The organism is Streptomyces sp. NPDC002092 (genome assembly GCF_053593775.1).
Window position 1 is genome coordinate 169,449 of sequence record NZ_JBSFDG010000002.1, and the last position, 113,351, is coordinate 282,799.

Genomic DNA, 113,351 nt, shown 5'->3' on the forward strand with positions numbered 1-113,351 from the left:
GGGCCCGCTTGGCTTCTGTGACGCGGTCGGGGTGGTTGAGGACATTGGACACCGTGCCCGTGGAGACTTCAGCGCGGCGCGCGACGTCGACGAGCTTCGCGCCCTGGTGCCCTCCGGTGCGAGCAGCGCCCTGGCCCTTGAAGACGTAGGTCTTGCCGTGGCATCGGCAAGGTGTCGGCTTTGTCCGGGCTACGTGGTTGGCCACCAGGGCGGACAGCCAGTCCGCCGAGTCGATGGTGCGGTAGCTGTCGTCCTTCGGCGGGCAGCGCACGAACTCCCCGGTGTCGAGTTCGTACAGCTGCCACTCGACGCGGACAGAGCCGGGGCGTGCGAACTCCGTCTCCAACCCGACGATTTCACCCCAGCGCATGCCGGTGTAGCCCTTGAGGACGACGGCGACGAACTCGTCGTCTCGGCCAGAGAGCAAGGCGGCACGCTCGGCGGTAAGCAGGATGCCGAGGGCGTCGGTGATGGCCTTCTCCGGGCCACGGTCGCGGGAGCGGCCGGCGCGCTTGCCGCGCCCGCGCCGCCTGGCCGCCGGGTTGGACGTGATGAGGCCCTCGTCGATCGCGTCCTCGAAGATCAGGTGGAGCGTGGAGCGCCAGGTCTTGACGCTGGAGGCCGCGTACTCGGCACGCTCCTTCTTCTCCCACAGCTCGACGTCCGTACGCAGGATGCCCGCGAGCGCCTTGTCCTCGAACTCGGGGAGCAGATGCTCCTCGATGTGGCGCTTGTAGTTCTGCATCGTCGAGGCAGCCAGGTCCTGGGCGGCGTACCAGCGGTTCGCGTACTCGCCGAAGGTCTCCTGGCCGCGCGCCGGGTCGCGCCAGTCGCCGCGCCGGTACTTGTTCTCGGCCTCGCTCGCGGCACGCTGGGCCTCGCCCTTGGTCGCGAACTTGATCGGCTTGCCGTCCTCGGCGACGACGGTGAGGTGCTTGCCGGGCGCGATCTTGTAACGGCCGCGCCAGTAGTTTCCGCGCTTCTCGCCGAATCCCATGTGCCCCTCCCTTCCTTCTCTTCGTCGTCGTGCTAGGCGGCGGTCCCGAACTGGCCCTGACGGGCTCGGCGCGGCGGCCGGGCGCGCAGCTGAGCCGTGGCAACGGCAGGCGACGGAGAAGGCTGAGGAGCGGGTGACTTGCGGGCGGGCACACTTGCCGATGGCTGTTGCGCGAGGGCAGGGCGGGCCTCGTGCATGCGGATGATCTCCGCGAGGTGTTCGCCGGTGAAGCGGTAGGCGCGGCCGACACGCGCGAAGGGGATGAGCCGGCGACGGGCGCGGTCCTTGACCCACCAGGCGGAGCAGCCGAGGACGGCGGCGACTTCCTCGGGGACGTACAGGCGCGGCAGGGCGGCCCCGGTGTGCGGCGTCGGTTCGGAGGCAGGGGGTATTGCGGGTTGGCGCAAGGAGCGAGTCCTCTTCGGGTTGTGGCAGGCGTGGGCGCGGCAACACCGGCCTGCCGGTCGATCGCTAGGGATGAGGGTGAGATGCCCGTGCTGGGGGTTTGCGTGCCCAGAGCGGGGGGTGGGAGCCGGAGGCTATGCCTCGGTGGCGGAGTTGGTGTCGCCGTGCTCGCCGGGCGGGGGCCCGTATGCCTTCATGAGGTGCTTGTTGGCTTCCTCCGCGATGGCGTTGGAGACCATGACGTCGGCCTCGTCACGGATGTCGGGGTGCTCGGCGAGGTAGGCGTCGAGAGCGTCGCGCGCCTCGGTGAAGGCCGTGTTGGCGCGCTGGGTGGCACGGAACGCGTCCACGACCTCGTCGATGAGTTCCATGGCGCGGGCCTTGGCCGCCAGCTGAGGTGGCCCGACGAGGTTGCGCAGGTCGATGCCGAAGACCTCGGCGAAGCCGATGGCGTCGTCGAGGTTGATGCGGCGCTTCCCGTTTTCGATCCGCCAGACCGCGGACGGGTTCATCTCGAAGCCGGCCTCGTTGAGCCGGTCGGATAGCGCGTTGGTGCTCCAGCCGCGAGCCTCGCGCTCCACCCTGATGCGGGTCGCGACGTTCGCCTCGCCGCTGAGCAGGACGCCCTCGGGCGGTTCTTCCTCCGCCACCGCTCCCCTTCCGTTCGTAGCGATGCACTGCGGTTTGCAGCACAGCGTAAACAGTAGCATTCTTACTGCGAGATGCAAAACACTTCTGCGATCTGCAATTCATGTGGCATGATGGTGGTACCCACCCCACCGCCCACAGGAGCCTGCACGACCGGACGTCACATGAAAGAAGCCCCCGGCGATGCCGGGGGCTCAAGCGCAAACCTCTCAACCGCCATCCCTAGCGATCGACCCGCGGAGTCCGGGATTGCCGTCCCATATGGCCCGCGAGCAGAGGAGCTGATGCTCAGTATGGCCGATGCCCACCTGATAACGCCATCCCCGCACGTCACCGTCCATCCATCCCCCACCGCGCTGTCGGCGGCGAAGGCGGGGCGATAGACATGGCACGGATACGCACCATCAAGCCGGAAGCTTTCATCTCCGAGTCGCTGGCCGAGGTCTCGATCTCCGCGGAACGGACATTCTTCGGGCTCCTCACCCAGGCCGACGACCACGGCCGCTGCCGCGACCAGGCCGCCGTCATCGCCGGTGCCCTGTGGGCGCTGCGCCCCGAGCACGGCCCGCTGGCGGTCGAGGACGACCTCACCCAGCTCGACACGGCTGGTCTGATCTGCCGCTACGAAGGCGATGACGGCAAGAACTACCTGCACATCGTCACCTGGGCCAAGCACCAGAAGATCAACCGGCCCAGCGGCAGCCGCTTCCCAGCGTGCCCGCATCACGAGGGCGGGCGACTCGCGCAGCCCCCCGGGGGCCATCACGGAGGACTCACGGAAGCTTCGGTGAGCCCTCCCGGAGTCCTCGCCGAGGACTCGCGCACTCTGCGGGAACCTTCGATGAAGAGCGAAGAACCCGCAGATCAGGAGCGTTTCAGTGAGGCATCACGGAGGATTCCGGGAGGGCTCACGGAGGACTCGGTGAACCCTCACCGTCCGGATCTAGGACCTAGGATCCTGGATCTAGGATCACCTCCGGTGGGGGGCGCGAGCGCCCGCGCGCCCGAGACCCTCTCGGCCAAGACGCTCATCGCCGAATACGCCGCCGCATGCGCCAACCGGCCTCCCGCCGGCTTCCTCGGCCATCTCGGCAAGGAGACCGCCAAGCTGCTCGCCGAGGGCATCGACGCGGCGTACGTGCGCACCGGGCTCGAGCGGCTGCACGCCAAGGGCCTGCACCCCAGCGTGCTGCCGACCCTGGTCAACGAGGCCATGAACCCGCCCACGCCGAGTGGCACGCCCACAGGGCACCGGGCATGGACCAACCCGGTCGACGTGCAGGCCGCGTACGGGGGTGAGCTGTGACCACGGCAACCGCTGCCCGCGAGCCACGCCAGCTCGGCGGCGCCGTGGCCAAGCTGGAGGCGATCCTCGCCGCCCGCGACATCGACCCGACCACCGTGGTCGACGCCGCGCCGTCGCCGGAACCGGTGACCGCACTGGAGCTGGCCGCCGCCCGCATCCCACGCCGCTACCGCGGCGCCCTGGCCACCCACGCCGACGTATCGGCCTGGGTCGAGGAGATCGCGGCTGCCGGACGACCGGGGCCGGGCGGCGCACCGGGCATCGCCTATGGTCCCTCGCTGCTGATCGCGGGCCCGACCGGCACCGGCAAGACCTACCAGGCGTACGGCGCCATTCGCTCGCTGCTCGGCGCCGGGGTCCGGCTGCGCTGGGAGGCCATCACCACTGCCGAACTGCATGCCACCCTGCGCCCCCGCCAGGGCCACGACGGCGAACGCCGCTTCCAGGAACTGGCCCGCAGCCCGCTGCTGCTCCTCGACGACCTCGGCGCCGCCAAGACGTCGGAGTGGACCGAGGAACTGACCTACCGGCTCATCGACCACCGGTACGTCCACGAGCTGCCCACGCTCATCACCACTAACCTCCCCATCGCCGACCTGCGCACCGCCGTCGGCGACCGCGTCGCCTCCCGCCTCGCCGAGATGACCCGCCGCGTCATCCTCGACGGCCCCGACCGCAGGCGCAGCACGGCCACTGGCCCGGACGGGTATTAACAGGCCCTCGCGCCCCGGCGCCACCTGCCCCGCCTCGTCGACAGCACCTGGCCGCCCAGGGCCGGAGACGCCGCCGGAGGAGCAGGGGGCCGGCCGGCAACAGGCCCGCGGCTACGCGTCCACCCTCCATCTCACCGCCGTCGGCCAAACCCTCGCCGTCCCGCGCGAAGCGTTCACGCGACCGTACGCGCGCACCCTGCACCCGAACGCTGCAGGGAACCGCTCACAGCGCCCTCACCCCCACAAGCCCCACTTCCCTGCCCTGGAGCCCGCCCCTTGCACTCCCCTGCCCCGATAGCCCAAACCGCCCAGAGCGTCAGCATCCCGCTCCTCCCGGGCTGGGCCACCTCACCCGCACTGACAGCGGTGCTGGTCGCGCTGCTGGTACTGCTCGCCCTGTTCGCCGCGTGGATGGCTCACCGGCAGCGCCGCCAGCCGCCCGCCCGCAGCCGGTGGCGCTCAACCGTCGCCGTGCGGGTTGCTGCCGTGGCCGCGATCGGCTGCACCGCGTACAGCGCGGACACCAGTTGGCGGTTCGCCGCCGACTACCTGGACATAGTCAGCACCGTCGAGCGCACCTTCATGTTCGCCACCGCTGAACTGGCCTTGTTCGCAATGGCCTTGATGGCACGCCAGAACCTGAAGGGCCCCAGGCAGGCGCCGGGACCGCCTGGCGTCCTGGTATGGGTGATCACCGGAGGCCAGATCATCCCCGCCTACGCCGAGTCCGGTCCCGTCGGCGGCACGGTCCGCGCCCTGATCGGCCCGGTCATGGCCGCAGTCCTCTGGCACCTGGCCATGGGAATCGAGCTACGCAACCACACCCCCGAGGCCGCCTCACGCAGCCTGCTCGCGATCCTCGGCCGGCAGGCACGCGAGCGGCTCCTGGCGCGCCTGGGCATCCACGACCAGGACGCCGATGCCGCACGACTCATCCGCGAGCGGGCCCTGAGCCGGGCCGTCACGTTGATCCTCCGCATCGAAGCGATGCCCGAGAAGAAGCGCAACAAGGGGTGTGGCCGGCGTGCGACTCGGCGCCTGCACGAAGCGCTGGAGAGGGCCGACGTCGACGTTGATCTCCGCCAGGACGAGCTGCTGCTGCGGAAGCTCGGGACCCGGCAGCAGGCCACACGGTTGGCCTCGCTCCCGCTGCCCGCGCGGTGGGAGACGCCCGGATACCGAGTCAGCCAGCCCCGCGCTGGCGCGGCGAAGCGGGCAAGGCCCGAGCGCCCCGAGGCCGTACCGAATCCGGGCGACGAAGGTGTAGACCGGTCGGACCGCCCGGAATCCATCGTCCGCCCTCAACCCGCTACAGATGCAGCCGCGGAGGTGAGTACGGGCACAGACGCGGGTTCCGATCCGGGCGAGAAGCCGGAGCCGAAGCGCCCCGGTCGCAAGCCCGACCTGTCGCGGGATGCCCTCATCGCGTACGCGGAGGGCATCTACCGCGAGACGGGTCGCCTCTCGCGTGACTCCCTCAAGGCAGCCGTCCGCGCCGACGGCCACCAGGTCGGCACCGACCTCGCCCAGAGCATCGTCAACGCGGTCAAGGCCGAGCACCAGCCCCCCGCCCGTACCGGCCACCCCCACTGAACTCTCTCCCCCCGCACCTCTAACCACCCACCGCTGAAAGGCCCGCCTGCCATGCCCCGCTCGACCACGCCCGCCTGGGACTGCCACGACTGGTCCTGGTCCTGCCCCATCTGCACCGCGCCTGGGCGCGACGAGATGACCCTGCTGCGCTGCGCCATCCTCACTCTGCTGGAACACGGACGATGGATGGCCCAGGACGAGATCTCCCTTCCCGACATCCTCTCTGCCGGGGGCGACTACCTGAGCCGACTCAGGATCGGCCCCCTGGGTCAGATCAATGACGACACCCCGGTGCCCGCCACCGAGCAGTGGGCTTGGCTCGAGGCCGAGCTGCGCCTGGTTGTCGCCCGCGCCGCCGGACTGGACGCCGTCAGCACCCTCGACCCGCGCATCGACGGCGTCCTGGCCTCCGCGGCTCGCCTCCCGGAGCGGCGCCTGGTGGATCTGCTCGACCTCGCAGCCGAGCAGTTCGCCGAGCTCAACACGCAACCGCGCACCGCCTGAACCCACCACCCCCGCAACCCCGACACAAGGACATCTCGTCGTGCGCGACCACTACCCCGAACTCCCCATCTCCCAAGAGCAGATGATCACCACTCCCGTCACACGCGCAGCAAGCAATGGCGATGGACCGTCCACAGGCCGGTCCATCGCGGACTCCTCCGCCCCGGGGGTGGCGGAGGAGCTGCTCCGGCGCGAGGGCGCGCCGGAGCAGGAGCAGGCAGGTGCCGGTGAGCAGCCGGCCACTCCTGCTGTGGGGGTCAAGAAGCGCTCGCCGCACCGTCGCGCAAACCTCGACTCACAGCGAAAAAAGGGTGTCACTGTGCGCTTCTCCCCGGATGAGAAGCACCGTGTCCAGTCAGCAGCGAATGACGAGCACGTGACCATGGCACACTTCATCGCCGATGCCACCATGGCCCGCGTCCGCGGTGACATCACCGTCGCCGCCCTGCGCACGCCCTACGACGATGCGATCGACGAGCTGGCCGCCCTGCGCACCCAGATCGCCCGGATGGGCAACAACGTCAACCAGATCGCCCACCGCCTCAACACCGACGGCGATCCCCACCGTGTGGACGCTGCGATCCTCCAGCGGGCGGAGCGCCTGCTCGCCACCGCCCACGACACGGTCCGGGCGATCGACGACGCCGCCTTCCGGGCAGCCGAGCAGAAGGCGGCGGCCTGACGTGATCGCGAACATCGTCAAGCCGGGCAGCAACACGTACGGCGTGCTGGCCTACCTCTTCGACAAGGGCCGCGCCAACGAGCACACCAACCAGCACATCGTCGCCTCCTGGGACGACTTCATCCCCGACCCCGGCCCCTACGACAGCCCCGGCCACGAGCAACGCCTCGGCCAGCTCACCAAGGCCCTGGATCTGCGGGTCAAGCAGGCCGGCGACAAGGCTCCGGACGGGCATGTGTGGCACTGCTCGGTGCGTGCCGCACCCCAGGACCGCGCCCTGACCGACGCCGAGTGGGCGACGATCGCCCGCCGCATGCTCCACGCGACCGGCATCGCGCCCGAGGGTGATCCGGACGGTTGCCGCTGGGTCGCCGTGCGCCATGCGGACGATCACATCCACATCGTCGCCACCAAGGTCCGCGGTGACCTGCGTCCGCCGCGAAACTGGAACGACTACCACCGCGCCATGATCGAACTCACTGCGATCGAGAAGGACTTCGGACTCACCCAGGTACCTCGTGGACCCGAAGCCGCCGTCGGCACCCCGGCCGCGAAGCGCCCCACCCGCGCCGAGCAGGAGAAGGCCAAGCGGCAAGGCAGTGGCATGACGACGCGCGAGCGGCTGCGGCACACCGTGCGTGCCGCGCTCTCCCACGCTCAGGACCTGGACGACTTCTTCAACCTGCTCGCCGACGCCGGCCTCCAGGTCGAAACCCGCGCCCTGCCCTCCGGTGACCTCCAGGGCTACAAGGTTGCCCTGCCCGGCGACACCAACAGTGAGGGCGAGCCCGTCTGGTACTCCGGCTCCAAACTCGCGACCGACCTCTCCCTCCCCCAGATCCGACAGCGCCTGGCCGCCACCGAAGCGCCCACCGCCACCGCAGACTCACCGGCCAGGAATCGCCGCCCCAACGCATGGCACCAGGCCACCGCCGCCGCGGAGCGCATCCCGCACCACCTCGACCACGCCGACGAGGACATCGCCCAGGCCCACCTGACGGTCTTCGGCGAAGTCCTCTACGCCCTGCCCGCCCACGCCCCCGCCCACCTGAAGGCCGAACTCCAACGGGCCGCACTCGCCTTCGAACACGCCGCTCACACCCGTGCCCAGGTCGACCACCAGCACGCTCGCGCCCTGCGTAGCGCTCTGAAGGGCATGCGCGACCAGCCCGCCGACCACACCGCCCTGGCCATGCTCCTGGACGCCGCCATCCTCGTCGTCCTCGCCACCCAGCGCCGCAGCACCCTGCGCCACCACGACCGGCAGGTGGCCGCCGCCCGCCAGTCGCTCATCCATCTCCAGGCCGCCTACGACCAGATCGCGCCCATCAGCCTCGCCGCACTCGCCCGGCACCGCCCCACCGACGGAACCGTCCACCAGCACGTCCGCACCCTGCACGAGGTCCTGCCCGCCCACGCCGAGCAGATCCTCACCGAGAACGCCTGGCCCGCCCTCACCACCGCCCTCGCCGCCGCCGAAGCCGTCGGCCACGACCCCGCCACCGTCCTCCAACAAGCCGCCCAGCAACGCCCTTTGGACGACGCCAAGTCGATCTCCGAAGTCCTCGTCTGGCGCATCCAACGCCTCAGTGAGCGGCACACCCCCGGTCCGGGTGCACGAGCCGCGCAGGCCCACAGCGCTCGTGCTCAGGCCGCCTCACAGACCGGCGCCGGGATCCCGAAGGCGTACACGCCGCCGTCATCCCACACAGGCCGGTCCCGGTAGGAGGGCGACGGATCGTAGCCGTACACCCCCGGTTACCGAAACCGGGGATTCTCCGGACCCTTTGTATGGCCCACCCCCACCAACCGCTGACAAGGAGCACCCCGCATTCCCACCAAAGAACCCCTCCCCCAAGTCGTCATCCTGCTGTGCGACCTGTACCAGGACTACGGCTCTGGTGACTGGTTCCACCACGACGGAAGGCCCATCACCGAGGAGGAATACAACATCGCTCACGAGGCCACACTCGAAGAGATCCGTGAGGCTGACGCGCAGACATTTCGCTACTACAAGTACCGGCTCAGGTGGCTCGAAGCACCCGAGGTTCTAGACCGGTTCCTCGAACCGTTCCTGGACCAGCTCGACGAGAAGTCCTTCGGTCACGCCATCGACATCATGAACGCGGACGAGCGAGCAAAGTTCCAGCAACTGGTCGACGCCGTGCTTGAACCGCTGCGCGCATTCACCCCGTACACCTTCTGACAGACAGCGGCACAGTCCGCACACCGATATGACGAAGGGGCGGTGGCAAGGATGCATCCCTGCCACCGCCCCTTCGCACTGCCGAGGTCAGCGCCCGCGTTGCCCCTTGTCCATGGCCTTCGCCAGGTGCGCGTCGACCAAGCCAGGGCTTCCCGAGACGACCACCAGGACGTTGCCTGTGCGGACAGCCGTCTGCTTGACGACGCTGCGCTGCCCGCCAACGGAGTAGGCGAGCAGCTGGCTCCACTGCTCGTCGCCCAACCGGGCGACGAGCACCTTCTGAGTTGTGACCGTGACGGGTGTACCGCCGGCGAGGACCTGGTAGGTGGGGCAGGAGGTCATCGCCTCGAAGATCCGGCCCACGCCCCGCGAGAGCTTGCCCTCGGCGTCGCTGTACAGCTCCTCTTCCACCTCGGAGCCGCTGCCGCCCGCATAGGTGAAGGACGCCTTCGCCTCATGCGGGAAGTCGAAGCTGCCACCGACTGCGGCCTCGCTGCCGAGCTTCTCCAGCGCAGGGCAGCCGAGCACGGTCACGTCGTTGTGCTGCGCGGGGCGCTGCGGCGCGCGGGTGTAGCCCTCGCCCAGGTCACTCTCGTCCAGGAGCCGCTTGGCCAGCGCCGCCGAGGACAGCGGAGCGGACGCCGGGGCCGTCTCACCGTCCGGGCGTGCCGAGACGGTCGTCGAGGAGGTCGGGTCGATGGAGTCAGGGATGCCGGTCGAACAGCCCGCCAGGGCCAGGACGGTGAGGGCACTCAGGCTGAGGGCGGTCGTGGTGCGAAGGCGCATGCGAAACCCCTATGTGGCTGCGGAGCTGACGGTCTGACCAGGCCGGCCCCCGGCGCCGGCGGTCTGTAGGGGTAGGGGCGAGGGGTTTCGAGATCAGTGGCCGAGGTGGCGCATCCCGTCCTCAAGGGTGGGGTGCCAGCGGTCGACCGGACCGGAGTTGCGGTTGTACCAGGCAGCGTCCAGACGAGGCTCTTGAACCTGGTGGCCGGCCCGGCAGCGCAGCCACACCGAGTCGTCGCGCAGGCAGAAGACGATCCAGTCCCGGTACACGCCGCACTCGGGGCAGGTACGGACCTCACCGTCGATCACAAGCGGCTGCTCCCAGCGCATCATCAGCCCTTCCACCTCCTGGCGCGGGGGAACCCGCAGGTCCGGCGGAAGGAAGTCAGGCACCGGCGCCTCTGATGCGGCCGTTGCCACCGCACCAGAGGTGTGGTCCGGCAGGGGCCACTCCGCATGCATCTGCTGCAGGAGCGCGTAACCCGCGCGCTGGGCTTCACGGAACGCACGGTCCGCGCGAGCGCGTCGAAACAACAAGATCCTCTTCCTCTCTGTCGACTGGCGGGCGCAGGGCACGCCCCTCATACGTTTCAGCTTCAAGTCACGGAAATCAGCGACCAGCAGCACCACAGACGGCGTCTGGAGACAGGTCGTCAGCGGCGTCGGACGGTGAGCCGTCCCTCGGCGCTCTTGGGCAGCGTGCGGCGGGCCACCGGGAACGGCGAGGCAAGCGAGGAGGCGAACGCGGCGACCAGGTCATGCGGGACGCTGGCGCTGAAGCTGGCGCACCACAGATACGGAGCGCCGACGACGGGCTCCGCCCATACCTGCCAGCCCACCAGACCGGGGCGCGGGTCGGAGTCCTCGATGAGCGGCGGCACCATCTCCAGGGAGACGCAGGTGGAAAGCCCGGGATCCATGGCGGTGGTACCGGGACGGTCCACGTCGCGGATCCAGCCCCGGCCGCTGAGCGCGTCGAGGACCGTCGTCGGCCCCGCGAAACCAACGTCGGGCGCCTCGCATGCGTCGATCGCAATGAGGAGATCGGCAAGCGCCTCGTACGGGACGTCGGCGGTGAAGTACGCGTTCCACTCCGTCATCGCGGCAGTGGCATACGGGCGGGCGCTCAGCTGCCAGGCAACCGGTAGACCACCCAACTCGAACGGATAGGCCGCGAGAATCCACTCGGCGCCGCACAACCCGTCCGGGCTCACATACAGAAGCGTGTGGCGGGAGGTGGGCCACATACGCCAGCCGAGGCTGGCCAAGGTGCTACCAATCTGCTCGGCAAGCACACCGTCACCACCCGCCAGATGGAGCGGGGTGACCCAATACACGGGGTCCGGCGAGTCGGGTTGGAAGGGTTCGCTGGGATGGTGCGAGTGCAGGGGCGCCTCCTTCGGCTCAGGGGCAAGGTCTTCCGCCAGAGCGTTGTACGTTGACATGCTCCTGCAGCAATGCGCCAGTCATTGCGGGATCTTCGCTGTCTGCCCGCGGCGAACTGAAGTGTCTGCCTCTCACCGCCGGCTTCATATCGGCTGCACTCTTCGTGTTCCTCGACGGACTCGCCCACCGCTCACGGCACATCGAACTGGCCGGCGAGCCCCGCCGCAGCATCTCCCACCTTGTCTGGGGTTGCGCCTCTCTCACTCCCGGCGCGCGCGGATGAGGGGTGAGCTAACCTGCGCGCATGCGTGGACAGTTCACCGGCTGGCCGGAGCAGGCCATGGACGTGTTGTGGCAGCTCCAGGGCGAACCGACCCACGCGACCCGCGAGCGCTGCCGCGGGGAGCGCGAACGGCTGGTCCGGCAGCCGATGATCGCCCTGCTCAACGGGGTCGCGGACGCCGACCCCCGGTACGAGGACTTCTCCGTCTGGCACTACCGCACCAACTCCTGGTGGTGGCAGCACCAGGGCGCGGTGATCCGGCTCGGCCGCAAGATCGAGATCGGTCTTCGGTTCTCCCTGGACGGCCTGCGGATCCAGGGCGCCTGGTGGTACCCCGATCCCGGCCAGGTGGACATGTTCCGCAAAGCCGTGGCCTCCGAGGGGAGCGGCCACGAACTGTCCGTCATCGTCGAGGACGTGCGGAAGAAGGGCTACGACATCTCCGGGGACATGATGAAACGCCCCCCGCGCGGCTATCCGACGGACCACGCCCATGCCGACCTGCTGCGTCACCGCTCACTGATCGCCGCCCGTCCCCTCGGCTGCGAGGAGTGGCTGCACACCCCGGAGGCCGTCGACCGGGTCCTCTCGGCCGCCGCCGACCTGGACCCCCTGCTCATGTGGCTGGTCCGCCACGTGAAGCGCACCGCCTGACATCACGAGGGCGCCACGGGGCCCGGGAGGAACCACACCCGTGCCGCCAGCCCCTGCGCTCAGAAGATGCCTTCAGCGCCGGCCGGTCGGCCAACAAGGTGCAGCAGAATGGACAGGTGAGCCGCTCGGCCGCCCCGCAAGCGGTGTGGCCGGAGCCGAGATTGCCCTGATCATCTCCCCACGCCTCTTTGCCTTCGGTCTACATCTCACCCATCCGAGGAAGTGGCGATGGCGTCGTCAACGTTGCCCGGGCTATCCGTGCCGCTGCGCACATGGAGAACGCGATGCGCAGGTAGTCGACTTTGCCAGGCAGGCGGACATGAATCGCGGCCAGGAACGTGAAGCTCACGCCTGAATCGGTCACGCACTGGGGAACGGCGTCTCCCTCGCGCGGATACACGACAATGCGGATCGCAGGCGAGCTCGATCGCAGACACCTCACCCGCATTGATTCGGCAGAGACTTGAGCGGCTCTCCCGCGCCCGACACCCATCGGCGTCGTCACCGGTGGAGCCTGCTCACGTCCGACACGACAACGGCCAGTGAGCGAACTCACGGCCGACGAATGGATCTTTGCTCCGGCTTTGCGTGACTCACAGTGGTGAACCACCAACCGGCGGCTAGGGTCGAATGTCCGTGCGGTCAACGGAGGGGGAGAACGCGAAGTTATGGGCGGCAAGGACGAGATACTCGACATCAAGGTCGACGACATCAAGACGGCGGCGCCCGCCTTCCACCGCGAAAGCGTTGCCCTCGCACACGCACTGACCAAGCTGAAGCAGGGCCTGGCCGCGGCGGGTAGCCCGTGGGGCGATGACGAGCAGGGCGAGAAGTTCCACAACGCGTATGGCCCGCACGTCACGCAGATCGAGCACTCCACCCAGATCCTCATCGAGGGCCTCGCCAGCATCCACACGGGTCTGGTCGACATGGCCGACAAGCACATCGACAACGAAGAACTCATCCGGGGCATGTTCGGCCGGATCAAGGTCGGCCACCACAGCACGGGTGACGGCGAGTGAGCGTCGCGGACAAGGCCCGCAAGGCCGTTCAGGACCTGACGGGCATGTGGTGGCCCGCCGCTGACGAAGACGGGCTCCGGGATGCCGCCAAGGCGTGGCGGGCCTTCGCCGACGACATCGACGACATCGCCGCCGCCGCGAACAAGGCCGCTCTTGCGCTGATCGAAGACAACAAGGGCGAGTCGATCACAGCGTTCGACAAGTTCTGGCGCCGGTACTACGACCAAGGCCACGGCTGGCTGAAGGACCTCGCGGATGCGGCCCGCGATATGGCCAAGGCGCTGGATGCGTATGCGGATGCCGTGCACGGCGCGAAGAAGCACCTCGAACACGAACTGGAGATCGTCGGTGCGACCCTGGTCGCCGGCACCGCCCTGGCTATCTTCACCGCCGGCATCTCCGAGGGCGCCGCGGCGGCCGCCGCGGTGGGCGTCACCGAACTCGCCGCATCCCTGGGTGTCACCGTCTCCACCGAGGTCGCAACCATCGCGGGCACCACCCTGGCCACGGCCGCCTTCGGAGGTATCGAATCGGTCACCGTGGACCTGGCGGTCGCCCAACCCATCGCCATCGCGACCGGTGAGAGCACGGGCGTCAACCTTGACGAGGTCGGCCAGGCGGCCACGGACGGGATGCTCTTCGGCGGTCTCCTCGGCGCAGGAGCCGGCGGTGCGAGGGCCGCATCCGAAGCAGGCGGTTGGCGCGGCCTCCTCAGCAGCGACACGCCCGCTCTCACAGACCCGCGACTGCTCCTGGCCGGCATGCCGGACGAAGCCGCCCCCGCCCTGACGGCGACACGGAGCGGCGATGAGTGGCTCACCGGCGCCCGTCGGCGCCCGCGTGACATCCTCGACGATCCCGCGCAGACGAAGTGGGCGGAAGCCGCGTACGACGACTTCCGTCGGGACTCCCGCGACATCGCAGCCATCAGCCGCAACACCGAAGGCGTACCTCGGGGGAACGGAACGACAGGGTTCACGGAGGAGGAGATCTCCGCCATCAAGAAGCACGTCTTCGACACCGAGCACCCGATCGAGGACTACGAAACCGGCGAGGTCGTCACCCGCAAGTTCGACGCGGACGCCGAGATCGCCGATGCCTGGATCCGCCTCCGCTCCGGCAACGCTCTGCCGGAAGACCACGTGCTACTCGAACACGAAGTCACCGAGCTTGAGTACCTGCGCACCCACCCGGGCGCGACTTACCAGGAAGCACATCGAGTGGCCAACCAAAACTACAATTGGCAGAGCAAGGTCCCGCTCAACAAGCGGGAAGACTTCGAGAGCGAGTGGTAATGGCGTCCCTGGTCTACTTCAAGAAGTTGTCCGAACAACCGGACTCCATTCGCTACTCCTTCGGTGAAGACCCGGCGGAAATGGACCGTACGCTCACCGTAGACACGGCCAGCCGCACCTCGACTTCCGACGACGGCAACACCGACTACACGTTCCTCAAGGCATCACGGAAGATCAACTCCGTGTTCGAGGAGCGTAGGCAGTGGCCGGAACGGGGTATGAGCGTCAGCTGACAGTTCGGTGATGGCAGGCGTGAACCCCGGAGTTACGCGCACTGACATGGTCGACAAGCGCGGCACCGCCCCACAGCGCATCGAATCCGCCCGCGCTCTCATCGCCATCGCCGACCTGTTCCAGGTCGGCCGGCATCGCGGAAACTGATGCAGCACGACGAGGGGGAGGCCGGTCAGGGTCGGCGTGCACATCAAGGGCGTCATGAAGTCGCTGACGCCGTTCCCGTGCACGGCGACTGCGCACGAACCCCGCTCACCGTCATCTGGAACCGGTTCGGCGCCGCCACCAGCGGAGCCTGAAAGGCTGTTTGACGCTGGATCCCGCCATTGGCACCCCAAACCCACCGTTCCCATAGAGGCCGGAAAGAGACGTGGGCGCTCTGCGCTGTCTGATGCAGCCGATAACATTGCTGGCGCTATCAGTCGTACGGGGACAGGGGGCACTCGCGGTGGCGAGCGGCGAGCTGAAGGTTGATCTGAGCGCACTGGACGGTGTGGTCACACAACTCAACCGAATCATCTCAAATCTGGGCGATACCACCTCCGACTCGCGCTATCAGACGTACCTGCCGGCCGGCGCACTGGGCAGTACGGATTTCACTGAGGCGAACGATCTGCACATTGCGCACACGGAGATGAAGCAGCACCTCGAGGACATCGTCACCCATATCCACGGCCTGGTGGACGACTTCGGGACGAAGACGAAGAAGAATCACGGCGCATACCAGGACCAGGAAGCGGAGATCGCGGCGGCACTCTCCGACGGGGGTAAGTCATGAGCTCGGGCGGGAAGAAGAGCGACGGCTACGCGTACGAGTACGTCCCGGCGGCGATGTGCTATGACGAGAAGGCCACGACCCCGTTCGCCGACCTGAACATGGACCAGATGAAGGCCATGGTCATCAACGCGAAGCCGGGCGTGGTTCACGACGTGGCCCGGGGCTGGCGCAAGGTCAACGATGATCTGGTGGGCGAGGACAGCGGCGGTGGATCGCGGCAGGATTTCCTGGCAGCGGTGCACGGGGTGCTGGAGCACTGGGAGGGCGAGGCCGCCGATCGGTTCAAGGCGCGAGCCGAGGTCATCGCGAAGAAGATGCAGGACGGCGCCCAGTACGCCAAGTACACATCCGTCGCGCTGGGCAGCGCGGCCACGGTGCTGGAGACCATCAAGCCCGAGGTCGAGGCGATGGAGAAGCCGGGGACGATCTCCAGCGGCCTTGACTTCGTCGGGGACGGGTTCTCGCACGACGACAGCGGCTACCAGGCGGACAAGGCTGCTGGGATGTCCACCCAGGAGGCCCTGGACAGGAACAAGGACGACCTCTCGGCGGGCAAGGAGGCCCAGCTGAAGATGGCCGTGAAAATGGAGCAGTTGGGGGCGGCTTACGCGTCGCAGACCAGGGCCATGGGGTCGTGGAAGCGCGCTCCGGTTGAAGATAATGAGGACTACCCCGGTGATCCCGGAGGCACGGCGCCGGTCCCGATCGTCGCGATCCCAACCGAGAGCGGCCCCAGGCTGGTAGGCCGGACTTCCACCAGCAGCCGCGCGTCGAGCGGCTCGGGCCGGTCGACCATCACGGCGTCCCCCGGCACCCCCCACCGCGTTGCCGGTGCAGGTACCGGTTCCTCTTCCAAGGCGTCCGCGCCCTCCGGGGTCGGCACGGATGTGGACGGCGTTTCGACCACCAGCCCCGGTGGCACCGGCGGCGGCCACGGAGGCGGAGTCACCGCCCGAGTCGGCGCGGGCGGCGGATCTGGAACAGGTGGCGGTTTGCCCGGTGTGCCCGGCAGCCCGGCGGGCGGCTTTGCCCGTGGTGGCAGCGGCGCAGGCTCCGAGGCGGCCAGCGGCCGCGCGGGAGTGGGCGGTGTGGCAGCCGGGACAGGGGCAGGTGCCGGATACGGCAAACAGCCCGGTGGCCGGGGCCCGCTGGCCCGTACGAAGGGCGGGGTGATCGGCGAACCCGGAGAGGCCCCCTCCACTGGGTCTGGGGCCGGTTCCGGTCTGCACGGCAGCCGCGGTGGCACGACCGAGGGCCGCAGGGCGGCGGGCCTGTCAGGCTCCGGACAGGCTGGCGTGACCGGCCAGGGCCGCGACAAGAAGAAGAAAAACGGTAAGCCGGTTCCGGGCTATCTCGTCGAGGACGAGGAGACCTGGGTGCCCAAGCGGGACGACACCACCCCGCCGCTCATCGAGTAGACACGATCGCGGCAGGACAGAAACGGGGCTCGCGTCATCCACTACGCGGGCCCCGCCCGGCGGGACGAAAGAGGAAACACGGCATGGGTCTCACGCGGATGCTGCGCATCGCGGGCTGTACCGCAGCGGCGGGAGCAATGCTCTTCTCCACCGCGCCCACCGCATCAGCGGACCAGGTGAGGAACGACCAGTGGCCGCTCCAAGCCCTTGACGCCGACGCTGTCTGGAAGCTCGCGACGGGCAAGGGCATCACCGTCGCCGTCATCGATGTCGGTGTTGACGCCTCGCATCCCGACCTGAAGGGCAACGTCCTGCCGGGCAAGGACTTCGTCGACGGTGACTCCGATACCTCGCCCGCCGCAGGCGACAAGCATGGAACAGCCATAGCTGGCATCATCGCCGGGCACGGCCATGGCGCCAACGGTGCTGACGGCGTGAAGGGACTCGCTCCTGACGCGAAGATCCTGCCTCTTCGTGATGATGGCGGGCAGTTGGACGGCTTTGCCCCGTCGATCAGATACGCGGTGGACCATGGGGCATCGGTCATCAACATCTCACAGGCCGGAAGCTTGCCAACCTCCGGAGGCGAGGAGCAAAAGGCGATTGGGTACGCGCTAGAGCACAACGTAATCGTCGTGGCGGGGTCGGGCAACGACGGTATGAGCGGCCCCGAAGGCATCAAATACCCGGCCAGTTATCCAGGTGTGGTGGACGTCGGCGCCGTCAAGAAGAGCAACGAGATCTGGGAGAAGTCCAACTCGGGTCCGAACCTCCTGTTGACAGCCCCCGGCGAGCACGTCGTCTCCGCCAGCACAGACTCCGACGGCTACGGCATGGCCAGCGGTACCTCCGACGCCACCGCCTACGTCTCCGCCGCCTGCGCCCTGCTGCGCGAAAAGTTCCCCGACCTCACCGCGGGCCAGATCGTCAACCGCCTCACCAAGACAGCTGGCCTCCCCGCCTCGGCCAAGGGTCTGAAGCTCCCTGACGAGAAGTACGGCTACGGCTACATCCGGCCACTCGCCGCCCTTCAGCAGAACATCCCGGCCGGCTCCAAGAACGGCCCGCTCACCATGCCCGCTTCCAATTCCACAGCAACGCGCGAGGGCAGCACGGCGGCGTCCTCCGCGTCCGATGATTCGAGCAGTGGACTGACCACCAACTCGGTCATCGCGCTCAGCACGCTGGCAGCCCTCGGCGTGCTCATCGTGATCGGTGTGCCTTTGTTTCTGGTTCGGCGCGCGAAGCGCCGTCGGGCGTCGCAGCAGAGCCAGTTCAATCAGCAGTCCGGATACGGAAGTTATCCCCAGAATTCTTACCCCGGTTCCACTCCGTACCAGCAACAGCCGCCGTCCGACCGCTATCCGCACCAGTAGTAGACGGCTGGACGAACAGCGGGACCGCCCATCTCACTCGCGCATGTGGAGAAAGCGTGTGAGTGAAACCTTGCTGGGTGTGTTGAATGTGACTGCGGTAGCTTGGAGATGCGGTCGGTGAGTGGCTGTACAGCAATGCCTCGCTGGATGTCCTCCTTAGAGTCTGCGACAGCAGTTTTCGGCCACCGTCTCCCGCAGATGCCACTTCAGAGACCGATGACGGGGAGATGAATCGACCGCGTGAATGACGACATAATTCAGGAACTGCAGCGTTTTCAGCAGTACACCAGTCAGCTCCACGGCCTGATCACACGGATTCAGGAGGACATGCCGCAGAGCGCCGAGGGCGAAGACGCACAGGGAGCTGTGCGGGTGCGGGTGGGTCAGGACGGCCTTCCTGAGTCGGTGGCCGCGGTGCGGGACTGGCAGCGACGGCGAGGTCCCGAGCAGATCGGTGCCGCCGTTGTCGAAGCGTACGGATCGACCGTCGCCGAGCTCATGTCCGCGCAGTCCCAGGCGCTCTCCTCAAGTGACTGGCGCGAGAGGGCCGACGGGCTGCAGCAGGACATGAGCTCTCCGCGCTCCTCGGCAGACACCACCCCGCCGCCCGAGGCGCCCCAGCGGGACCTGCGCCACGTCGTGCCGCGCAGCATCGACGAAGTTGCCGAGGCCGTGATCTCGTCCTTCGACGATCTCGCCCGTCAGGATCCCGGGGCGGTGGAGCGCATTCAGGCGGAGGGCTCGGACTCCACGGGGCGGGTCACCATGACGCTGTCCCCGGGCTCCCTGGCGGGGTGCACAGTGGATCCGGGATGGGCGGCCAAGCAGTCGGCGGTGGGCCTGAACCGCGCCTTCGACGAAGCCCTGCGCGATGCCCGTTCCGCACTCACGCGGGCAGTCGAGGCCAACACTACGGGCGGAGAGAGCCAGCAGCTGGACACGCTCCTGAACGAGGCACTGGCCATTCTCAGCGATCCGCGACGCATCACCGACTTCTGAGGGAAGTGGTTTTCCGTGTCTGACCCCACATTGAAGGTCACTACCGATGCCCTTCGTACGGACGCGAAGATGTGGGACCGGGAGAGCGAACGGATGGGGAACATCCACCGGACCGTGGAAGGTCTGCGCGCGTCCCGTCTCCAGGCGGGCCTGTTCCAGGTCCTCTTCTCGGCCTACGAAGACGCGATCGACCAGATCTCGGCACGATGCGCCGAGGGGCAGCACCGTATGGATGAAATCGCCACGGCACTGATCAAGAACGCGAACGCCTACGACAGCCGCGAAGCGGACGTGAAGCAGTCCATCGACGGCGCGTACTGACCGAGAGAACGGAACACCATGCCCTTCAGTTCAGCTCAGTACGAAGCCATCACGGCGAAGCTCAGCTCCGGCATGCAGGACCTGTCAGCGAAGCTCAACCAAGTCGGCCCCACGGCCGAGTCGACCGCTAACCAGTGGTACGTCCCGAACCCGGTGGCTGATGCGCTGATCTGGGTGAGCCACAAGCTCGTCGAGCTGGGCTCCTGGGTACTCAACAAGATCAAGGAACTCCTCGAAGGGGTAGGCGCCCCGGCTGCCATGTTCTTCTATGCCATGGACTGGCAGAGCCACGTCCGGGGCCCGGCCTCTTCCGTGGCCGGCGAGACCGCACCGGAAGCACTCGTCGCCCCCAAGCACTGGTCGGGAGACGCGGCCACCAAGTACACCGCTTCGGTCAAGGGACAGCCCACCGCGGCCACCCAGATCGAGACGAGCGCCGACAAGATCGCCACAGGGCTCAACATCTGTGCCGCCGCGGGGCTCGCCTTCTATGTGGCGCTGGCCGTGATCCTCGCGAAGTACATCGCTACCACCGTTTCAGCCATCGCAGCCCTGGGATCCGTGGTGTTTTCGTGGGCTGGTGCTGCCGCCATCGTCGGAGACACCAGCGTGAACGCGGGGTTGATCTGGGCCGCTGTCGCCGCGCTGGTCGCACTCCTCGGAGTTCAGGCACAGCAGATGACGACCATCAAGGGGGAATCGGTGGACAACAGCACGTTCCCTGGTGGTCATTGGCCGGACGCCCTGGCTTGATGCCCGGCAGCGCCTCTTCTCCGATCCGTCCAGCCACAGGAAGGCGGCAAACGCATGTACGGACCCCGTGCAGCCATGTGGGGCCTGGCGGGATGCTCCTTCTTCCTGGCCTTCATGTCCATCGCCAACTGGACGGTGATCCTCGGCGAGGCGTTCTTCGTCGTCGGACTCGTGCTTATAGGGAGCGCGGAGGTGTACGGCGACCGCAGAAGGAAGCGCGAGAAGTTCAACCAGCAGTTCGCCAGCGTCGACGACTTCTTCCAGGCGGTCGACAAAGAAGCGCTGCTCCGGATCCGCGAGGAGCGAGGGGTCGCGGTCGCGGTGCGTGAGCTGATGCGCCAGTACCCGTCCGTTTCGTTCGCTACGGCGGCCCAGCTGGTCAAGGGGCTGTGAGCCTCTTGTACCCCCTCGGTCCGATCGGCGCGTGCCGAGGCTGAACCACACGCTCGGAGGGCGTTCCAGCCTCGGCACGGTTCAGGCGGACGTGCGCCGCATCACCGTAATCATCAGCTGTGGCGGATTCCCTGAATGAAGGCCACGTAGGGGGCCGGGTCGACAAGCAGCGCGGGCCCGTGAGGGTCCTTGCTGTCGCGGATCGCGACGCCGGCGTACGCCGTGCCGGTGAGGTCGGCGACCTCTATGCAGTTGTTGCCGGCGCCGTCGGAGTACGACGACTTGAACCAGCGCGCTCCGGCGCTGGTGAACTCGGGGGCCATGTGGGTGCGGGTGTGGGTCATTTGGTGATCTCTCGCGTGAGTTGTTGCAGGAACGCGGATGTGTCCTCCGGCGGCAGCGCCGACGCCGTGAGGGCATTGAACTTCCGGGTGAACCGGCCGACCTCTCGTGGCTTGTCGGAGACCGACGTGGCGCTCCACGCGTTGTCCACCTGCACCGAGGTCGGCATTCCGTCGTCCAGGTGAAGGACCGTGAAGTCGTGCACGGACAGGTATCCCCGCAGGGTCTGAGGGAGGACCTGAACGCTCACGTTGGGCAGGGACGCCAGCTCGGCGATCTCCTCGTACTGCTCCCGCATCACGTCCGGATCGCCGACGACGTAGCGTAGGGCCGGCTCATACAGCACTGCTCGCAGCCGTAGCGGTTCCTCGCCCCTTGTGAGGGCGTCCTTGCGCCGGAGCCGGACCTGGACGTTCTTGTCGATGAACTCGCTGGTGGTCTCCTCGATGGGCTTCGCGAGCTCGTACAGCGCGCGTGCGTACGCCTCTGTCTGGAGCAGACCGAGGACAAGTGCCGGGTGGAAGGCCCACGTCTCTCGTGCCGCGGTCTCGATGCCGACGAAGCGCGGCATGCCGGACGGCATCGTGGAACGGAACGGGGTCCACCAGTCCTGGCTCGCGCCGTCACGCTGGATGCCCAGGAGCTGCTCGACGTCACGGTCGTCCGTCACGCCGTACAGCTCCAGCAGCGCGCGCAGATCACCAGCGCTGCGGAGATCCTGGAGCCCCTTCTCGACGCGATGCAGCTTGGTGACGTACAGCCCCTTGATGGCGCCGCTTCCTGCGACGTCCTCAAGCGTCATCCCGGCTCGTTCGCGCAACTGCCGGAGCTCATAACCGAGTTCGATACGCCGCACGGTCGGCCTGGGTTTGGCTGCCATGTGCTCGCCTTTCCATCGCATGCGTTGGCCGGAACCGCGATGCGCGCAGTCTGACACGCGATACGCGCGCCGCAACAGACCATGTGCTTGCGGTGTCATGTGCCATTTTCGTTCGCGGAGAAATTTCTAGAGCATTTTCGTTGCGAAGCAACTTTCCCACGCGGCACGGTGGTTGGGCCATGGAGGGCGTTCTGCACTCCTGATCCCCCTTGACCTGCGGAAGGACTGGGCGATGACGCCTGCGGTTCGGACGACGGCCTCACCCGCTCCCGCGCGTACGTCGAGCCCCCGTGCCACGGCCAGGACTCCCGCTCTCGCGAAGCATGCGTCCCCTGTCGAGATCGCCTTCGTGCGCGAGGTGTCGAAGGTCGAGCACGCGCGGCGTATCGGGGCCGCGTGGCTGCGGAACATGTGCCGCATGCCCGCAGCAGACGTCGGCTCCGCGGAGGTGGTGATCTCGGAGCTGGCCACCAACGCGGTCGTGCACGGACACGGCTCCACGGTTGGCCTCCGCTTGAGACACATCGATGGCCACGTGCGGTTGGAGATCAACGACCACTGCCCCTCCGCGGTCCCCCGCCCAAGACAGGCCGGCGCGGACGAGGAGAGCGGACGCGGCCTGTGGCTCGTAGACACCCTCATCGACGAGCTCGGCGGGGAGTGGGGGTTCACCGCTGACGGGACGGTGGCCTGGTGTGTCTTCCCGTGTCGTCTGCCGGTTCCGTCCGAGAACCGCGGCCACGAGCCGGGGCTACGAGCGAGGTGATCGAGGCCCGTCGCAGCGGGCCTCAATCACCTCGCCCCCCCTTCCTCTCTGTGCACCACCGTTCATCACACACCTCCGATCCGAGGAGTGCCATGCCGACACCGCCGCTGCCGGAATACCGCCTCAGCCTGGCGCCGGAGTTCGTTGCCGAGCTCGTCAAGAGCACGACGATCCTCCCCGAGTGGGAGCTCAAGGGCGGTCTCCTGGCCCCGGAGATTGCCCAGCGCTACCGGCGGACACTGTCCGGCCTGCCAAGCATCTCGGTGATCGCCGCGACCTGTGAGTGGCTGCTGAATGCCCCCAACGGTGAGGGCTTCGTCGTCCTGGAACTGGGCGGACTCCTCGACGCCGTCGACACGCAGGCCGACTACCTGCGCGCCATCACCGCGATGTTCTCCCTGATCGCCAGGCCGCTGCGCGCCTTCGACCGCTGGCCACTGTGGAAGCCGCTCGATACCAACCTCAGCCTCGACCCGATGCCGGCCACCGGCTCCGGCTACGGCTACGGCCCGATGCACATCGACGTCGTCAACTCAACCTGGCCGCCCGACTACAGTGCCCTGCTCTGCGTACACCCGGCCCCGGAGGGCCAGGGCCACAGCCTCGTCTCGCAGGTCCGCCGGGCTGTGGATCGGCTCAGCTACGGGGACGCCGAGTTGCTCAGCCATCCGAAATACGAGGGCGGCGCCTTCCACGAACTGAGCGGGGTCGGTAGGGAATGGACGCCCTTCCCCGTCATCGACGGCCGCTCACCGCTCGGCGGCTTCGTACGCTTCACGGCGAAGATGCTCGCCAACGCCGCCCCCGAGGACCCGTACGCCAAGGCGGCCCGCGCGCTGGAACGCGAACTCATCAGCGGACAGCGGAGGTTCCCGCTCAGGCGAGGCGACCTGCTGATCGTGAACCAGCACCTGTGCTGCCACGGCCGCGAGGATCTCGGCAACGACCAGGAGGGCGCACCCGAGGACGAACGTCGGCTGCTTCTGCAGATTTTCCTGCGTCGCGAGGAGGACCTGTCGTGATCAGGCCCGTGCCGCTGCCCATTCCAGCCGTCGTCGCGTCGGCCCACCCCAACGGCGGCATCTTCGCCGCACTTCTCGCGCTCCTGCGCGCGCACGGCATATCGCCCATGCGGTGGCTGGAGTTGGCGCGAACGATGGACCACGGTCCGACCCTGTCGGCCGTCCTGGAGGAGTTCGAAGCAGAAACCGGCGAACATCTGCGGGACGACGGCGCGGCGCTGTTGGCGTACGCGATCGACGAGATCGATCAATACGTCGAATGCCGCCTGGGCAACAACCCGCTCCACACGTACCGGATCCGGATTCTCTCCGAGGCCCTGGAGGACACCGCGGATGTAGCCGCCCGCGCATGCCTGGCGGTCCTGCGGGAGGCCGGAGTCAGTGTGGGCGGCGGCAGCCTGATCGAAGGGCTGGTGCGTGAGGGCGCCGAGTACCACCGCCTGATGCTCTCCGAGATCTTCCGCGTCGACCCGCCCGAGGTCCTGCGCCAGACCGCGCGCTTCAATCTGAACCGCTTCCTGGCGGCCGCCCGCAAACGGGAGGACGTACGGGATCCCCGCCGCTTCCTGCGCGTCGAGGAGGGCGTACGGCAATTCGTCCTCACCCCCACCCAGCAGCACACCCTGACCACGTACTTCCGCCAGTTCGGAACCACCACAGGGGGCATCGAGCGGCTCCTCACCAAGGTCCGGCTGCCTGATGTCGTCCGAAAGGCCCGGCTGTCCCCTGGCCCGGGTGCCGATGGGGCACCCGCTGGAACGGAAACCCCTACGACGTGATCAGTGCTGCCCTCGACCTCCGCCTCGGCCTCCTGGAAGTCCTGCTGAGCGTTTCCATCTGACGGCCTCAGGTCACGACGAAGCCACTTCGCAGTCCGGGCACCGCTTGATCGCGCGTCGCGAGGTGTTGCCCTGTGTTGCGGCTGCCGGGTGGCTGATGCCGAGACGGTCCCAGAGCCCGGGTGCCGGATCAGGAATCCAGCCCCAGCGCGGGGGCAGCACCAGCGCCTCGGTGAGGTGAGGGCACCCCGACCGGTGCGCGTACTGCGTGGGTGAGATGAGGATGGTGTCGGTGGGGAAGCGCCGCCACTCCTCGCGCAGCGGGGACGCGGGTCGATGCGTTGGCACGCGGCCGTCCGGCGGGCAGTCGCACCCCAGCCCGATGACGATCCGGCTGCCGCACTCGTCACACCGTTCGTCCTGTACGGCGTTGCTCATTCCGTGGCCGCTCCCGCGTTCACGCGGTAGACGATCTTCCCGTCGTCCTGCTCGAAGCCCAGCAGCCGATAGAACGCCTGGGCGTTCGAGTTGTCGCGGTCCGTCATCCACTCCATACGGCTGCACCCGGGGCGGGCGGTGGCGATGTTGCGGAGTTCGGCCATCAACTGGGCGCCGATTCCCTGTCGGCGGAGGGAGTCGCGGACGTAGAGCTCCTTGAGGAAGAGGGAGTGCGTGGAACCTGCCGCCGGCCAGAGGAACGAGTACGCAGCGAGTCCCACGAGGTCGCCCGCCTCGTCCTCGACGACCAGCGCGAAGGCGAGCGGCGGGGAGCCGAAGAGGGCTTCCTCGACCTGGGCTTGGCGTTCCTCGAAGGGCTGGAATTCGGTCGATCCGTAGAACCGCTCGATCTCCTCGATCAGTGCGGCCAGGGCGACGGCGTCCCCCTTGTCGGCGGGGCGGATCGTCGTGCTCATCGGCATGCATCTCCTGTTGTTCTTCATGTTCGCTCGGCTCTGTGACTCCAACGTCCGCGCCCGTCCTCGCGGTGCGGTACGGCTACGGAGAGGATGCAGCGGACGCGGCCGACTGATCCCAGCCGTGCTGGCGCAGAGAGTCCTGGACGTACCGGATGAGGTGTTCCAGGTCCGCGCAGTACACGGAGGGGTTGCGGTAGCCGCGGGCCGTGCTGAAACGGTGCGGGAGGTAGCCTCCGCCGCACACTTCCACCAGCGGGCAGCGCTGGCACTTCTCCGCGAGCGCCTCCCTGCCGTACAGCCGGTGTTGGAGCTTGGGGTGGCCGAGGGCCTCGTCGAAGGAATGCCCGAAGACGTCGAGCCCGAGCCAGGAGGCGCCCTCCTCGACGGACCGCAGGGTGTCCACGCCCTCGATGGTGCCGTCCGACTCGACGACGACGCTTGTCGGCGGGGCGAGGCCAAGCGTCTCCACCGAGCCGCGCACACCGGAGCCGAGGGCGACGATGTCCTCCAGCATCCGGACGCTGTGCCGGTGCTCGGGGCGAGCGAGCCAGGCGTCGTAGACCCGGCTCATCCACAGCCCGTACTCGGGCAGGTGCGGGTTGTCGCGGTGCGGCGGGTCGTCGTGGGTGGCGTGTGGCAGTCCGAAGTCGATGGCGGGCGGTTCGAAGGAGGCGAGGTAGTCGTGGACCTCGACCGGGTCGTTGGCCAGGTCCACCACGGCGAGCAGCCCGGCGAACAGGTGCGGTCGGGTGCGCAGCAGCTGGATGCCGCGTACGGCGGAGGCGGCACTCGACCGGGAGGAGTGGGTGAGCCGGTGCCGATCGTTCGCCGTCGGCGGTCCGTCGAGGCTCACGCCCACGGTGACCCCGAACCGTTCGAAGAGGTCGAGCCACGCCTCCGACAACAGCGTCCCGTTGGTCTGCAGCTCGAAGCGGACCTCCGTGCCCGACGGGATCTCCTCCCGCACGACGCCGAGCAAGTCCGCCATGTGCCGCGGCCCGGCGAGCAGCGGCTCGCCGCCGTGCAGGATGACGTGCACGGTGCCCAGCCCGTGCACCGCGGCGTGCTCAGCGATCCGCCGGGCAGCCGCCCGGGCCACGTCCAGGCCCATCCGGGCAGGCAGATTCCGCCACGCCTGATCCTTGGAGTTGAAGACGTAGCAGTAGTCGCAGTCGATATTGCAGCGGTTTGCGACCTTGAGGATGAACGACGCGAAGGGGGAGTGGAGTTGAGGCATCTACCGCTACGGCTCAGAACGGCCAGGGCCAGATCAGCGAGGCCGCGTGCGCGCCGTCGCCGATGCGGCTCGTCGCCGCCTGCTCCGCCGCGAGGCGCTGCCCTACACGGTGAGCGACACGGTTCAGGACCGGGTTGCTGGACGCCGTCTCCGGTGCGGAGTGCGCGACGTCGTGCGGTCCGGGGAGGCTCAGGGGCGGTGTCATTCAACACTCCTCGTGAGATACGCGACGGGGACCCGACGCGGGACGACGGCGGTAGTTGAAGCGACAGATCATTCGGCAACGTAGCAGTCCTGCGGGGCAGGACGGCATACGGATTCTGGCCACATGATCCGGTCTCCGGAGGCAAACGAGGGTATTCACCCCGCCTGCGTCACGAGAAGCTGCTCGATACTGTCGGCCGTCACGTCCAGCCCCAACCGCCGGTATACGACCACGGCTTGGCGCAGCTTCTCGACGGCATCGCCGGGGCCGTCGGTCTCCCAGACGCAGCGCCCGATGCCCTCCAGCGCCCGCGCCTCCTCCAACGGACAACGGATGATCCGGGCCAGTTCCAGCGCCTCCTCGAAGCGCTCGCGTGCGGGGGCGGACTCACCGGACGTGCGCAGCAGCTCTCCCCAGTGGTTGAGCACCTCCGCCTCGCCGCTGCGGTCACCGAGCTCACGCAGGATCTCCAGACTCCTCCCGAACGCCTCGACGGCACTGTCCCGTTCGCCGAGGACCGAGCGAGCGGCCCCCAGTTCGCCGAGCGCGGCGGCCTCGCCTCCACGGATGCCGAGATCGCGATACACCTGCAAGGCTTCCTCCAGCACCCGGACCGCGGTGGCCGCGTCCCCGGACAGACGGTCCAGCACCCCGAGATGGCGGATGCTGTTCGCGCGCCCGAACCGCTCGCCTAGCTCGACGTAGTACTCCAAAGCCTGCGTGTGGGCCTCGCGAGCGCCGTCGAGATCGCCCCTGAGCCGGCGCACCACGCCCAACTCGTTGAGGGCGTACGCCTGGTGGACCCGGTCGTCGAGCTCCACGTAGAGGTCGAACGCTTCACGGTGGCGCTGCATGGCCCGCTCGTACTCACCCATGAGGCAGTGCACGACGCCCAGATCTCGTAGGGAATTGCCTTCCCCGTACCGGTCGCCGAGCTCGCGGTAGATCGACAGGGCTTCGGACTGGGCCTCGACGGCCGCGTCGAAGTCGCTGGTCTGGCGGCGCACCATGCCGAGGTCGGCGAGGGCGTTGGCCTGTCCGAGCCGGTGGCCGACCTCGCGGTAGAGGGCGAGGGCCTCGGTCTGGGCTCGGGCGGAGGCGTCGTTGTCCGCGGTCAGGTACCAGACGATCCCGGCCTGGTTGAGGGCGTCTGCCTTGCCGCGCGGGTCGCCGACCGCGTCGTACTGCGCCACCGCCTCGTTCAGGGCCTCGGTCGCCTCGGGGTAGGCGGACATAAAGCGCCGTATGACGCCGAGTTCGGCCAGCGCGCCGGCCAGCGCCCGCTGGTCGCCGGTCTGCCGTGCGGCCTCGGCGGCGGTGCGGTGCAGACCGACGGCCTGGTCCCAGGGCCCGGCCTGCCGCAGGAAAGGGGCCATGGCCGCGGCCAGCCTGATCACCAGGTCGTACAGCGCGAGGTCGTTCGCCTGCCGGATGCAGGCCAGGACGTTGGGCCGCTCGGTCTCCAGCCAGCTCAGCGCCTCGGCACGCGACTCCATGACCAGGGTTTCTATCTGCGCCGCGTCGTCCGGCGGAGGCTGTACGCGCGCTCCGCTGCGGACGATGTGCTCGTTCGCGACGGCGAGAGCGGCAAGATAGTAGGTGCACACGCGTTGAACGGCCTGTACGTGGTCCATGCTGTCCCCTTCGTCAGCGAGACCGCGGGCGTAGTCGCGTAAGAGGTCGTGAAGCCGGTAGCGGCTGCCGGGGTGTTCGTCGATCAGGTGGGCGTCGTAGAGCGCGTCCAGCTGCTCACGAGCCACGGCCACCGAGACCTCGCCGAGCGCGGCTCCGACGTACACGTCGAGTTCTGTGCCGGGGTAGAAGCCGAGCCCCCGGAAGAAACGCTGCTGCTCGGGAGCGAGGTCTTGGTAGGAGAGATCGAACGTCGCGGCGATCGCGCGGTCACCGGCGCGCAGCTCTCCCAACCGGTGTCGGGCTGCCACCAGCCGCTCGCGTAGGTCCTCGGCGCTCCAGGACGGGTGATGTCGCAACCGCGCCGCGAGCAACGACACCCCGAGCGGCAGGTACCCGCACAGCCGAGCCAACTCCTCCAGCACGTCCCGGTCAAGCGCGTCCACCGGCCGCCCGCTGAGCCGTACGAACAGCTCGACCGCGTGATCCGGCGGCAGCGCCTGCACAGGGAGCACCACCTCCTCGTGCACGGCCAGCCGCTTGCGACTGGTCACCAGCACGAGACAGTCGCTCCCGCCCGGGAGCAGCGGCTCCAACTGCCGGTAGCTGGCCGCGTTGTCGAGGATGAGCAGGGCCTTCTTGCCCGAGAGCCGGCTGCGCCACATCGCGGCCCGCGCCTCGGTGATCGCGCTCACGTCGTCGCCGACGGGTATCTGCTGCGTCGGCACACCGGCGGCCGCGAGGAGGGAGGCGAGGGCCTCAGTGGCCTGCACTGGGTCACGGCCTGTGGTGTGCCCGTTCAGGTTCACGAAGAGCTGCCCGTCGGGGAACCGCTCGGCAAGCACATGCCCGGCGTGCACGGCGAAGGTCGTCTTCCCCACTCCCGGCATCCCGTCGATCACGTGGACCGGCAGGACCTCGCCGTTTTCCTGCGCGACATGGACCGAGCGGATCAGTGACTCCAGCTCGGCGGTGCGGTTGGTGAACGCCGTGGTGTCGCGCGGCAGGGAACGCAGGACCAGGGCAGCGCCGGGCGGACCCGACACGTCGTCTGGCCGCCCCGTGGGCTCAGAGCTTTGCCCTGATGGCCGGCGCTCGTCCAGGGCAGCAAGCAACGCCGTCAGCCCTGCTGTGACCGCCCCCAACACGACGAACGACAACCAGGGGTGCTCCTGTAACCAACCTAGCCAGGAGGGCCAACGCGACTGCTGCGACACCGCGTTCGTTACCAGTCCCACGAGGGTCGTGGTGACGGCACCGCCCGCGGCGACAGCGGCGATCGCTACGCCGCGTCGCAGTCTCATACGGCCACCGTGCCGCTGTCGGCGAACTGTAAGAGCGCAGGTGGAACAAGCCTGGACAACAAGGACCCCCGAAATCGATACCCAACCGCCCAAGCGCATCAGGCGCACGCTGAGCGGTCAAGGACGCCTCAGGCCAAGGAACGGTACCCGCTACACGGAGCGTCCTTGTGGAGTTCGTCGCTCGAAATGGAATGCTGCGGCTGCGTGCCGTCGGCGGTCACGCACATGGCCTACGAGCCTTTGGCCGCCCCACTCGACTTCCCTCGATGGCCAGCACAAACGTGAGATTCAGTTTGCAAGAGCCCTGACCGAAGAAAGTGCAGTCACCAGGGCGTGAACGGGAAGAAGGTGGACGGCCGCAAGCGGCATCTGGTGGTGGACTGCCTCGGCCTGAGCCTGGCCGTCGCGGTGACCGCGGCAAGCATCCAGGACCGCGATGCCGCCGTCCCGCTGCTCGAGCAGCTGCGGCGTCAGTACTTCTCTATCGCTCTGGTGTGGGCGGACGGCGGCTATACAGGCAGCCTGGTCGACTGGGCCCGCGAGAGGCTCCAGCTCACCGTTCAGAGCTGCTACTAATCCAGTCGAGGACGAGGACACACGCACCCCGATGGTGGAAAATGGGTCGTCCGGGACTCAGCGGGGGGAAAGACACGCGTGCACGCGCAGGAGACCACGTTCAACGAACTCGTCCAGGGCGAGAAGCAGTATCAAGTGCCGCTCTATCAGCGCACCTACAGCTGGCAGCGGGATGAGCTACGGCAACTCTGGGACGATGTCCAGGAGTTGGTCGAGGAGCACTTGGAAGGACGGCCCCCCACGGCGCACTTCCTCGGCTCCGTGGTGCTAGCCCCGGGCCGGATCACCGCCGGCGGCATGCAGCGTTGGCTCGTTGTCGACGGCCAGCAGCGGCTCACCACCCTCATGCTGGCCTTCACGGCGTTGCGCGACCGCCACCGGGAACGCGGCGCGGAGCAGAAGGCTGAGCGCATCCACGACCTCGTGCTCGTCAACAAATACCGAAGCGGCGACGACCACTACCGGCTTCTGCCCACGCAAGCGGACCGCGACGCCTTCACCGCCTGTGTCGAGAGTTCACCTAGGGCGGGCGGCCCCGGCAACGTGGGCGCCGCCTACCGGTTCTTCCTGGGCGCCCTCGCAGAAGGCGAGGAAAACGCCGGTGAGACGTGGACGGACGCGGTGGAGACCGTGCTGAGCGGTCTGCTGTCGATCGTGGAGATCACCGCGTCGGAGGGCGACAACGTCTACCGGATCTTCGAGTCGATCAACAACACCGGGGTCGGACTCAGTCAGAGCGACCTCCTGCGCAACTACCTCTTCATGTGTCTGCCGACCCGTGGCGAGTCCGTCTACCAGAATCTGTGGCTGCCCATGCAGGAGCGGCTGGGCCCCGCCAACCTAGAACTCCTCGTCTGGCTTGACCTGGTGGTGGCCGGCAACAGCCGGGCGAAGCAGAGCGAGATCTACCGGGACCAGAAGAAGCGCCTGGAGCCCCTGAGTTCTGACGAAGCGGCCCTGGAGGCCGAGATCGCCTCCCTCGCCCGCCGAGCGGAGCGTCTGATGCGGATCCTGGAACCCGAACGGGAGCCCGACCCAGAGCTGCGCGAAGTACTGGAGAGGCTCTCCCGATGGGGCGGTCAGACCCACTACCCGCTCGCACTCCATCTGCTTGACCGCGTGGACGACGGGCAAGCTACACCGCACCAGGCCGCCCGGGCACTGGTATACGCCGAGAGCTATATGGTGCGGCGCCTGTTCACCGGGCACTCCACCACGGGCAGCAACCGGGTGTTCATGGAGATGGCCAAGGAGATGGAGAAGGACGACGACCCGGCCGAGGCCGTAAGCCGCTTCCTGTCGAAGAGCAAGACGGGTGCCCGCGTCTGGCCCGACGACAACGCCGTCCGCGAGGCGATCCGCACCCGGCCCTTCTACAAGGCGGGCCGCAGCAACCAGCGGTTCCAGGTGCTGCGCAGGCTGGAGGAGAGCTACGGAGCCAGCGAACCGGTCGACTACGCCAAGGCGCACCTGACCGTCGAGCACGTGCTGCCGCAGAGACCCGCACACCAGTGGCTGGACCTGCTGGCCGAGGAGACCGAGGACGGACAGGGCCCCGAGGAACTCCACGCCCTACTGGTCCACACCCTGGGCAACCTGACCCTCTCGGCCGACAACGCGAAGCTCTCGAACCATCCGTTCCGCCGCAAACAGGAGATCCTGGACTTCAGCTCCCTGCGGATGAATCAGGAGATCGCGGGGCGGGAGCGCTGGGGCAAGGCGGAGATCCTCGATCGTGCCGCCGCACTCGCCGACCGGGTGGTACGGCTTTGGCCCGGCCCCGTCGCGGGCACGGTCCCAGTGGACGACGAGTGGTCCGGCTGGAAGGAGCTGCGGGCCGCGCTTCTCGCTATGCCGGCCGGGACGTGGACGACGTACGGCGATGTCGCGGCGCTGATCGGCACCCACGCCGTCCCGGTCGGCCAGCATCTGGCGTCCAAGGTGGGCCTGCACGGCGCCTACCGGGTGCTGACGGCGGACGGCCGCGTCTCGGCTGGCTTCAGGTGGCCGGATGGCCAGGACTTCGGTGATGTGCGAACCCGCCTGGAGGCCGAGGGAGTTTCCTTCGACGACGCGGGCCGGGCCCGCCGATCCCACCGGCTGACCACCTCCGATCTTGCGGCCCTGCTGGGCAAGGACGTCGCCGATGAGGCCGAGCCGTCACCACGGGCCGACGGCGACGAGCAGCTGTCGGCTGCCAGCCGCTTCGAAACGCAGCTGCGCGACAACCAGACCGAGGAGACCGTCGACGGCGTCCTGGACACCCTGCGCTTCTGGGAGCAGCAGGGCGGTCATCTCGCCTACGGCCGAGCGAGCGAGACCAGTTGCTTCCCCACAGTGCGTTTCGGCAACGCCCCCGCTTCCCGGGAGCTGTGGCCCCTGGCTCTCTACCCGGTGTCCGGCACCGTCGAGGTCGTATTCCAGTATCTGAAGAAGCGTCCCCCGTTCGATGACGAGCCGCTGCGGCGCGAGTTGATGAACCGCCTGAACGGGATCGATGGCATCGACCTGGCCGAGGCGAAACTGGACCTTCGCCCGTCCTTCGCGGTGGAAGTCTTCGCCGCGCACAGCGAGGAGATCTGCGCGGTGCTGGAGTGGTTCGCGCATACGGCGGCCCTGGCGGAGGCCCGCCGTATGGTGGACGAGAACCCGGGCACTCCCTGACAGCCTCCGTGCCCCCTCCAGTGGAGTGTGGGGCAACAGCACCTTGCTGGCCCCACGCACGTCACGCATGGGGCCAGCTGCCATGGCGTGCGGGACCTATGAACACTACGGGCGCGGGTTGACGACCGGCGCTAGGAACGGGCTCGGCGCCCCGTGCCAGGACACCCGCAGCGCCTCGCGCGCCCGCGTCCAGGCTTTAGGCAGCAGCCTGCCCGACGCTCCGGAAGCCTACGAGGCCAAGATCACTCGCCCCAAGGCCGCTCCACCGACCTCGCGCGCTCTTCCCTCTATCGTTGATCCATTTGCTTGCGCTGACCACCTTGCTGAAAGGGCTGTGTCTGGTGGAGAGTACTGGCAGGGGGGTGTTGTCAGTGGTGCCTGATAACTTCAGACGTCTCCCTCCAGGAGGGGCGAGTGGGGGACGGAGCCGATCATGAATGACAGCGAAGAAGAGTACTTCGCGTTTTTCTCACTAACGGGCGACCGCTTTGACGCTCCGGGGATGCCAGCTGACACTGCCCGTGAAGTTGGCAACTTCCGCGAAGCTGTCCTCAAAGTGGCGCGTGATCTGTGGCTGGAGAGCAATCCAGACCGACGCCGGTTGCCTAACGGCTTTAACGAGGCTTTTGACTTGCGCCTAATCGCCGTGACGAGCGGGAGCGCGAGGCCTAAAATGGTTCTCCATCGCCCGTCGGGGAGAATTAGTGACGCCGACTGGGATGAATGGTCGGATATTTACACAAGAGCGCGTGACGCACTAACCGACTCATTGCAGGATATTGCACGAACTCGACAAGCCCCCATGCATTTCTCAGCCGATTCAATGAGGGCAATTAGGCGAGTCGGATCCAGTCTTCAGGACTCCGAAGCGATCGTCTTGGGTGATCCACAGCAAGATTCTCGCCGAGCGACCATCGACCTCGCAGTACGGGAGATCCTTGAGGAAATCGAGGAGCTTGTACCCACACCCCAGCCGGTACAACTTGAAGGCGTAATCGTCGAATATGACGGTTCATCTCTAAGCTTTCGACTCAAGACGGCCACGGGTGTTTCCACTTGCAGGCTGGACCACGATCGCCATGATCTAGCAACAACGGCCAAAGAATTCCTGGCGACAGACGGCATCACGGCTCCTGATGTGCGCGTTGAAGGGGAGACCCCCGACGCCTCGCAGAGAAACGTATCGCTCTACAGCGTCACAGACATCACGGCCATTCGTTCGATCGAGGAGAAGGTTCTACTCTCCCAGCTTCGCAGCATCCGAGACCTTGCAGACGGATGGCTGGGGCCGGACAGCCAAGCTCCTAGCCACGCCGTTGCCAATCGAGTTGAGCGGATCATTCCCAGGCTGGCAACACTAGGGCTAGAGATCGCCATCGTCCCTAATGCCGAGGGCGCGATCCTCCTAGAGTGGCGACGCGGCGACATTGAAATGACCGCCGCCATCGAACCAGACGATCAACTGTTTTTGTGTGCGGACAATACCGTGACCGACGATCTGCAAGAGAGACAGTCAGAATTTGACGAGAGACTGCTTACGCGCTTCCTTGAGAATGGGAGTATGAAGTGAACCAGTCTTCCGAGACCTCCATTCTCCAAGACGAGAGCGAAACTCTTCTGCGACAGGTTCATCCCACGCAATACCCAAATGGGTGCCCTTCAAAAGAAGCCTTTGTTCCTTCAGAGAGGGATAAGGGATTGCTATCCACCCTACGGGAGAGAGTTGGCCCGGATGAAGCCTACCGCCGCTGGACAGAGGACCAAGGACGAATCTCGGTCGGCACCTTTGGAATAACGGTGGCAGAAATAAAGAACGAGAGCCTTACTGCCATAGATGACGCTGAAGCGACCTCTCAGCCCGATCACGCTTCTGTGGACTTCACGTCAGTCTCATCCAAGGGGCAGCGAAGGCAGATCGGCCGCAGGTTGCGAGACGCGGCTGTCGCCAGGGGCTGCTTGTTCCAGCCATGAGGTCTGACAGCGCGGGTAGCAGCATGAGAATCTAACTGCGTGACAACGTCTGCGAACAGCGGCGCACGGCGGTCATTGATCGGTGGTGTCCATCTGAGCAAGCCGCGACGGAAACCGTGATAACGAGGCATTGGGCAAGCAGTTCAGAGGGCCTTTACCGATTCGGTGAGGGCCCTCTGGCGTTGCTGCGTGTCTAACTGCGTGACTACCGCTCCGGAGCACGCTTAAAGATGCCGTCCATGACCACGGCGCCAGTCTGGATCACGGGCCGGATCTGCTTCCGGTAGACCTCCTCAGTCACGGCCGTGCCGGAGTGGCCGACGAGTCGGGAGATCTCCTCCAGGGGAACGCCTCGGTCAGAGAGCAGGGAGACGAAGCTGTGCCGGAGCTCCCGGGGTGTCCAGTCGTCAGCGTTGATGCCGTCAGCGTCCTTGAGCGCCTGGCGGAAGGCCCGCCGGACATTGGTCGCGTCGAGGGGCTTGCCGACAGCCGACGAGAAGACCAGGCCGTGTTCCTCCCACTTGTCGTCAGCGGCGAGCCGTTCCCAGCCCTGGTCTTCGAAGTGCTGCCAAAGGACCTCGACGCAACGTGTCGGCAGAGCGAGCGTTCGCCGGGACTTCCGGGTCTTCGTGTCCCCGCCGCGCCGGACCGATCGCCACACCGCGATGTGCGGAGGCTGCGGTGGATCAGCGTCCGGCCGTCCCTTCAGAAAGACGTGGGCCCAGGTGAGCGCACGGAGCTCTTCAGTGCGGGCACCGGTCAACAGGGCGACCACGACGTACGCGTGCATCGAGGTTCCGTCAGCCGCCTTCAGCACCGCCTCAGCTTGGGCGAAGGTCAGCGCCTTCGACGGCCGCCCCGGCTGGCCCTCGGGTACCTGGCACAGCTCGACTACATTGCGCTTCACTTTGTCCCGAGCCATGGCCCGCTTGAACAAACGTTCAGGCAGGAGTGGATCCCTTGCAGCGTCCTTGTGCTGAGGGTCTTGGCCTTGATGGCCAGCCAGCGATCGACGTCCTCGGCGCTGAGGTCGCGTAGCTTCCGCGCTCCGAGAGCCGGGATCACGTGCGCGAGGGTCAGCCGCAGGACGCTCGACCACCCGTAGCTCTCGTGGCCAGGTCCAGGACTGTCCAAAGACCTGGGGGGCAGCAATCGCCGTCACAGACACACGTCCAGCAGGCGGCGGATCCTACTCGTAAAGGGCGCAGATCGGCCAATAGCTAACGCTGTTTCGCCGGCGGTGCTGTTACACAGCTACCCACGACGCCTGAACAGTCTGGCATCAGGTCATCATGGAGAGTCATTGTCCCCCGCCTCGGCCATTGCATGAGCGCAGGTCTTTGGGCCAGGGCTCGGCGCCACCGCGACCCACTCGGCTGCCATCGAGACGCCTTCGTCACCCGTGGGCGGCCCGGAGGCGTGATCGGAACGCACTGAAGCTGGATCTGCGAGGTACGGCGGTGTCAGTGGCTGCCGGTACGGTTGCCATCAGTGTTAAGGACTCCGTGACGAATGTCGCGAGGCCGGCGAGCGTAGAGGGAGTGGTCGACGGTGGCGAGTGGGCGCCTGACCCTGTCGTGGGTCGGCAGGGACGAGGCCCTGCTGAACACGGCGGACGGTGGATATGAGTGGGTATCTCGCCAAGACCCCCGGATTACGGAGGTGCGCCTGCTCCGGGAGACCGGCAAGACGGGCGAGGTGACCGGAACCCCGACGGACAACCTGCTCATCCAGGGCGACAGCTACGACGCCTTGCACGCCCTGACTCGCACTCCGGAGTACAAGAAGCACTACCGGGGAAAGGTCAAGCTCGTCTACATCGACCCGCCTTTCAATACGGGCCAGGCGTTCGAGCACTACGACGACGCACTTGAGCATTCCGTGTGGCTGACGATGATGCGGGACCGCCTGCTCCTCATTCATGATCTCCTGGCTCCCGGCGGCTCTGTCTGGGTGCACTTGGACGACGCGGAGATGGCGTACTGCCGCGTACTCATGGATGAAATCTTCGGGCGAGGAAACTTCGTTGGCACCGTGGTATGGCAGAAGATTCACGCCCGGAACAACTCCGCCCAACATTTGTCCGCGGTCCACGACTACCTGCTCGTCTATGCCCGTTCCAAGAGTGATCTCGTACTCAACCGGATCGATCGCACTGAGCTGAGCGACCAGGAATTCTGGAATCCGGACAATGATCCTCGCGGACCGTGGCGCAGGTCGGACCTCACCGCGTCGCACGCTTATGAAGACGGCCGTTACGAAGTGGTCGGGCCGCATGGCGATGTGTTCGCTCCACGAGGAAACCGCTGGTGGTCGTGTTCGAAGGAAACATTCGAAACACTGAGGCAGGACAATCGCCTTTGGTGGGGAAAGACCGGGCGTACCTTCCCCTTCCGAAAGAGGTTCCAGTCGGAGCTGGGCGGTCTGGTGCCCACCACGTTTTGGACCCACGACGAAGTTGGGGACAACCGCCAGGCCAAGGGTGAGGTGACTCGCCTGTTCGACCGTTCGCGGATCTTCTCCACTCCGAAGCCTGAAGCGCTGCTGAAGCGAGTGATCCAGATCGCCAGCGACCCGGGAGACGTTGTCGTCGACGTGTTCGCCGGCTCCGGCACCACGGCAGCAGTCGCGCACAAAATGGGGCGCCGTTGGGTCACCGCCGAGCTTCTCGCGGAGACAGCAGACACCTTCACCCGACCGCGATTGGAGAAGGTCGTCTCTGGCGACGACCCCGGAGGAGTGACGAAGACCGTCGGCTGGGCAGGCGGAGGCGGCTTCCGGAGTCTGCAGGTGGCCCCGCCCGCATTCGAAATCGCCCTTGGTCGGGCCTTCCTCGCCGACTGGGTCCACGGGGAAGACTTCGCAGCGATGGTGGCTGCCCAACTGGGCTTCACGTTCGATGGGGTGAACAGCGGACCGTTCTGCGGGAGCCGAGGCCGGACCCGCTTGGCCGTGGTGGATGGTGTGGTGGACGACGTCGTGGCCCGAGGCATTCTCGGACAGCTGGACGAAGGAGAGCGCGCAGTGGTCGTGGGCAAGGGAGTTACTCCCGAGGCCGAAAGTCTCGTTTCGGACCTGAGCCGTGGGTCCAAGGTACTGAAGGCCCCCCGTGACCTGGTGCGTCGTGGGAAGGTCGTGCGATGACGTGGATCAGTTATGACGCCGGGCTCGTGGACGACATCGCCGCGAGGCTCGACCTTCGGACGCCCAACGCCGGAGCCATCCGTGCGGTCGCCGAGGCGATCGCGGATGGGGACGGCCGTGAGGTCGTCTGCGACCTGGCAACAGGCGTGGGCAAGACCTACATCCTCGCCGGGCTGGTGGACTATCTGGCCTCGCAGGGGGTTCGCAACATCCTGGTGGTCACGCCGGGGACAACCATCCAGGACAAGACGCTCGCCAACTTCACTCCAGGGCACCCGAAGTACGTACCTGGCGGTGAAATCGAGCCGCTGGTGATTACCACTGAGAACTTCGCCCGCGGGCAAGTGGGCGACGCCCTGCACGACGACACCGTCACAAAGTTGTTCGTCTTCAACGTGCAGCAACTGATCCGACCCAGCGACAAGACCTCCCGTCGCGTCCGCGCGCAGGACGAATTCATCGGCACTGGCCTGTACCAGCATCTCCAGCAGGTCGACGACCTCGTCGTGATCGCTGACGAGCATCACGTCTACAACGCCAAGGCCAAAGCGTTCAGCAACGCGATCGAGGATCTCGGGGCCCGGGCTGTGATCGGCCTCACCGCGACCCCCGCACCCGGCGTCGAGCCGATCTTCCGGTACTCGCTGGCCGAAGCCATCGCCGACGGCTACGTGAAGATTCCCGTGATCGTCTATCGCCCCGACGGGCGCAAGGACGAGCAGACGGTACTGGCAGATGCCTGCCACCTGTTGCGGATAAAGGACGCCGCGTGGACCGCATGGGCGGAGAGCCAGGAGGAAGCTCCTGTCCACCCCGTGCTGTTCGTGGTGTGTCGCGACATCTCGGACGCCGATCGGGTCGCGAACCGGCTGACCGCCGAGGACATGTTTCCTGGCGAGGGACAGGTTCTCACCATCACCTCGCAATCCAGCGACGTCGCGCTGCGGGCGCTGGCCGCGGTGGAGGAACCCGACTCGCCTGTGCGTGTCGTGGTGTCGGTGAACAAGCTGAAGGAGGGCTGGGACGTCAAGAACATCGGCGTCATCGTCGGTCTTCGGGCCCTCGCTTCGGAGACCCTGACGGAGCAGGTTCTCGGCCGTGGCCTGCGACTGCCTTACGGGCGTCGGGTCGGCACGCCGATGGTCGACTCCGTCGACTTGGTCGCCCACGAGTCCTACCGGCAGCTGCTGGCTAACAAGGAGGCATTGCTCCAGAAGGTCCTGCCCGTCGGCGGCGGCGAAATCGACGATGATCGTCCCCGGCCTGCCGCCCCTACAGCAGGTCAGCCAGGCGGCGAGGGACAACAAACACAGCAGGACATGCTGAACTTCACCTCCAGTCCCCGCATCATCGGCGACGACTTGGTGGACGGCTCACTGCTGCTGCAGGTCGAGTCGATGGATGATGCACTCGCCCAGGGCGAACGTGATAAGAGGGCCGTCGCCACGCTTCGTGCCAAAGTGCCCGGCGCACCAACGATCCGCTTCCCTCGGCGTGAGCGAGAAGTCCTGCCGGTTAAGTTCTCGTTCAGCTATATCGATAACTCGTCTGCCCGAGCAGAGGGCGCCGCCTACGCACAAGAGTTCAAGGTCACGCTCGCCCGTCTGGAGGCGGATCCTCAGCGCCGCATGGACGGAACACTTGGAGTGCACTGGAAGGCCACCGAATCGGTGGATGCAACACAGAAGCACATTCCGATTTCCGAGCTACGAAGTGACCTTTTTGACCGGATCTGGAACAGCGGTTATGTGGATGAGAACTTGGCGGAGGTTCGGGCCGCCGAGCGGGTCGTGCGCGAGTTCCTAGCTGGTGCAGGCGTCAGCGCAGAAGACCAAGACCACCAGTGGGGAGAACTGCGGGCCACCCAGGCCGCCACCGCCCTCGGCAAACTTGTCGAAGCCGCCTACAACAACCGTAAGCTCCAGCCCAGTTTCGCCTTCCGGCCGGTCGACGTGCCGACCGTTCCGCCGCCGCCCATGCCGTCGAACGTCGTGAGTAAATGGGCGACGTTCCGCAAAGACCTCTGGTACGCGGACTGGGAGCATTCCATCGAACCGGTCGCCTCCTTCGATGCCCGCAGTACCGAGTACACGCTGGCACACCTATTCGATGGAAGCCCTAGCGTCCAGTGGTGGTTGCGTAATTACGATCCGGGCCCCATCTGGATAGAGCGAGACAACGGGAAGAAGTATTACCCGGACTTCATTGTCCTGGACACACAGGGCACTTATTGGGTCGTGGAAGGGAAAGCCAACGACCGGGCCAACGACCCCGAGGTACAAGACAAGAAACGAGCCGCCGAAGACTGGGCTCGCTTCGTCCGCGACTTCGAAGAGTTTGGCACGTGGCGGTACATTTTCGCGACGGAAAGCATCATCAAGAACGCCCAGAATTCTTGGGAATCGCTCCTCGCACTCGCCAAACCCGAGTAGAGCCTAATTTCTCTGACTCACACATGCGGGGCTTTCCGCTTCGGACGGCCCCGCCGCTATATCCCGATTGCCGATGCACAGAGCGGAACAAGTGGCACCAGAAGTACCAGATAACCGCAGGCCCCGTCCGAGCATTCCGCCGCCGCTCGCGATCACAGGCTGGTCACCGAACTGATGTGCAAGCTCGACGACGCACGCTGACTACTCCCCGATGGGGGCCAACTCGCGCCCCACCGCCTTGACCAGGCAAAACAGCAACCCACCCGTTCAAGTCCCGCCACCCCGACAGCCCGTCTGATCCACTCACCTGTCAGGAATCGACGGTCGAATCGCGTCCGAGCCAGTGCTTCAGCGGAGTGACGGCCGGTTGTGTGATCTGGAGGCGCCTTTGCCTGGTCGGGTCGATCGAGGTCAGACAGACAAGTCGCCGGCCGTCAGCTGCTTCGAGTTTGGACAGGGCATGAGAAAGAGCCGCGCACACCGTGGCGATCGCCGTGCCCAGGCCCACCAAGCCGCCGTGCTTGTTGTTCCGGCGGTACTCGATGCGGTGCAGGCCCGATGTTGAGATGGCCGCCATTTCGGGCGGCCGGCTGAGCTGCTCGGTGTCGTTGGTGATGACGACATTGAAGCCCTTCGGCCTTGGCTCTGGCGTACAGCTCGATGTCCTTCGTGCCCGTCCAACCCTTGAGATCGAGCAGTCGAGGTGGCCCAGGCGATCGATCAGGAGGACCTGTATGGTCCAATGCGCATCGTGCGGAGTGCGCGGCCATCCTTGTCGAGCGGCCTTGGCTCGGGGCAGGAGGGTCCACGAGTCGAATAGATCAGGCCAACATCGCTGAGCATCGGCCATGACGTCATCGCCGTCGATTGCACTTCTCACCTGGAGATTAAGAGCCTTGCCGCCGGGCGTATCCCGCCATGGCACACGCGAATGAGTTCCCGTCCGCGGCAAGACCCTGGTTATCCCCGTGATCCGTGGGCAGGATGATCGGCCTCAGGGGCGGGGTTTCGGGGGAGGTGGCGTATGTCCCTGCTGCCTTGGCGTGTTCCGTCGGCAGATGGAGCGTCCATAAATGGCAGGAAGAAGTCCGGCTCGTCGGAGTTCTTCCCCGGCGTTCCTGTGGAAGCCGCCTCGGACCACTTGCCTTCTGCCGACGGCTCTGGGCCATGGCGCACCACCTACGCCGAGCGCAACCCCGTACCCGCCACGAACCGGGTGACGCGGCACTTGGCCGGTGGCGTACACGAGCGCGTCAACCGAATCGGTCAGGCACGCGACCTGATGGGACGTTGGCAGGATCGCACCCTGGGGCGGCCCGAGCGGGACATCCGGCAGCTGAGCCCGCTTGCCGGAGAAACGCTTGCCAAGTGGGTGCTGGACAACGTACTCAATGCGCGGAAGCGGCCAGCTCCTTCGTTCGGTTTCGGTCTCGCCCCGGTCCTGACACACAGCGTCGCCGCCCATCGCCTGCGTCGGATTCGCGGCCTCGTCCTCGCAGGCGTCGCGGGCCTGATCGCGACTCGCCATCCATGGGGAACAGGGACGCTTGCGATAGCGGCACTTCTGTACCAGTTCCTCTTCGCCACCGGCGGTCTTCGTTCGCTGCTGCGCTGGGGTGTCAGCTCCCTGGTGCCGATGATCCTGCTAGCCGCCGGTATCTTCGGCGCCTGGACTCAATTACGGCCCCACTTGGCCGCTCTCAAGTTCGCGGCGCAGGATGCCGTTTCCTCCGCCGTATGGCTCACCCTGTTGATCACCATCGTCTACACGCTGGACCGCTGGATCTCCTTGGCCTACCTGGCATCCCTTGGGCCATGGCGGGAGCACATCGCCGAGCGCCCACACTTCGCGCCGCGTTCGGCGGCCAGGATCGCCGACTGCGAGATCACCGAGTTGTGGCAGAGCACTCCCTACCGGAAGCAGGCTCGAATCGACCGATTCGTGGGAGCCGGCCTCGACGCCTGGCGCAAAGGTGCAACCCGCATCCAGCTCACGGCCGCCCGCCGCGGCACCGACGAGGCAAGCGATCAGGACACGGGGCCTGACACCCAGGATGCTGTGGAACCCGCCGCGTCGCCCGAACCGGATGCTGACGGCATCCGCATGTTCGAGGCCGACGAGCTGCTCGACAAGGTCCGCGACGAGCTGCAGGCTCTCAGCGGTGTCCTCGTGGAGACGCACGCCCTTCCAAACTGCGATGTATTCGAGACGCTCGCCGTACCGCAGGCCCGGTGGAAGGACCTGACGCGTACGCCGGACCGGCTCGACAACCGTGCAGAGAAATACAGCTCAGCAGCAGGCGTCCAGGACGATCCCGAGCGCCCCCCGTGGCCGGAAGCGCAGGAGATGATCGCCGAAGGCAGGAAGGCCCCCTCCGGGCATCCTTCGCGCCGATACATCGCAGCCCAAGTCGTGGACTGGGAAGGCGACATCGTCGTCACGGTATTCGCCCACGCCGCGTTGGAAGGCAAGACCCTGCACTTCGTGACCCGGCCGCACGTCCTGGCCCCTCTTAGGCCCGAGGCCCGAGCCGAGTCCGCGAAGGGCTGGAAACTCGCCGGCAGGGTCGGGCTCGCGCCCGCTCACGCCCTCGGGGACACAGCCGCCCTGGCACTCAGGTCGTACGGCATCCTCATACGAGTCCTGGCCACCCTCCTGCCCCGCGCACTCGGCCAGGCCGTGCGCCAGCAGGTGGCAACGGCGCTGGACCAACCCAAGAAGGACGACCCCAACCCGGTCAGCCTGCGCGAGCACTGCTCTCTCGTCGAACCTGAGGACATGCACCAGTCCGAGGACGCGGCCCGGCACATATCGATCCTCCAGTCACGGATGTTCAGCACCGTCAGCGCGTTCCTCGACGATCACGGCGTGGCCACCGGCGAGTTCAGACGCCAGGCAGACCAGGTCACGCAGTTCTTCATCAGCGGTGACCACGCCCAGGTCAACACCGGGACCGTGCACGGCGACCAGTCACAGACCCACCAGTCCGATGGAGCGAAGGCGGAAGGATGACCATGGCAACCTGGCGAGGGCGACAGGACCCGGGCGGCAGCGGAATGCACATCACCGGCAGCGGGAACCAGGTCAACACCGGCCGGATCGGCGGAGACCAGCGGCAGATCCACATCAGCGGCAACACCGCGGACGCCGCCCATCTCCTCACCGCACAGACGAAAATGGCCGAGCTCAACACTGCCTTGGATGAACACGCGGCCGAACTCAGCAACCCCGATCTCGCCCGTCGAACGGCAACCCGTATCGACGAGGAATTGCACAGCCCGAGCCCTGACAGGCGCCGTATCACCGAGAACCTGGAAGACCTCAGCTTGGCCGTGGGCTCGGTGGCCTCCGTCATCACGATCGTGCAGGGACTCACCGCCGCAGTGGCAGCGCTACACGGCTGAGGATTCCCGCACGTACTGGCCCCTGGGAGCCATTTGGGAGCCAACCCGCTCCCCCAGCCCCTTCCGGACCACCCGAGACCACCCCACCCCAACTCCCTGACCAGGCAAAACAGCAACCTAGCCGATGTCGATCTTGCCCGGGCCTCATTCGGGACGAAGAGGTCGTGGGTTCAAATCCCGCCACCCCGACAGCCGAAATACCAGGTCAGGGCCGGTTTTCCTTCAGGGAAACCGGCCCTGACTCGTTCCACGGGGCCCCTGGGGAGTGGATCAAGGAAATCGACTCCCCGAACGTCACCCCTGGCGCGCGCTCAGCAGTTCATCGAGGCGCGCACCGGCGACCGCGGATGCATGGCAGACCGTGCCGTCAACGCCTCCGGACGATCTCTACCTTCGCGAACTGGTGCCGGCGGATCAGGAATCGGTCCGGTGGATTCGGGCTGAACCGCAGGGCGTCGAGCCGTAGACTTCGGCAGTCAACGCCGAGGAGGTCCGGCCGTTGCACGCGCCCGCGGGGAGGAAATCGCATGCAGGGCCCTTCGGACTCGATGGAGATGGCGGAGCCTGAGGACAACGGCCGGAGCGATACCGCCGACTCACCTGCTGTGGACGATCCGATGTCCAGCTCGGACATCGGCTCGACGACGGCGTCCACGGTCCTGGTGGAGGTACTCCCGGGGGTGGCTGTCGTCGCCGGTGAGGTCCCGCCGGAGCTGAAGCCCGATCTGATCGACTTCGGGATCGTGCCCGCTGCCGACCGCAAGCAGATCTCAGCGATCCTCGCCTCGGTCGGGAACGCGGCGTCCGTGGTCGGCAATCTCGGAAACGCGTTCGCCAGCGTGCAGGGGCTCTACAGGATCGACGCCACGTCACAGGCCCTGCTGAACAGCGGCGCGACGCTCGCCGTCAAGGACGGCGGGAACCTCGGAACGGTGATGGTTCCTGGCCGCATCCTGCGTCAGGTCCGCCTCTACTCCGCGAATGCGGTGAGCAAGGCGCAGACCGCGGCCTCGATCGGGCCGGCGCTGGCCATGGTCGGCCTCCAGATGATGCTGAGTGAGGTCTCGGGCCTCGTCAGAACCAACCTCGCGGTGACAAGTCAGGTCCTCACCAGCATCCGCAAGGAGCAGTGGGCCGAACTGGCGGGGCTCGTGGCCGCCATCGATCGCGCGGTCGACCAGGCGCGGGAGATCGAATCGGTCCCGATGTCCTTGTGGGAGGACGTGGCGGGCAGTGGAGCGCTGCTGCAGAAGCAACTCGAGCTCTATCAGGGGCACGTCCGCGACCACGTCAGGCAGATCGATCGGGCCGAAGCACGCAGCCACCGTGAGTATCTGCAGTCGAACGCCGAGGCTATCGCCTTCGACGCCTACGCCCTCCTGTCCTCCCTCAAGGCATGGACCGGGTATCACGCGCTGCGCGCCGCGAGGGCGAGAGCCGCTGGACGCGAAGACGCCGCCGAGGCGCAGTACGCCGAGGTCATCGCACGCGACACCCGCGCGGAGTTCGACTCCGTTCTCGCCGAGACGACGAAGCTCGTCGACGAGCTGACGCGGGAGTTGCGGATCACGGCCGAGCTCCCCGGACCCGACGCATGGCCGCTGCTGGGGAAGCGGAAGGACGTGAAGGCAGCCCGCGAAATCTCCGCCCGCCTTCTGGAAGCGATCGAGCCTCTTGCCGATGCTCTCCGTCCGCCGGCCTCTCCGCTCGAGGCCCCGGGCGTCGTCTGCGCACCCGAATCGCTGGGCCTCGAGCCGTACCTTCGCATCCTGCAATGGCTCCTCGAGGACGGTGAGAACCTACGTGTCCTCGGCTTCCCCGACCAGCTCGATGGCGACGATCCAATTTCTGCGATTCTCGGCGGAGCGAAGGAGATGCTGGCGGCAGCGATGGACAAGGCTGCGGTAAAGACACTCGTCGCCGTCACGGATCGCCGCATCATCATGGCGAAGACGAACTCATTCCTTGAGCAGGGCGAGGTCCTTCAAGACATCCCGCTCGACCAAGTGCGATACGTCAGGGCAGCGACCTCCCAGGACAGGAGCGCGCGCCTCGCGATCGACCTCATCACCCGCGACGAGAACATCCGGTGGCTCTTCCACGCTGACATCGCCAACACTCAAGTGGACGCGCTCGCCGCCGTGCTTGCCGAGTCGATGACGATCCCGGACGCTGAACGCGAGGAGCTTCAACGGCGGCGCTACGCCTCCATCGAGGCCGGCGAGAAGAACGAGAGTCCTGGCACGAGGTCTACGAGCCCGAAGGGATCCGAGGCCACGAACTGTGATGCCGAGTAGAACCCAAGCCGCTCCAGAGGACTCGGCCAGGTACCCGACCGTCGCCCGGGTCTCTACTCCGGTCACTTCGGAGTAGAGACGCACCCGCTGCCCCTTGGGGACCAGGCCCTTGTGATGCTCCTTTCATCGCCCTGTCCGCCGCCGCCGTGGCGGTGACCGGGTGCTCGTCCGCCGACGGCCCGCGCAGGGCGCATCGGAGCCCCGGGTCTCCGCCGATCTGGCGCACTCGCTCGACGCGTACGAAGCCACCCCCGAGGAGCGAGTGTTGTCGGCAGGGACCGGCTAGGTTCGACTACCGGTCGCCGCAGTGGTCCGGGGCAGCGAAGGACTCTCCGGAACAGCCGTATCCAGGGGGCCGCGGTCCCAAAGACGGCCGTTGTGGGACCGCCGGTCTACGGCCCGACGAGTTGCCGAAGAGCCAGCAGGAAGCGGGCCGCGAGAGCGGCGGCGGGCCGGAGCACGCCGAGACCTTGGACCTGGCCAGGCGCAACTGCGCGATGGGCTACGGCCTGGTCCTGCCGCGCCGGTGCCGCACGACCGCGACCCCCGCGAGTGCCAGTACGGCGACGCCGGCGCCGGTGGTGGTGGCCACCGTGGTGGTGTTCGTCGCGGACGACCTGGAGGCCTGGGGGCAGTACGAGCCGCCCCCGGCGACGGTGATGGTCGTATGCGTCTGCTTGGTGGTGAGCCCGTTGTGGTGGGCGGCGATGTCGACGGGGTAGCTGCCCGGCTCGATCCCGCAGCGGAGCCTGCCTTCGCCCTGGCCGAAGCTGTTCTTCTGCAGGGTCACCTCCACCGGGTGTCGGAATGCCGGGGAGGTCACCGCGAAGCTGCCGTTCTCGTCGGCGGCCAGGGACGTCAGGTCGACTCCTGAGGTGACCTCGACGGGCGCGCCCGGCCTCAGCGGCCCGTCGGGGGTGCTGTCGCTGCCCGTGGGGGCGAGGCTGACGGCGAGACCCGGGTCCTCGGCTGCGTGGGCGCCGGGTGCGGCTGCGAGACCGAGGGCGGCCGCGGTGCACAGGATGCCGGCCATGCGTAGGTGCATCCGTGTACCTCGCCTTCCTGAAAGGTGATCAGGCGGCCTTCGGCGGGACGAGCATGTGTTCGCTGCCGAGGGTCGTCGTGGTGTCGGTGTAGAGGGTGGTCTCGCCGTCGGACCAGCGTACGAGGAGGTCGTCGGGGTCGCCGGGTGTGAAGGCGCCGGCGGTCATGGCGGCGGCGTGGGTCCACAGTGTGTTGGACGACTTCAGCTTGATCTCCGTTCCCACGCCGGAGGCGGAGGAGTCGCGGTAGAGGCTCAGTTCACCGTCGGACCAGCGCACGAGGAGGTCCCAGTCGGCGCCTCCGGTGAAGTTTCCGGCGGCGAGCAGGGTGGCGTGGCGCCAGGTGTCGTTGGGCGGCTGCAGCCGGTGTTCGTTGAGGAATCCGCGACTGTCGACGTCGGTGTAGAGGGTGGTTTCGCCGTCGGTCCAGCGGACCATGACGTCGTCGGGCGCCGGGTTGGCGCTGTAGCGTCCGGCGGTGATCTGGACGGCGCCCTTCCAGATGCTGCTGGGCTTGGCCAGCTGGGTTTCCCCCGCGAAGCCGCCGTTGCCGTCGCCGGTGTACAGGGTGACTTCGCCGTCCGACCAGACCACCATGAGGTCGGAGGCGTTGTTGTCGTCGAAGTCCCCGCCGGCGATGGTCTTGGCGTGGGTCCAGGTCGAGGACTTCGCGATCCGGTGTTCGCCGGAGAAGCCGCCGTTGCCGTCCCCGGTGTAGAGGGTGACTTCGCCGTCCGACCAGACGACGATCATGTCGGTCCTGCCGTCGCCGGTGTAGTCGCCGGACGCGGTCTTCATGGCCTGCTGCCACCGGCCCCCGCCGGTGGGGTACATGCTGTAGCCGCGCGGGTACTGGGTGGGAGTGGTGTTGTTCTGCGCGGCTCCGTAGATCTCGAGGGCCCGCTTGTCGAAGGTCGTGGAGAACGAGATGCGGTCGCTGTTGTTCTCCAGGCCGCCGCCGTAGTAGCCGCCGAGGTTGCCGATGACGGTTCCGCTGCCGGTGCTCTTGTTCAGGCCGGTGATCCAGGGGCTTCCGGAGGTGCCCCCGTAGAAGCCGCCGCAGTCCATGCGCATCTGGTGGTAGCCGGGCAGCCGGGTGGTGGTGACGCCCGCGCACATGAAGGGCCGGTTCTTCGGGTTGTGGCTGCCGGGGTAGCCGATGACGGTGACGTTCTGCTTGTACTGGCCGTTCACCTGGCCGAGTCGGAGCGCCGCGCCGACGGCCTTCTGCACGCTCTGCCCTTGCCCGTTGGCGGCGACCAGGGCGAAGGCGTAGTCGAAGTCGGAGTAGGCATCGCGGGTGGGGTGGCCTGCGGCCTGGTACCAGCGGGCGTCACGGACCCAGCTCTGCACCGCGAACCGGCCGTAGGGGGCAGGGTTGTTCGCGCTGCCGTCGTAGCGGGGCACGAACATGCCCTTGGAGCCGCCGGAGCAGTGCGCGGCGGTCAGGATGACGTTGCCCTGCGGGCTGTCCACGACGCTCGCGGAACAGAAACGCCCCGTCAGCTGGTCGGTGGCCGGGTCCTTCACGTAGTGGAAGAAGGTTCCGACCGTGGGGACACCGGCGAAGTAGACGCCGTTCTTCGGCGCGGCCGCACCCTTGACGAGGGATTCGGCTTTCCCCCCGGCCGGGGCCTCGCCGCGCGGGCTGTCCGGGGTGGCCCGGGCCATCCGCTCAGGTGTCCAGAACTTCTCGGCCTCCGCACTCGTCCACGCCTTTCCCCGGCCCGCGTCGTGTGCGGTCGACGCGGCCGGCACCTTCCCGGTGGCGTCGGGGCGCGCGGAGGCGGGAGAGGCCGCCGCGAGGAGGAGAGCGGAGACCGCTATCGCGGCACAGGTTCCGAACGTGTCACGAAGGGTGGGTATTCGCACGGTTTCCTTGTCTGTCAGCACACGTGGGGGTCTGTGAGCACACGTGTGGCGAGAAGCGGCCGGTCTCAGCTCGTGAAGATGAAGTACTTCCACGTCCCGTAGGTCGTCGAGTTCACGTTGTCGCCCGACGTCGTGTCGATGTAGGACGAGCGGATGCGGAAGCGGACGCCCGTCGGCGGGGTGCCGCTGAGTTCGAGGGTGTCCCGGCCGTCCGAGCCGAGTACGAGGTACTCGCTGTGCGTGGCGCGCCAGGCGCCCTGGTAGTAACCCTGGACCTCGATCCGGTACTTGCGGTTCGGGTACGGCGTCATCGTCGTGTCGAGGACGGGTTCCTTGGACTTGTGGAAGGAGCGGTACGTCTGGTTCCACGCCGTCTGGGTCTTGTAGTAGCCGCTGAGCGCGGTCGTGACCCTGACCCGTGCGCCCACCGTGCTCGTGACCGTCGCGGGCGCGTAGCGGGTGTCGCCCGTGAACTTGGCCGTCAGCTTGGTGTCGCGGGTCAGGTAGAGGCTCACGGACAGGTTCCCGGAGGAGTCGACCGCGCCGGACTTGACCAGCTTGTTGGGCTTGTCACCGCCGTACGGGTCGGCGTAGATCTCGACGGTCCGGTTCTTGTACGTCGTCCCCAGGTGCGCCGTGAACTTCACCTGGGTGTTGTACGAGTACACCTTGCCGTTGTCGTCCAGGGTCAGGGCGGTCGTCGTCTTCGTGACGTTCACCGTGCCGGTGGCGGTGGCGCTCGCGTGGTAGTCGTCGCCCGCGTAGCCGACCGTGTACGTGACCTGGCCGCCGGCCGGCGGGGTGTCGGCGAAGGAGTACGAGCCGTCGGCGCCGACCGTCGCCGTGCCGAGCAGCTTGCCGGACGGGGACTCGTCGTCCGTGCGGCGGACGGAGACCGTGGTGCCGGGCGGGAAGGACGCGTTCGAGGTCAGCCTGCCCGTGACCGTGAGCGGCTTGGCGCGGGGCGCGGTGGCCGGGGCGGTGGCCGTCAGGGTGGCGGCGGCCTTCATCGGGTCGTCGTAGATCCGCAGCGAGTAGGTGTTGTTGCTGTCGTACGACACCGCGAACAGCTTGCTCTCGTCCGGTGCCCAGGCCAGGCCGCTGCCGGCCAGCTCGTCCGAGGCGGTGCCGCCGGTGGAGCTGGGGAGGTCGTACTCCCGGGTGGGCGTCGAGGCGCCCGCCTTGAAGAGGTGGACGTCGGAGCCGTAGACGGAGTCGGTGCCCGCGGCCACGTCGCCGTTCGGCGCGATGTCCACGGCGTCGGGATAGTTGGTGGTCTCGTACCTGCCGTCCGCCGTCAGGTCCGAGAGCTTGTAGACGGCCTGGTAGTACGGCGACCCGCTGGCCGTGACGACGTCCTTGCCGTCCGGTGTGACCGCGAGGTCGCGCAGGTTGCCACCGCCGGTGCTGCCCGGGTCGAAGGCGTACGCGGTACGGCTCGCGGTGCCCGACGAGACGTCGTACACGGCGAGTTCGACCGGGCTCTGGCCGGGTGCGCCCGCCACCACAGTGCCCGGGGCGCCGGGCGAGGCGTCCAGGATCGGCGCCTGGTAGAAGGTGTTCCCGTCCTGGTTCAGGGCCACGACCGGGTCGGTGCCGCTCAGATCGAGCGAGCCGATGTTGCCCTTGGCCGCGCCGCCGTAACCGAACCAGAGCTTGCCGCCCGTGTAGGCCACGTATTCGGGGTCGGTGCCGTCACCCGTCGGGTAGGTGTGGGTCTCAGTGGCGGTTGCCGTGTCGATGGCCACGATGGCGTTCGCGTCGGCGACGGCCGCGTACAGGGTGCCGGAGTCGGCGGAGAGCTCCAGGCCGCGGACGCCGGGCAGCGATTCGACCGTGCCGACGACGGTGCCGCTGTAGTCGGTCGCGACGACCTTGCCGCTCTTCGGGTCGCTGATGAACACCCGCTGGTGGACGCCGTCCACGACGACGTCGCCGGTCGAGGTGACCGGCAGGACGGTGCTGGAGTCGGCCAGCGCGGGCGCAGCCGAGGTGACCGCGAGCGCGGACGAGCCGAAGAGGACCGCGAGTGCGGTCGCGGCCGTGAGAGTGCGGGTGCGCACGGTGGTTTCGAACCCCCCCGGAACGAAAAAGAGCCCCTGTGGAACTGGGGACGTGAGCGGAGCGTAGGTCACTCCGGTGACGGATGATGAAAGAGAGGGTCAACGATGACCAAAAAAGCCCCCGAAGGTGATCAACCTCGCAGCACATCGACCACACGGTGATCAAAAGCACTCCGCGCCGTTCGGCTCCGGTCCCTCCCCTCGTGGGGACCGGTGTCGAACGGCGCGGATCTCAAAGGCTCGGGCGATGGGTCCGGCGCCGCCGTCCCGTGGCTTCCGAGGAAGCCTGGCCGAGAAGGTTCGGCGCCGTGCGCTGTCGTCCTGAGCGCTGCGCTGATGGCCTGCGCGGACGGTGCCCGACGGGTTCGCCCTTGCGTCGTGATCCTGCCATTTGTGGCTTCCCGTGAGGAGATTCCGCTGCCGGTCCGGAGGCTTTCGCCGCAGGTCAGCCGTATAAAGTGAGTTTTCCGGTCCGGATGTCCAAGCGCGGGGGGAGTAAGGGGTGGAGGCCTTGGGTTCCGACTCAGGGGCACGTACTGCCTTCGCGGAGCGGCTCGCTCTGCTGTACAAGGAGGCGGGCAACCCTCCTCTCGCCCGGGTGGCCGAGGCGGTCGTACAGCTTCAGCGGGTGGACGAGCGCGGACGGCCCGTACGGGTCTCCGCCCAGCGCATCAGCGACTGGCGGCGGGCCAAGAACGTGCCGGCCCAGTTCGCCGCGCTCACCGCGGTGCTGCACGTCCTGATCCCGCAGGCCCGGCGGGCGCGGCCGACACCGGTCTCCGCCGGTCTGTACGACCTGGGGCAGTGGCAGCGGCTGTGGGAGCGCGCCCTGGCCGACCCGGCCGGTGACCGTCCCGCGGCGGCCGCCGACGTGGACGAGCGGACTCCGGTGGAGGATCCGGTCGCCCCCAGCGTGTGTCCGTACCGGGGGCTGGCCTCCTACCGGCAGGAGGACGCCCGGTGGTTCTTCGGCCGGGAGCGCAGCACCAACGCCCTCGTCGACCAGCTGCAGGCGGCGGAGAAGACCGGTGGCCTGGTCATGCTCGTCGGTGCCTCGGGGGCGGGGAAGTCGTCCCTGCTCAACGCCGGGCTGGTGCCCGCCGCGCAGAACGGCGCACTGGGCGGCGACGACAGCCGCCCGAGGACGGTCCTACAGCTCGTGCCGGGAGCCGATCCCGTCGGGGAACTGACCCGGTGCATCCCGGAGCTCGCCCCCGTCATGTCCGAGGCGGACGGCTCCGCGGCAGCGGAACCCGGCACTCCCGCGTTCGCGCGCGCCGTCCGGGGTGCCGTCGCCGAGTGGGCACGGCGCGAGGCGCCCTCCGGTGAGCGGCCGGTCCTCATCGTGGACCAGTTCGAGGAGGCCTTCACCCTCTGCGCCGACGAGGCGGGCAGGCATGCGTTCGTGCAGATCCTGCACGCCGCGTGCTCGTCCGCAGGAGCGGAGGAGCCGGCCGCCCTGCTCGTGGTGCTCGGTATCCGCGCCGACTTCTACGAGCAGTGCCTGCGCTATCCCGAACTGGCCGACGCGCTGCAGCACCGGCACATGGTCCTGGGGCCGCTGAGCACGGCCGAGCTGCGCGAGGCGGTGACCGGGCCGGCCAAGGCCGTGGGTCTCGAACTCGAGCCGGGTCTCGCGGAGCTGATCGTCCGGGAGGTGAGCGCCGACGGGCCGCGCGGGGCGCATGACGCCGGGGTGCTGCCGCTGCTCTCGCATGCGCTGCTCGCCACCTGGCAGCGGCGCAAGGCCGGGCGGCTGACGCTGGCCGGTTACCGGGCCGCGGGCGGCATCCAGGGTGCGGTGGCCGCGACCGCCGAACGGGCCTGGTCGAGCCTGGACCCGCCCGCCCGTACGGCCGCACGGCTGCTGCTGCTGCGGCTGGTCCGGCTCGGCGAGGACACCCAGGCCACCCGTCGTCGGGGAACCCGGCGGCAGTTGGCGCAGGAGTCGACGGACCCCGGCAAGACGGAGGAGTCGCTGGAGGCGCTGGTCCGCGCCCGGCTGGTGACGCTCGACGCGGAGACCGTGGAGATCACCCACGAGGCGCTGCTGACCGCCTGGCCGCGGCTGCGGGACTGGATCGACGAGGGCCGCAACGACCATCTGCTGCGCCAGCAACTGGAGGAGGACGGCAGGGCCTGGGAGGGCTCGGGGCGCGACTCCTCGCTGCTGTACCGGGGTTCGCGGCTGGCCCAGGCCCGCACCTGGGCGAAGTCCGCCGGCGACACCTTCCTCACCCGCAGCGCGGTGGAGTTCCTGGCCGCTTCGGTACGGCTACGCAAGCGCACCCTCGTGTTGCGGCGCGGGGCGGTGTCCGCGCTGGTCGTCATGTCGGTCCTGGCGGTCGGCGCGGCGGTCCTGGCCTGGCAGCAGCGCAATGACGCGGTGTTCGAGCAGGTCGTCGCGGAGGCTGACCGCGTCCAGTACACCGATCCCTCGCTCTCCGCCCAGCTGGACCTGGTCGCCCACGATCTGCGGCCGGACGACGCAGGCACCAACAACCGGCTGGTCTCGATTGTGAACGCGCCGCTGGCCACGCCGCTCCTCGGCCACACCGGCGCCGTGTACCTCACCTCCTTCAGCCCCGACGGGAAGGTGCTCGCCACCGCCAGCTACGACCGCACGGTCCGGCTGTGGGACGTCAGCGACCGCTCGCACCCGAAGCCGCTGGGCAAGCCGCTCACCGGCAACACCAGCTGGGTGAGCACCGCCCTCTTCAGCCCGGACGGCAAGCTCCTGGCCAGCGCCGGCGACGACGGCACCGTCCGGCTGTGGGACGTACGGGACCCCGCGCACCCCAAGCCGCTCGGTATCCCCCCGACCGCCGACACCGGCACGATCTATCTGCTCGCCTTCAGCCCCGACGGCCGCACGCTCGCCGCGGCCGGCGAGGACCACACCGTACGGCTGTGGGACATGACCGATCCTGGTCGACCGAAGGCGATCGGTGCCCTGACCGGACACTCCGCCGCCGTGCGGTCCGTGGCCTTCAGCCCCGACGGCCGGCTGCTTGCAGCAGGCGGCGACGACGACACGATCATCCTCTGGGACATGTCCGATCCGCACCGACCGAAGCCGATCGACAGGGTGCTGAAGGGCCACACGGACACCGTGCACTCGGTGGCCTTCAGCCCCGACGGCCACACCCTCGCCAGCGGCAGCGCGGACGACACCATCCGGCTCTGGGACGTCACCGACCCGCGCAACGCCACCGAGCTCGGCTCTCCGCTCGCCGGCCACACCGGTCCCGTGTGGTCGGTGGCCTTCAGCCCCAAGGGCGGCATGCTCGCGGCCGGCAGCGCGGACAGCACGGCGAGTCTGTGGAACGTCAGCGATCCCGCTTCCCCGTCCCAGATCGGCGAGCCGCTCGCGGGCGGCAGCGGCGAGATGTACGCCGTGGGCTTCAGCCCCGACGGCCGCACCCTGGCCACCGGCAGCGGCGACAGCAAGGTCCGCCTGTGGTCCGTACCGACCTCGGACATGGTCGGCGCCTTCGGAGCGTTCCGCCCGGACGGGCGGGTGCTCGCGATGGCCGCGCGCGACGGGCGGATCCGGCTGTGGGACGTGAAGGTTCCCGGCCGGCCCGTGGCGATGGGCCGGCCGTTCATGCCCGCGGACGGCGGCCAGCGCCAGCTGGCCTTCTCCCCCGACGGCCGGACGCTCGCCGTGCTGAGCGGCCGCAAGAAGCTGTACCTGTGGAACGTCACCGACCCGTCCCGGCCGGTCCCCTCCGGGGCGCCCCTCGCCATGCGAACCCGCTTCACGGGCTCCGACGCGCTGGCCTTCAGCCCGGACGGACGCATCCTGGCCAGCCCCTACGACGACCGCACGATCCAGCTGTGGAACGTCGCCGACCCGTCCCGTGCCGTCAAGTTCGGCCCGCCGCTCACCGGTCACAAGGGCTTCATCAACAGTCTCGTCTTCAGTCCGGACGGCCACACCCTCGCCAGCGGCAGCGCGGACGCCACCATCCGCTTCTGGAACGTCACCGATCCCCGCCGTGTCACCCCCCTCGGCACACCGCTCACGGGGCACGGCGGACCGGTCAACGTCCTCGTCTACAGTCCCGACGGCTCCACGCTGGTCAGCGGCAGCGACGACGACACGGTCCGGCTCTGGAACGTGACCGACCCCCGCGAGGCGGCCGAGGCCGGCGACCCCCTGACCGGTCACACCGAGGCGGTCGTGTCCCTCACTCTCAGCCAGGACGGCCGCACCCTGGCCAGCGGCGGCAACGACAACACCGTCCGCCTGTGGAACGTGGCCCACCCCTCCGACGCCGCCCCCATCGGGCAGTCGATGAGCCCCAACGCAAAAACCGGCAACTTCCTCTCGTTCAGCCCCAGGAGCCATCTGCTGGGGGTGTCGAGCGGCGCCGACACCGTACGGCTGTGGAACCTGGACACGGACGACGCGATCCGGCACATCTGCTCGGCCACACAGGGCGTGCTGACACCGGAGAAATGGCACGAATATCTGCCACGGCTTTCGTACAAGCCTCCGTGCGGCCCGTAGTCCGACCCGTGGAAGCCCTGGTGGCAGCCCTGGCCAACGGGGCCGACCCGGTGATCTGGGCCACATCCCCGCGACGCGGCGGAACTGTCGACTCCCGTCGGGCCCGCGGCCTTGTTACGCTTGGCCACAGCCCGATCGCTGGTGCATCCCCCGTCGCCAGCGGTCGGGCATTCTCATGCCCTCCCGGCGGTCAGCCACTGGGCGACCTTGCGCACCGTGGTCTCGTCGAGCCGCTCGACGAGGGCCTGTACGGCTGCGTGGTCGTCCGGTGCGAGGTCGTAGAGCCCGGCCTTGCCCAGCCCGGCCAGGAGCACCTGCTGCCGCCGGCCGCTCATCCGCTCCGTCAGCGTCCTCGGCTCCTCGGGGCCGTCGGACGGTGGCTCCGGCACCGTGGCGTTCGTGGTCGCGGTCGACACGTCGAAGCGCTGCCACGCGCCGTCCTTCGGACCCCACAGGCCGACCGCGAAGTCACCGCCGCGCGCCCGCACGGTGTGGGCCATCTCGCCGAGCGCGTACTGCACGGGAGCCCGGTGCGTCGCCTCGGCACACACCTCCCAGGAGGCCGAGGAGGGCCGGTAGAACTGCGCGACCCAGCGGGGAGCCCCGGTCGGCTGCGGACTGGCGGGACGTGTCGTCGTCTCCACTGCGCTCACCCCTTCGTTCACCCGTTTCCCTCGCCTGCTTCCAGGCTGCACAGCACGGGACGGTAACTGACGGACCGTCAGATATCCAGGGCCGGTCGTCGGGAGCCGGTCGTCCCGGGTCAGTTGTTCCAGGACTCGTCGTACGGATCCTTCGGCGTCGGCACCGGTGTCGCCGCCGTGACGCGGAAGTACGGTATGGGGCCGTTGTTGACGGGGTCCTTGGTCTGCCGGGCGGTGTAGGTCCCGGTCACCTGGAGCCACCTGTCCGGCTGCAGGACCGGCGGGATCGTGCCGGTCAGGGCGATCTTCACCGGCTGGGCGTCCGCGGCACAGCAGTTGAGGGCCATGCGCACCAGGTAGGGGGCGCCGGTGCGGTCGAGAGCGACGAAGCCGGTGATGCTGATCGGGCGGCCCGCTATGTGCCGACCGCGGTCGTAGACGGCGCGGGTCGCGTAGTCGACCACGTTGAGGTCGAGCGGGCCGGAGGCGGGCAGCTTGTTGAAGCCGTACGGCTGCTGCAGGGCCGTACCCGTGCGCATCGCGCTGTAGGAGCCGAGGGCGGGCGGGGCAACCAGGATCAGGGCGAGGAGGGGGAGGACGAGGAGCCAGGAGATACGGGGTTCGCGATGGACGTGCCCCTCTCCATCGTCATGGGCCTCGCCGCCGTGCTCGTGGGTTTCGCCGCCGTGCTCGTGGGTTTCGCCGCCGTGCTCGTGGGTTTCGCCGCTCTTGCGGCTGCGCCACTCGTACCAGACCGTCGCCAGCGCCGTCACGATCAGTACCGCGCCCGAGGCCAGCAGCAGCGGTTGCAGTCCGGCCTTGACGTAGCGCAGGTAGAGGTTGGTGAAACCGGCGTGCAGCAGGGCCGCGCCGGTCAGGAACAAGATCGCCGCCTGGGCCTGCCGGTTCACAGGAGCACCGCCCCGGTCAGGACCGCGCCCGCGATGGCGAGGCAGAAGGTGGCGGGTGCGAAGCGCAGGGCGAAGCCCCGGCCGAAGGTGCCGGCCTGCATCGCGAACAGCTTGAGGTCGATCATCGGTCCCACCACCAGGAACGCCAGCTTGGCCGTCAGCGAGAACTGGGTCAGCGACGCCGCCACGAACGCGTCCGCCTCCGAGCAGATCGACAACAGGACCGCCAGGACGGCGAGCGCGAGGATCGCCACCAGCGGGTTCTCCGCGGCCGTGCGCAGCCAGCTCGCCGGGGCCACGGCCTTGAGCGTCGCGGCGGCCATCGCGCCCACCACCAGGAAACCGCCCGCGTGCATCACGTCGTGCCGGACCGAGTTCCAGAAGGCGGCGCCCTTGCTCGGGCCCTCGTAGTGGGAGCGTTCCGGTGTGCGCAGCCAGTCCGTACGGCCGAGGCGCTGCCACAGCCAGCCCATCACGCACGACACGAGCAGACTGGCGACGAAACGGCCCACGACCATCTCGGGGTTGCGGGGGAAGGCCACCGCGGTCGCCGTCAGCACGATCGGGTTGATCGCCGGGGCGGACAGGAGGAAGGCGAGGGCCGCCGCGGGGGTCACGCCCCGGCGCACCAACGCTCCTGCCACCGGCACCGACGCGCACTCGCAGCCCGGCAGCATCGCGCCCGCCATCCCGGCGACCGGCACCGCGAGGGCGGGCCGGCTGGGCAGGGCGCGCGCGAAGAACGCCGGCGGCACGAACACCGCGATCGCCGCCGAGAGCAGCACCCCGAGCACCAGGAAGGGCAGCGCCTGCACCAGCACGGCCACGAACACCGTCATCCAGCTCTGCATGACGGGTGCGGAGAGCGCTCCGCGGATGGGGCCCTGCAGCAGCACCAGCAGGAGCAGGAGCATGGTCAGGACGAGCGGGGACTTCGACTCGGACTGCTGCGAGTCGGTCGGTTTCGGGTCGGACTGCTTCGACTCGGACTGCTGCGAGTCGGACGGTTTCGGGTCGGACTGCTGCGGGTCGGACTGCTTCGGGTCGGGTGGCCTCGTGGTGGGAAGGCCGGCGACCGGCTCATGGCTTTCCGCCCCCGTGGGGGCTGGTTCGGTGATGGCCACGGGCGTGGTACCTCCGGTGGTGCGTGAGGGCGCTGGTTTCCCTCCCCACCCATACGGCGGGGAAGGGGCGTTCGTTCAGTGACCGTTCGGTGACTGCGCTCGGTCGCCGCTGGAACCACCTCTCCCGGTGAGGCACTCTTCTCACTCGTGGGGAGCGTTCCGAATCAAGGTGTGACGAGTGGTGACGTGTCGGCGCACATGGTGGTGTGCGGTGACGACGGACTGGCGCATCGGCTGGCCGCCGAACTGCGGGGGGTGTACGGCGAACAGGTCACGCTCGTCGTCCCGCCCGCCGACCGCGGGGTGCGACCGCCGGTGGTCGGGCGCGCGCGGGCGACCACGGCGGCACTCTTCGACCGGATGGTGAACGCGGCCGTCAGCCGCGCGGCGAACGGCGCCGCCGCCGAACCCGTCGCGAACGCCCAGGTCGTGGAGGCCGCCGAGGCGACCGAGGAGGTGCTCGGTGCGGCGGGCGTGGAGCGGGCCGCCGCGCTGGCGCTCGTGTACGACGACGACGAGACCAACATCCGTGCCGCCCTCACCGCCCGCCGGATCAACCCCCGGCTGCGGCTCGTCCTCAGGCTGTACAACCGTCGGCTCGGCCAGCACATCGAGGAACTCCTCGACCAGGCAGCCGCGTTGGCGACCGGGGACGGCGGCTCTGCCGGCAGCGACACCTCCACCACCGTGCTCTCCGACGCCGATACGGCCGCCCCCGCGCTGGCCGCCACCGCCGTCGCCGGCACCAGCAAGGTCGTACAGACCGACGGGCTGCTGCTGCGGGCGGTGGAACGGACGCCGCTCGCCGGGCAGTTGGCCCGGCCGGGGCTGGCCACGCTGGCGCTGCTGTCCGCGGACAATGCCGACAGCGGCGGCGAGCAGGGGCCGGAGCTGCTGCCCGACGCGGCGGCGGTCCGCGCCGCGACCGGCCGCGGGACCGTCGTACTGGAGCAGGTGTCGTACGCCGGGCCCCAACTGCCCCCGGCTCGCGGGGCCGTGGCGTTCTCCTCGCTGTTCTCGCGGCGGCTGCGGTGGTCGCTGGCGGGCATGGTGGGGTGCGTGGTCGCGCTCGCGGTGGCGTTGTGGCTGGTGACGGGGGTGCATCCGCTGAGCGCGTTCTATCTGACGCTGCTCGATCTCTTCGCCATCGACAACCCCGCCATCGGGGAGCCCGTCGGGCGGCAGATCCTCCAACTCCTGTCCGGGCTCACGGGGTTGCTGCTGCTGCCGGTGTTGCTGGCCGCGGTGCTGGAGGCGCTGGGCACCTTCCGGACGGCGTCCGCGCTGCGGAAGCCGCCGCGGGGGCTGGGTGGGCATGTGGTCCTCCTCGGGCTCGGCAAGATCGGTACGCGGGTGCTGACCAGGCTGCGGGAACTGAACATCCCCGTGGTGTGCGTCGAGTCCGACGCGGATGCCCGGGGGCTGGCCACGGCGCGGCGGCTGCGGGTTCCTGTGGTGCTCGGGGATGTCACCCAGGAGGGCGTTCTGGAGGCCGCCAAGATCCACCGTGCGCATGCGCTGCTGGCGGTGACCAGTGCGGACACGACGAATCTCGAGGCCGCGCTGTATGCGCGGTCCGTGCGGCCCGATCTGCGGGTCGTGCTGCGGCTGTACGACGACGACTTCGCGACCGCGGTGTACCGCACGCTGCGGGCTGCTCATCCGCGTGCCTCCACGCGGAGTCGCAGTGTGTCCCATCTGGCGGCGCCCGCCTTTGCCGGGGCGATGATGGGGCGGCAGATTCTGGGGGCGATTCCGGTGGAGCGGCGGGTGTTGCTGTTCGCCGCGATGGATGTGGCCGGGCATCCGCAGCTTGAGGGGAAGACGGTGGCGGAGGCATTTCGGGCGGGGGCTTGGCGGGTGTTGGCGCTGGATACGAGGGCCTTGGGCGGGCGGCGGGAGGGGCCGGCTGCCGAGGAGGCGTATGAGGATGTGCGGGCGGTTTCGGGGTCGGGGCTGGTGTGGGATCTGCCGGACGGGCGGGTGCTGAAGGGGTCGGACCGGGTGGTGCTGGCGGCTACTCGGCGGGGGTTGGCGGAGCTGTTGGGGCGGCGGCCGCGGGAGCGGGCGGGGGCTTGAGCGGTACCCGGCGGCGGGGCTGGGGCGGGGTGGGTTCGCTTGGCCGGCGCTTGCCGGGTGCCGCTGCGCCCACCCGTGCCGCCCCAAGCGGCACGACTGCCCGCAGCTACGTCAGGTGCCGGCACAGCGGCAGCACCACTGCCGCAGGCCACGGCGGCACGACCGGCCGCAAGCCACGGCGGACGACCGGCCGGCCGCAGGCCACGGCAACACCACTGCCCGCAAGCTCCGGCAGCGCAAGTATCCGCGGGCTGCGGCAGCACCTCCGGCCGCGGGCCACGGCGGGGCGAGTGGCCGCAAGCTACGGCAACACCACCGGCCGCGGGCCACGGCGGGGCGACCAGCCGCAAGTCCGGCAACACCACCGGCCGCAGGCCACGGCCAGGCGAGTCGCCGCGGGCCACGGCGGGGCGAGTGGCGTACTTACGCCAAGTGGCGTTCCGCGAATTCCAGTTCCAGGCGGACCTGCTTGATTCTCTCGTCCACCACCAAGGAACCGTGGCCCGCGTCGTAGCGGTAGACCTCGTGGGTGGCGCCGCGGGCTTCGAGGCGTTTGACGTAGTTCTCGATCTGGCGGATGGGGCAGCGGGGGTCGTTGACGCCGGCCGAGATGTAGACCGGGGCTCTGACCTGGTCTACGTAGGTCAGCGGGGACGAGGCCTCGAAGCGTTCGGGGACCTCCTCGGGGGTGCCGCCGAGGAGGGTGCGGTCCATGGCCTTCAGGGCCTCCATCTCGTCGTGGTACGCCGTGACGTAGTCGGCGACCGGGACCGCCGCGATGCCGAGCGTCCAGGCGCTCGGCTGGGTGCCGAGGCCGAGGAGGGTGAGGTAGCCGCCCCAGGAGCCGCCGGTGAGGATGAGGCGGTCGGGGTCCGCGAGGCCGGAGTCGACCGCCCAGGCGCGGACCGCCTCGATGTCCTCCAGTTCGATGAGGCCGACGCGGTGCTTGAGGGCGTCGGTCCAGGCGCGGCCGTAGCCGGTGGAGCCTCGGTAGTTGACGCGGATCACCGCGTACCCGTGGTCGACCCAGGCCGCCGGGCCCGCCGCGAAGGCATCGCTGTCGTGCCAGGTGGGGCCGCCGTGGATGTCGAAGACCGTGGGCAGGGGGCCCAGGGCGCCCTGCGGCTTCTGGACGAGGGCGTGGATACGGCCGCCGGGGCCGTCCACCCACACGTCCTCCACCGGCACCGAGCCCGGGGACTTCATGCCCGGCGGGTCGAGGACGACCGTGCCGGTGGTCGAGCGGACCGCCGACGGTTCGGCGGCCGAGGACCACAGGTACTCCACGCTGCCGTCGGGCCGGGCCGTCGCACCGGAGACCGTGCCGGGCGGAGTGGGGATCCGCGTCAGGGCGCGGCTCGCCAGGTCGTACCGGAACAGTTCGCTGCGGGCCTCGAAACTGTGCACGATGAGCAGGCCGGTGCCGTCCGGGTACCACTCGGCGCTCACGTCACCGGGCAGCTCCAGGGCCAGGTCGCTCTCCTCGCCCGTCGCCACGTCCCACACCAGGGGCTCCCAGCGGCCGCGGCGCTGGTGGCCGATGAGCAGCCGGGTGTCGCCCTCGACGGGGGCGAAGCCCAGGACCTCCAGGCCCAGCTCGGCCGTGCCCCCCTTGGTGTCGTCGAGCTCGGCGACCGCCGTGCCGTCGGGGCGCAGGACGCGCAGCGCGGAGTGCATCGCGTCGCCGTGCTCCGTGTGCTCGATGGCGATCAGCGAACCGTCGTGGGAGAGGTCGCCGACGCCCGCCGACTCGCGGTGGCGGTAGATCTCCACCGGGTCCTCGCCGGTGCGCGCGAGATGGATCGTCGTACCGTCCTCGTCCGTGGAGCGGCCGACGATCGCCGTGCGGCCGTCCCGGGCGAGGGCCAGGCCCGCCGGGTAGGAGGCTTCCAGGCCGGGCGCCGCCAGCTCGTTCTCACCGCCGTCGAAGGGCTGTCTGCGCCAGACGCCGAACTCGTCGCCGTCCTTGTCGTCGAACCACCAGATCCATGCGCCGTCGGGCGAGAGCAGGCCCTCCGTCGTGCCGTTCGGACGGTCCGTGACCTGGCGTTGGCCGCCCGTGGCCCGGTCCCAGGCGTACAGCTCGTACGTCCCCGTCGCGTTCGACACGAACAGGGAGCGGTCCGGTGCGTCCTCCGCCCAGTCGGGCAGCGACACCCGCGGCGCCCTGAAGCGCTTCTCCCAGTCCGGCATGTCCTCGTTCCGCTCCGGCGCGGCGGAGGCGTTGCTCTCAGTCATGGCCCCATAGTGCCTGCCCCCACGGACAATTCGCTGGCGAGGCCCCCAGCCTGTGGATAACTTCTACCGGGCATTTACCGAACGCACGTCCAAGCAGGTCAGGAAGCTCGACTCATGTCCTCCCCCAGCCCTTCCCCCACCCCCGCCGACTGGCGCGAGAGCAATCGCGCCAACTGGGACGAGAGAGTCCCGCTGCACACCGCAGGCGACTTCTACGACCTCGACGGCTTCCGGGCCGGCCAGGACCCGCTGCGCGCCTTCGAGCTGGCCGAGGTCGGCGAGGTGACCGGCAGGTCGCTGCTGCATCTGCAGTGCCACCTCGGCACCGACACCCTGTCCTGGGCCCGGCACGGCGCCGCCCGCGTCGTAGGCCTGGACTTCTCCGAACCGGCCGTGGCGGTCGCCCGCGGTCTCGCCGCCGACCTGGGCCTCGGACCCGAGCGGGCCCAGTTCGTCGCGTCCGACGTGTACGACGCGGCCTCCGCGCTGCCGGACTCCTCGTACGACATCGTCTACACCGGCACCGGTGCGCTGTGCTGGCTGCCCGACATCCGGCGCTGGGCCGAGACGGCCGCCGGGCTCGTGGCGCCCGGCGGGTTCCTCTATCTCGCCGAGTTCCATCCGCTGACCGACGTCCTCGACGACGAGACCGGCTCACGGGTCGTGCGGGACTACTTCGACCGCGAGCCGCAGGTCTACGGCTTCCCCGGCACGTACGCGGCGGAGAGCACCGCCACCGTCCACAACCGGACCGTGCAGTGGACGCACCCGCTCGGCGAGGTCGTCTCCGCGCTCGCCGCGGCGGGGCTGCGCATCGAGTTCCTCCACGAGCACGACGTCTCGGTGTTCCGGCAGTTCGAGGTTTTCGAGGAGCGGGACGGCTACTTCCGTCTCCCCGCGGGCCGGCCCCGGATTCCGCTGATGTACTCGCTGCGGGCCGCCAAGGTCTGATTGTCCGAACCCCGCGGCCGAGGCCGCCGTGGCCGCCCCGTACCGTTGACAGCGTGTACCGGTTTCTGCTGACGCCCCGTTGGTGGGGGATCAACGTCTTCGTGCTGCTCGCCATCCCCTTCTGCATCTTCATGGGGTCGTGGCAGCTGAGCCGGTTCGAGGACCGGGTGCAGGCCCATCGGGACGCGACCGAGCAGGTCACGACGGACCGGCACGAGGCGGCCCGGCCGCTGCGGGAGCTGTTGCCGGTGAACAAGGCGACGTCCGGCCGGAAGGCCACCGCGACCGGGCGGTACGGCAAGCAGCTGCTCGTGCCCGACCGGCAGCTCGACGGCAAGCGCGGCTTCTATGTGCTGACGCTGCTGCGCACCGACGGCGGCCAGGCGCTGCCGGTGGTGCGGGGCTGGCTGCCGGGTGCCGCCGACGCGGCGAAGGCGCCCGCCGCGCCGACCGGTGAGGTCACCGTCACCGGTGCGCTGCAGGCGTCCGAGACGCCGGGGGACAACGGGGTGAGCGCGCAGGGTGGGCTGCCGGCCGGGCAGACCGCGGCGATCAGCTCGGCCTCGCTGGTGAATCTGGTGCCGTACGACGTGTATGACGCGTGGGTCACGCTGGACAAGGCCGATGCGGGGATGACTGCCGTGCCGGCGACGGCGCCTGCGGACTCCGGGCTCGATCTGAAGGCGTTCCAGAACCTTGGCTATACCGGGGAGTGGTTCGTCTTCGCCGGGTTTGTGGTGTTCATGTGGTTCCGGTTGCTGCGGCGTGAGGCGGAGTTCGCGCGGGATGCGGAGATGGGGTTGGTGGCCGAGGAATCGGGCGTTGCCGTCTGAGCCTGGTTTCGGCTGCACCGGCGCGGCGGCTGGGCCTGGGTGGTGTCACTTGCCCGCGTTTGCGGGATGCCGCCTGTCTTTGGGACGGGTGCCGCCCTGAGCGGCACGAATGCCCGCAGGCTACGCCGGGGCGGCGCGGCTGCCCCGGCAGGCTACGGCGGAGTGACACGACTGCCCGGCAGGCTGAGCGGGTACGACCACGCGCAGGCTGACGGGCTGGGACCCGGGCCGTGGCTGACCGCAGGCTGCGGCGAAGGCTCTACGCCCCCGGCAGCACCCCGGTGTAGATGACCGCCCCCGCGCACGCGTTGGGCACCGTCGCCGAGACCGTCGGGGAGCCGGCTGCCGTTGTGTGGGACACGACCACGCTGCCGTCCGCCGTGCCGTCAGCTGTCATCATCTGGGTGGTGACGCCGCTGTCCGTGCCGGTGGAGGTGGTGCCGGAGGAGCTGCCGGCGTCGGGGGTCGGGGTCGGGCTGGGGGTGGAGCCGCCGTCGGTGGTGCCGCCGGTCGGCCCGCCCGTGGTGGGACAGGTCGCCGAGGGGATCCAGGCGAACTTCACCTCGTAGGCCGCGCCCGGCTGCAGCTGCAGTCCGGTGATCTCGGTCGAGGGCTCGGGCAGGCCGGCCGCGGCGTCCCCCAGCACATGCCGTGCCGTGGAGATCTTGGTGGCGTCCGCGGCACCCTGCGCGAGCGCGCTCACGGTACCCACGCCGCCGACGGTGCAGGCGGAGGTGGAGATGTTGACGACGCGGAAGGTGCCGTAGACCGCGCCCCCGGCGTCGGGCGCGGCGACGGACTCGGTGGGCGAGCCGAACTGGTCGGCCCTGCACACGGGGGCACTGGAGGCGCTGGTGGCCGAGGGGTCGGTGCCGGCGCCGCCCGTGCCCGTACCGGTGCCCTTGCTCTTGCCGTCGCCCTTGGAGTCGCCCTTGCCCTTGCCCGGGGACTTGCCCGTGCTGCCGCCGGCGGTGCTCTCACTGCCGTCCGCGTTTTTTCCCTGGCTCGCTCCGCCCTGGGCCTGCGAGGCCTGGCCGGCCACGGACGGGTTGACGTCGGAGCCGGTGGAGTTGGAGACGTGCACCAGGGCCGGGACGGCGGTGCCGATGAACAGCGCGGCGGCCGCCATGCCGACGACGGCCTGCCGCTTGCGGGCGCGCCGTGCGGGTACGGCCCGCCGCAGGTGCTCCAGCGTGCCGTCGCGCGGTTCGACCGTCTGCACCGCCTGGTGCAGCATCCTGCGCAGAGCCAGCTCGTCCGAGTCGAGCCCGTTCTCGGGGCTCTGGTCGTCGGGGCCGTGGTTCACAGTTCCGTTCCCAGCGTGCGATTTCCTGTGTTCTTGCTCTTGCGTTGCTGTCGGCTCGTGCCATGCGTAGGGCTCATGGCGGTCATGGGAATCACGTCCCTCGCCGTCCTTGTTCATGCCGGTGCCTCCATCGCGAGGCGGAGGGCCGCGATACCGCGGGAGCCGTACGCCTTCACGGAGCCCAGCGATATCCCGAGCGTCTCGGCGACCTGCGCCTCGGTCATGTCCGCGAAGTAGCGCAGCACCAGGACCTCGCGCTGGCGGCGCTGCAGGCCCTTCATCGCCTTGATCAGGGAGTCGCGCTCCAGCTGGTCGTACGCACCCTCCTCGGCGCTCGCCATGTCGGGCATCGGCTTGGACAGGAGCTTGAGGCCCAGGATGCGGCGGCGCAGGGCGGAGCGGGAGAGATTGACGACCGTCTGACGCAGGTAGGCGAGCGTCTTCTCCCGGTCGCGGACCCGCTTGCGCGCGGAGTGCACGCGGATGAAGGCCTCCTGGACGACGTCCTCGCAGGAGGCGGTGTCGTCGAGCAGGAGGGCGGCGAGGCGCAGCAGCGAGCTGTAGTGCGCGCGGTAGGTCTCGGTGAGGTGGTCGACGGTCGTACCGGCCACCGCTGTGTCCTCGGCGTAGTCGGCGCCGTCACGCTGATTCGGTATGCGGGCGGGCCGCGCTGCGGGCATGGGCGCGATCACCGGCATGCCGCCGGGCGCCCCGGGCATGCGGGGTCGGAGCGACGGGCGGAGCGGCCGTAGGGCCGTACCGCGGGTCGCCGCTTGGAAGTCGAGAACCTCTGCCACGCCAGTTGGACACGTTCCCCCCCGTCAGGGTTGTACGTGCCGGGCGTCACTTTTGCGTCATGTGCCGCAGCCGGCCGTCTGGTGTCAGGCAGCGCAACTGACCGTGCGTCAAACGCCCTCATGCCTACCCGCTCTTCCCCTATATCCTGAATGTCCGAGGCGTCCCCACGCCTCACCGCGCATCCCCGCGCCCCCGAAGGGCGTTCGCAAAGACGCTCCCCGCCCTTCGCGCGGTTGCGGAGAGCGGGGAGGGAAATCTTCGGATGCCAAAGGGGTTCGGGGCAAGTGGTACGGACCTTCGCCCAACCCCGCGCCGCCCACAGATCCTATAAACGAAACCGGCCACGGCCAGGGCTTTTCCGGTGGTAACCCCTTGCTTCGGAATGTGTTGCACGCAACACGGCATGTCATGGGAGCGCGACCATCGTGACGCCCCGTCACCTGAACTCGGTCGCCACCAGCTCCGCGATCTGTGCGGTGTTGAGGGCCGCACCCTTGCGGAGGTTGTCACCGCAAACGAAGAGTTCGAGCGCCGTGGGGTCGTCGAGCGCGCGCCGCACCCGGCCCACCCAGGTCGGGTCGGTGCCCACGACGTCGGCGGGCGTGGGGAACTCGCCGGCCGCCGGGTCGTCGAAGAGGACGACCCCGGGGGCGGTCGCGAGGATCTCCCGGGCGCCGTCGACGGTGACCTCGCCCTGGAACCGGGCGTGGACGGTGAGGGAGTGCGTGGTGACCACCGGTACCCGTACGCAGGTCACGGCGACGGGCAGCCGGGGCAGGCCGAGGATCTTGCGGGACTCGTCCCGCACCTTCATCTCCTCCGAGGACCAGCCGTCCTCGCGCAGGGATCCGGCCCACGGCACGACGTTCAGCGCCACCGGCTCAGGGAACGGGCCGGTGTTGTCGCCGACGGCCCTGCGCACATCACCGGGGCTGGTCCCCAGCTCCGTACCGGCGACGAGGGACAGCTGCTGCCGCAGGGTCTCCACTCCGGCCCGCCCCGCCCCGCTGACCGCCTGGTACGAGGAGACCACCAGCTCGCGCAGCCCGAACTCGGCGTGCAGCGCGCCCAGGGCCACGATCATGGACAGGGTCGTGCAGTTGGGGTTGGCGATGATCCCGCGGGGCCGGCGGCGGGCGCAGTGCGGATTGACCTCCGGGACCACCAGCGGCACCTCCGGATCCATCCGGAAGGCGCCCGAGTTGTCCACCACCACCGCGCCCTTGGCCGCGGCGATCGGCGCCCAGTGCTCGGACACCTCGTCGGGTACGTCGAACATGGCGACGTCGACCCCGTCGAAGGCCTCCTCGGTCAGGGCGACCACCTCGACCTGCTGGCCGCGCACGGCCAGCTTGCGGCCGGCCGAGCGCGGTGAGGCGATCAGACGGATCTCGCCCCAGATGTCCGCGTGCTGGGACAGGATCTGGAGCATGACCGTGCCGACGGCTCCGGTCGCACCCACGACCGCGAGCGTCGGTCGGACAGTCGCCGACATCAGCGTCCGGTGCCCCCGTAGACGACCGCCTCGGCGGTGTCGGAGTCGAGACCGAAGGCGGAGTGCACGGCACGCACGGCCTCCGGCACGTCGTCGGCGCGGGTGACGACCGAGATACGGATCTCGGAGGTCGAGATCAGCTCGATGTTCACGCCCGCGTCGGACAGCGCCTCGAAGAAGGACGCCGTGACACCCGGGTTGGTCTTCATGCCGGCGCCGACGAGGGAGATCTTGCCGATCTGGTCGTCGTAGCGCAGCGAGTCGAACCCGATGACCGTCTTCGCCCGCTCCAGGGCGTCGATGGCCTTGCGGCCCTCGGTCTTGGGGAGGGTGAAGGAGATGTCCGTCAGCCCGGTGGAGGCGGCGGACACGTTCTGCACGACCATGTCGATGTTGATCTCGGCGTCGGCGATGGCGCGGAAGATCGAGGCGGCCTCGCCCGGCTTGTCCGGGACGCCGACGACCGTGACCTTGGCCTCCGAGGTGTCGTGCGCGACACCGGAGATGATGGCCTGCTCCACCTTCTTGTCCCCTTGCTCGATCGGCTCACTGCTGACCCACGTGCCCTGCAGCCCGCTGAAGCTGGAGCGGACGTGGATCGGGATGTTGTAGCGGCGGGCGTACTCCACACAGCGGTGGAGCAGCACCTTGGAGCCGGAGGCGGCGAGCTCCAGCATGTCCTCGAAGGCGATCCAGTCGATCTTCTTCGCCTTCTTCACCACGCGCGGGTCGGCGGTGAACACGCCGTCGACGTCGGTGTAGATCTCGCACACCTCGGCGTCGAGTGCGGCGGCCAGCGCGACGGCCGTCGTGTCGGAACCACCGCGGCCGAGCGTGGTGATGTCCTTCTTGTCCTGGCTGACGCCCTGGAAGCCGGCGACGATGGCGATGTTGCCCTCGTCGAGGGCCGTGCGGATACGGCCGGGCGTGACGTCGATGATCCGGGCTTTGTTGTGGACGGAGTCGGTGATGACGCCTGCCTGGCTGCCGGTGAACGACTGGGCCTCGTGGCCCAGGTTTTTGATCGCCATGGCCAGCAGTGCCATGGAGATCCGCTCTCCGGCGGTCAGCAGCATGTCGAACTCACGCCCGGCCGGCATCGGAGATACCTGCTCGGCGAGATCGATCAGCTCGTCCGTCGTGTCGCCCATCGCGGAAACGACGACGACCACCTGGTGGCCGTTCTTCTTCGCTTCCACGATTCGCTTGGCGACGCGCTTGATGCCCTCGGCATCGGCTACGGAGGAGCCTCCGTACTTCTGCACGACAAGGCCCACGTGCGCTCCTCGCTCGTCCCGTATGTGTCGGCTCATTTTACCGAGCGCCCGGTTACGGCCTCCGTGAAACCACATGGTGAGACCCGGCGCTCCAGCCCAGCCCCTGCCCACCTGGCACATGAACAGTCCGCAAAGTGGTTCAGGTCACCCGTTGACGCTCTCAGTAGCCGACCGATAACTTCGCGTCGTCGTCGCCACACCAGGAGCACAAGGCTCCATCGGGACTTGCGACGCGAAGGATTCTCCTTCCTTGACGACTGCGACCGTTTCCGAGATCCAGCACGTCACACCGGCCGACCTCTTCCTGGTCCGCCCCTTCACCCCTCATTGCGAGGTCATCCGCACCGCCGCCGACCACGCCGTCATCGGCGTCTCCCCCGGCAACAGCTACTTCTCCGCTCAGCGCATACACGACCTGGCCCGCTGGGGCCTCGCCCTCTTCGAACGTGTGGACTTCGTCTACACCGATCTGCACGTGGCCGAGATGTACGAGGCCTCCGGCTATACGGCCGACGACGCGCGCCGCAAGGCGGTGAAGAACCTGCGGGGCGTACGCGCCAAGGTCCTCGCCGCCGTCGAGGCCACCGACCCCGGCGGCACCCGGCTCAGGGCCCACGCCATGTCCGACCTGCGCGACAACCCGGCGTACCGGGAGATCCACGAGGACCTGCGCACCCGGCTGTCCGGCGACGACGAGTTCCGCACGACCTGCGAGAAACTCGTCGACTCCTTCCTGTCGACCAAGGAGCAGGAGGTGACCGCGCGCCAGCGGGCCGTCTGCATGGAGTACGTCACCGCGGAGGCGCCCCTCTTCCTGGACACCCCCGCGATCCTGGGCGTGCCCTCCTCGCTCAACTGCTACCACCAGCTCCTGCCGATGGCCGAGCTGCTCTACTCGCCCGGCGCGGGGCTGCGTGCCTCCCGCAACCAGGGCCACGCCATCGTCACGCCGGCCGAGGGAGCCACCGATGCCCGCTGAGACCCTGCCCACCGAGGAACTCATCGACTTCCCGTTCTCCTGGCGCGGCGACCAACTCCCCGCCGAGGTGGAGGAGTTGCGGGAGTCGACCCCCGTACGGCGGGTGCGCACCATCGCGGGTGACAAGGCCTGGCTGGTGTCCTCGTACGAGCTGTGCAGGCAGGTCCTCGAGGACCCGCGGTTCAGCCTGAAGGACACCTCGGCCCCGGGCGTGCCCCGCCAGTACGCGCTGACGATCCCGCCGGAGGTCGTCAACAACATGGGGAACATCACGGGCGCCGGACTGCGCAAGGCCGTGCTCAAGGCCCTCAATCCGAAGAGCCCGGGGCTGGTGGAGTGGCTGCGGTCGTACGCCGACGAGCTGGTCGAGGGCCTGGTGCGCGAGGGCGCTCCGGTGGACCTGCGGGGCGGTCTCGCCGATCCGTACTCGGCCGGTATGCACTGCCGCATCCTCGGCATTCCGCAGGCGGACGCGCCCGGGCTGATGCGGAGCCTGGACATCGCGTTCATGAACTCGGCCTGCCCCGTCACGGGCGCCCGGCTCAACTGGGACCGCGACATCGCGTACATGACCCGGCGGCTGGACGACCCGGCGACCACCGGTCTGATGGCCGAGCTCGCCGCCCTGCGCAACGACCCCGACTACGCCCACCTCACCGACGAGATGCTCGCGACGGTCGGCGTGACGATGTTCGGCGCGGGCGTCATCTCGACGTCCGGCTTCCTGACCATGGCCCTGGTGTCGCTGATCCAGCACCCGGAGCTGCAGGAGCAGCTGGTCGCGGACCCCGGGAAGATCCCCGCGGCCGTCGACGAGCTGCTGCGCATCAACCTCTCCATCGGCGACGGGCTGCCGAGGCTCGCGACCGAGGACGTCCAGCTCGGGGACGTTCAGGTGGCGGCCGGTGAGCTGGTCCTCGTCCTGGTCGAGGGCGCGAACTTCGACCCGTCCGCCTTCCCCGACCCGCACACCGTCGACCTGACCCGCGCCAACTCCACGGCCCACCTCTCCTTCGGCGGCGGCAGCCACTACTGCCCCGCCACCGCCCTCGGCCGCAAGCACGCCGAGATCGCACTGGAGCGGCTGCTCGCGCGGCTGCCCCGGCTGCGCCTCGCGGTGCCGATCGAGCAGTTGGTGTGGCGGACCGGGTTCATGAAGCGGATCCCGGAACGGCTGCCCGCCATGTGGTGATCCACCCGGGCTCGGCGGCCGGTCGTCTTCAACTTTCAAGCATTAGGGTGCGCCTGTGCGCGTACTTCTGGTGGAAGACGATGAGCCGGTCGCCGAGTCCCTTCGCCGCGGGCTCGTCCGCTACGGCTTCGAGGTCGAGTGGGTCACCACGGGCGGCGCTGCCCTGCGCCACCAGGGCCCGTACGACGTCGTCCTGCTCGATCTCGGTCTGCCCGACACGGACGGCCTGGACGTGTGCAGGGCGCTGCGTGAGCGCGGTGACGTGCCGATCATCGTGATCAGCGCGCGCAGTGACGAGACGGACCGGGTGGTGGGCCTGGAACTCGGCGCGGACGACTATGTGTCCAAGCCGTTCGGGGTGCGGGAGGTCATCGCGCGGATAAGGGCGGTGCTGCGACGCGTGCAGGCCCGTACGCCGGAGGCGGCCGCGGGCGGCCCGGACCGGTACGGGCCCCGGCTGACGATCGACCGCAAGGCGGCCCGGGTGCATGTGGACGGCGCGGAGGTCGCCCTCGCGCCCAAGGAGTACGACCTGCTGGCCTTCCTCACCGAGGAGCCGGGCGCGCTGATGTCCCGGGAGCAGATCATGGAAGCGGTCTGGGACGCGAACTGGTTCGGGCCGACCAAGACGCTCGACGTCCATGTGGCGGCGCTGCGGCGGAAGTTCACCGGCGTCATCACCATCGAGGCGGTGCGCGGGGTCGGCTTCCGGCTGGAGATCGTCGAGGACGCCGGGGCGTCATGAACCGCCGGCTCATCCGCAGTTACATCCTGCTCGTGGCCGTCGCCATCCTGCTGTTCACCGTGCCGGTGGCCTTCACGCTCACCAAGCAGTTGCGCGACGACACCGAGCTGTCCGTCCTGCGCGAGGCCAGGACGATGGCGCTGCTGCTCGGCGGCAACGACAGGATCTCGTGCGACGCCCTGGAGAAGGTGGCCAAGGCGTACCGGGACGAGACCCCCGGCGACGTCCAGGTGACCCCTACCGGCAGTTGCGCCCCGGACATCCCCAGGCCGACCGCGAACGCGGCGCTGACCCGGGCCGTGGAGCAGAACCGGTCCACGACCGACTGGGGCTCCGACTTCATCTGGGGCAAGCGGCTCGAGGTCACCGTGCCCGCTCAGGGGCGGGCGGCCGTGCGGGTCGTGTACTCGACCTCGCATCTCACCCACAGGCTGTGGACGATCTGGGGCTTCCGGGCGGGTCTTGCGGTGGCGGTGCTCGCCGTCGCGGCGCTGATCGGCGCGGTCGCCGCCCGCCGGATCACCGCCCCGCTGCGCGAACTCAACGTCATGGCCAGCAAGTTCAGCGACGGCGACCTCACCGCCCGCTCCCCGGTGACGGGCCCGCCGGAGACCCAGACCCTCGCCCGGACCCTGAACCAGGGCGCGGAACGCCTGGACACGCTGGTCGCCTCGCAGCGGATCTTCGTGGCGGACGCGTCGCACCAACTCCGCACGCCGCTGACGGCCTTGCGGCTGTCGCTGGACAACATCGCGGACGGGGTGGACGACGCGTTCGTACGGGAGGACGTGGAGCAGGCGACCGCCGAGGTGGTCCGGATGAGCCGGCTGGTCAACGGACTGCTGGTGCTCGCACGGGCGGAGGCGAAGGTGACGGCCGCGGAGCCGCTGCCCCTCGGGGAGATCGTGGCCGAACGGCTGTCGGTGTGGAGACCGGCCGCCGACGAGCGCGGAGTCACCATCGCGCTCAGGGGGAGTGGTGTCGACGGCCGGCCGTCTGTGCTGGCCGGCCCCGGTCATCTGGACCAGGTGCTGGACAACGTGCTCTCGAATGCGCTGGAGGTCTCACCGGACGGCGCCACGATCACCGTCCAGGTCGAGGAGAAGGGCGCGGAAGTGGTGCTCTCCGTCCTCGACCAGGGCCCCGGCATGACCGACGCGGAGAAGTCCCGCGCCTTCGACCGCTTCTGGCGCGGCCAGGGCCTGACCGGGCGCTCCGGTTCGGGCCTCGGGCTCGCCGTCGTCAAGCAGCTGGTGACCGACGACGGCGGGACCGTGGTCCTGCGGGACGCGCCCGGGGGCGGGCTGGAGGTCAGGATCAGCCTTCGGGCATCGCCGAGGAGTGGTGGTTGACGATCAGCCACTTGCCGCCGATCTTCTCGTAGGCGTAGGTGTAGCGGGCCTCGACGACGCGCTTCTTGCCGGTGGCCTTGTCGGTGAGCGTGAACTCGTAGACGCCGGTGTCGATCGCGGAGTCCTTGTCGAGGACGTTGACGACCGTCTTGACCTTCTTTCCGACCGGCTTGCTCTGCAGGAACTTGTCGAAGTAGTCGACGATCTCGGCGTGGTTGGTGCGTACCTTGTTGGAGACGGTGGGCAGGAGCACCGCGTCCTTCGCGTACAGGCTCGCGACCTTCTGCGAGTCACCGGTCTGCAGCGCCTTGTTCCAGGTGTCGAACAGGCCGGCGATCTGCGACCTGGTGGGCTTGGCCTCGGGCCTGGGCCCGGCGGTGGCAGCGACGGTACCCACCGTGCCGAGGGCGACGACGGCCGTGGCGGTGACGATGGCTGCGCGCTTGGTTGTCGAACGACGGGTCATCGCTGTCTCCGGTTTCGGTGCGGTTCTTGCTCTTCGACCTCCCTGCTGGGGAAGTGACTCCAGACTCGCTTTTCACCGGTTAGGGCCCGTGCAGCCGTCGTACAGCGCAGGTCCAAGACCCCTCCAACTCACAGGGAGTGACCACTTGACCACGACGGACGTACTGCTGGCGGGCATCGTGCTGCTCGGGTCCTGTGTGCAGTGGCTGACCGGTATGGGGTTCGCGCTGGTCGCCGTGCCCGCGCTCGTGCTGCTGCTCGGGCCCGCCGAGGGCGTCGTGCTCGCCAACTGCGCGGCGGGCGCCATCAGCGTCGTGGGGCTGGCCGGCGGCTGGCGACGGGTGCGGCCGGGCACGATGGTGCCACTGTGCGCGGCGGCCGCGTGCACGGTGCCGGCCGGATCCTGGCTGACCCGTCAACTCCCCGAGCCCATGCTCCTGTTGGTGATGGGCGGGCTGGTGACGGCAGCCGTCCTCCTGGTGATGCGCGGCGCCCGGGTGCCCGCCCTGCGCGGCACGAAGGGAGCCGTCGCGGCGGGCGCGCTGGGGGGTTTCATGAACTCGGCCGCGGGCGTGGGCGGCCCGCCCGTCTCCTTGTACGCCGTCAACGCGGGCTGGACGGTACGGGAGTTCGTACCGAACGCGCAGTTCTACGGTGTGATGGTGAACGCGTTCTCGGTGGCGGCGAACGGGGTGCCGGAGCTGGGCGGGGGGCGGTGGAGGTGGGTCGTCGCCGCGATGGCGGCGGGGACGGTGATCGGCCGGGGGCTCGCCGAGCGGATACCGGAGGGGCGGGCCCGCCTGCTGGTGCTGTCACTAGCCTTGGCAGGCGGGGTCACCGCGGCGGGGAAGGGGGTGTGGGGGCTGTGACTCCCACACCCCCCAACCAGGGCCCTTCAGTCCACGAGTTCCTTCAGGGGCTCGGTTTCCAGGGTGATGTTCACCGGATCCGGGAGCTTGACTGTGGCACCGAAGGGCAGCTTCTCCTCATGCCGGTAGCGGCCGTCTTCCGGCTGGTTGAAGACGACGACGGAACAGTCATCCCGGTCGATGAGGAGGTAGACGGGGATACCGGCGGCCGCGTAGCTGTCGGGCTTTTCGACTCGGTCGCGTTGGTGGGTGTCGGAGTCATGCGACGTGACTTCCACAGCCATCAGCACGCCCGTCGCCTCGGACCAGTCGCCATGCCCTGTGAGGAATCCGAACGGCGCGAGAACCCCGTCCGGCCGCGCTCTTCCCTCGCGATAGCGCTCGACCCTCATGCGCCGAAAGCTCGCTGGCCAACGGGCCCTCCGTAAAGGCGAATCGCTCCTGGTCGCGGGTCTCCAGCAGCACCATGGGACCCATGAGCGCGTCGCTGAGAGCCCGTTCGAAGGGCAGCACCTGCACCACGACATTCCGCATCCCGGACACCTCCAGCAGGTGGCGCAGTTGCTCCGCGTCCACGAGCGGACTGCGCAGCACGGCCTCGTAGAGGACGAAGCTCAGCCCCACCGTCGGCTTCCGTTGGGTGAGGATGGCCTGTCGCTCCATGCGGGCCGCGATCCGCTCCTCCACCGTCTCCTCGTCCAGGGACGGGAGGCGGTTGTCGATGAGGGCACGCGATACCCCTTCGTCTGCAACAGACCGGGGACGAGGGCGACTTCGTACGACCAGAGGCTGACCGCCTCCTTCTCCCGCTCCATGAAGTCCGCGGCCCGGGTGGGGAGGTGGAACAGGCCCGTCGGACAGGCGACATCGGCCGCGGGCGGACAGGCGTCCGGCGACAGCAGCGTGGCATTCTCGACATGCATCCCCACCGCGCCGGGGCCTGTGATCGCCTGGCCGATGTCCCGTCCGGCGGCGACTGCGGAGGTGGCGGAGGCCCCGACGGAGGCGTCCACCGCGGGGCGACGGTCGAACAAGGCACTCATGTGTCACATGATGACCGCGTTGTCCGCCAACTGTCAGGAAAGTGCGGCGAATCGACCGCCTCCTCGTACCCTGGGGGTCCCGCTACCCCCGCTTGATCCCCAGCGGCCCCCCGATCTCCTCCTGCATCACCTTGCCGGCCTCGAACTCCAGGGTCTCGTCGCCCATCGGGGTCTGGTCCGTGTCCAGGCCGTCCAGTTCCTCCAGGGGCTGGTTCAGACGGACGTGGGCCACCACCGACTGCAGGGCGCGCAGGGTGGCCGAGGCCGTCGAGCCCCAGTTGGAGAAGTAGGAGAACTGCCACCACCACAGGGCCTCCGTGGTGCGGCCCGCGCGGTAGTGGGCCATGCCGTGGCGGAGGTCGGTGATGACGTCGGTCAGGTCGTCGGAGATACGGGCCGGGACCGGGGCCTTGCGCGGCTCGTAGGGGTCGAAGACTTCGGAGTAGACGTCGATCGGGTCCAGGAGGCGGGCGAAGTTCTCGCGGAGTTCGTCCACGTCGGCGTCCGGGCCGGTGTCCGGCTCGTAGCGCTCGTCGGGGACGATGTCCTCGTGGGCGCCGAGGCGGCCGCCGGCCAGCAGCAGCTGGGACACCTCCAGGAGGAGGAAGGGCACGGCGGAGTCGGGTTCGTCACCCTTCGCCACCTCCGTCACCGCCACCAGGAAGCTCTCCACCTGGTCCGCGATCTGGACCGCGAAGTCGTCCGGGTCCTGCGTCGCGTCATGCAGCGTGGCGTCAGACATCTAGGAGTCGTCTCCCCTCGAAGGCGCGGCCGAGGGTCACCTCGTCCGCGTATTCCAGGTCTCCGCCCACCGGGAGGCCGCTGGCCAGGCGGGTGACCTTGAGGCCCATGGGCTTGATCATGCGGGCGAGGTACGTCGCCGTGGCCTCGCCCTCCAGGTTCGGGTCCGTGGCAAGGATCAGTTCCGTGACCGTCCCGTCGGCCAACCGCGCGAGAAGTTCCCGTATACGCAGGTCGTCGGGGCCCACGCCCTCGATGGGGCTGATCGCCCCGCCCAGGACGTGGTAACGGCCGCGGAACTCGCGGGTCCGCTCGATCGCGACCACGTCCTTCGGTTCCTCCACCACACAGATGACGGAGGGGTCGCGGCGGCTGTCGCGGCAGATGTTGCACAGCTCTTCCTGTGCGACATTGCCGCAGGTCGCGCAGAAGCGGACCTTCGCCTTGACCTCCATCAGAGCCTGCGCGAGCCGCCGTACGTCCGTCGGTTCCGCCTGCAGGATGTGGAAGGCGATCCGCTGGGCGCTCTTGGGACCGACGCCGGGCAGCCGCCCCAGCTCGTCGATCAGGTCCTGCACCACGCCTTCGTACACGGACTGCCGTCCTTCCCGGGGTTCCTTGCAAGTACGTACGGTAGTTGGCGGACGCCTCTCTTAGAAAGGCAGGCCCGGGATACCGCTGCCGCCACCCAGGCCCTGGGCCAGCGGGCCCAGCTTCTGCTGCTGGAGGTTCTGGGCGTTCTCGTTGGCCGCCTGGACCGCCGCGACGATCAGGTCCGCGAGGGTCTCGACCGTCTCTTCCATGGATCCAGCCTCGGGGTCGACCGCCTTGGGGTCGATCTTCAGCGCGCGCAGCTCGCCGGAGCCGGTGACGGTGGCCTTCACCAGGCCGCCGCCCGCCTGCCCGTCGACCTCCGTCTGTGCCAGCTCCTCCTGCGCCCGCTGCAGGTCCTGCTGCATCTTCTGGGCCTGCTGGAGCAGCTGCTGCATATTGGGCTGGCCACCACCGGGAATCACGATCAGCTCCTGGTTTCGTACGGCTGTATGAGCGAGGTTTTCCCGCCCTGGCACGAGCCTACGTGGTCCAGCCAGGCATCGCCCCAGCACTCTTTCGAGTGAGTTGTTGCCGAGGCCTATACCTGATCAAGACCCACTTACGGGCGGAATAGAGGTGAATTCGGGGGCCGAGCCACCCATTGGGCGGTAGGAAGGTCGGGCACATCAGGATCGGGTGTCACGCAACGTGTTCGGTCGTGGTCAGCCTCGTGATCAGCTTCGTGATCAGTAGGGAGTGCCGTGTGGGTCAGCCGGAGATGCAGCCCGAGGGGCCGGCTCAGGACGGGTGGGGCGAGGGTGCGGCCGGGCTGCGGCCGGGCGATCTGATCGGGCGCTCGTTCCCGCTCGGGGACTGGGGCGAGCCGGCCGAGCGGCTGCACGAGCTGTATCTGTGGGTGGAGCGCGGGGCGCTGCAGACGGCGGCCTGGTATCTCGCGGACCGGGTGTGGAAGCGGCGGGGTGCGCGGGCGCTGCGCACGGGGGCGGCGCTGGGGGCGGTCACCGGGGCCGCGCTGCCGCTGCTGGATCTGACCGGGGTGATCGCCGGGATGGCCGCCTGGGGGTATCTGGCGCTGCTGTTCGCGGTGGCGTGCGTGGCCGTGGACCGGTTCTTCGGTGTCACCTCGGGCTGGATAAGGGACGTGGCGACCGCGCAGGCCGTGCAGCGGCGGCTGCAGGTGCTGCAGTTCGACTGGGCCTCGGAGAGTGTGCGGGAGGTGCTGGGCCCCGCGGAGGGCACGGCCAGCGAGGCCGTCGAGCGGTGCCTTGCGGTGCTGCGGCGCTTCACGGAGGACGTGACGGAGCTGGTGCGCGCGGAGACGGCCGACTGGATGGTGGAGTTCCGGACCGGCGGCTCGGCGCCGATGGGGATCCAGTCCGCGCCGGCCGGGGCGGCGCGCCAGGAGACGGGCAGTGCGCCGGGGCGCTTCCCGCTGCCACCGGGAGCGGGCTCCCGCCCGAACATGCCGCGCCAGCGGCCGCCCGAGCCGAGGTGATCTTGTACCGGGCCGTCGGCAAGGGCGCCCGCCGGCCCCTCACCCACCTCACTGCCTGGTGTACTTCAGCTTCTCCCCGTTGCTGGTGTTCTCGCGCTGCAGGCTGCCGTCCGGCAGCAGGCTGAGCTCGGTGGCGTCGCCCGGCTTGCAGTAGCCGGGGTCGCCGGACGTCACGGTGGACGGGCCGATCTCCAGGGTGCCGTCGCTGCCGGGTGCCGCGGTCAGATCGGCCTGGAACACGCAGTGGTAGGTACCGCTGCTGGTGGGGCCGTCGGCGACCAGGGAGAGGACCGTGTCGCCCACCTTGCCCTGCTGGATGGTGAGTTCGCGGGTGTTCTGGCCGTCGGCGTTGGTGATGGTGGCCGTCCAGGTGCCGAGGTAACCGGCCGGGATCGCGCCGTCCGAGGGCGCGGAGGTGCTGGGCTGCGCGGTCGTCGGCGTCGTCCCGCTCGGCTCGGGATTCGAGGGTGCGCTGCTGGTGGGGGCCGGGCTCGGCTTGGTGTCGCCCTTGTCGCCGCCGTTCATCAGGGCGTAGACCGAGCCGCCGGCGCCGAGCGCGACGACCAGGGCGACCGCGATCAGCGCCACGGTGGAACGGCCGCTCCGGCGGGGCGGCTCCTGTGGGGCGTGCGGGACCGGGCCGGCGTAGGACGGGCCGTAGGGCGGGGTGGAGCCGAGACCGCCGGGCTGTTGGGGGTAGCCATAGGCGCCCGGCTGCTGCGGCGGGTAGCCGTAGGCGGGCTGCTGGGGATGCTGCTGCGGATAGCCGTAGGCCGGGGGTGTCTGCGCGTGGGCGGGCGGGGGTGTCGGTGGCACCTGGCCCGCGACCATCGTGGGGAGGTGGTTCAGCGGGGCGGCGCCGCCCGGCTGCCCGGGCGGGGGCGGCCCGGCGGGGGTGCCCGATTCCGGTGCGGAGTCGGCGGCGGGTGCGTGCTCCGGCGGGGCCTCGGGCGCCGCCTTCTGCAGCGAGGGCCCACCGGGCGCCGCGCCCTCCGTCCCCTCCTCAGGGTCCTCCGTGTCCAGCAACTGCACGGCGTGGCGGCCGAGTTGGGCGACGAGCGCGCTCGGCAGCCAGGGGTCGCGGGAGCGGCCGCCGAGCACGGTGTCCTCGGCGCCCGTGCGCTCCAGCACCTGGTCCAGCGTCGGCCGCGCGCCCGGCTCCTTCTTCAGGCAGTCCCGTACGAGGTCGGCGATGCCCTCGGGCACCCCCTCCAGGTCCGGTTCCTCCTGGGCGATGCGGAACATCAGGGCGTGCACCCCGCTGTTGGCACTGCCGAAGGGGAGGTGTCCGGTGGCGGCGTAGGCGAGCACGGAGCCCAGGCAGAAGACGTCGCAGGCGGGCGTGATCCGGTCGCCGCGCACCTGCTCGGGGGCCATGAAGCCGGGCGATCCGACGAGCGCGCCGGTCCGCGTCAGACCGCCGTCCGTGACCGTCTCCAGCGCCCGCGCGATCCCGAAGTCGATGACCCGCGGCCCGTCGATGGTGACGAGCACATTGGACGGCTTCAGATCCCGGTGGATGATCCCGGCGGCGTGGATGTCCTGCAGCGCGTGCGCGAGCCCGGCCGCGAGGATGTTCACCGAGCGCTCGGGCAGCGCCCCGTGGTCGTGCCCCACGACCTGCTGCAGGCTGGGCCCGGCGACGTACCCGGTGGCCACCCATGGCACCGCGGCCTCCGTGTCGGCGTCCAGGACGGGCGCCGTCCAGTGCCCGCCGACCTGCCGAGCGGACTGCACCTCCTGCCGGAATCGGGCCCGGAACTCCTCCTGCGCGGCCAGTTCCTCCCGCACCAGTTTCACGGCGACGGTACGGCCCCGGTCCGAGCGGGCGAGATACACATGCCCCATGCCCCCGGCACCGAGCCGGGCCAGCAGCCGGTACGCCCCGATCCGCTGCGGGTCCCCCGCTGCGAGCTTCTCCATGGCCGCGCCGCCTTCCCCCCGTATGTGCAACAGACCGAGAATAGTGCGGTCGCGGGGGTAGTCGCCCGGAGCGGTGTCTACGGTTCCGTAACACCGCGGGCGGCACTTCGCCAAGGCGTCCGGCCCGACAACCTGTCGCGGAAACCCCCACATGCCAGACAGGAAGCCGATACCGAGCGGGCACCGCGGGCTCCTACGCTCGCCGCCATGACCCCTCAGCCAGACCCCCGGGCCGGCGCCGCCGTGAAGGCCGCGGACCGTGCTCATGTGTTCCACTCCTGGTCCGCGCAGGAGCTCATCGACCCGCTCGCCGTCGCCGGTGCGCAGGGGTCGTACTTCTGGGACTACGACGGCAAGCGGTACCTGGACTTCACCAGCGGGCTCGTCTACACCAACATCGGCTACCAGCACCCGAAGGTCGTCGCCGCGATACAGGAGCAGGCCGCACACCTGACGACGTTCGCGCCCGCCTTCGCGATCGAGGCCCGCTCGGAGGCGGCCCGGCTGATCGCCGAGCGGACACCGGGCGACCTCGACAAGATCTTCTTCACCAACGGCGGCGCGGACGCCGTCGAGCACGCCGTACGCATGGCACGGCTGCACACCGGGCGGCCGAAGGTCCTGTCCGCCTACCGCTCCTACCACGGCGGCACCCAGCAGGCGATCAACCTCACCGGGGACCCGCGCCGCTGGGCCTCCGACGGCGCTGCCGCCGGAGTCGTGCACTTCTGGGCGCCGTACCTGTACCGCTCCCGCTTCTACGCCGAGACCGAGGAGCAGGAGTGCGCGCGGGCGCTGGAGCACCTCGAGACCACGATCGCCTTCGAGGGGCCGGCCACCGTCGCCGCGATCATCCTGGAGACGATTCCGGGCACCGCCGGGATCATGGTGCCGCCGCCCGGCTACCTCGCCGGTGTGCGGGAGATCTGCGACAAGTACGGCATCGTCTTCGTCCTGGACGAGGTCATGGCCGGGTTCGGGCGGACCGGTGAGTGGTTCGCGGCCGACCTGTTCGGTGTGGTGCCCGACCTCATGACCTTCGCCAAGGGTGTGAACAGCGGTTATGTGCCGCTCGGCGGTGTCGCCGTCTCCGGCGCGATCGCGAAGACCTTCGCCAAGCGGGCCTACCCGGGCGGTCTGACGTACTCCGGGCACCCGCTGGCCTGCGCCGCCGCCGTCGCGACGATCAACGTCATGGCGGAGGAGGGCGTCGTCGAGAACGCCAGGCAGCTGGGCGAGACCGTCCTCGGTCCTGCGCTGCGGGAGCTCGCCGAGCGGCACCCGAGCGTCGGCGAGGTGCGCGGTGTCGGCATGTTCTGGGCGCTGGACCTGGTGAGGAACCGGGAGACGCGGGAGCCGCTGGTGCCGTACAACGCGGCCGGTGAGGCGAACGCGGCGATGGCCGCCTTCGGTGCCGCCGCGAAGAAGCACGGCATCTGGCCCTTCATCAACATGAACCGCACCCATGTCGTGCCGCCGTGCAACGTGAGCGAGGCCGAGCTGAAGGAAGGCCTCGCGGCGCTGGACTCGGCGCTGTCCGTGGCCGACGAGTACACAAAGTAGCTACCTGGCGGCCGCTCCGGTGCCGCACCGGACGACCACAGCTACGCGGGTAATCAGCGGGAGGCCGAACGCGTAAGGTGGCGTGCTCGTACACAGGTACGTGCACGCCACCCGAACGCGACGAGGAGACGCCCGACACATGCCCGGCAGCAGCGGCTCCGTGACCCGCAGCACCCTGCGGCAGCAGATCGCCGACGCGCTACGCGACGAGGTCCTCGCGGGGCGGCTCCAGCCGGGTCAGGAGTTCACGGTGAAGGAGATCGCCGAGCAGTACGGGGTCTCCGCGACGCCCGTGCGCGAGGCGCTCGTCGACCTGTCCGCGCAGGGCCTCCTCGACGCCGACCAGCACCGCGGCTTCCACGTCCACGAGTACTCGGTCGCCGACTACCGCGGCATCATCGAGGCCCGCAGCCTGGTCACCGACGGCATGTTCATCGCCCTGGACCGGGACCAGGACCGTTTCCCGCCGCACGACGAACTCCGTGCCGTCGCCGCCCTCGCCGGGGTCCGGCGCCGCGGCGAGGAGGCGCAGCGGGCCTCGCTGGCCGGCGACCTCACCGTGCTCATCGGCTACGACCTGCGCTTCTGGCACGAGCTCGGCACCCTCTTCGGCAACCCCTATCTGGCCGACTTCCTGCACCGGCTGCGCGTCCAGTCCTGGGTGTGCGCGGTACAGCATCTGCGCCGGCTGTCCGATCTGCGCGGCGCCCTGTGGTCCGGCCACACCGACCTGGTCGACGCCCTGGCCAAGCGGGACACCAGGACGGCACGGGCGATCGTCGCCTCGTACAACGGGCACTCGCTGGCCCTCATCGAGCGGCTGGCGGACGAGTGAGCAAACCGGCCAGGGGCACTCCGGCCTGGGCGGTGGACCTCACCGTCGTCATACCCGCCTTCAACGAGGAGCAGCGCCTCGGCCCCACCCTCGACGCCGTCACCCGCTATCTGCGCGACAACGAGGGCCGCTGGGGCGAGTGGGAGGTCGTCGTCGCCGACGACGGGTCCACGGACGGCACCCGGGACGTCGTCGAGGGCCTGGAGGAGCCCCGCGTCCGGCTCGTCACCAGCCCCCGCCACCGCGGCAAGGGCAACGCCCTGCGCCTGGGCGTCGCCGCCTCCCGCGGGCGGCGCGTGCTGGTCACGGACGCGGATCTCGCGGCCCCGATCGAGGAGCTGGAGCAGCTCGACAAGGCGATCGGCGAGGGTAACGCGGCGGCGATCGGGTCCCGTTCCGTGCCCGGCGCGACGATCGGGGACCGTCAGCACCCGGTGCGGGAAATGCTGGGACGTGCCGGGAACTTACTCATACGCCGCACCACCGTGCCGGGCATACGGGACACCCAGTGCGGCTTCAAGCTCTTCGAGGGCGACAAGGCCCGCGAGGCATTCGCCGCCTCCCGGATCAACGGCTGGGGCATCGACGTCGAGGTCCTGCGGCACTTCCAGCGCGCCGACTGGCAGGTCGCCGAGGTCCCCGTCCACTGGTCCCACCGGCCCGGCTCGAAACTGCGCCACCTCGACTACGTCCGCGTCCTCGCCGAGCTGGCCCGACTGCGCGCCCGCTCGCTTCGCCCCGCCGACCTCTTCGCCACGCTCCTCTTCCTGCTCATGGCGATGGCCCTGTACTCGGGCCGCCTGTTCGACCCGGACCACCGCTACCTCCCCGACTCCCTCCAGGACCAGAACCAGTGGGAGTGGTTCTTCGACGTCACCGCCCACAACCTGGCCCACCTGCACAATCCCCTCTTCTCCGACCTGCAGGGCTTCCCCGACGGCGTGAACCTCATGGCCAACACGGTCATGCTCGGTCTCACGGTCCCCTTCGCCCCGCTCACGCTCCTCGCGGGCCCCGCGGTCTCCCTCAGCGTCGTGATGACACTGGGCCTCGCCGCCACCGCGGCCGCCTGGTACCGGCTGATCGTGAAACGGGTCGTACGGCGGCGGACAGCGGCCTTCGTGGGCGCCTCGCTGGCCGCCTTCGCACCGCCCATGGTCAGCCACGCCAACGCGCACCCCAACTTCGTGGTGCTGTTCATGATCCCGCTGATCATCGATCGAGCCTTGCGGTTGTGCTCCGCGGGTTGTGCCGGGACGGGTCGTAGGCCGTCTGCAGCGCCGTCGGGGCTGGTCGCGCAGTTCCCCGCGCCCCTATGGGGCGCTGCCGAACCGCAGCGGACAGGTCCCCGGGTCGTGCGGGACGGGGTCGTGCTCGGGGTTATGGCCGCGTACCAGGTTTTTCTCGGCGAAGAGCCACTGCTGCTCGCGGCGATCGGGCTCGTGCTGTTCGCGGGCGCCTACGCTGTCGCCCGCCCCGATGTCGCAAAGCAAGCCTGGCGGCCGTTGCTGCGCGGGCTGGCGATCGCGGCCGCGGTCTGTCTTCCCCTCGTCGCGTACCCCCTGGTCTGGCAGTTCGCCGGCCCGCAGAGCTACGCGCACATGCCGCACAGCAGCAACTCGGGCAACAGCCCCCTCGCCCTGCTCTCCTTCGCCGAACGCTCCCTGGTCGCGGGCGACGCCCAGCGCGCCAACGCCCTCTCGCCCAACCCCACCGAGCAGAACGCCTTCTACGGCTGGCCGCTGGTCCTGCTCGCCTTCGCGATCGTCGTACGGCTGTGGGAGCAGGCCCTGGTCAAGGCGCTGGCGGTCACCGCGGTCGGCGCGGCGCTGCTCTCGCTCGGCCCCGAGTTCCGCATCCCGATGACGGACAAGGTCTACCCGGGCCCCTGGGCGCTCCTTGCCAGGCTGCCGCTGTTCGAGTCGGTCATCGAGGGCCGGGTCGCGATGATCTGCGCCCCCGCCCTCGGCATGCTGCTCGCCCTCGCCCTGGACCGGCTGACGGCGACCCGCGCCCCGGGCACCCAGTACCTCGGCCTGCTCGGCATCTGCCTGGCGTTGCTCCCGCTGGTCCCGGCCCCGCTGAAGACGGTCGAACGCCCCGCGACGCCCGCTTTCTTCACCACCGGGGCGTGGCAGCCGTACGTCCGCAAGGGCGAGTCCCTCGTCACGGTGCCGCTGCCCGACGCCGGCGACGCCGAGGCGCTGCACTGGCAGCAGCAGGCCGGCCTCGGCTTCAAGCTCCCCGGCGGCTACTTCAACGGCCCCTACGGCACCGACCGCATCGGCATCTACGGCGCCTCCCCCCGCTACACCTCCGACCTGCTGCGTGACATCGGCGACACGGGCGTGGTCCCCAAGCTCGACGCGACCTGGCGGGCGCAGGCCCGGCGCGACTTCGCGTACTGGAGGGCAGGGGCCCTGGTGGTGGCCCCCGGACCGCACGACGAGGCCCTGCGCAGGGCCGTCACGGAACTTGTGGGCCGGGACGGGAAGTGGGTGGCCGGGGTGTGGGTATGGGACCTGCACGATGGGAGCTGACCCGAGGCGACACCGATTACCCTGCCTTGACCGACTTGCCGTGTGAGGAGCCTTCTTTGGCCTGTGACCTGTGGCTGGTACCGCTTGTCGACGTGTTGTGCCACACCCCCGACAATCCGTTCGCCGAGGAACTCGCGCAGTACAACAACGTGCTCGCCGCCGCCGGACTGCCGCCGGTGCCGGTGTACCAGTACATGCCGGGCCTGTCCGGCGAGGTCGCCCCGGTGGCCGGCTTCGACTACGACGCGCTGCACTTCCTGCGCCGGGTCTACCTGCTCCAGGTGTGCGGGCTGCCGGTGACCCCGGTCGACGAACTGGGCGGCGACTACGAGCAGTTGCTGGAGATGTTCGAGGCGACGGCCCAGCAGTCGCACCTCGTCTGGCACTACGACCACGCGGGCGCCTACGTCCCCGTGGACTTCCCCCAGCCCCTGTCGAACGACGAACTCCTCGCCGGCGGGGGCCCGCTGGGCTCCGCCCAGGCCCTGCTGCGCGAACTGGAATACGTGGCCCCGTCGATCGGCATAGATCCGGCCAACCCTCCGGCGCCGCCCGAGCCACCACGCGCCCCCACGGAGCTGGAGGAGCCCGCCGTCCCCGCGCCGTACGACCCCAGCCCCTTCGCCCGCGAACGCCATGTGTGGCTGGGCCTGCACGCGGCGGCGACGCGGAGTCTGGCGCAGGGCTCGATGATCGTCTTCAGCTGACACGGCAGAGGCCGGTCAGACGGTGGGCAGCTCGACCAGCAGTGCGCCCGTATCCAGCGCGATGTACACGCCGACGGTGATCGTCGTCATCGCCATGAGCGTGGCGCGCGGCGACTGGCGGACCAGCTGGTAGGCGATGAGGCCGGGCACGAGGTAGCCGAGCGGCTGGTGGCTGAACAGGTACGGGAACTGATGCCGGAGCGCGAGATACAGCGCCCCCTGGATCAGCACACCGCACATCACCACCGCGGCGAACAGCCGCTTGCCGTAAAGGATCACGTGCCGCTGCAGTACCCGGGTGCAGCCGTACGTCACCGCGCCCGCCCCGAGCACCATCGCGAACAGCCGCCAGTCCACGAGCAGGGTCAGCGCCAGCCAGCCGGGGGTGATCAGGCCGCCGGGCGAGAGCTTCGTGGTGAGGTAGCAGATCAGCGAGGAGAGCAGGCCGAGTGCGATGCCGATCGCGGCCATGACGGGGCTGAGGCCGGCAGGGATCACAGGTCGATATCGCTCTGTGAATTGACGATCGCACCTGAAACCGCCTGGTCGGCGGATTTCCCGACCATGGACATGAAATCACTCCTGAACGGGGGACCAGAAGGGCAGGTGAATTTCCCCGCACCGAAAGGCCCGGGTAAGCGCCCTGCAAGACGAAGGAAAGAGCGGAAAGGTTCATCAACGCGAGCAGATCAATGCCCGATTGCCACTGTGATCGACCCCACGCCATTCACAGGCAACCAGAGTCTAGGCTCGGCGCATCATGCAATTCGCGAGCGAATTCCAGCCGCGCCGCCGCGCCCTCCTGATCGCCCTCGCCGCGGTCGGCACGGCGGCCGCCGTGCCGACCGCGTACGCCCTTCTCGCCCCGGACTCCCCCACCCCCGGCCCTGGGCTCCGCCTCACCGACGAACTCCGTGAGTACGTCGATCACTTCCCCCACAAAGGCGGCTACCGCACCCCCACCCGCAGCGAACGCACGGCGGTGGCCGAGGCGGTGGCCGGAAGCCTGCGCGCCGGTCGCTCCATCGCCGCCCCCCAGCACCTGCTACGCCAGATCGACTACCGCCTGACGAGGCATCAACTGGCGGACTCCGGCCGCGAGGTGGCCGAGATCGCCGAACCGACCGACCACGGGGTGGGGACGGGCCGTGGCTGGGGCAGGGTCTACGTGGACCTCAGCACGCCGGTCCGCTGGTGCGTCCAGATCCCGCACCCCCGCTCGGACCTGCACACCGAACTGATCGGCGCCGACCTGTTCGCCCGCGTGCCCGGCGGCGTGCTCGTCCTCGCCGGGGCGCCCCGCGACGCCGCCGCGGGCCGCACGGCCGACATGGCCCACAGCAGCCGTACGGTCTTCAACGCGGTGTGCGACGCCCTCGTCACCCGGCGCGTCCCGGCCCTCCAGGTGCACGGATTCGCCGATGCCAGTTCCCCGGGCCACGACGTGGTGCTCTCGACGGGCCCCGCCGGACCCACCGCGACGGCGCGAGCGGCAGCCGACCGGATCGAGGCGCGGGGCTTCGCGGTCTGCCGGGCCTGGGCCGACGACTGCGCCGGGCTGGAGGGCCGGACGAACGTCCAGGCCGGCACGGCGGCCGACCTGGGCGTGGACTTCCTGCATGTGGAGAACAGCCACCGCCTCCGCTCCGACCCGGCGGCCCGCTCCCGCCTGGTCACGGCGCTCGCCGAGGTCGCGCGGGGCTGGTCGGCCTGATCACACGCGATCAGTGCACCTGGGAGATGCCCTTCTCGACGTCCTCAAGGGTCATCAACGGGGTGTAGTCGATCCTGGCCCCCAGGTTGAGGAAGAACGGCTCGCTGATGACGGGCATCTGGGAGACGTCCTGGAGATCGAAGACCAGGAACGCGGTGCGTTCGCCCTCGTCGGCGGTGAAGTAGGCCGCTTCGGGCTTGATCTGCTCCACCGACGACTGCATCATTTTCGCGAGTGTCCCGTTTCGGATGGCCTCGTTCGACTTTTCCGTGTCGAAGTGCGCCCTGAGCAGTACACGCATGACTCTCACCTTCTTCTGGTCGGCGCAGACACGTGTACACCTCTACCGTATGCCCGACTTGCACACCATGCCCTGTTATGCCCCATGAGCGCTCTTCCCTACTCCCCAGGGAGCAGAACGGCTGCATCCGCGCGTGCGACGCGGCGGACGGCCCGTGCGCGCAGGCTGGGTGCACGGCGAGAGGAGACGGCGATGATCCTGGTGACCGGGGCGACGGGGCACGTCGGCGGCGAGCTGCTACGACGGCTGACGGCCGCCGGCCATCCGGTACGGGCGATGACCCGCCGCCCTGCCGAGGCACGGCTCCCGGCCGACGCCGAGGCGGTGTACGGCGACGCGGACGACCCGGCAAGCCTGGACGCGGCGTTCGCGGGGGCGAGCGGGGCCTTCCTGATGTCGGCGCAGGGCATCGGCACGGCCCCCGGCCCCACCCATGACCTCGCCCTCGCCGAGGCAGCGGCAAGGGCGGGCGTACGACGCCTGGTGAAGCTGTCCGTCCTCGACGCGGGCGCGGACGCGGGCCCGGACGCGGACTCGGACGTGATCGCCCGCTGGCACGCCGAGGCGGAGGCCGCCGTGACGGACCCGTCCCGCGACTGGGCGTGGACCCTGCTGCGTCCCGGCCGCTTCATGTCCAACGCCCTGCAGTGGGCGGGGCAGTTGCGCGCGGGCGACGAGGTGGCCGTTCCCTTCGCGGACCGCCCGGCGGCGAGCATCGACCCGGCGGACCTGGCGGAGGTGGCTGCACTGGCTCTCACCGCGGCCTCTTCCGACGAACACGCGGGCGCAACCTACGAGTTGAGCGGCCCGCAGTCCCTGACTCCCACTGAGGAACTGGCGATCCTCGCCCGCACCCTCGACCGCGACCTGCGCATTCGCCCTCTCCCGGACGATGCGGCCCGCGCCGGCATGTCCCGATACGGGTTCCCGCCCGAGGTCGTGGACGCGATCATGCGGCGCACCCGGGAGAGCGATCGCGGGGCGGAGGTACTGCCGACGGTGGAGAAGGTACTGGGCCGACGGGCACGGACTTTCGCGGAGTGGGCGGGGGCGCATGTGGGGGCGTTCTCGGGGTGACGTGCTCGAGGGGCGCCCGGCGAACGGGCGCCCCCTCATCCCTGGCTCAGCGCTGGTGCGGCAGCCTGATGGTGCGTACGAGAGGCATGTCCGCATACAGGCCGGGGTCGACGGTCACGACGTGTCGCCCGTCCGGCCAGTCAGCGGTCGGCCTGGACAGGTGCACCGCGTGGCCGAGCCGCCACTCCACCCCGTCACGCAGCAGCGCACCCACTGTGGACGCGCCCGCGAAGTCCAACTCGACGATGTCGACGGCAGGCAGGGCGCCGACATGCTCGGCAAGCCCCTTGCGCATCCCGTCGGCAGCGGCCAGACAGAGGGCGGGAACATAGACGTGCCGCGTTGGACCGTGCTCGGTGTTCGCTACGAACTGCGAGGCGAGCGAGTTCCCCGAGCCCAGCGCCAGCAGCGCCGACTCGTCGAAGACGACACCGGTCGAGCCGGCCGTCCCGGCGGTCACAAGCTGTCCACGGGCCGCCCGGCCTCAAGGTCCTGCCAGACCTTCTCCGCCCTGTCGTGATCCTCGTCCGTGAGCGTCACACCGAAGTGGGTCTCGCAGTACGCCTTGGTCTCCTGGTACCGCTTGCGCAGCTCCTCCTGTGTAGGCGTGGCCCCCGCCAGCTCGGCGATCAGGTCGCGCATGGTCATCCCCCGCTCGCGGGCGAGCACCATGAGGCGGTCACGGACAGCGGGGTCGACCTTGACGGTGGTGTCAGCCATGACGGCAGTATACCGCCGGTATACCGTCTCGGTCCGCTCAAGCAAGGCGGTCATCGCATTCCTTCCAGTTGGGGGACCCGGCCGCGCGGATGCGGGCCGGGAGTCTTCAGGCGCTTACGCGAGTGTCAGCCGCCCGCCGAGCAGGGCCCGGACCCACACTCCGCCCCGCCGCACGGCGTCCCAGCAGGCGAGAACACGCGGCCGTCGGACCTCGACCTCAACCGCGGTGACAAGCAACGCCGTTGATCGCCTCGGGCGCGCACTCCGCAGACGTTCCTCGAGCTGCGCAGGCGCCGAGTGCACCGGCCCCGACCAGCCGTACGCCAGCGCCGCCCGCACCTCGGCGCTGCTCGCGCCCCGCCGCCACCACTGCTCGACGAGCGGCGCGAGCCGCAGCGCCTCGTCGGCGTCGAGCGTGAGCCGGGGGTCGATCCGCCCGAGCGAGATGAGCAGGTGCGCGGCTTGCACGGTGCGCCTGCCGGGGGCGCCCCGATCCCGGACTTTTTGAGTTTCACCCGTTGGTGGCTCGGCTTCGTACGGAGTGTCGAACACCTCATAAAGGACGGGGAGTCGACCCGCCGCTGCACGATTCGCGCTCTCGCACGCCACCCGCCGCAGATACCGCCGTTCCTCCAGCTCACGCAGGGCGACGGCGACCCCTTCCCGCCCCTCCGGGCGCTGCGCGGCCAGCGTGCGAAGGCTGACGCGGGCGTCGTTCGGGAGGGCCGACAGGTACGTCAGTACGCTCACCGCGCACCAGGAGATGCTGCGGTCGCGGAGAACGGCGGCAGAGAAGCCTGCGAAGGCGCGCACGGGCGCCGTACGATGAAAGAGCATCTGGAGGTACGTCTCCGGGTGTCGAGCCCCCGGGTGTTGGCGCACCGCGGGGGCGTTCTGTTGGGCGTGACTCTACGGGTACGCAGAGCGACGAACGCAAGTCGAATGCACCTTTTCCCAGGCGGAAGTTGGCGTTCTTCACCCCTGCGAGTGAAGGGTGGGACGCGGCACGACGCGCCGCGGGCGCCGCCCCGGCAAAGGCGTTGCAGGAGCAACGGAAGCCGTCGCAGCGCGCGGCCGCAAGAACGCCGACGGCCCAGGCCTCACCGTCTCCGGCAAGGTCTGGGCCGCCTTCACAACTCCCGTTCGGATCCCCGGCGTTCAGTCGTCGACGACGATCCGAACCGCCCGGTACTGGAAGCCGTCCTGCTCACCGGCCTCCCATTCGAGGGTCACCTTCGCCCCCGCCGTGAGAGAACGGAATCCCTCCATCTCCACGGCGGAGAAGTGGGTCCAGCACCCCCCGGGCGTCTCCGGGGAATCGAGGATCCCCCAGCCCTCCTCGTCGTCCCATTCGCGAACTGTCGCCAGAATCATGAGGGAAGGCTACGAGAAGCAGGCAGGGCTACGAGAACACGGCCGTCCCGTCCTGGGTCAGCTTCCAGTTGGTGACCGCAAAGTCCTTCGGGTCCAACGCACCCTTGGCCGTCACGTAGTCGATCATCAGCTGACGGATCTCGTTGGTCGAGCTGTAGGCGATCTCGGCGGTGGCGATGTGCGGGTAGCCGGAGCCGCCGTTCGCACGGTAGTTGTTGACCGCCACGACGAAGACCTGGTCGTCGGCGACCGCGGCGCCGTTGTACGTGAGGTTCTTGATCCGCGAACCCTCCGGCTGCGCGATGTCGATGTCGTACGAGACGCCGGCGGCCGTGTCGTACATGTAGTCCCAGAAGTTGTTGGCGTTGGTCAGCGTCGCGGTGTCGACCTTCGTGCCCGCCGGGACCTGGTGGTAGTACTTCGCCGCGTACTCCAGGTAGTCCTTCAGCTGGGCGCCCGTGAGCTTCTTGCCGTACAGCGTGTTGTCGTAGATGTAGAGCCCGGCGATGTCCTTGATGGTCACGCTCCCGGCCGGGATGTCGGCCGTGCGGCTGAACGGCGCGGCGACCGAGATCAGAGGCAGCGCGGCATCGCTCGCCGACAGGCCCGCCTTCACCGACTGCATCTGGACCTCGTGGATGAAGTCCATGATGGGGACGTCCTTCCAGCAGGAGTCCGCCGCCGAGAGGTCCTGGGTGCAGGTGCCCACGGCCGTGTTGACGTACTTGACGACGAGGTCGTGGTCGGCCTTGAGGAGCTTGGTGATCTCCGGGTCCTCCTCCACGTCCTTCGGGTTGAGCGTCTGGGCCGTCTTCTTCGTCACCTTCCACTGCCCGTGGTGCAGTTCGAGCTCGAAGTCGAAGACGGTGAGGCGGTAGCCCCAGCAGTACGGCTCGGAGAGCAGGACGTCCTCGCCGGTCTCCTCGTTCTTGACGGTGTACGAGGACACCTCGACGTGCGTGTGGCCGACCAGGATCGCATCGATGCCGGGGACCTGCTCGGCGACGAGGTTGGAGGCGTTCTCGACGTACGGCAGCGCGTCGCCGTAGGAGGTCGACCCATCGAGCCCGGAGTGGTCGGTCAGGAAGACGACGTCACACCCCAGCGCGCGCAGCCGCGGCACGTACTTCTTCGCCTGCTCGACCAGCCCCGGGAAGACCATCTTCCCGCTGACGTTGTCCTTGTCCCACAGCGCGATACCCGGGTTGGTCAGGCCGAGGATGCCGACCTTGATGTCGGGGGCGCCGGGGACGCAGATGCGCTTGACGGTGTACGGGTGGAAGGCCGGGCGCAGGGTCTTCGCGTCGAGGGCGTTCGCGCCGAGCAGCGGGAAGTGACACTGCTTCTCGAACTTGCGCAGGGTGTCGATGCCGTAGTTGAACTCGTGGTTGCCGAGGGCGGCGGCGTCGTAGCGCATGTGGTTCATGGCGACGGCCATGGGGTGCTTGGGCCCCTTCTTGCCGTCCTTGCCGGTGATCGGGTCGACCCGCGCGAAGTAGTACGCGAGCGAGGTCCCCTGGATGATGTCACCGGCGTCGACGAGCAGGACGTGCTCCTCGCCCTTGGCCTCACGCTGCTGCTTGATGAGGGTGGCGACGCGGGCGACACCGACGGAGTTGCCGGCCTTGTCGCCGTAGGCGGCGTCCTTGTAGTAGTCCCAGTCGAAGACGTGGCTGTGCAGGTCGGTGGTGCCCAGGATCGAGAACGACCAGGTCTTCGGGGCCTTGGGGGCCTTTTCGGGAGTGCGGTCGACGGCCTGGGCGGGTGCGGCCGCGACCGTCCCCGCCGCGGCGACGGCCGCCCCGGTTACGGCCGACTTCTTCACGAACTCCCGGCGGTTCAGCGGGCTGACGGGCATACGGGGCTCCTGGTCATGGAGAGGAACTGGAGGAGGGCGCGGCGGCACTACCCGCGTAGATAGTTGCGCCCCTCTAGTTACATGCGGAACCAGGAACAAGCCATGGACCGGTCAAGGAAGTCCATGACCGGCCCAACAGCTAGCGGACATACGGGATTTAAAGGAACGAGTTGATCTCGATCGTCTCGTCCCGGCCGGGACCCACGCCGATCGCGGAGATCGGGGCGCCCGACATCTCCTCGAGCGCCTTGACGTAGTTCTGGGCGTTCTTCGGCAGGTCGGAGAAGGACTTCGCCTTGGTGATGTCCTCGGACCAGCCGGGCAGCGTCTCGTAGACCGGCTTCGCGTGGTGGAAGTCGGACTGCGAGTACGGGAGTTCCTCGACACGCCTGCCGTCGATCTCGTACGCCACGCAGACCGGGATCTCCTCCCAGCCGGTCAGGACGTCCAGCTTGGTGAGGAAGAAGTCGGTCAGGCCGTTCACGCGGGTCGCGTAGCGGGCGATGACGGCGTCGAACCAGCCGCAGCGGCGGTCACGGCCGGTCGTCACGCCCCGCTCGCCGCCGATGCGGCGCAGCGCCTCACCGTCCTCGTCGAAGAGCTCGGTCGGGAAGGGGCCCGAGCCGACACGGGTCGTGTACGCCTTGAGGATGCCGATGACCCGGCTGATCTTCGTCGGGCCCACGCCGGCGCCGGTGCAGGCACCGCCCGCGGTGGGGTTCGACGAGGTCACGAACGGATACGTGCCGTGGTCGATGTCGAGCAGCGTGCCCTGGCCGCCCTCGAAGAGGACCACCTTCTCCTGCTCCAGCGCCTGGTTGAGGACGAGGACCGTGTCGGCCACGTACGGGGCGAGCTTGTCGGCGTAGCCCAGCAGCTCCTCGACCACCTGGTCGATGGCGATCGCGCGGCGGTTGTAGAGCTTGGTGAGGATCTGGTTCTTGACGTCGAGGGCCGCCTCCACCTTCTGGGTGAGGATGGACTCGTCGTAGAGATCCTGTACACGAATACCGACGCGGTTGATCTTGTCCGCGTAGGTCGGGCCGATGCCGCGTCCGGTGGTCCCGATCTTGCGCTTTCCGAGGAAGCGCTCGGTCACCTTGTCCACCGTCACGTTGTACGGCGTGATGATGTGAGCGTTACCGCTGATCAGGAGCTTGGACGTATCGACGCCGCGCTCGTTCAGCCCGTTCAGCTCGGAGAACAGGACCGACGGGTCGACGACGACACCGTTGCCGATGACCGGCGTGCAGCCGGGGGAGAGAATCCCGGAAGGGAGCAGGTGGAGGGCGTACTTCTGATCGCCCACGACTACCGTGTGGCCGGCGTTGTTGCCGCCCTGGTAGCGCACCACGTAGTCGACGGATCCGCCTAGCAGGTCCGTCGCCTTTCCCTTGCCTTCGTCACCCCACTGAGCACCGAGCAGCACAAGTGCGGGCACGCGCGTACACCCCTTCCGGGCGGGGCATGTCCAAGGTCAGGGGCGTACGCGTAAGGTTCACCGCCGCGTGCACCGCGGCCGTCGTTGGCCGCAAACCGTCGGACCGGATGCCCCGGAATAGACGAAGCCCCTGGCGCAATAGCGCAAGGGGCTCTTGCACAAAGATGCTACCCGAGGAAGCGAGGCAGGACCGAGGTGGTGACTTCCGCGACTTCCGATCAGCTGTTGGTGGTCATCGATCCGGTCGCCCGGCGGACCGACGGGGAGTCGGTACGCATCGCAAAAGACGTGCTCAGCGCGGGTGCGCACGCCAAGGTGTGTCTGCCGGAGAGTCCGGAGGAATTCGCGCGGGCGCTGGCCCGCCGGGGGTCGCGGCGGCCGGTGGTGGTGGGCGACGACCGCGCCCTGGTCCGTGCGGTGTCCGTTTTGCACCGGCGGCGGGAGCTGGCCGGATGTGCCCTGTCGATGGTGCCGGTGGGCAGCCTGCTGTCGGTGGCCCGTTCCCTGGGGGTGCCCACGGGGGCGGTGGCGGCGGCGCGGGCGGTCCTGGACGGGGCCGAGCGGCGCCTGGATCTGCTGGTGGACGACAGCGACGGGGTGGTGCTGGGCGCGCTGCACATCCCTCCGGTGACCGGGCACACCCCGTCGGTGGAGGCGGGCCGCCCCTGGCTGCGCACGGCCCAGTCCCTCGTACGCACCCTGGTCCCCACCCGCGAGACCACGGTCCCGGCCCCCCGTCCCGCCCGACTGCGGGTGGAGGTCGACGGCGTGACCCTGCTGGATCTGAACCAGCCGGTGGAGGCGGTGTCGGTGACGCCGGGTGACTCCGGCGTGGTGGAGGTCGAGGTACGGCCGCTGTCGGTGGGCGCGGAGGCCTCCCCGGTACGGGCCCAGGGCCGGACCGTGAGCGTCTCCGGTGCGGACTTCCGGTACCGGGCGGATGCGGGGGTGTGGGGGCCGGTGCGGAGGCGGACGTGGACGGTCTGGGAGGGGGCTTGGGGGTTGACGGTGCCGTCAGCGTGAGCCGGGAGCTTGGAAGCCGCTGGTGTCGAGAGTGCAGTTGAAGGGGGCAGGCATCGGCAACTTCCCGCCGAACGGCATCGTGCAATGCGACTCGTAGCCCTTGGCGGAGGGGGTCGAGAAGACGGTGGCCTGCATCTCCTGCATGTCAAGGAGCAAGTACACCGGGACACCGGCCCTGCCGTAGACGAGGACCTTGTCGGTCAGATCGTCGTCCCGCGTTGACGAGGAGGTCAGCTCGGCGACGAAGGCCAGACCCTCACCGTCCAGGCGGTTGCTCGCCGTCTCAAAGATCCGCTCGTGCGCGGCATGGATGTCGGGCCCGTACGCCCGCTCATCGCCCGGGAACACATACAGGAACGGGCCGCAGCTGATGCGGTGCCCTTCAGGGAGGTGCAACCGGAGCTGGTCACACACCAGCTCCATGACACGGAGGTAGTACCCCTTCGACCACGGCGACAAGACGATGCTCCCCCTGATGACCTCGGCCCTGTAGCCGGGCACGTCCAACTCGTCGAGGGTGTCCAGTAGATCCTCGAAGCTGTGTGGCTCGGTGCCGCTTATCGTCGGTCGCTCAGTCATCAACGTCATGATGCGCCCTCCCCTTCTTGCAGACCAGCCACCACTCAGAGCAGCCGATCAATCACACCACTCACATCTAAAGGTATGGTTGACAAACATTTAACGCCCCGACACTGTTGACCGACTCATTCGGGCTACAGAGTTCCGGTTCGGTACAGCAATGGACCACCAGGAGAGGGGCCACCCGATGGCAGTGGACGAGGGCATCGCCCCAGCGGCGAAAACGGACGGCGACGGCACGGTTCACCGGCTGAAACCCAACGCCGTTGGCCTGCTCGGCGTGGTCTTCATGGCCGTCGCCACCGCCGCCCCGATCACCGCGATGACGGGCAACGTGCCCTTCATGGTCTCGGCGGGCAACGGCATCGGTGCCCCGGCGAGCTATCTCGTCGCAATGGTCGTCCTGGCAATCTTTTCCGTCGGCTTCACCTCGATGGCGAAGCACATCACTTCCACCGGCGCCTTCTACGGCTTCATCTCCTACGGCCTCGGCCGCACCGTCGGTCTCGCCTCCGGGCTCCTCGCGACCTTCGCGTACGTCGTGTTCGAGCCGGCCCTGATCGGCATCTTCTCGACCTTCGCCACCACGACCCTCAAGGACCAGACGGGGCTTGCCGTCCCGTGGTGGGCGTTCGCGATCCTGATGCTCGCCGTCAACGCGATGGGCACCTGGTTCGGCGTCTCGGTCGCCGAGAAGCTGCTCGTCGTGCTCCTGGCGACGGAGGTCACCGTCCTCGCCGCGATGGCGATCTCCGTCGCCCTGCACGGCGGCGGCCCGCACGGCTTCACCTTCGGCCCGGTCAACCCGGTCAACGCCTTCAAGGGCACGTCCGCGGGCCTCGGCCTCTTCTTCGCCTTCTGGTCCTGGGTCGGCTTCGAGTCGACGGCGATGTACGGCGAGGAGTCCCGCGACCCGAAGAAGATCATCCCCAAGGCGACGATGATCTCGGTCCTGGGCGTCGGCGTCTTCTACGTCTTCGTCTCCTGGATGGCCATCACCGGCAACGGCGAGGCGGAGGCCGTGAAGGCGGCCTCCTCCGCGAACCCCCTCGCGCTCTTCTTCAACCCCACCGAGCACTACGTCGGGCACTGGGCGGTCGACGTCATGCAGTGGCTGATGATCACCGGCTCGCTCGCCTGCGGCATGGCCTTCCACAACTGCGCCGCCCGCTACATGTACGCGCTCGGCCGCGAGGGCGTCCTGCCGTCGCTGAAGAACACCATCGGCCGCACCCACGCCCGGCACGGCTCCCCGCACATCGCGGGCCTGGTGCAGACGGTGGTCTCCGCCGTCCTGATCGGCGCGTTCTGGGTCGCGGGCAAGGACCCGTACAACGCCCTCTACGTGCTGCTGGCCATCCTCGGCACGATGGCGATCCTGATCGTGCAGGCGGTCTGCTCCTTCGCGGTCCTCGTCTACTTCCGCAAGAACCACCCCGAGAGCCGGCACTGGTTCAGGACCTTCGCCGCCCCGCTCATCGGCGGTGTCGCGATGCTCGGCGTCGTCGCCCTGCTGGTGTCCAACATGGGCGTAGCGGCCGGCGCCGAGTCCGGCTCCCTGGTCCTGAAGGCGACACCGTGGCTGGTGGCCCTGGTCGCGGCGACGGGCATCGGCTGTGCGCAGTACCTCAAGCACCGGGCGCCCGAGCGGTACGCGCTGCTGGGGCGGACGGTGCTGGAGGAGACCAAGGAGCGGTGACTACCCGTCCCCGAACACCTGGCGGCGGTGCACCCGCCACCGCTCCATCATGGCCGCGACCTCGCCCTCGACGAACTCGAAGAAGGCGAGCGTCTCGGCCATGCGGCGTCCGGCCGGGGTGTCGGCGCCCAGGCTGCTGACACCCTCCCTCAGGGCCCCTTCCCACCGCTTGATGATGGCCTCGCGGTTGGTGAGGGCCTCGTACCACTGGTCTCCGTGCACCCGGTAGCGCTCGCGGCGCGAGCCGGGTTCGCGCTCCCGCGAGACCATGTGCGTCATGGTCAGATAGCGCACCGCTCCGGAGACGGCGGCGGGGCTGATCTGCAGCTGCTCCCCCAGCTCGGCGGAGGTCATCGAGCCCTCGTCCGAGGAGAGCAGGGCGGCGAAGACACGGGCGGGCATCCGCTGCATCCCGGCCTCGACCAGCTGCGCCGCGAAGCTCTCCACGAACTTGGAGACCGCCTCCGGGTCCCGCCCCACCGCCTTCGACTCCGTCATGGTCACCACCCTAACCGGGGCTTCATTGACTTTATACACTTCCTTAACTTCACAAATTTCTGAAAGAAGCGTACGTTCTGAAGCATGACGAAGGCAATCAGCGTCTCCGGCCTCCACAAGTCGTTCGGCCGCACCCGGGCCCTGGACGGCCTCGACCTGGAGGTGGAGTCCGGCGAGGTCCATGGCTTCCTCGGCCCGAACGGCGCCGGCAAGTCCACCACCATCCGCGTCCTGCTCGGCCTGCTGCGCGCCGACTCCGGTGCCGCGCAGGTGCTGGGCCGCGACCCGTGGCAGGACGCGGTGGAGGTGCACCGCCGGATCGCGTACGTCCCCGGGGACGTGACCCTGTGGCGGAACCTGTCCGGCGGCGAGGTCATCGACCTGTACGGCCGTCTGCGCGGCGGCGTCGACGCCGGGCGCCGGGCCGAGCTGATCGACCGCTTCGAGCTGGACCCCACCAAGAAGGGCCGCACGTACTCCAAGGGAAACCGCCAGAAGGTCGCCCTGGTGGCCGCCTTCGCCTCCGACGTGGACCTGCTGATCCTGGACGAGCCGACGTCGGGCCTGGACCCGCTGATGGAGGAGGTCTTCCAGCGCTGCGTGGAGGAGGAGCGGGAGCGCGGCCGCACGGTGTTGCTGTCGTCCCACATCCTCAGCGAGGTCGAGGAGCTCTGCGACCGCGTGAGCATCATCCGCAAGGGCCGGACGGTCGAGTCCGGCTCGCTGGCCGACCTGCGCCACCTGACTCGGACCAGTGTGACGGCCGAACTCGCCGGTCCGCCCGACGAGTTGGCGCACCTGCCCGGCGTCCACGACCTCGACGTACAGGGAAGGCGGGTACGGCTGCAGGTCGACACGGACCAACTCGACGCTTTGCTACGGCAGTTGAGCGAGTCCGGCGTGCGCTCGCTGACGTCGACGCCGCCGACCCTGGAGGAGCTGTTCCTGCGCCACTACCAGGACGAGGAGGTGGCGGCGCGATGACGTCGTTCGCGGGCACGGGTGTGCTGCTGCGCTTCTCGCTCCGCCGTGACCGGCTGATGATCCCGGTCTGGGTCGGCGTGAACGCGCTGATGGTCCTCTCCATGCCGAACACCCTCAAGAACCTCTACGGCACCCCCGCCGAACGCGCCGACCTGATCCACCAGGTGGCGGCCAACGCCTCCTTCCGCGCCCTGATCGGCCCCGTCTTCGACACCTCCATCGGTGCGCTGACGGCCTGGCGCGTCGGTGTGTACGCGGGTGCGCTGGCAGCCGCGATGAGCCTGATGATCGTCGTACGGCACACCCGGGACGAGGAGGAGAGCGGGCGGCAGGAGCTGGTGGCGTCCGGAGCGGTGGGGCGCCGGGCCTCCCTGACGGCGGCCCTGCTGGCGGCGGGGGCGGCCAATGCCGTACTGGCACTGCTGGTTGCTGCCGGCATGGCAGGCCAGGGGGCTGTGGGCGCGCTGGCCTTCGGCCTCGGACTCGGGGCCGTCGGCATGGTCTTCGCGACGATGGCGGCGATCGTCGCCCAGCTGACGGAGAGCGCGCGGCTGGCGCGCGGGCTGACCGCGGGCGTCCTGGGCGCGGCCTTCGTGCTGCGCGCGGCGGGCGACGCGGCGACGGACGACGGCTCCTCGGCCCTGACCTGGCTCTCGCCGCTCGGCTGGCTGGAGAACCTGCGGCCGTACGCCGACGAACGCTGGTGGGTGCTGCTGCTGTTCGCCGCGGCGGTGCTGCTCCAGGCGGGGGTGGCCTACGAGTTGGCGGGCCGCAGGGATGTCGGCATGAGTTTCCTGCCCACGCGGCCAGGACCGGCGTCCGGCCGCCTGGGCTCGGCGGGCGCGCTGGCCTGGCGGCTGCAACGGGGCGCTGTCACGGGCTGGTCGATCGCCTTCTTCGTCGTGGGCGTCGTCTACGGCGGCCTCACGGACGGGGTGACGGACCTGGTCGGGAAGAACGAGAACGCCCGGAAGATCTTCGAGCGGATGGGCGGACAGCGGGGCCTGACGGACGCCTTCCTGGCGTCGATGATCGGGATGATGGGTCTCGTCGCGGCCCTGTACGTCGTGTCGAGTGTGCTGAGGCTGTACGGCGAGGAGACATCGGGGCGGGCGGAGCCGGTGCTGGCGAATGCGGTGGGGCGTCTGCGGTGGGCCGGCGGGCACTTGGCGGTCGCTTTCGGCGGCGCTGTGCTGATCATGCTCCTGACCGGCGTCGGCTTCGTCGTCGGCTACGGCAAGGAGGCGGGGCCCATCCTCGGAGCGTGCCTGGTGCAGGTGGCCGCGGTGTGGGTGATCGGCGGGGTGGCGGTCCTGCTCTACGGCCTGTTCCCGCGGGCGTCGATGGCGGCGTGGGGTGTCGCGGGGGCGGTGCTGCTGATCGGCTGGGTGGGCCCGGCCCTGGACGCTCCGCGGGCGGTACTCGACCTGTCCCCGTTCGGGCATCTGCCGAAGCTGCCGGGTGGGGGGATGGAGTGGGGGCCGGTGCTGTTCCTGCTGGCGCTGGCGGTGATGCTGACGGCCGGTGGTCTGGCGGGATTGCGCCGCCGGGACCTCACCACCTGACCAGCAGCCGGAACCTCTGAGCGGCCAGCGCACGTCCATCCAGGCATGGGGCAACGTACGCAGGCCGTCGCAGGATGTCTGACCGCGGCGGTCGGAGCGGGCGCGTGGCTCGCGGTCCGGGCCGTCGGCGTCCGGGACCGGCTCCGGCGGTTCGAGGCGGCCCCGGACTGGAGCGTGCTCTACGCCGAACTGCCGCTGGCGATCCTCGGGGGAACCGCCGTCGCGCTGGGCGTCTGGGCCGTGTTCCGACGCCTCAGAGTGCCACGCTGAGCCCCTCCAGCCCCCGGATCACGAAGTTGGGCTTCCGCGCGGGTTCCGCCGCCAGGCTGAGCGCGGGGGCCTTCTCCAGTAGCGCCGTCATCGAGGCGGCCAACTCGATCCGGGCCAGCGGCGCGCCGATGCAGTAGTGGATGCCGGCGGAGAAGGAGATGTGCGGATTGTCCGTGCGGGTCAGGTCGAGCCGCTCGGGGTCCTGGAAGACCTCGGGGTCGTGGTTGGCGGAGCCGAAGAGCATGGCGATCTCGGCGCCCCGGGGGATCGTGACCCCGTCGACCTCGATGTCGTCGAGCACCCACCGTTCGAAGAGCTGCAGCGGGGTGTCGTACCGCATGAGCTCTTCCACGGCGGTGGGGACGAGGGAGTGGTCCGCGCGCAGGGCGGCCAGCTGCTCCGGGTTCCGGAAGAGGGCGTACCAGCCGTTCACCGTGGCGTTGACCGTCGCCTCGTGGCCCGCGTTGAGGAGCAGGACGGCGGTGGAGATCATCTCCTGCTCGGTGAGGCGGTCGCCCTCGTCGTGGGCGGCGATGAGCCCCGAGATGAGGTCGTCGCCCGGGGCCCGGCGACGCTCGGCGATCAGCTCGCGGAGGTAGTCGGAGAACTCGCCCGAGGCCTGTACGGCCTTGCGGGCCGTGTCCTCGGAGGGGTTCAGCTCGTACATTCCGCAGATGTCGGCCGACCAGGGGCGCAGCGGGGCACGGTCCGCCTCGGGGATGCCCAGCATCTCGGCGATGACGGCGACGGGCAGCGGCTCGGCGACGTCGCTGAGCAGATCGCCGCCGCCCTTCTCGACGAGGCGGTCCACGAGCTCCCCGGCGAGGTTGCTGACGTAGGGCCGCAGCCGCTCGACCGTCCGTGGCGTGAACGCCTTCGACACCAGTCGCCGGATGCGGGTGTGGTCCGGCGGTTCCAGGTCGAGCATGCCGTGGTCGTTGAGGGTGTGGAACGGCTCGTGCTCGGCGGGCGGCGCGGTGCGCCCGAAGTCCTCGTGCGTGAACCGGTGCTGGTACGTCCGCCCGAGCCGCCGGTCGCGCAGCAGCGCGGAGACGTCCGCGTGGTGCGGGACGAGCCACTGGTTCGTGGGCTCGTAGAAGTGCACGCGGCCCTTGGCGCGCAGCTCTGCGTAGGCGGGGTAGGGGTCGGCGAGGAACGCCGGGTCCCATGGGTCGAAGGCGGTCATGGACGGACGCTAACCCGGCATCCACCCACCTGACCAGGGATGTCAGTCCTCCGGCACGAGGTCGCGCCGGTACCAGGTGCCCGGCTCACCGCCGATGTGGGCCGGGTCGGCCGGGCCGACCGGGACGAAACCGGCCTTGGTCAGCACCTTCTGGGACGCCACGTTCCGGTGGGCGGTGGCCGCCCGCAGGGTGCGCAGCCCGTACCGCTCCGCCGCCAGCCGGCACAGCTCCAGCACGGTCGCGGTCGCCACGCCCCGGCCTGCGACATGCTCGGCGACCCGGTAGCCGAGCTCTGCGGCGTGGTCTTCGATGTCGACCAGATTGAACCGGCCGAGCACCGAACCGTCCTCCGCGACGAGCACATGGAAGGCGCAGACACCGGCCTCCTGCTCGGCCAGCAAGGCGTCGTACCGCTCGGTGAACCGCTCGAAGTAGTCGTCGCCGCGGTCGGAGATCGAGGCGGCGAAGTAGGCACGGTTCGCCAGCTCGAAGGCCAGGACCGCCGGGGCATGACCGGCACGCAGCCGTTTCAGCTCGGGCACCTGCCCGACCCTACGCTGTCCCCAGAGGGGTGGCCCTTCAGGTGGTCGATGAGGGCGGTGAAGGCGGCGGGCGGGAAGGAGAGGGTGGCGCGGGCGGGAGCCTTGGAGTCGCGGACGGCTATGTGGGTGGGGAGTTCCGCTATCTCGACGCAGGTGTCGCCCTGGCCTCCACCGGAGTACGTCGACTTCCGCCAATTCATTACGATTCCTTCGCCAGTCGGTGGATGAAGTCGCGCGACGCAATGGGGTCCAACGACGCTGCCTGCATCCTAAGGAAAAGTGTTCGAAGCTGGTTCAGCTGAGGTTCCGCATCGATGAACGCGACGCCCGTGGGCGCATCGCGAAGGCCGGTGTCCAGCTGCGGAACCAGCCCGCACGCGTACATCATCGAGATCCCGGCGCCCCCGAATCCGTCCTGATCGAAGGGGATGACGCGTACCGTCGCGTGCTGCTGCTCGATCTGGTCGAGGATCTGCCGTAGTTGAGTTCGCCAGACAGCACGGTCCGACACTCGTACGCGCAGAGCGCACTCATGGATGAGCGTCTCGTACGGCGTCGGATTGTCACCCTCGATCACAGCTCGCCGCTTCATCCGGTGTTCCACCCAGGGGGCCAGCTCACTCTCGGGCAGGCCAGGCTGCACGTAGGCATATACGGCGCGGGCATAGTCGGCGGTCTGCAGCAACCCGGGAACGTAGGTGATCACGACCTCGCGGAGGGATGTCGCATGGTGCTCGATCTCGGCAGTGTCCAGAAACACCGGATGCAGCACCCCCCGGTACTCCTCCCACCATCCACGCGTGCGCTCGGTTGCCATGGTCGCCAAAGCGTCGACGAACTCTTCGTCCGCACAGCCGTAGTGAGCCGCAAGCCGACGGACACGCTCTGCACTGACGCCCGCGATGCCCGCCTCCATCTGGCTCATCTGAACCGAAGTCGAGTTCAGGAAGGACGCCACCTCGCGCGCCTTCAGGCCGGCCGCCTCGCGCAGTTTGCGCAGCTCGGCTCCCAGTCGCACTTGCCGAGCGGTGGGATTGCTCCTCGGCGGCATACGTTCTCCCGTCCCAACACCCTTGTGGACCCGCCACGTTCGGGTGCCAGATTACGGCAACAGCTTGCACCGTAATAAAATTCTGCCGTACCGTCGGTGACGCAACGCACACGCTGCGGAAGTGCACCGCTCCGTCCTGCCTCTATGACGGTCGCGGCGATGCCACCGCCAAACCCCCACCACTGAGCCGGAGTTGCCGCATGCCCGAAAACGAGTCCGAACCCTGGGAGTACTCCCTCCACATCCCCAACGACCCCCGCGCCGTCACCGTCTGCCGCCGCACCCTCCGCCTGATCCTGACCCTGCACGGCCTGATCACCCTGGCCGACACCGCGGAGCTGCTCGCCGCCGAGCTGGTCTCCAACGCCGTACTGCACACGAAGGGCCCCGCCGCCCTACGGCTGCGCTGGTCGCCGCCGGGCACGCTGCGGCTCGGCGCATGGGACGCGGACCCCGAGCCGCCGGAGCCACCCCGCCCGCTGGACCGCCTCGCCGACGCCGAGAACGGCCGCGGCCTCGCCCTGGTCCGCGCCTGCGCCGACGTATGGGGCTGGCAGCCGCAGTCGAGGAACGGCAGCCGGGGCAAGTACGTGTGGTGCGAATTGGCGGCAGCGTGAGAGCCGCCGCGCGGAACCGTCCGGGTACGGTGAAGGCGACACTGCGAAAGGGAGCCGACGTCATGACCACCCACCCGGCAGAGTCCAGCCAGCGCCACCTCCCGCCCATGCGCACCATCGGCGAACTCCGCGCTGCCCTCACCATGGGCTATGGCTTCCCCGGAGACGCGGACGACTTCGAGGCCGAGCTGGCTCGCGAGATCAACCATGCCGATCCTGCGGACCTCTCCGGTGTCGTCCGGCTCGTCGAGGAGTTCCGCGGCAGAGTCGTCGCACGCCAGGACCCCGCTTTCGACTCGGCCGTCGCCGCGGCCGCCGCGGAAATCCGTGAGGCTCGGGGAAACGACCGTTGAGCGACGAGCAGCAGCCGACCATCGCAGAGATCACCCGCGAGGCTCACGCCCGCTGCCTCGCCATCGGCGGCGGAGCCCTCGATGCTGTCGAGGCCCTGCGAGCCGAGCTGGAGAAGAACCCCGTACTCGGCCGACGAGCACAAAGCGCCGTCGGGGGCATGAAGATCTATACGACACGCCTCGAAGGCACGGACACCCACCCCGCACTCACCGTCACCTACGTCTACGACGCCCCTCCGCCCGACCCCGGCCTGATCCGCATCGCTCTCGTGTCACCCGTACGTTTCGCCGGTGGGGGCGCCGGCTTCTGACCCGGCGGGCACGGGCCTGGCTATCAGCCCGGCGTCACCAACCGCGCCTCATAAGCGAACACCGCCGCCTGGGTCCGGTCCCGTAGGCCCAGTTTCACCAGGATTCTGCTGACGTGGGTCTTGATCGTCGACTCGGCGACCACCAGTTGCTCGGCGATCTCCGCGTTGGACAGGCCCTGGGCGATGAGGACCAGGACCTCCGTTTCGCGTTCGGTGAGGTCGCCGTAGGCCTGGTGGGCGGAGTGCATGGCGCGGGGGGACTCGGAGAGCTTGGAGAACTCCGTGATCAGGCGCTTCGTCACCGAGGGGGCGAGCAGGGCCTCGCCGGAGGCCACCACCCTTACGCCGTCCGCGAGTTGGCGGGCCGAGGCGTCCTTCAGGAGGAAGCCGGAGGCGCCTGCGCGCAGGGCCTGGTAGACGTACTCGTCGAGGTCGAAGGTGGTGAGGACGAGAACTTTCGCCGTGCTGTTCGCGGCGACGATCTCGCGGGTCGCCTCGATGCCGTTCAGTTCCGGCATGCGGATGTCCATCAGGACCACGTCGGGGGCGAGTTCGCGGACGCGGTCGACCGCCTCGCGGCCGTTGACCGCCTCGCCCACGACCTCGATGTCCGGCATCGCGTTCAGCAGGACCGAGAAGCCCTCGCGCACCATCATCTGGTCGTCCGCGATCAGGACACGGATGGTCATGCTTCACCTTCGACCGTCATGGCGACCGGCAGGAAGACCGTCACCTCGTAGCCTCCCTCGTCCGTACGGGCCGCCGTCATCTCGCCGTTCAGCATGGTGACGCGCTCCCGCATGCCGGTGATGCCGTGGCCGGGGCCCGGTGAGGGCTTGACCAGGGACGGCTCGGGCGGGGGTCCGTTCACTACGCGCAGGCCCAGGCCGCCGAGGACGTACGACACCTCCACCTTGGCCGCGGCGCCCGGTGCATGGCGCAGGGTGTTGCTCAGCGCCTCCTGCACTATGCGGTACGCCGACAGCTCGACGCCCTGCGGGAGTTCCCGTACCGCTCCGGTCTGCGTCTTGTCGACGCTCAGGCCCGTCGTCTCGCGCACATTGGCGAGCAGCGCGTCCAGGTCGGCGAGGGTGGGCTGCGGGGCGTCCGGGGCCTCGTAGTCCTCGGCGCGGACCACGCCCAGCACGCGGCGCAGTTCGGTGAGCGCCGCCACCGCGTTCTCCCGGATCGTGGCGAACGCCTTCTCCAGTTCCGGGGGCGGGTTCTCGACCCGGTAGGGGGCCGCCTCCGCCTGGATGGCTACCACCGACATGTGGTGGGCGACCACGTCGTGCAGCTCTCGGGCGATCGTCGTGCGCTCCTCCAGGAGCGTGCGGCGGGAGCGCTCGTGCGCGGTCACCGTCTGCTGGGCGGTCACCTCCTGGCGGGCCTCACGGCGGATGTGCCTGAGGGAGACGGCGAGGAGGGCCATCGCGGAGACGAAGAGCATCTGCACGGTGTTCGAGCCGAAGGTGTCCCCGTTGCCGGCGGGGAAGATCTGCGCCATGGCGCTGTACACCCCTGTCAGGACCCACATCCAGGCCGCAGTGCGGGGCCTGGTGCGCATGGCCACGACGGTGAGCACGATCAGGTGGCAGACGAAGCTGCCGGGCAGCCACGGCCACCCGTCGCCCCAGCCGGAGCCGAACACCGCGGCTGTCGGCGTCGCCGCCATCGACAGCCAGAACGCACCGATCGGCCGCACCATGGTCAGCAGGACCGGGCCCAGGGCCAGCAGGCTGAGGAAGAGGTTGACTTCCGCGCCGCGGTAGTTGCTGTGCGACGCGATGAGCATCGCGAAGAGGCCGGACGAGGTGATCAGGGCGTGCGGCGTCCAGGTCGCGTACTCGCGCCACCGGCCGGAGAAGCGCCGGGCGAACGGGCCGTCGGCGCTGAGGCGGGGCAGCGGGCGGTAGGCGAAGGCGCCGTGGAACAGGTCCTGACGCATTCCGCGCAGGGCGTCCGCCGCCGCCCGGATCTCCGGGCTGCGCGGCGTGTACGACTTGAACGCGTTGTCCGGCGGCTCCAGGTATCTGGTGGGCTCCGGGGGCATCGGCTGCGTGTGGGGCGTCTCGGTCACGTTGAAAACCGTAGGCCGTGGCCGGGCGCGCGGTCGTCACCAGTGAGAAGGGTCCTTCGGCCTCCCTCTCAGGTACTACGAGTACGGGCCGTGGGACCGACGGGTCAGTAGCCGGACGGGCGCACCAGGCCCGACTCGTACGCGAACACCGCCGCCTGTGTGCGGTCCCTGAGGCCCAGCTTCACCAGGATGCGGCCCACATGGGTCTTCACGGTCTGCTCGGCGACGACCAGGCGCTGGGCGATCTCCGCGTTCGACAGCCCCTGCGCGATCAGTGCGAGGACCTCCGTCTCGCGCTCGGTCAGGTCGCCGACGCGTTCCTTCAGCGGGGCGCGGGGCTCGCCGTCCAGGCGGGAGAACTGGGCGATCAGCCGCCGGGTGATGCCGGGCGCGAGCAGCGCGTCACCGGCCGCCACCACCCGTACCGCCTCGGCCAGCTGGTCCACCGAGGCGTCCTTGAGGAGGAACCCGGACGCGCCCGCGCGCAGCGCCTCGTACACGTACTCGTCGAGGTCGAAGGTGGTGAGCACCAGCACCCTGATGTGCGGTGTCTCCGCGGTGATGCGGCGGGTGGCCTCGATGCCGCCGAGCTCGGGCATGCGGATGTCCATGAGGACGACGTCCGGGGCGAGTTCGGCGACCTTGGCGACGGCGTCCAGGCCGTCGACCGCCTGGCCGATCACCTCGATGTCCGGCTTGGTGTTGAGCAGCACGGTGAAGCCCTGCCGGACCATCTGCTGGTCGTCGGCGATCACTACCCGGATGGGGCTGTTGCTGCTGCTCGTCATGCGGTGTCGTCCTTCGGGTCGGTGGCGGTCTCGGGGGCATCGGGCAGGTCCGGGCCGTCGGCGCGCGGGTCGACCGGAAGGAAGGCGGAGACCTGGTAGCCGCCGTTCGGGCGGGGGTGTGCGGACAGGTCGCCGCCGAGCATCGCCGCCCGTTCCCGCATACCCAGCAGACCGTGCCCCGCGCCCGGTGACGCCGGAGCCTCGTGCAGCGGACGGGAGTTGACGACTTCCACGCGCAGTCCGTAGGGGACGTAGGCGACTTCGACGCTCGCGCTCGCGCCGGGCGCGTGGCGCAGCACGTTGCTGAGCGCCTCCTGCACGATCCGGTACGCCGACAGCTCCACGCCCGAGGGCAGCGGGCGCCGCTCCCCGGTGGTCCGCGTGGTCACGGCCAGCCCGGCGGCACGGGTGTTCTCGACGAGCGCGTCGAGCCGGTCCAGGGTGGGCTGCGGGCTGTGCGGGTCGTTGCCGCCGTCGGCCAAGGCGTCCGTGCCGGGGTCCTCGGAGCGCAGGACGCCCAGTACGCGGCGCAGTTCGGTCAGCGCCTCCAGCGCGTTGTTCCGTATGCCTTCGAGGTTCTCCCTGAGCTCGTCGGGCGGGTTCTCGACGAGGTGCGGGGCGACCTGGGCCTGGATGGAGATGACGGACATGTGGTGGGCGACCACGTCGTGCAGTTCGCGCGCGATGCGGTTGCGCTCCTCCAGGAGGGTGCGCCGGGCCCGCTCCTCGGCGGTGAGGGTGGTCAGCCGTCCGACCTCCGCGCGGGCCTCGCGGCGGCTGCGCAGCGCGATGCCGAGCAGGACGGCGACGGCGGACAGGGCGATCGCGAGCGGGCCCGTCGACTGCTGCGGGTTCGCGGACTGCAGGTGCGGCGCCTCCCACACGCTCTGCAGGACCAGCGTGACGAGCACCGTCAGGGACAGCGCCTCCACGGACACCCGGGTCCGCACACGCAGGGCGAGCAGCAACAGCACCAGCAGCTGGGCGATGATCCCGGCCGCGGTCCAGGGCCAGGTGAAGTCGTGCGCCGCGCCACCGGTCAGGCTGAAGTGCACGGCGACGGCCCCCACGACGGAGCCCGCGGTCGACAACCACCAGGCCGGGATCGGCCGCCACAACGCCAGCGCCACCGCGCCGCCCTGCGCGAGTGCGATCGGGAAGCCGAAGCCGAAGCCCAGACGTCCGTTGTCGGTGAGCTGCGCCGTGCCGCCGAACGTGATCCAGAACGCGGCAAAGCACAGCACGCCGTGCGGGACCCGCCGCAGCCGTCCGAAGACGGGCAACGGGTCCGCGCGGGCCGTCCACAGGTCCTCGCGGAGCACGCGCAACCAGCGCAGCACGCGGCCGCCGAACACCCGCTGGATCCCCGTTTCCGTCACCCGGCCAACCCTAGGCACTATGGCGGATCCTCGCTGCCGTCCCGTCCGGGCCGCCGTGGCGGCGGATCACCCGGGAGCGGCCGGTGCTTGTGCCGCGCGCGCCCCCGCGTTCGCAGGAGTGGAAGGCCGTCCAGCAGACCGTGAGCGCGAGGGCGAACACCGGGAGCCAGGCCAGGCGGAACGCCACCCAGCCGAGGCCGTCGGGGACGGTGTGCAGGCCGGGCAGCCGGCCCGCCGGGAGGGCGGTGGCGGTGGTCGCCATCATGGCCGTCTGGTGCCAGAGGAAGATCGTCATCGCGGACAGGTTCACGAAGGCCACCGCCGCCCACGCCAGGGGCCGCCGCATCGTGCGGCGCAGCCGGTCGCGCAGGAGCAGGGCCAGGCCGCACTGGGCCAGGCCGAAGGTGACGGCGGCCAGGGTCGGCGGGTCGAGGTTCGAGATCGTCTGCCCCGGGACGCCGACCATCGAGGCCGGGTAGCCCGCGAAGGCGACCAGCAGGGCCGTCGCCGCCGCACCGGAGATGAGCAGGATCCAGCCCGCCCGGGCGCGCTCCAGTTCGCCGCGGGTCCAGGCCGCGCCCAGGGTGTACGGCACCAGCCAGCCCGCCGCCAGGTTCACCCAGCCGAGGCTCTGCGGGGCGCCGAGGCCGAAACGGAGAAGGTCCACATGGAGGACGACGGCCAGCGGCCACAGGGGGTTGAGCCGGGTGAGCAGCGGGGTCGCCGCGGTCAGCGCCGCGAAGACCAGCAGGAACCAGAGGGGCGAGAGGGCGAGTTTGACCAGCGTGTGGATCGTGTCGGGGGCCGCGCCCGACAGGAACAGGGCGGTCGCGGCGATCGTCCACAGGACCAGTACGGCGGCCACCGGTCTGAACAGCCGCGACAGACGGGCGGTCAGCCACCGCCGGTACGGCGTGCCCTTGGCTCGGGCCGCCGTGTAGCTGCGGGTGGCGACATGGCCGCCCACCAGGAAGAACACGGACAGGGTCTGGAAGGCCCAGGAGATCGGGGCCAGCCACGGCATGTGCTGGAGGGGGCTGGAGGCGTGCAGGGAGCCGCCGTCCGCCACCAGGGCCGTCACCAGCCAGTGGCCGAGGACGACGCCGAGGATCGCGAAGGCGCGCAGGGCGTCCACGGCGCGGTCGCGGTCGGCGGGGGTGGCGGCGTCGATCCGGTCGGCGGCCCTCCGCAGGGCACTCTGGCGTGCGGAGGCCTCTCGCTCTCGTACGGCGCTGTCTCGTACGGCGCCCTGCCCTGCGGCACTCCGTCCTGCGGCGCCCTGCCCTGCGGCACTCCGTCCTGCGGCGCTCTGTCCTGCGGCGCTCTGTCCTGCGGCGCCGTGTCGTATGCCGTTCCACGCGTGGCGCACGCCCGACTCACGCACGGGTCACCTCCTTCGTGTCGCCCAGGACGATGCGGGTGAGGTTGGCCAGGGAGACCGAGCCCGGCCTGAAGTAGTCGCTGTGGCCGCCGGGGCCCGCCGCGAAGACGCGGGCGCCGAAGGCCGGGGACACGGGGTCCGTGCCGAAGCCGACCGTCCAGCCGAAGAGGTCCGCCCTCACGTGCGGGACCTCCTCGACCCAGTCGTCGGCGCCGCGGGCCGCCCAGATGCGGGCCCTTGTGTGCAGGGCGGCCGCCGTGTCCGCGCCGGTGCCGGGGCTGCCGACGAGGGCGATGTCCTGCACGTCGAGGCCGGCGGCCGCGCGGGCGCAGACGACCGTGCCGTAGGAGTGGCAGAGGAGGGAGATGTCGGCCCTGCGGCCTGCTGTGCGGCGCAGTTCGGCGATGAACTCACGCAGGTGGGGGGCTGCTTGGTCGGCGCGGTCCGTGGTGAGGACGGTGGTGCTGACCGTGCCGGGGGTTTCGTAGCCGAGCCAGGCGACGACGGCGGTGGGGGTGCCTTTCGGGGCCTCTTGGACCAGGCGGTCGTGCAGGGCGACTGCCGTCGCGCGGAAACGGTCGTAGGTGTCGAGGGAGGTGTCCGAGCCCGGGATCAGGACGGCGATGCGGGTGGCGGTGGCGAGGTCGCCGAAGACCTCGGTGGCCCGGCCCTCGCCTCGGCCGTCGTAGGCGAGGAGGTGGCGGGTGGGGGCGGCCATCTCCCGGTCTGCTGCGGCGCGTTTGTGGTCGCCGTGGGCTGCGGCCATGCGGGCGGCTTGGGCGGCGTTGGTGCGGTTGGCTTTGTAGGCGGCGTCGAGGGTGGTGGGCGTGAGGGGGGCGAGGGTGGCGGGGGCCGGGGCGGGAATGCTGGGGCGGGCCGCACCCGAGAGCGGGACGACTATGGCGGCGGTGACGAGCGCCGCGAGGGCAGCTCGGCGCCATTTGCGGGTGCGGCGGCGCGGGGGCTGGGGCGCAGGAGGTTCGCTCGCCGGCACTTGCCGGGTGCCGCCTGCGCCCACCCGTGCCGCCCTGGGCGGCACGATTGCCCGCAGGCTACGCCGGTGCCCCATGGTCGTCTCCCCTCCAGTTCGCCCGGCCATCGGGCTTGTCTGGAAGGGAAGTTACGGAGCGTCACTCGTCGTCCGCGTCACGCCAGGGAGCCGTCCTGGGAGGTAGCTCTCAAGTACTACGGGTATGTAAGGGGGCGGGTCACCAGGCGAGTTGGGCGATTTCCTCCGCGACCACCGCGCAGGCGTCCGCCGCCGGGTCGATGAGGGGGAAGTGGCCCACGTCCTCCAGGAGCGTGAGGCCCACCACCTCACCGGCCTTCGCCGCCGCGTCGGCGTACGACTCGGCGACCGCCTGCGGGACGGTGACGTCCGTGCGGCCCTGGACCAGGGTGGTCGCGATGCCCGTCGGGAGCAGCAGCGACGGGTCGGCGTACGGGCGCCGCTCGGCGAACTTCTCCTCGCCGCCCAGCAGTTGACGCGAAGCGCCCCCGCACACGTCCAGTTTCTCGGCGACCTCGAAGTCGGCGATCGGGGCCAGGGCGACGACCCCGCGCAGCGGTGCCGGACGGTCGATGTGCCAGGGGGCGTCGGCGGGCAGCAGGTGGCGGGCCGCCCCCCACAGGGCCAGGTGCCCGCCCGCCGAGTGCCCGGTGATCACCATGCGGCGCGGGTCGGCTCCCGGAAGGGACTGCCGTACCAGGGCGGGCAGCGCGTCCAGCGCGGCCGCGACGTCGTCGAAGGTCTCCGGCCAGCGGCCCGCGACAGGGCTGCCGCCCTGGGCCGGGATCGCACTCCCCCGCCGGTACTCGACACTGGCCACCGCGAAACCCCGCCGGGCCAGGAAGTCCGCGAACGGCGAGATGTGCCGGCGGTCGTACGGCGCCCGCCACGCGCCGCCGTGCAGCACGACGACCAGCGGGGCGAGGGCGCCGGGCACCACGTCGGTGCGCGGGGCGTAGAAGTCGATCAGCTGGTCGGGGTGGTCACCGTACGCGGCGGTGGAGTCGGGATCGACCGCCGGGTGCGAGAACGCCGACTCCTCCTCGGCGGCGGCCCGGGCAGCTGCGGCGT

At 69.2% G+C, this 113,351-nt stretch carries 104 protein-coding genes and 3 pseudogenes (2 of these 107 cut by a window edge); 52 read left to right on the forward strand and 55 right to left on the reverse strand.

Annotation, left to right across the window (positions count from 1 at the left end):
- From ACWCRD_RS04670 to ACWCRD_RS04680, 3 genes are all read right to left on the reverse strand, one after another.
- On the reverse strand, positions 1-997 hold the 5' portion of the coding sequence (locus tag ACWCRD_RS04670; protein ID WP_450964502.1) for a LacI family DNA-binding transcriptional regulator. 539 nt of this gene lie to the left of the window's left edge; only the first 997 of its 1,536 coding nucleotides appear in the window; the start codon lies at positions 995-997; the stop codon falls past the left edge of the window.
- A gap of 32 nt (positions 998-1,029) precedes the next feature.
- Positions 1,030-1,404 carry a helix-turn-helix domain-containing protein gene (locus tag ACWCRD_RS04675; protein WP_450964503.1) on the reverse strand — a complete coding sequence of 125 codons (375 nt, stop codon included), beginning with the start codon at positions 1,402-1,404 and terminating at the stop codon, positions 1,030-1,032.
- Between the two features lie 132 nt (positions 1,405-1,536).
- Entirely contained in the window at positions 1,537-2,052 is a 516-nt protein-coding gene (locus ACWCRD_RS04680; protein WP_450964504.1) for a helix-turn-helix domain-containing protein, read from the reverse strand.
- Positions 2,053-2,435: 383 nt separating this feature from the next.
- Between ACWCRD_RS04680 and ACWCRD_RS04685 the strand changes: the two genes are divergently transcribed.
- From ACWCRD_RS04685 to ACWCRD_RS04710, 6 genes are all read left to right on the forward strand, one after another.
- Positions 2,436-3,356 carry a hypothetical protein gene (locus tag ACWCRD_RS04685; RefSeq protein ID WP_450964505.1) on the forward strand — a complete coding sequence of 307 codons (921 nt, stop codon included), beginning with the start codon at positions 2,436-2,438 and terminating at the stop codon, positions 3,354-3,356.
- Positions 3,353-4,069 (forward strand): ATP-binding protein, encoded by a 717-nt coding sequence (locus tag ACWCRD_RS04690; RefSeq protein ID WP_450964506.1) that lies wholly within the window; start codon positions 3,353-3,355, stop codon positions 4,067-4,069. The genes ACWCRD_RS04685 and ACWCRD_RS04690 overlap by 4 nt, the downstream gene beginning before the upstream one ends.
- 276 nt (positions 4,070-4,345) lie before the next feature.
- Positions 4,346-5,662, forward strand: coding sequence for a hypothetical protein (locus ACWCRD_RS04695; RefSeq protein WP_450964507.1), 1,317 nt, complete (start codon positions 4,346-4,348; stop codon positions 5,660-5,662).
- Between the two features lie 51 nt (positions 5,663-5,713).
- Entirely contained in the window at positions 5,714-6,166 is a 453-nt protein-coding gene (locus ACWCRD_RS04700) for a hypothetical protein (RefSeq protein ID WP_450964508.1), read from the forward strand.
- Between the two features lie 82 nt (positions 6,167-6,248).
- Positions 6,249-6,848, forward strand: coding sequence for a MobC family plasmid mobilization relaxosome protein (locus ACWCRD_RS04705; protein WP_450964939.1), 600 nt, complete (start codon positions 6,249-6,251; stop codon positions 6,846-6,848).
- A gap of 1 nt (position 6,849) precedes the next feature.
- On the forward strand, positions 6,850-8,574 hold the full coding sequence (locus ACWCRD_RS04710; protein WP_450964509.1) for a relaxase/mobilization nuclease domain-containing protein: 1,725 nt from the start codon (positions 6,850-6,852) through the stop codon (positions 8,572-8,574).
- 567 nt (positions 8,575-9,141) lie between these two features.
- On the opposite strand, the gene ACWCRD_RS04715 is transcribed toward ACWCRD_RS04710, so the two are convergent.
- From ACWCRD_RS04715 to ACWCRD_RS04725, 3 genes are all read right to left on the reverse strand, one after another.
- Positions 9,142-9,840: a hypothetical protein gene (locus ACWCRD_RS04715; RefSeq protein WP_450964510.1), complete on the reverse strand. Its 699-nt coding sequence runs from the start codon at positions 9,838-9,840 to the stop codon at positions 9,142-9,144.
- Positions 9,841-9,933: 93 nt separating this feature from the next.
- Entirely contained in the window at positions 9,934-10,233 is a 300-nt protein-coding gene (locus tag ACWCRD_RS04720) for a hypothetical protein (RefSeq protein ID WP_450964511.1), read from the reverse strand.
- A 260-nt stretch (positions 10,234-10,493) separates the two neighbouring features.
- Positions 10,494-11,177, reverse strand: coding sequence for a DUF317 domain-containing protein (locus tag ACWCRD_RS04725; RefSeq protein ID WP_450964940.1), 684 nt, complete (start codon positions 11,175-11,177; stop codon positions 10,494-10,496).
- 353 nt (positions 11,178-11,530) lie between these two features.
- Here ACWCRD_RS04725 and ACWCRD_RS04730 point away from each other — a divergent pair, with 353 nt between their 5' ends.
- The 11 genes from ACWCRD_RS04730 (at position 11,531) to ACWCRD_RS04780 (ending at position 20,752) form a co-directional block, all read left to right on the forward strand.
- Positions 11,531-12,163, forward strand: coding sequence for a DUF2461 family protein (locus ACWCRD_RS04730; protein ID WP_450964512.1), 633 nt, complete (start codon positions 11,531-11,533; stop codon positions 12,161-12,163).
- Between the two features lie 668 nt (positions 12,164-12,831).
- On the forward strand, positions 12,832-13,185 hold the full coding sequence (locus ACWCRD_RS04735; RefSeq protein ID WP_450964513.1) for a WXG100 family type VII secretion target: 354 nt from the start codon (positions 12,832-12,834) through the stop codon (positions 13,183-13,185).
- Positions 13,182-14,480, forward strand: a complete 1,299-nt coding sequence (locus tag ACWCRD_RS04740; protein ID WP_450964514.1) for a WXG100-like domain-containing protein — start codon at positions 13,182-13,184, stop codon at positions 14,478-14,480. The genes ACWCRD_RS04735 and ACWCRD_RS04740 overlap by 4 nt, the downstream gene beginning before the upstream one ends.
- The gene (locus tag ACWCRD_RS04745) at positions 14,480-14,713 is read left to right on the forward strand and encodes a hypothetical protein (protein WP_450964515.1); all 234 of its coding nucleotides are present in this window, start codon (positions 14,480-14,482) and stop codon (positions 14,711-14,713) included. Before ACWCRD_RS04740 ends, ACWCRD_RS04745 begins: the two co-directional genes overlap by 1 nt.
- A 449-nt stretch (positions 14,714-15,162) precedes the next feature.
- On the forward strand, positions 15,163-15,492 hold the full coding sequence (locus tag ACWCRD_RS04750; RefSeq protein WP_450964516.1) for a hypothetical protein: 330 nt from the start codon (positions 15,163-15,165) through the stop codon (positions 15,490-15,492).
- Positions 15,489-16,910 (forward strand): hypothetical protein, encoded by a 1,422-nt coding sequence (locus ACWCRD_RS04755; protein WP_450964517.1) that lies wholly within the window; start codon positions 15,489-15,491, stop codon positions 16,908-16,910. Before ACWCRD_RS04750 ends, ACWCRD_RS04755 begins: the two co-directional genes overlap by 4 nt.
- A gap of 83 nt (positions 16,911-16,993) precedes the next feature.
- The gene (gene mycP / locus ACWCRD_RS04760) at positions 16,994-18,286 is read left to right on the forward strand and encodes a type VII secretion-associated serine protease mycosin (protein WP_450964518.1); all 1,293 of its coding nucleotides are present in this window, start codon (positions 16,994-16,996) and stop codon (positions 18,284-18,286) included.
- 240 nt (positions 18,287-18,526) lie between these two features.
- Entirely contained in the window at positions 18,527-19,285 is a 759-nt protein-coding gene (locus ACWCRD_RS04765; RefSeq protein WP_450964519.1) for a hypothetical protein, read from the forward strand.
- A gap of 15 nt (positions 19,286-19,300) precedes the next feature.
- On the forward strand, positions 19,301-19,606 hold the full coding sequence (locus ACWCRD_RS04770) for a type VII secretion target (protein WP_450964520.1): 306 nt from the start codon (positions 19,301-19,303) through the stop codon (positions 19,604-19,606).
- 18 nt (positions 19,607-19,624) lie between these two features.
- Positions 19,625-20,359 carry a hypothetical protein gene (locus ACWCRD_RS04775; RefSeq protein ID WP_450964521.1) on the forward strand — a complete coding sequence of 245 codons (735 nt, stop codon included), beginning with the start codon at positions 19,625-19,627 and terminating at the stop codon, positions 20,357-20,359.
- A 54-nt stretch (positions 20,360-20,413) separates the two neighbouring features.
- Positions 20,414-20,752 carry a hypothetical protein gene (locus ACWCRD_RS04780; protein WP_450964522.1) on the forward strand — a complete coding sequence of 113 codons (339 nt, stop codon included), beginning with the start codon at positions 20,414-20,416 and terminating at the stop codon, positions 20,750-20,752.
- Positions 20,753-20,865: 113 nt separating this feature from the next.
- Here ACWCRD_RS04780 and ACWCRD_RS04785 read toward each other — a convergent pair whose 3' ends face one another.
- Together ACWCRD_RS04785 and ACWCRD_RS04790 are read right to left on the reverse strand one after the other, a co-directional pair.
- Entirely contained in the window at positions 20,866-21,096 is a 231-nt protein-coding gene (locus ACWCRD_RS04785; RefSeq protein ID WP_450964523.1) for a DUF397 domain-containing protein, read from the reverse strand.
- The gene (locus ACWCRD_RS04790; protein WP_450964524.1) at positions 21,093-21,974 is read right to left on the reverse strand and encodes a helix-turn-helix domain-containing protein; all 882 of its coding nucleotides are present in this window, start codon (positions 21,972-21,974) and stop codon (positions 21,093-21,095) included. The genes ACWCRD_RS04785 and ACWCRD_RS04790 overlap by 4 nt, the downstream gene beginning before the upstream one ends.
- 232 nt (positions 21,975-22,206) lie before the next feature.
- Between ACWCRD_RS04790 and ACWCRD_RS04795 the strand changes: the two genes are divergently transcribed.
- The 3 genes from ACWCRD_RS04795 (at position 22,207) to ACWCRD_RS04805 (ending at position 24,541) form a co-directional block, all read left to right on the forward strand.
- Positions 22,207-22,740, forward strand: a complete 534-nt coding sequence (locus ACWCRD_RS04795) for an ATP-binding protein (RefSeq protein ID WP_450964525.1) — start codon at positions 22,207-22,209, stop codon at positions 22,738-22,740.
- Positions 22,741-22,832: 92 nt separating this feature from the next.
- Positions 22,833-23,762: a TauD/TfdA family dioxygenase gene (locus ACWCRD_RS04800; protein ID WP_450964526.1), complete on the forward strand. Its 930-nt coding sequence runs from the start codon at positions 22,833-22,835 to the stop codon at positions 23,760-23,762.
- Positions 23,759-24,541 (forward strand): hypothetical protein, encoded by a 783-nt coding sequence (locus tag ACWCRD_RS04805; RefSeq protein ID WP_450964527.1) that lies wholly within the window; start codon positions 23,759-23,761, stop codon positions 24,539-24,541. Before ACWCRD_RS04800 ends, ACWCRD_RS04805 begins: the two co-directional genes overlap by 4 nt.
- A gap of 72 nt (positions 24,542-24,613) precedes the next feature.
- Here ACWCRD_RS04805 and ACWCRD_RS04810 read toward each other — a convergent pair whose 3' ends face one another.
- From ACWCRD_RS04810 to haaT, 5 genes are all read right to left on the reverse strand, one after another.
- Positions 24,614-24,979, reverse strand: coding sequence for a hypothetical protein (locus ACWCRD_RS04810; RefSeq protein ID WP_450964528.1), 366 nt, complete (start codon positions 24,977-24,979; stop codon positions 24,614-24,616).
- Positions 24,976-25,455 (reverse strand): cyclophane-containing RiPP N-acetyltransferase HaaN, encoded by a 480-nt coding sequence (gene haaN / locus ACWCRD_RS04815; RefSeq protein WP_450964529.1) that lies wholly within the window; start codon positions 25,453-25,455, stop codon positions 24,976-24,978. The genes ACWCRD_RS04810 and haaN overlap by 4 nt, the downstream gene beginning before the upstream one ends.
- A gap of 82 nt (positions 25,456-25,537) precedes the next feature.
- A complete protein-coding gene (locus tag ACWCRD_RS04820; RefSeq protein ID WP_450964530.1) occupies positions 25,538-26,695 on the reverse strand; it encodes an FxsB family cyclophane-forming radical SAM/SPASM peptide maturase in 1,158 nt (385 codons plus the stop codon).
- 13 nt (positions 26,696-26,708) lie between these two features.
- Complete coding sequence (haaA, locus tag ACWCRD_RS04825; protein ID WP_450964531.1) at positions 26,709-26,900, reverse strand: HaaA family cyclophane-containing RiPP peptide; 192 nt, start codon at positions 26,898-26,900, stop codon at positions 26,709-26,711.
- A 155-nt stretch (positions 26,901-27,055) separates the two neighbouring features.
- On the reverse strand, positions 27,056-29,836 hold the full coding sequence (gene haaT / locus ACWCRD_RS04830) for a cyclophane-containing RiPP biosynthesis TPR protein HaaT (protein WP_450964532.1): 2,781 nt from the start codon (positions 29,834-29,836) through the stop codon (positions 27,056-27,058).
- Between the two features lie 339 nt (positions 29,837-30,175).
- Here haaT and ACWCRD_RS04835 point away from each other — a divergent pair.
- The 3 genes and pseudogenes from ACWCRD_RS04835 to ACWCRD_RS04845 form a co-directional block, all read left to right on the forward strand.
- Positions 30,176-30,400: pseudogene (locus ACWCRD_RS04835) on the forward strand (transposase); the annotation flags it as partial.
- Positions 30,401-30,490: 90 nt separating this feature from the next.
- Entirely contained in the window at positions 30,491-33,076 is a 2,586-nt protein-coding gene (locus ACWCRD_RS04840; RefSeq protein ID WP_450964533.1) for a GmrSD restriction endonuclease domain-containing protein, read from the forward strand.
- A 433-nt stretch (positions 33,077-33,509) separates the two neighbouring features.
- The gene (locus ACWCRD_RS04845; RefSeq protein WP_450964534.1) at positions 33,510-34,646 is read left to right on the forward strand and encodes a hypothetical protein; all 1,137 of its coding nucleotides are present in this window, start codon (positions 33,510-33,512) and stop codon (positions 34,644-34,646) included.
- 606 nt (positions 34,647-35,252) lie between these two features.
- Here the strand turns inward: ACWCRD_RS04845 and ACWCRD_RS04850 are convergent.
- Positions 35,253-36,127, reverse strand: a pseudogene (locus tag ACWCRD_RS04850) (tyrosine-type recombinase/integrase); the annotation flags it as partial.
- A gap of 471 nt (positions 36,128-36,598) precedes the next feature.
- On the opposite strand from ACWCRD_RS04850, the gene ACWCRD_RS04855 reads away from it, so the two are divergent.
- Both ACWCRD_RS04855 and ACWCRD_RS04860 read left to right on the forward strand, forming a co-directional pair.
- Positions 36,599-38,191, forward strand: a complete 1,593-nt coding sequence (locus ACWCRD_RS04855) for a site-specific DNA-methyltransferase (RefSeq protein WP_450964535.1) — start codon at positions 36,599-36,601, stop codon at positions 38,189-38,191.
- On the forward strand, positions 38,188-40,623 hold the full coding sequence (locus ACWCRD_RS04860) for a DEAD/DEAH box helicase (protein WP_450964536.1): 2,436 nt from the start codon (positions 38,188-38,190) through the stop codon (positions 40,621-40,623). The genes ACWCRD_RS04855 and ACWCRD_RS04860 overlap by 4 nt, the downstream gene beginning before the upstream one ends.
- A gap of 310 nt (positions 40,624-40,933) precedes the next feature.
- Here the strand turns inward: ACWCRD_RS04860 and ACWCRD_RS04865 are convergent, their stop codons facing one another.
- Positions 40,934-41,503 carry a hypothetical protein gene (locus ACWCRD_RS04865; protein WP_450964537.1) on the reverse strand — a complete coding sequence of 190 codons (570 nt, stop codon included), beginning with the start codon at positions 41,501-41,503 and terminating at the stop codon, positions 40,934-40,936.
- Positions 41,504-41,647: 144 nt separating this feature from the next.
- Between ACWCRD_RS04865 and ACWCRD_RS04870 the strand changes: the two genes are divergently transcribed.
- The 3 genes from ACWCRD_RS04870 (at position 41,648) to ACWCRD_RS04880 (ending at position 46,325) form a co-directional block, all read left to right on the forward strand.
- On the forward strand, positions 41,648-43,636 hold the full coding sequence (locus tag ACWCRD_RS04870; RefSeq protein WP_450964538.1) for a hypothetical protein: 1,989 nt from the start codon (positions 41,648-41,650) through the stop codon (positions 43,634-43,636).
- A gap of 44 nt (positions 43,637-43,680) precedes the next feature.
- Positions 43,681-44,028: a hypothetical protein gene (locus ACWCRD_RS04875; RefSeq protein WP_450964539.1), complete on the forward strand. Its 348-nt coding sequence runs from the start codon at positions 43,681-43,683 to the stop codon at positions 44,026-44,028.
- A gap of 527 nt (positions 44,029-44,555) precedes the next feature.
- Positions 44,556-46,325: a hypothetical protein gene (locus ACWCRD_RS04880; RefSeq protein ID WP_450964540.1), complete on the forward strand. Its 1,770-nt coding sequence runs from the start codon at positions 44,556-44,558 to the stop codon at positions 46,323-46,325.
- A gap of 502 nt (positions 46,326-46,827) precedes the next feature.
- Here ACWCRD_RS04880 and ACWCRD_RS04885 read toward each other — a convergent pair.
- The 3 genes from ACWCRD_RS04885 to ACWCRD_RS04895 form a co-directional block, all read right to left on the reverse strand.
- Positions 46,828-47,358 carry a hypothetical protein gene (locus ACWCRD_RS04885; RefSeq protein ID WP_450964541.1) on the reverse strand — a complete coding sequence of 177 codons (531 nt, stop codon included), beginning with the start codon at positions 47,356-47,358 and terminating at the stop codon, positions 46,828-46,830.
- A 40-nt stretch (positions 47,359-47,398) separates the two neighbouring features.
- Positions 47,399-49,240, reverse strand: coding sequence for a trypsin-like serine peptidase (locus ACWCRD_RS04890; protein ID WP_450964542.1), 1,842 nt, complete (start codon positions 49,238-49,240; stop codon positions 47,399-47,401).
- Between the two features lie 65 nt (positions 49,241-49,305).
- Positions 49,306-51,303 carry an Ig-like domain repeat protein gene (locus ACWCRD_RS04895; protein ID WP_450964543.1) on the reverse strand — a complete coding sequence of 666 codons (1,998 nt, stop codon included), beginning with the start codon at positions 51,301-51,303 and terminating at the stop codon, positions 49,306-49,308.
- Positions 51,304-51,805: 502 nt separating this feature from the next.
- Between ACWCRD_RS04895 and ACWCRD_RS04900 the strand changes: the two genes are divergently transcribed.
- Complete coding sequence (locus ACWCRD_RS04900; RefSeq protein ID WP_450964544.1) at positions 51,806-55,819, forward strand: nSTAND1 domain-containing NTPase; 4,014 nt, start codon at positions 51,806-51,808, stop codon at positions 55,817-55,819.
- A 173-nt stretch (positions 55,820-55,992) separates the two neighbouring features.
- On the opposite strand, the gene ACWCRD_RS04905 is transcribed toward ACWCRD_RS04900, so the two are convergent.
- The 3 genes from ACWCRD_RS04905 to ACWCRD_RS04915 form a co-directional block, all read right to left on the reverse strand.
- Positions 55,993-56,463, reverse strand: coding sequence for a hypothetical protein (locus ACWCRD_RS04905; RefSeq protein WP_450964545.1), 471 nt, complete (start codon positions 56,461-56,463; stop codon positions 55,993-55,995).
- 119 nt (positions 56,464-56,582) lie between these two features.
- Positions 56,583-57,374 (reverse strand): TIGR03943 family putative permease subunit, encoded by a 792-nt coding sequence (locus ACWCRD_RS04910; RefSeq protein ID WP_450964546.1) that lies wholly within the window; start codon positions 57,372-57,374, stop codon positions 56,583-56,585.
- Positions 57,371-58,498, reverse strand: a complete 1,128-nt coding sequence (locus ACWCRD_RS04915; protein ID WP_450964547.1) for a permease — start codon at positions 58,496-58,498, stop codon at positions 57,371-57,373. The genes ACWCRD_RS04910 and ACWCRD_RS04915 overlap by 4 nt, the downstream gene beginning before the upstream one ends.
- 198 nt (positions 58,499-58,696) lie before the next feature.
- Between ACWCRD_RS04915 and ACWCRD_RS04920 the strand changes: the two genes are divergently transcribed.
- Positions 58,697-60,577, forward strand: a complete 1,881-nt coding sequence (locus tag ACWCRD_RS04920) for an NAD-binding protein (protein ID WP_450964941.1) — start codon at positions 58,697-58,699, stop codon at positions 60,575-60,577.
- Positions 60,578-61,000: 423 nt separating this feature from the next.
- Here ACWCRD_RS04920 and ACWCRD_RS04925 read toward each other — a convergent pair whose 3' ends face one another.
- Positions 61,001-62,815, reverse strand: a complete 1,815-nt coding sequence (locus ACWCRD_RS04925; RefSeq protein WP_450964548.1) for a prolyl oligopeptidase family serine peptidase — start codon at positions 62,813-62,815, stop codon at positions 61,001-61,003.
- A 114-nt stretch (positions 62,816-62,929) separates the two neighbouring features.
- On the opposite strand from ACWCRD_RS04925, the gene ACWCRD_RS04930 reads away from it, so the two are divergent.
- A complete protein-coding gene (locus ACWCRD_RS04930) occupies positions 62,930-63,766 on the forward strand; it encodes a class I SAM-dependent methyltransferase (protein ID WP_450964549.1) in 837 nt (278 codons plus the stop codon).
- 53 nt (positions 63,767-63,819) lie between these two features.
- On the forward strand, positions 63,820-64,599 hold the full coding sequence (locus ACWCRD_RS04935) for an SURF1 family protein (protein WP_450964550.1): 780 nt from the start codon (positions 63,820-63,822) through the stop codon (positions 64,597-64,599).
- Positions 64,600-64,858: 259 nt separating this feature from the next.
- Here ACWCRD_RS04935 and ACWCRD_RS04940 read toward each other — a convergent pair whose 3' ends face one another.
- The 4 genes from ACWCRD_RS04940 to ACWCRD_RS04955 form a co-directional block, all read right to left on the reverse strand.
- A complete protein-coding gene (locus ACWCRD_RS04940; protein ID WP_450964551.1) occupies positions 64,859-65,905 on the reverse strand; it encodes a hypothetical protein in 1,047 nt (348 codons plus the stop codon).
- Between the two features lie 113 nt (positions 65,906-66,018).
- Complete coding sequence (locus ACWCRD_RS04945) at positions 66,019-66,624, reverse strand: SigE family RNA polymerase sigma factor (RefSeq protein ID WP_450964552.1); 606 nt, start codon at positions 66,622-66,624, stop codon at positions 66,019-66,021.
- A gap of 515 nt (positions 66,625-67,139) precedes the next feature.
- Complete coding sequence (locus ACWCRD_RS04950) at positions 67,140-68,198, reverse strand: aspartate-semialdehyde dehydrogenase (protein ID WP_450964553.1); 1,059 nt, start codon at positions 68,196-68,198, stop codon at positions 67,140-67,142.
- On the reverse strand, positions 68,198-69,475 hold the full coding sequence (locus tag ACWCRD_RS04955; RefSeq protein ID WP_365840509.1) for an aspartate kinase: 1,278 nt from the start codon (positions 69,473-69,475) through the stop codon (positions 68,198-68,200). Before ACWCRD_RS04955 ends, ACWCRD_RS04950 begins: the two co-directional genes overlap by 1 nt.
- Before the next feature lie 250 nt (positions 69,476-69,725).
- Between ACWCRD_RS04955 and ACWCRD_RS04960 the strand changes: the two genes are divergently transcribed.
- From ACWCRD_RS04960 to ACWCRD_RS04975, 4 genes are read left to right on the forward strand one after another with little or no spacing between them, the layout of a single operon-like run.
- The gene (locus ACWCRD_RS04960; RefSeq protein WP_450964554.1) at positions 69,726-70,454 is read left to right on the forward strand and encodes a tRNA-dependent cyclodipeptide synthase; all 729 of its coding nucleotides are present in this window, start codon (positions 69,726-69,728) and stop codon (positions 70,452-70,454) included.
- Positions 70,444-71,646 (forward strand): cytochrome P450, encoded by a 1,203-nt coding sequence (locus ACWCRD_RS04965; protein WP_450964555.1) that lies wholly within the window; start codon positions 70,444-70,446, stop codon positions 71,644-71,646. The genes ACWCRD_RS04960 and ACWCRD_RS04965 overlap by 11 nt, the downstream gene beginning before the upstream one ends.
- A 55-nt stretch (positions 71,647-71,701) precedes the next feature.
- A complete protein-coding gene (locus ACWCRD_RS04970; protein WP_450964556.1) occupies positions 71,702-72,391 on the forward strand; it encodes a response regulator transcription factor in 690 nt (229 codons plus the stop codon).
- A complete protein-coding gene (locus ACWCRD_RS04975; protein ID WP_450964557.1) occupies positions 72,388-73,743 on the forward strand; it encodes a sensor histidine kinase in 1,356 nt (451 codons plus the stop codon). Before ACWCRD_RS04970 ends, ACWCRD_RS04975 begins: the two co-directional genes overlap by 4 nt.
- Here ACWCRD_RS04975 and ACWCRD_RS04980 read toward each other — a convergent pair.
- Positions 73,709-74,209, reverse strand: coding sequence for an SgcJ/EcaC family oxidoreductase (locus ACWCRD_RS04980; RefSeq protein ID WP_450964558.1), 501 nt, complete (start codon positions 74,207-74,209; stop codon positions 73,709-73,711). The genes ACWCRD_RS04975 and ACWCRD_RS04980 overlap by 35 nt on opposite strands.
- 145 nt (positions 74,210-74,354) lie before the next feature.
- Between ACWCRD_RS04980 and ACWCRD_RS04985 the strand changes: the two genes are divergently transcribed.
- Positions 74,355-75,077, forward strand: coding sequence for a TSUP family transporter (locus ACWCRD_RS04985; RefSeq protein WP_450964559.1), 723 nt, complete (start codon positions 74,355-74,357; stop codon positions 75,075-75,077).
- A 26-nt stretch (positions 75,078-75,103) separates the two neighbouring features.
- Here ACWCRD_RS04985 and ACWCRD_RS04990 read toward each other — a convergent pair whose 3' ends face one another.
- The 6 genes and pseudogenes from ACWCRD_RS04990 to ACWCRD_RS05015 form a co-directional block, all read right to left on the reverse strand.
- Entirely contained in the window at positions 75,104-75,469 is a 366-nt protein-coding gene (locus tag ACWCRD_RS04990) for a Uma2 family endonuclease (protein WP_450964560.1), read from the reverse strand.
- Positions 75,470-75,530: 61 nt separating this feature from the next.
- A pseudogene (locus ACWCRD_RS04995) lies at positions 75,531-75,764 on the reverse strand (Scr1 family TA system antitoxin-like transcriptional regulator); the annotation flags it as partial.
- Positions 75,692-76,120 (reverse strand): Scr1 family TA system antitoxin-like transcriptional regulator, encoded by a 429-nt coding sequence (locus ACWCRD_RS05000; protein ID WP_450964561.1) that lies wholly within the window; start codon positions 76,118-76,120, stop codon positions 75,692-75,694. The gene ACWCRD_RS05000 and the pseudogene ACWCRD_RS04995, both read right to left, overlap by 73 nt.
- An 82-nt stretch (positions 76,121-76,202) precedes the next feature.
- Positions 76,203-76,862, reverse strand: a complete 660-nt coding sequence (locus ACWCRD_RS05005; protein WP_450758465.1) for a DUF5063 domain-containing protein — start codon at positions 76,860-76,862, stop codon at positions 76,203-76,205.
- On the reverse strand, positions 76,855-77,454 hold the full coding sequence (gene recR, locus ACWCRD_RS05010) for a recombination mediator RecR (protein ID WP_099930378.1): 600 nt from the start codon (positions 77,452-77,454) through the stop codon (positions 76,855-76,857). Before recR ends, ACWCRD_RS05005 begins: the two co-directional genes overlap by 8 nt.
- 60 nt (positions 77,455-77,514) lie before the next feature.
- Positions 77,515-77,877, reverse strand: a complete 363-nt coding sequence (locus ACWCRD_RS05015; RefSeq protein ID WP_450964562.1) for a YbaB/EbfC family nucleoid-associated protein — start codon at positions 77,875-77,877, stop codon at positions 77,515-77,517.
- Between the two features lie 281 nt (positions 77,878-78,158).
- On the opposite strand from ACWCRD_RS05015, the gene ACWCRD_RS05020 reads away from it, so the two are divergent.
- Positions 78,159-78,911 carry an SLATT domain-containing protein gene (locus ACWCRD_RS05020; RefSeq protein ID WP_450964563.1) on the forward strand — a complete coding sequence of 251 codons (753 nt, stop codon included), beginning with the start codon at positions 78,159-78,161 and terminating at the stop codon, positions 78,909-78,911.
- 48 nt (positions 78,912-78,959) lie between these two features.
- Here ACWCRD_RS05020 and ACWCRD_RS05025 read toward each other — a convergent pair whose 3' ends face one another.
- Positions 78,960-80,834: a protein kinase domain-containing protein gene (locus tag ACWCRD_RS05025; RefSeq protein WP_450964564.1), complete on the reverse strand. Its 1,875-nt coding sequence runs from the start codon at positions 80,832-80,834 to the stop codon at positions 78,960-78,962.
- A 207-nt stretch (positions 80,835-81,041) separates the two neighbouring features.
- Between ACWCRD_RS05025 and ACWCRD_RS05030 the strand changes: the two genes are divergently transcribed.
- The 4 genes from ACWCRD_RS05030 to ACWCRD_RS05045 all read left to right on the forward strand — a co-directional run bounded on the left by ACWCRD_RS05030 (position 81,042) and on the right by ACWCRD_RS05045 (position 86,479).
- Positions 81,042-82,397 carry an aminotransferase class III-fold pyridoxal phosphate-dependent enzyme gene (locus ACWCRD_RS05030; RefSeq protein WP_450964565.1) on the forward strand — a complete coding sequence of 452 codons (1,356 nt, stop codon included), beginning with the start codon at positions 81,042-81,044 and terminating at the stop codon, positions 82,395-82,397.
- A gap of 139 nt (positions 82,398-82,536) precedes the next feature.
- The gene (locus ACWCRD_RS05035) at positions 82,537-83,232 is read left to right on the forward strand and encodes a GntR family transcriptional regulator (RefSeq protein WP_450964566.1); all 696 of its coding nucleotides are present in this window, start codon (positions 82,537-82,539) and stop codon (positions 83,230-83,232) included.
- The gene (locus tag ACWCRD_RS05040) at positions 83,229-85,772 is read left to right on the forward strand and encodes a glycosyltransferase (protein WP_450964567.1); all 2,544 of its coding nucleotides are present in this window, start codon (positions 83,229-83,231) and stop codon (positions 85,770-85,772) included. The genes ACWCRD_RS05035 and ACWCRD_RS05040 overlap by 4 nt, the downstream gene beginning before the upstream one ends.
- A gap of 56 nt (positions 85,773-85,828) precedes the next feature.
- Entirely contained in the window at positions 85,829-86,479 is a 651-nt protein-coding gene (locus tag ACWCRD_RS05045) for a hypothetical protein (protein ID WP_115906817.1), read from the forward strand.
- A gap of 15 nt (positions 86,480-86,494) precedes the next feature.
- Here the strand turns inward: ACWCRD_RS05045 and ACWCRD_RS05050 are convergent, their stop codons facing one another.
- Positions 86,495-86,977, reverse strand: a complete 483-nt coding sequence (locus tag ACWCRD_RS05050) for a poly-gamma-glutamate biosynthesis protein PgsC/CapC (protein WP_450964568.1) — start codon at positions 86,975-86,977, stop codon at positions 86,495-86,497.
- Positions 86,978-87,239: 262 nt separating this feature from the next.
- On the opposite strand from ACWCRD_RS05050, the gene ACWCRD_RS05055 reads away from it, so the two are divergent.
- Complete coding sequence (locus ACWCRD_RS05055) at positions 87,240-88,193, forward strand: hypothetical protein (RefSeq protein WP_450964569.1); 954 nt, start codon at positions 87,240-87,242, stop codon at positions 88,191-88,193.
- 10 nt (positions 88,194-88,203) lie between these two features.
- Here ACWCRD_RS05055 and ACWCRD_RS05060 read toward each other — a convergent pair whose 3' ends face one another.
- Positions 88,204-88,494: a hypothetical protein gene (locus ACWCRD_RS05060; RefSeq protein WP_450964570.1), complete on the reverse strand. Its 291-nt coding sequence runs from the start codon at positions 88,492-88,494 to the stop codon at positions 88,204-88,206.
- A gap of 192 nt (positions 88,495-88,686) precedes the next feature.
- Between ACWCRD_RS05060 and ACWCRD_RS05065 the strand changes: the two genes are divergently transcribed.
- On the forward strand, positions 88,687-89,571 hold the full coding sequence (locus ACWCRD_RS05065) for an NAD(P)H-binding protein (RefSeq protein ID WP_450964571.1): 885 nt from the start codon (positions 88,687-88,689) through the stop codon (positions 89,569-89,571).
- A gap of 46 nt (positions 89,572-89,617) precedes the next feature.
- Here the strand turns inward: ACWCRD_RS05065 and ACWCRD_RS05070 are convergent, their stop codons facing one another.
- The 6 genes from ACWCRD_RS05070 to ACWCRD_RS05095 form a co-directional block, all read right to left on the reverse strand.
- A complete protein-coding gene (locus ACWCRD_RS05070) occupies positions 89,618-90,031 on the reverse strand; it encodes a hypothetical protein (protein ID WP_450964572.1) in 414 nt (137 codons plus the stop codon).
- Positions 90,028-90,291, reverse strand: a complete 264-nt coding sequence (locus ACWCRD_RS05075; protein WP_450964573.1) for a hypothetical protein — start codon at positions 90,289-90,291, stop codon at positions 90,028-90,030. The genes ACWCRD_RS05070 and ACWCRD_RS05075 overlap by 4 nt, the downstream gene beginning before the upstream one ends.
- Before the next feature lie 114 nt (positions 90,292-90,405).
- Entirely contained in the window at positions 90,406-91,104 is a 699-nt protein-coding gene (locus ACWCRD_RS05080; protein WP_450964574.1) for a hypothetical protein, read from the reverse strand.
- 345 nt (positions 91,105-91,449) lie between these two features.
- A complete protein-coding gene (locus ACWCRD_RS05085) occupies positions 91,450-91,665 on the reverse strand; it encodes a cold-shock protein (protein WP_450964575.1) in 216 nt (71 codons plus the stop codon).
- Between the two features lie 28 nt (positions 91,666-91,693).
- On the reverse strand, positions 91,694-93,523 hold the full coding sequence (locus tag ACWCRD_RS05090) for a bifunctional metallophosphatase/5'-nucleotidase (RefSeq protein ID WP_450964576.1): 1,830 nt from the start codon (positions 93,521-93,523) through the stop codon (positions 91,694-91,696).
- A 157-nt stretch (positions 93,524-93,680) separates the two neighbouring features.
- The gene (locus tag ACWCRD_RS05095) at positions 93,681-94,964 is read right to left on the reverse strand and encodes an adenylosuccinate synthase (RefSeq protein WP_450964577.1); all 1,284 of its coding nucleotides are present in this window, start codon (positions 94,962-94,964) and stop codon (positions 93,681-93,683) included.
- Between the two features lie 195 nt (positions 94,965-95,159).
- On the opposite strand from ACWCRD_RS05095, the gene ACWCRD_RS05100 reads away from it, so the two are divergent.
- Positions 95,160-95,987: a diacylglycerol kinase family protein gene (locus tag ACWCRD_RS05100; RefSeq protein ID WP_450964578.1), complete on the forward strand. Its 828-nt coding sequence runs from the start codon at positions 95,160-95,162 to the stop codon at positions 95,985-95,987.
- Here ACWCRD_RS05100 and ACWCRD_RS05105 read toward each other — a convergent pair.
- Positions 95,979-96,575 carry a Uma2 family endonuclease gene (locus tag ACWCRD_RS05105; RefSeq protein WP_450964579.1) on the reverse strand — a complete coding sequence of 199 codons (597 nt, stop codon included), beginning with the start codon at positions 96,573-96,575 and terminating at the stop codon, positions 95,979-95,981. The genes ACWCRD_RS05100 and ACWCRD_RS05105 overlap by 9 nt on opposite strands.
- 178 nt (positions 96,576-96,753) lie before the next feature.
- On the opposite strand from ACWCRD_RS05105, the gene ACWCRD_RS05110 reads away from it, so the two are divergent.
- Entirely contained in the window at positions 96,754-98,265 is a 1,512-nt protein-coding gene (locus ACWCRD_RS05110; RefSeq protein WP_450964580.1) for an APC family permease, read from the forward strand.
- On the opposite strand, the gene ACWCRD_RS05115 is transcribed toward ACWCRD_RS05110, so the two are convergent.
- Positions 98,266-98,763, reverse strand: a complete 498-nt coding sequence (locus ACWCRD_RS05115) for a GbsR/MarR family transcriptional regulator (protein ID WP_450964581.1) — start codon at positions 98,761-98,763, stop codon at positions 98,266-98,268.
- Positions 98,764-98,847: 84 nt separating this feature from the next.
- On the opposite strand from ACWCRD_RS05115, the gene ACWCRD_RS05120 reads away from it, so the two are divergent.
- The 3 genes from ACWCRD_RS05120 to ACWCRD_RS05130 are packed head-to-tail and all read left to right on the forward strand — an operon-like array spanning position 98,848 to position 101,582.
- Positions 98,848-99,747 (forward strand): ABC transporter ATP-binding protein, encoded by a 900-nt coding sequence (locus tag ACWCRD_RS05120; protein WP_450964582.1) that lies wholly within the window; start codon positions 98,848-98,850, stop codon positions 99,745-99,747.
- Positions 99,744-101,312, forward strand: coding sequence for an ABC transporter permease (locus ACWCRD_RS05125; RefSeq protein WP_450964583.1), 1,569 nt, complete (start codon positions 99,744-99,746; stop codon positions 101,310-101,312). The genes ACWCRD_RS05120 and ACWCRD_RS05125 overlap by 4 nt, the downstream gene beginning before the upstream one ends.
- Before the next feature lie 45 nt (positions 101,313-101,357).
- Entirely contained in the window at positions 101,358-101,582 is a 225-nt protein-coding gene (locus tag ACWCRD_RS05130; RefSeq protein WP_450964584.1) for a hypothetical protein, read from the forward strand.
- On the opposite strand, the gene ACWCRD_RS05135 is transcribed toward ACWCRD_RS05130, so the two are convergent.
- The 4 genes from ACWCRD_RS05135 to ACWCRD_RS05150 are packed head-to-tail and all read right to left on the reverse strand — an operon-like array spanning position 101,566 to position 104,362.
- On the reverse strand, positions 101,566-102,768 hold the full coding sequence (locus tag ACWCRD_RS05135) for a cytochrome P450 (protein WP_450964585.1): 1,203 nt from the start codon (positions 102,766-102,768) through the stop codon (positions 101,566-101,568). The genes ACWCRD_RS05130 and ACWCRD_RS05135 overlap by 17 nt on opposite strands.
- A gap of 42 nt (positions 102,769-102,810) precedes the next feature.
- A complete protein-coding gene (locus ACWCRD_RS05140; protein WP_450964586.1) occupies positions 102,811-103,311 on the reverse strand; it encodes a GNAT family N-acetyltransferase in 501 nt (166 codons plus the stop codon).
- On the reverse strand, positions 103,299-103,511 hold the full coding sequence (locus ACWCRD_RS05145; RefSeq protein WP_450964587.1) for a DUF397 domain-containing protein: 213 nt from the start codon (positions 103,509-103,511) through the stop codon (positions 103,299-103,301). Before ACWCRD_RS05145 ends, ACWCRD_RS05140 begins: the two co-directional genes overlap by 13 nt.
- Complete coding sequence (locus tag ACWCRD_RS05150) at positions 103,511-104,362, reverse strand: helix-turn-helix domain-containing protein (protein ID WP_450964588.1); 852 nt, start codon at positions 104,360-104,362, stop codon at positions 103,511-103,513. The genes ACWCRD_RS05145 and ACWCRD_RS05150 overlap by 1 nt, the downstream gene beginning before the upstream one ends.
- Before the next feature lie 200 nt (positions 104,363-104,562).
- Between ACWCRD_RS05150 and ACWCRD_RS05155 the strand changes: the two genes are divergently transcribed.
- The 3 genes from ACWCRD_RS05155 to ACWCRD_RS05165 all read left to right on the forward strand — a co-directional run bounded on the left by ACWCRD_RS05155 (position 104,563) and on the right by ACWCRD_RS05165 (position 105,643).
- Entirely contained in the window at positions 104,563-104,979 is a 417-nt protein-coding gene (locus ACWCRD_RS05155) for an ATP-binding protein (protein ID WP_450964589.1), read from the forward strand.
- 62 nt (positions 104,980-105,041) lie between these two features.
- On the forward strand, positions 105,042-105,332 hold the full coding sequence (locus ACWCRD_RS05160; RefSeq protein WP_450964590.1) for a hypothetical protein: 291 nt from the start codon (positions 105,042-105,044) through the stop codon (positions 105,330-105,332).
- A complete protein-coding gene (locus ACWCRD_RS05165) occupies positions 105,329-105,643 on the forward strand; it encodes a hypothetical protein (RefSeq protein WP_450964591.1) in 315 nt (104 codons plus the stop codon). Before ACWCRD_RS05160 ends, ACWCRD_RS05165 begins: the two co-directional genes overlap by 4 nt.
- Positions 105,644-105,666: 23 nt before the next feature.
- Here ACWCRD_RS05165 and ACWCRD_RS05170 read toward each other — a convergent pair whose 3' ends face one another.
- From ACWCRD_RS05170 to ACWCRD_RS05200, 7 genes are all read right to left on the reverse strand, one after another.
- Positions 105,667-106,332: a response regulator gene (locus ACWCRD_RS05170; RefSeq protein ID WP_450964592.1), complete on the reverse strand. Its 666-nt coding sequence runs from the start codon at positions 106,330-106,332 to the stop codon at positions 105,667-105,669.
- Entirely contained in the window at positions 106,329-107,723 is a 1,395-nt protein-coding gene (locus ACWCRD_RS05175; protein ID WP_450964593.1) for a sensor histidine kinase, read from the reverse strand. Before ACWCRD_RS05175 ends, ACWCRD_RS05170 begins: the two co-directional genes overlap by 4 nt.
- A gap of 104 nt (positions 107,724-107,827) precedes the next feature.
- Positions 107,828-108,511 (reverse strand): response regulator, encoded by a 684-nt coding sequence (locus ACWCRD_RS05180; protein ID WP_450964594.1) that lies wholly within the window; start codon positions 108,509-108,511, stop codon positions 107,828-107,830.
- Positions 108,508-109,890 (reverse strand): sensor histidine kinase, encoded by a 1,383-nt coding sequence (locus ACWCRD_RS05185; RefSeq protein WP_450964595.1) that lies wholly within the window; start codon positions 109,888-109,890, stop codon positions 108,508-108,510. The genes ACWCRD_RS05180 and ACWCRD_RS05185 overlap by 4 nt, the downstream gene beginning before the upstream one ends.
- 10 nt (positions 109,891-109,900) lie before the next feature.
- Entirely contained in the window at positions 109,901-111,082 is a 1,182-nt protein-coding gene (locus ACWCRD_RS05190; protein WP_450964942.1) for an acyltransferase family protein, read from the reverse strand.
- A gap of 184 nt (positions 111,083-111,266) precedes the next feature.
- Positions 111,267-112,340 carry an alpha/beta hydrolase gene (locus ACWCRD_RS05195; RefSeq protein WP_450964596.1) on the reverse strand — a complete coding sequence of 358 codons (1,074 nt, stop codon included), beginning with the start codon at positions 112,338-112,340 and terminating at the stop codon, positions 111,267-111,269.
- 139 nt (positions 112,341-112,479) lie between these two features.
- Positions 112,480-113,351 carry the 3' portion of an alpha/beta hydrolase gene (locus ACWCRD_RS05200; RefSeq protein WP_450964597.1) on the reverse strand. It continues 10 nt past the right edge of the window, so 872 of the gene's 882 nt are visible here — the last part of the coding sequence; its start codon lies off the right edge, out of view — the gene reads right to left on this strand; it ends in the stop codon at positions 112,480-112,482.

Excerpts from the sequence above, each read along its gene's own strand:
- ACWCRD_RS04685 (WP_450964505.1), top strand. The coding sequence starts at position 2,436 with ATGGCACGGATACGCACCATCAAGCCGGAAGCTTTCATCTCCGAGTCG.
- ACWCRD_RS04700 (WP_450964508.1), top strand. The coding sequence starts at position 5,714 with ATGCCCCGCTCGACCACGCCCGCCTGGGACTGCCACGACTGGTCCTGG.
- ACWCRD_RS04705 (WP_450964939.1), top strand. The coding sequence starts at position 6,249 with ATGATCACCACTCCCGTCACACGCGCAGCAAGCAATGGCGATGGACCG.
- ACWCRD_RS04715 (WP_450964510.1), bottom strand. The coding sequence starts at position 9,840 with ATGCGCCTTCGCACCACGACCGCCCTCAGCCTGAGTGCCCTCACCGTC.
- ACWCRD_RS04730 (WP_450964512.1), top strand. The coding sequence starts at position 11,531 with ATGCGTGGACAGTTCACCGGCTGGCCGGAGCAGGCCATGGACGTGTTG.
- ACWCRD_RS04735 (WP_450964513.1), top strand. The coding sequence starts at position 12,832 with ATGGGCGGCAAGGACGAGATACTCGACATCAAGGTCGACGACATCAAG.
- ACWCRD_RS04745 (WP_450964515.1), top strand. The coding sequence starts at position 14,480 with ATGGCGTCCCTGGTCTACTTCAAGAAGTTGTCCGAACAACCGGACTCC.
- ACWCRD_RS04755 (WP_450964517.1), top strand. The coding sequence starts at position 15,489 with ATGAGCTCGGGCGGGAAGAAGAGCGACGGCTACGCGTACGAGTACGTC.
- mycP (WP_450964518.1), top strand. The coding sequence starts at position 16,994 with ATGGGTCTCACGCGGATGCTGCGCATCGCGGGCTGTACCGCAGCGGCG.
- ACWCRD_RS04775 (WP_450964521.1), top strand. The coding sequence starts at position 19,625 with ATGCCCTTCAGTTCAGCTCAGTACGAAGCCATCACGGCGAAGCTCAGC.
- ACWCRD_RS04780 (WP_450964522.1), top strand. The coding sequence starts at position 20,414 with ATGTACGGACCCCGTGCAGCCATGTGGGGCCTGGCGGGATGCTCCTTC.
- ACWCRD_RS04785 (WP_450964523.1), bottom strand. The coding sequence starts at position 21,096 with ATGACCCACACCCGCACCCACATGGCCCCCGAGTTCACCAGCGCCGGA.
- ACWCRD_RS04790 (WP_450964524.1), bottom strand. The coding sequence starts at position 21,974 with ATGGCAGCCAAACCCAGGCCGACCGTGCGGCGTATCGAACTCGGTTAT.
- ACWCRD_RS04795 (WP_450964525.1), top strand. The coding sequence starts at position 22,207 with ATGACGCCTGCGGTTCGGACGACGGCCTCACCCGCTCCCGCGCGTACG.
- ACWCRD_RS04800 (WP_450964526.1), top strand. The coding sequence starts at position 22,833 with ATGCCGACACCGCCGCTGCCGGAATACCGCCTCAGCCTGGCGCCGGAG.
- ACWCRD_RS04810 (WP_450964528.1), bottom strand. The coding sequence starts at position 24,979 with ATGAGCAACGCCGTACAGGACGAACGGTGTGACGAGTGCGGCAGCCGG.
- haaN (WP_450964529.1), bottom strand. The coding sequence starts at position 25,455 with ATGAGCACGACGATCCGCCCCGCCGACAAGGGGGACGCCGTCGCCCTG.
- ACWCRD_RS04820 (WP_450964530.1), bottom strand. The coding sequence starts at position 26,695 with ATGCCTCAACTCCACTCCCCCTTCGCGTCGTTCATCCTCAAGGTCGCA.
- haaA (WP_450964531.1), bottom strand. The coding sequence starts at position 26,900 with ATGACACCGCCCCTGAGCCTCCCCGGACCGCACGACGTCGCGCACTCC.
- haaT (WP_450964532.1), bottom strand. The coding sequence starts at position 29,836 with ATGAGACTGCGACGCGGCGTAGCGATCGCCGCTGTCGCCGCGGGCGGT.
- ACWCRD_RS04845 (WP_450964534.1), top strand. The coding sequence starts at position 33,510 with ATGAATGACAGCGAAGAAGAGTACTTCGCGTTTTTCTCACTAACGGGC.
- ACWCRD_RS04860 (WP_450964536.1), top strand. The coding sequence starts at position 38,188 with ATGACGTGGATCAGTTATGACGCCGGGCTCGTGGACGACATCGCCGCG.
- ACWCRD_RS04870 (WP_450964538.1), top strand. The coding sequence starts at position 41,648 with ATGTCCCTGCTGCCTTGGCGTGTTCCGTCGGCAGATGGAGCGTCCATA.
- ACWCRD_RS04875 (WP_450964539.1), top strand. The coding sequence starts at position 43,681 with ATGCACATCACCGGCAGCGGGAACCAGGTCAACACCGGCCGGATCGGC.
- ACWCRD_RS04880 (WP_450964540.1), top strand. The coding sequence starts at position 44,556 with ATGCAGGGCCCTTCGGACTCGATGGAGATGGCGGAGCCTGAGGACAAC.
- ACWCRD_RS04885 (WP_450964541.1), bottom strand. The coding sequence starts at position 47,358 with ATGGCCGGCATCCTGTGCACCGCGGCCGCCCTCGGTCTCGCAGCCGCA.
- ACWCRD_RS04920 (WP_450964941.1), top strand. The coding sequence starts at position 58,697 with ATGGTGGTGTGCGGTGACGACGGACTGGCGCATCGGCTGGCCGCCGAA.
- ACWCRD_RS04925 (WP_450964548.1), bottom strand. The coding sequence starts at position 62,815 with ATGACTGAGAGCAACGCCTCCGCCGCGCCGGAGCGGAACGAGGACATG.
- ACWCRD_RS04930 (WP_450964549.1), top strand. The coding sequence starts at position 62,930 with ATGTCCTCCCCCAGCCCTTCCCCCACCCCCGCCGACTGGCGCGAGAGC.
- ACWCRD_RS04945 (WP_450964552.1), bottom strand. The coding sequence starts at position 66,624 with ATGCCCGGGGCGCCCGGCGGCATGCCGGTGATCGCGCCCATGCCCGCA.
- ACWCRD_RS04950 (WP_450964553.1), bottom strand. The coding sequence starts at position 68,198 with ATGTCGGCGACTGTCCGACCGACGCTCGCGGTCGTGGGTGCGACCGGA.
- ACWCRD_RS04965 (WP_450964555.1), top strand. The coding sequence starts at position 70,444 with ATGCCCGCTGAGACCCTGCCCACCGAGGAACTCATCGACTTCCCGTTC.
- ACWCRD_RS04975 (WP_450964557.1), top strand. The coding sequence starts at position 72,388 with ATGAACCGCCGGCTCATCCGCAGTTACATCCTGCTCGTGGCCGTCGCC.
- ACWCRD_RS04980 (WP_450964558.1), bottom strand. The coding sequence starts at position 74,209 with ATGACCCGTCGTTCGACAACCAAGCGCGCAGCCATCGTCACCGCCACG.
- ACWCRD_RS04990 (WP_450964560.1), bottom strand. The coding sequence starts at position 75,469 with ATGAGGGTCGAGCGCTATCGCGAGGGAAGAGCGCGGCCGGACGGGGTT.
- ACWCRD_RS05000 (WP_450964561.1), bottom strand. The coding sequence starts at position 76,120 with ATGAGTGCCTTGTTCGACCGTCGCCCCGCGGTGGACGCCTCCGTCGGG.
- ACWCRD_RS05005 (WP_450758465.1), bottom strand. The coding sequence starts at position 76,862 with ATGTCTGACGCCACGCTGCATGACGCGACGCAGGACCCGGACGACTTC.
- ACWCRD_RS05025 (WP_450964564.1), bottom strand. The coding sequence starts at position 80,834 with ATGGAGAAGCTCGCAGCGGGGGACCCGCAGCGGATCGGGGCGTACCGG.
- ACWCRD_RS05030 (WP_450964565.1), top strand. The coding sequence starts at position 81,042 with ATGACCCCTCAGCCAGACCCCCGGGCCGGCGCCGCCGTGAAGGCCGCG.
- ACWCRD_RS05035 (WP_450964566.1), top strand. The coding sequence starts at position 82,537 with ATGCCCGGCAGCAGCGGCTCCGTGACCCGCAGCACCCTGCGGCAGCAG.
- ACWCRD_RS05055 (WP_450964569.1), top strand. The coding sequence starts at position 87,240 with ATGCAATTCGCGAGCGAATTCCAGCCGCGCCGCCGCGCCCTCCTGATC.
- ACWCRD_RS05060 (WP_450964570.1), bottom strand. The coding sequence starts at position 88,494 with ATGCGTGTACTGCTCAGGGCGCACTTCGACACGGAAAAGTCGAACGAG.
- ACWCRD_RS05065 (WP_450964571.1), top strand. The coding sequence starts at position 88,687 with ATGATCCTGGTGACCGGGGCGACGGGGCACGTCGGCGGCGAGCTGCTA.
- ACWCRD_RS05075 (WP_450964573.1), bottom strand. The coding sequence starts at position 90,291 with ATGGCTGACACCACCGTCAAGGTCGACCCCGCTGTCCGTGACCGCCTC.
- ACWCRD_RS05085 (WP_450964575.1), bottom strand. The coding sequence starts at position 91,665 with ATGATTCTGGCGACAGTTCGCGAATGGGACGACGAGGAGGGCTGGGGG.
- ACWCRD_RS05090 (WP_450964576.1), bottom strand. The coding sequence starts at position 93,523 with ATGCCCGTCAGCCCGCTGAACCGCCGGGAGTTCGTGAAGAAGTCGGCC.
- ACWCRD_RS05105 (WP_450964579.1), bottom strand. The coding sequence starts at position 96,575 with ATGACGTTGATGACTGAGCGACCGACGATAAGCGGCACCGAGCCACAC.
- ACWCRD_RS05110 (WP_450964580.1), top strand. The coding sequence starts at position 96,754 with ATGGCAGTGGACGAGGGCATCGCCCCAGCGGCGAAAACGGACGGCGAC.
- ACWCRD_RS05115 (WP_450964581.1), bottom strand. The coding sequence starts at position 98,763 with ATGACGGAGTCGAAGGCGGTGGGGCGGGACCCGGAGGCGGTCTCCAAG.
- ACWCRD_RS05120 (WP_450964582.1), top strand. The coding sequence starts at position 98,848 with ATGACGAAGGCAATCAGCGTCTCCGGCCTCCACAAGTCGTTCGGCCGC.
- ACWCRD_RS05125 (WP_450964583.1), top strand. The coding sequence starts at position 99,744 with ATGACGTCGTTCGCGGGCACGGGTGTGCTGCTGCGCTTCTCGCTCCGC.
- ACWCRD_RS05130 (WP_450964584.1), top strand. The coding sequence starts at position 101,358 with ATGGGGCAACGTACGCAGGCCGTCGCAGGATGTCTGACCGCGGCGGTC.
- ACWCRD_RS05135 (WP_450964585.1), bottom strand. The coding sequence starts at position 102,768 with ATGACCGCCTTCGACCCATGGGACCCGGCGTTCCTCGCCGACCCCTAC.
- ACWCRD_RS05145 (WP_450964587.1), bottom strand. The coding sequence starts at position 103,511 with ATGAATTGGCGGAAGTCGACGTACTCCGGTGGAGGCCAGGGCGACACC.
- ACWCRD_RS05150 (WP_450964588.1), bottom strand. The coding sequence starts at position 104,362 with ATGCCGCCGAGGAGCAATCCCACCGCTCGGCAAGTGCGACTGGGAGCC.
- ACWCRD_RS05155 (WP_450964589.1), top strand. The coding sequence starts at position 104,563 with ATGCCCGAAAACGAGTCCGAACCCTGGGAGTACTCCCTCCACATCCCC.
- ACWCRD_RS05160 (WP_450964590.1), top strand. The coding sequence starts at position 105,042 with ATGACCACCCACCCGGCAGAGTCCAGCCAGCGCCACCTCCCGCCCATG.
- ACWCRD_RS05170 (WP_450964592.1), bottom strand. The coding sequence starts at position 106,332 with ATGACCATCCGTGTCCTGATCGCGGACGACCAGATGATGGTGCGCGAG.
- ACWCRD_RS05180 (WP_450964594.1), bottom strand. The coding sequence starts at position 108,511 with ATGACGAGCAGCAGCAACAGCCCCATCCGGGTAGTGATCGCCGACGAC.
- ACWCRD_RS05195 (WP_450964596.1), bottom strand. The coding sequence starts at position 112,340 with ATGGGGCACCGGCGTAGCCTGCGGGCAATCGTGCCGCCCAGGGCGGCA.